Raw genomic sequence first — 115,343 nt, 5'->3', positions numbered from 1 at the left:
GCTTTGTGCGATGAGCTGGAAATACCCACTTCTGCCTGGAAAGCTTACGAAAATGTTGCCGAGTTAAGCGCCATTTTAAACGCCTGCGACCACGCGGTTGTCATAAAATCAGCAAAAGGCGGCTATGACGGTAAAGGTCAGTGGCGCTGGCGTCCGGGTGACGACATTGCTGCCGTTGCAGAAGATGCCGGACAACGCCCAGGTATTGTCGAAGATATGATCGACTTTACCGATGAAGTGTCGGTTGTTGGCGCGCGTTCGCATAAAGGCGAGCAGCGTTGCTTCCCGCTGACGTTGAATGTGCATACCCAGGGTATTTTGTCTTACAGCCTGGCGGGCGCTGAGCACTTTTCGAAAGAACTGGAAGCGCTAGCAAAAGAGCATCATAAAAAACTGACCAATGCACTGGATTATGTGGGTGTACTGGCCATTGAATTCTTCGTTGTCGGTGAAGGTGACAACCAACACTTGCTGGTGAACGAAGTGGCCCCGCGAGTTCATAATTCCGGTCACTGGACCATGAGTGGCGCTAATTGTGATCAGTTTAACCTGCACATTCGCGCTATTACCGGTTTACCCTTGCCTGACTTACTGATAGCCCCAACGCTAATGGTTAATGTCATTGGTGTTGCCGGTATTCCTGAAGCCTTGTGGGAAGCTGCCGCCGCGGACTGTCACTGGTACGGTAAAGAGGCACGCCCCGGACGTAAAGTGGGTCACGTTAATATCATGATTGACTCGTTTGAACGCGGCGAGAACCTGGCCAGCAGCTGGGCTGAAAAGCTGCAACTACTGGTTGGCTAAACTTTTTAGAGCTGTAACGTTTCTGTGAATGAGCGGCTAAAACCGCTCATTCAGCCATTTCTGCATATCCTGAACCTGCTCCATACACAGTGAATGTGGCATGGGGTAAGTCTGATACGTTACTGAAAAACCTTTTTCTTTTAATACCGCACAGGCTTTTTGACCCAGAACTTCCGGCACTACCGGATCCTGCGTACCGTGCTGAACCAAAATAGGAAGTTGCGCATTGGCTTCATTTACCTCAATGTCACCGGCGGTAGCAAAGTAAGTTGAATGTGCCATTAAACCGGCCAGTGGTTTAGGGTAGGTTAACGCCGCTTCATAGCCGACCGCGCCGCCCTGTGAAAATCCGGCAATAATAATGCGCTTGCTGTCTATGCCTTGAGCAACTTGTTCGTCGATCATGGCGTGCACTTTGGCTGCAGACTCACGCAGCTGCTGGCTGTCAATTTGGCGGTCAATGCTCATGTCGGTAATGTCGTACCAGGCTGGCATGACCATGCCCTGGTTTATGGTGACCGGCATTTGCGGGGCATGCGGAAATAAAAAGCGAACCTGAGCATTATTAATTTTTATGTGCTCTGTCATGGGTAAAAAGTCGTTACCCGACGCACCTAAACCGTGAAGCCAAATAATGACTGCATCGGCGTTACCTGCCGGCTCATGTTTAATAACTTCCAGAGACATTACTGATTCCCTATAGCTGCGGCCGGGTACGAACCCAGCCAGTGAATGTTGTTCATTTTAGCCAACTCCTGCAAAGCGGCTGCTACACCTGGCTCGCTGAGGTGCCCGTCAAAATCAATAAAGAAATGATAGTCACCAAACTGACTGCCCGCCGGTCTTGAAACAATGGAGGTTAAGTTAATTTGCTGTTTTGCAAAAACCTGTAAGCTGTCGACCAATAAGCCCGGGTGATCGTTGTCATCAATGAGCAGCAAACTGCTTTTCCAATGCGTATTTTTATTAAATTCCGGCGTTTCAGATGTTGCGGATAATACCACGAAGCGCGTTTCGTTACGTGGGTTGTCAGCAATGTTGCTGTTCAGAATCTGTAATGAAGCAGGGCAGTTTACGTGCTTGGGAACCACCGCCGCAGATGGCTTTTCAGTGGCGAGCAACGCATCGAGCGACAATGCATTACTCGCGGTATGGATAACCGGAAGCCCCAGTCCATTCAGGTATTGATTGCATTGACCGGCGGCGACGAACTGTGCCCATATTTGCTGCGGCTCAGCACTGTTGGCCAGGCACTGAAAACCAACCGGAATGCGAATTTCTGCCTGAATATGCAACGGACGCTGAACCAGGTAGTCCACCACCGGAGAGACAAAGCCCTCGGTTAAGTTTTCAATAGGCACAACCGCAGCGTCGCAGTCATTACCAATAGAGTCCAGACAACTTACCAGGCTGTCCAGTAACTGAATTTGGTGCTGTTTTTCGGGTTGGTAAAGCCCTGCCGCAACCTCTGAAAAGGTGCCGGCAGGGCCCAGTGTCGCTATTCTCATTTTTTATACTGCTCAAACCACGCCAGCGCGTGTTCAATTTTGGCTATCATATTAGAAGGGCGAGCCGTAACACCGTGAAAAGCACCCGGAACACGTACCATAGCGGTATCGACTTTTTGTAGCTTCAACGCCTGGTAGAACTGCTCGGTTTCAGATATCGGCGTACGACGATCCTTCTCTCCTGTGAACAGCAGTACCGGCGTTTCTACGTCACCCACCATAGACAGTGGCGAGCGTTGCCAGTAATGCTCCAGTTCTTCCCATGGCATACCCGGGAACTGGTTAGTAATTTGACCAATTGAGCTGTCAGCCGTCAGTACTTTACTCACCCAGTTAATCACGGGATTAGTGGCTGCTGCAGCATTAAAGCGGTTGGTTAGCCCTACCGCATAGGCTGTTGCAATGCCACCGGCTGAACCTCCAGCAATAAAGAGGTTGTTGGAGTCAGCAATACCCTTATCAATGAGCAAGTCGATGCCACTCATGTGGTCGGCAAAGTCATAAGGTGATGAGTAGTTACCGTCCAGTAGCATGGCAAAATCTTTACCGTAAGAGGTACTGCCGCGGTGGTTCACGTACAGAACCACATAGCCTTCGGCAGCGTAACGCTGGTGTTCTGCGGCAAAGTGCGGACCGTAAGACAGATGAGGGCCACCATGCACTTCTAATAGCAGAGGATACTCTTTGCTTTCATCGTAATTTGGCGGAGTAATATACCAGCCATGAATTTCCTGACCGTCGTAGCGTGATTCATAGCGAATTTCGTGAACTTTCCCCAGCTTACGGTGACCCAGCAGGTCTTCATTTAGCTGAGTAAACTGAACCGCCTCACCCCCTTGCGGCTGATAACCGACATCCGCCGGACGGTATTCAGAGCCTTTGGTGTAGGCAATAGCGCCGGTTTGTGAGGCAGTGAATGAGCCCATGGTATAAGGGCGGCTGACGTAAACACCGGAAACATCATCCACCCGATTCGTCAGCTCATTGCTCAAGGTGACATCAGCAACTACGGTTTTCCCCTGATCGGCGTATGAAACCGCAAGCGACTCATCGCCTGTCCACTGTGGCGAGCTGAAAGAACGGTCGAAGTCCGCCTGAAGTTCGGTCTCTGAACGCTCACTCCAGTCCATGATCCACAATTGCGATTTATGGTAAGGCACCGGCTCGTTCGAGCTGTGCAAGTAAGCTAAATGTTCGCCGTCTGGTGAGAATTGTGGTGATGACTCGCGACCTGGTTTGTCGGTCACTTGGGTCACTTCTTTTGAATCTAAGCTAACGCTGTACAAGTCGCTTTCGTTGACCTGATAGGCCCAGTCTTCAGAGCGGTTGCCAGAAAAAATCAAATGCTTATCGTCGGCTGTCCAGGTAAGTGGACCGCCATGTCGGTAAGGACCGTCGGTTAGCTGGCGCGCTGTGCCGCCTTCTGCCGGTACGACAAAAACTTGGGTATGCGCGGGCTCTAGCACGCCACGACCATCACGCTGATAATAGGCTTCCTGAACAATAATGGGAGAGTCAGACCACTTAGCTCCTTCAGGTTTTGTTGGCTTTTTCACACTTTTAGCAAAAGGCGTAGCTTCGGCTTTAACCGACATAGTAAAAGCCAGTTGGGTGTCGTCGTTAGACCAACTAATGCTGCCCGGGCTTTCGCTTACGTGAGTGACTTTGGCGGTGCGTTGCTCTTTAATCCAGTGTACATGAATTTGGTTTTTTTCAGACCGGTTAGAGGCAAAGGCAAGGCGAGTACCGTCATTCGACCAGGCGAGGCTGCCGTAGTTAAACTGATCGTCAAAAAGCGGTAAATGTTGACCGGTTTCGGTATCAATTAGCCATAATGAGCGCCGGGTATTGTCTTTCATGTCATCAAAGCTGTTGCGGATGTACGCAATATACTTGCCGTCGGGTGAAATACTTACCTGATTAGCGTATTCAAGCTGGAAAATATCGTCCGCCTGAAATGTTTCTTGTGATAAGGCTGGAACGGAAGTAAAAAGTAGCGCTAAGCTACCGGCAATGACAGATTGCTTTAACCACATTGTTATTCTCCTTTTGGGTTATGGCTTTACGTTACTCAAGCTTGCGGAGCGATGCAAAGAGTTCCGTTCAAGTTGTTGGAAAATACGGTAAACTGAAGGCCTTTTCGAAAAGCCGGACGAAAATTAAAAAGGAAACCCCATGCACTACCGTCAAACTCGCGCTGAGATTTCTTCCGCCGCTATACAGCACAACGCTAAGTGGGTACGTCGTAAAATGGCGGGCGGTAAACTTTTGGGCGTGGTTAAAGCTGACGGTTATGGACACGGCGTAGCTCCCGCGGTTAAAGCCTTGTCTGAGCTGGTTGATGGCATGGCTGCGGGTTTTATGGAAGAAGCGTTGGCGGTCCGTGAAACCGGTTACAAAGGGCCCTTGGTAATATTGGAAGGGTGCTTCTCAGCGACTGAACTGAACCTGTGTTGTGAACATCAGTTGAGCCCGGTGGTGCATTGTGAACAACAACTTGAGTACATTGAGCAAGCACAGTTGACCAGCCCTTTGTGGGTCTGGTTAAAAGTGGATACCGGTATGCACCGGCTAGGCTGGTCTGAAGAGCAGGCACCGCAAGCATTAAAGCGCCTGCGTGCCAGCAAGAATGTCGCCGGTGTAACCTTAATGTCGCACTTAGCCAACGCCGATGCAGAGCATCGTTTAAACGCCCATCAAAAACAGCAATTCTGCCAGTTGTCGGAAACCCTTAACGATTATCAGGCACGGAGTTTCCATAACTCAGCCGGACTTTTAAACCCGGATACTCAGTGGTCACTTCAGGACAATGACTGGGCCAGAGCCGGTTTACTGCTTTATGGTGTGAATCCGTCTACGGTGACTGAAGTGCAAGCCGAACTGAAGCCGGCAATGCGTTTGGTCGCCCCGGTTATTGCACTGCACCAGTTGGAAAAAGGTGAGTCGGTAGGTTACGGCAGTGCCTGGAGTGCCGATAAACCCAGTGTTATAGCGACAGTCGCTATGGGCTACGCCGACGGTTATCCAAGGCAGGCGAAAAATGACACACCGGCAATGGTTCGTGGAAAACGTGTGGGTTTGGCCGGACGTGTGTCTATGGACATGCTGACGATTGATGTTACCGGTATTGAAAATCTGCAATTAGGTGATGATGTCGAGCTTTGGGGCCCTAATATTGACGTGCGAGAAGTCGCCGCCCGTGCTGATACTATTTCCTGGCACTTGCTGACCGGCGTTAGCGGCCGGGTTCCCAGAGTACTTGTATAGGGTTTTCGTTCATTAGCCATACAAAAAGTATGGCATTTATTAGTATTTATCCTACAAGTTTTACATCGGCACCCCTGATCTTTGTCAACAAAAGCGTATACTTGAGACAAACCTTAATCAAGGGTGCTTGCTATGTTCGAAAGTTTTGACGCACTGTTTTTAGCGCGCTTCCAGTTCGCGTTTACCATCGCGTTTCACATTATTTTTCCTGCCTTTACCATCGGGGTTGCCAGTTACCTGGCGGTTCTCGAAGGCCTGTACCTCAAAACCCGCAACCCGGTGTACCAGCAGCTGTTCCGTTACTGGGTGAAGATCTTCGCTGTGGCCTTTGGTATGGGCGTGGTCTCCGGTATTGTTATGAGTTACCAGTTCGGCACCAACTGGTCGGTATTTTCCGATAAAGCCGGTCCGGTTATCGGCCCGCTAATGGGTTACGAAGTACTCACGGCTTTCTTCCTTGAGGCCGGCTTCCTTGGCGTCATGCTGTTCGGCATGAATAAGGTAGGCGAGAAGTTGCACTTCTTCGCTACCCTGATGGTGGCGGTGGGCACCGCAATTTCTGCCTTCTGGATTTTATCGGTAAACAGCTGGATGCAGACGCCTGCCGGTTACGCCATGAATGACGTAGGGCAATTCGTGGTCACCGACTGGTTTGAGGTGGTGTTTAACCCGTCCTTCCCTTATCGGCTGGCGCACATGCTGCTGGCAGCCTACCTGACAGTAGCCTTTGTGGTCGGTGCGGTGGGTGCCTGGCATTTGCTGAAAGACAAAACCAACGCGGCAGCCCGTAAAATGTTCTCCATGGCCATGTGGATGGCGCTCATTGTGGCTCCGCTGCAGGTTCTTGTCGGAGACTTCCACGGACTGAATACGCAGGAGCATCAACCGGCGAAAGTGGCGGCGATGGAAGGGCACTTCCATACCGAAGCCCGGGCCCCGCTGTATTTATTCGGGATGCCGAATCAGGAAACCGCGGAAGTAGACTACGCCCTGAAAGTGCCCGGTCTTGCCAGTATTATTCTTAAGCACGACATAGATGCAGAAGTAACCGGTCTTGACCAGTTCCCGCGGGAAGACTGGCCGCCGGTGGCAACCGTATTCTGGGCTTTCCGGATAATGGTCGGCGTGGGCATGCTGATGGTACTTGCGGGACTCTGGTCGGGCTTCCAGCGCCTGCGCGGCAAGCTGTACGACAATAAACTTCTGCTGCGTTTCAGTTTATTGATGGGACCCATGGGCTTCGTGGCCGTTATTGCCGGCTGGATAGTCACCGAAGTTGGGCGTCAGCCCTGGGTGATCTATGGCCTGTTGCGCACCGCCGATGCGGCATCGCCGATTGATAAAGCTGGTGTGGCAGGCAGCCTGATAGCCTTTATTGTGGTGTATTTCCTCGTTTTTGGTGCGGGCACCTTCTACATTCTGCGCAAAATGGCGGGGAACCCGGAGCAGGTTACTATTCCCGACTACGCGAAGCATAAAGCCACCATGGCCGCTGAGCGCATCTACGATGAGGAGGTGTAAGCTATGGATTACGCACTGATTTGGGCAATATTAATTTCGGTCGCCGTATTTGCTTACGTCGCACTCGATGGCTTTGACTTGGGGATAGCTCTGCTGTTTCCCTGGTTCAAAAAAGAAGAAGACCGTGACGTGATGATGAACACCGTGGCGCCGGTCTGGGATGGCAACGAAACCTGGCTGGTGCTGGGCGGTGGTGGTCTGCTGGCGGTTTTCCCGCTGGCTTACTCGGTGCTGATGCCGGCACTTTATATGCCGGTTATTGCCATGTTGCTGGGGCTTATTTTCCGCGGCGTGGCTTTTGAGTATCGTTTTAAAACCAAACGCGCCAAAGGCATCTGGGACTTATCCTTTATTACCGGCTCGCTGATAGCGGCCATGAGTCAGGGCATTATGCTGGGTGCTATGCTGCAGGGCATTCAGGTAACCGGACGGGAATACTCCGGCGGCTGGTTCGACTGGCTGACACCATTTACTATTTTCTGCGGTGTGGCGGTGGTTATCGGCTACATGATGCTGGGTGCGACCTGGCTGGTGATGAAAACCAGCGGCGATCTGCAGCGTCAAAGCTACCGAGCCGGCTGGTACACCACGATATTGCTGGTGGCCTGCATTGCCTTTGTGAGCCTTTACTTACCTTATGTCGACCCATTTATTGCAGAGCGCTGGTTCACTTACCCGGCCTCCGTTGGCCTGTGGGCTTTGCCAATACTGCTGGCGGTGATGACCATTGGTTTACTGCGCTCGCTGCATAGAAAACAGGAAGGACGCCCCTACCTATGGGGGCTGGGTATGTTCCTGCTGGCTTACACCGGCTTCGCGGTCAGCATATTCCCGTACCTGGTACCCCGCAGTATTACCTTGTGGGAAGCCGCAGCGCCGGACAACAGCCTGAAGTTCTTACTTGTGGGTGCTGTGTTCCTGTTGCCGATGATCTTCGCTTACACCGGTTATACCTACTGGGTATTCCGCGGAAAGGTTGACCCTGACAGCGGATACCACGACTGATGAAGCCTGTATTTAAAAAGTGGCTGTGGTTTGTGGGGTTATGGTGCCTGGGTGTACTGGCGGTCACCTTAGTGGGTGGCCTTATCCGCTGGGCTTTACTCTAAGCTTGCGCTAGGCTAAAGGCAGACTTGACGCCGGAGGCAACCAAAATGAAATTGACTCACCTTCTGGCCGCATCCGTTGCGGCCTTATTTTTATCCGCTTGCAACAACGCAGAGCCCCAGAGTAATGGCACTCGCAGCGCAGATTACGTGATTAAAAACGTCACCCTTGTTGACTGGCTTAAGGGCGAGCCCAATGTCATTGACCAACAAACACTGGTGGTTAATGACGGATACATCAGCGGTGTGTTTTCGAACGCTGAAGCCCCGGCTTTTGACGACAACACGCAGGTCATTGATGCCGAAGGGCAATACGTTTTACCAGGCATGGCAGAAATGCACGGTCATGTGCCGCCGGCAACAGACTTTGGTGACTTCCCCAAACGCTACGCCGACGACATGTTGTTTTTGTACGTTGCCAATGGTGTAACAACGGTGCGTGGCATGCTGGGTTATCCGCACCAGTTGCAGCTTAAGTCCGATATTGAATCTGGTAAGCGACAGGGTCCAACGTTATATTTGGCCGGCCCCAGCTTCAGTGGCAATACCATAGAGTCGGTTGAACAGGTAACTGAGCGGGTTATATCACAACGCGATGAAGGGTGGGACTTACTGAAAGTGCACCCCGGGTTAACCCTTGAAGAGTATGAGGCCATGGCAAGTACGGCTCGGCAGGCGGGTATGGATTTTGCCGGGCATGTGCCGGCAGATGTCGGATTAAAACGCGCCATGGAAGCGGGGCAGAGAACCATTGACCACCTGGACGGTTATCTCGCTTACGCTAATGCTATGAACAGAGAAATAACGCAGGACGAGCTCGATTTGCTGGTTTCTATGACGCTGGAACACGACGTTGCGGTTGTGCCCACCCAGGCCTTATGGAAAACCCTGATAGGTGCGGCTGATCCCGACAAATTGAAAGAGTACCCGGAAATTCAGTTGGTACCCAAGGCCGTCCGGGAAGGCTGGCTAAACTATTACGATAACCCCAGCAGTTACTTTAATCAGGAACAGGCGCAAGTGCAGCAGGAAAATCGGCAAAAGCTATTGCATGCCCTGCACGAAGGCGGCGCGGAAATCATTTTTGGAACCGATGCGCCGCAGTTGTTTAGTGTTCCTGGTTACTCCATACACCACGAAATACGCCTGATGTCAGAAGCGGGTATACCTATGGTTGATATTTTGCGTTCGGCCACGGTAGCGGCCGGCGACTACTTTGCCGAACAGGATACCTTTGGACGCATTGCTGCCGGACACCGGGCTGACTTTATTTTGTTAAAGGATAACCCTCTGGAGAATCCAGATACCCTGCGCGAGAACCAAGGGGTTATGGTGCGCGGGAAGTGGCTGAGTCGAGAAGCTATTGATAAGAAGGTTGAGGAAATTCGTGCGACTTACGCTGATTAACGGCTACTGATAATAATAAGGAACCAATAAATGAAACCGTTATTTAAAGTATTAAGTTCAGTTTCGCTTGGCATTACTTTGCTGGCCAGTGCACCTGTTTGGGCACAAAGCGCAGACAGCATTCGCAATACCGCCGAGGAAACTCTGGAGGCGTTTAACATTCCGGGTCTGGCCGTTGTTGCGGTTAAAGACGGCGAAGTGATTTTAGCTGAAGGCTTTGGCGTGCGTGATATAGACAGCGGCGCGCTGGTGAACGCCAATACACTGTTTGGTATTGCCTCAAACACCAAAGCCTTTACCGCAGCCGCTATGGCAACGCTGGTAGAGCAGGGGAAACTAAACTGGGACGACAAAGTTATAGACTACATTCCTGAGTTTCGTCTGGCCGACCCCGCTATAACTCAATCTTTAACAATACGCGATATTTTGAGTCATCGTTCGGGTCTTGGTCTGGGTGCGGGTGACTTAATGATTTGGCCTAATACGGACAAGTCCACCAGCGACATTATTGCCGGGCTAGCGCATGTGCCCATTGAACATGGTTTGCGCGAAGGTTTTGCCTACAACAACCTAATGTTTTTGACCGCCGGCGAGGTTATTCACCGTGTTACTGGCATGCCGTACCGAGATTACATTGAGAAAACCTTTTTTGAACCGCTGAATATGAATGAAAGTGTGGTCGGGTTTTCGCATATACCAAAAAGCAATAACAACGTCGCGGTAGGTACCATTGAAATGAACGGCGAGCTGCATCGCTTTCCGCTCGACTTTCTTGAAGATTTTGGTGCAGCAGGCGCGACCGCAGCAAGTGTTGATGATTTGAGTAACTGGCTGATCACTCAGTTGCAGGGCGGCGTGAGTCCATCGGGTGAGCGCCTCTTTTCAGAAGCCTCGCAACAGGCTATGTGGCAGTTAACGACACCGTTGAGTACATCACCTGAAGCTGCTGAACAAGGCACGTATTTTGGTGGCTACGGCATGGGCTGGTTCGTAAAGGACTACCAGGGCGTAAAGCGGGTGTATCACAGCGGCGGTATTCTGGGCATGTTGTCGCTGACCACTCTCATACCTGAAAAGAACTTTGGCATGGTGGTGCTGAGTAACCAGCAGGCCTTTGGTGGTTTAAGCGCAATTACCGAAGAAGCTTTAGAAGACTTGCTGAATTTACCCGACCGCGACTGGGTGGAGGAAGAGCAGCAAAAATATCAGGCCTTTATGAAAAGAAAAGCCGAGTTTGTTGTAGAGGAGCCCGAAGAAATAAGAGCCGCGCTGCCGCTACAAAGCTACGCCGGTACTTACAATGACGCCTGGTATGGCGAGGTAGAAATTAGCTACGAGCAGGACAAACTGCGCATTAACTTTATTCACACCCCGATGCTGCAGGGCACCCTAGAGCATTATAATGATGACACTTTTATCGTGCGCTGGAACGAGCCGTTACTGGAGGCTGATGCGTTTATCGACTTTAGCGTGAACCGCAATAATGAAGTGCACAGTGCAACGCTGGAGGCCGTAGCGGCTTATACTGATTTCAGTTTTGATTTTCATAACCTGAATTTGAAAAAACAGAAGCCGGAAACCGCCGATTAAAATAATAGGCAGCCAGAAAGCCCTGGCTGCCTATTTTCAGAATCTTCAGCCTTTTCTTAACTCGTCATAGAGTTTAGTTGTCGGTTGTAGAGTCAGACGACTTGCGCTGGAGATGTTCTGTCACTGCATTAAACTGCATCTTAATATCATGGATAAAACTTTGTGGTTGTTGTTTCAGGGTCTTCATTGCGAGATCGCTCCACTTATGGCCTTGTTTCTCATCAGCACTTTGCCAAAAAGCTGATGCCAACCACATTTCCATGTAGGCACGCTCTACTGTTGATAGCGTTTTTTCAGCGCTCAATGCTTTTGCCAGTGCCGACCAATGCGATTTTTCAGGGGCGTAGGGAGTGGTTAGGAATAACTGCGCAAAGGTACCATTTAATACGCTAAAAGGATCGCCGAAACTCAGTCGTTGGATGCTACCAAATAATAATTCTTGTAACCGCAATGCGTCGCCATTTATCGGATGGAAATCCCGGTTTGATAACTTAACGGCTTGTACTGTAGCTTCGTTAATCGCAATCTGCCACGCTTTCAATACTTGCCTCGTCTGTTGCTCGGGCAAGGCTTGTCGCGCTTTCACTAAGGCCGCCACGATACGCGCTTCGCCCTGACCAGGTAGATCGCCGGCATCGGACGTTGGTAACCATTCAACGTCGGCATTGTTAGCCCCCTGTTGTAGTGCCACTTGTAACCGGAATTGTGCGAGTAAAGCCCGCGCCAAATCGTCACGTTGCTGTTGCGCTATTATTTCATACAGTCGTTTCAATGTCGTTGCCGCGGCCTCTCGATCCTCCCACTGAGCTAACGCTGCGGCGATAGTGATAGCACTAGCTTGTCCGTATTTAGGCTGACGGTAGCGCTGTTGAGTTGTATCGGGATAAATTAACTGCAGTAAAGCTGCCTCCAAAAAAGCCGATGAGTCGTCATAAGCTCCCCCCAGAGCTAATACCTGCGCATAAAGTATACGTTGTTCAGCACCTTGATAAGGGAAACGCTTAAGCGCACGGTACCAGTGGTTTAACGTCTGCGTATCAAGCGCTAGTTGTTGTCTGACTACTAAGGTACCCAATAACTGTAATTGATGGGCGCTAATATCATCCGTTTGCAGTTGCTGCTGTAAATGTTCTTGTGTCGCTTCGGCTCGCTGCTGTTGTTGCAAGCCAATTACTATCCGTTCATAAAGGCTTTGCGCGGTCGAACGGAATATCACATCGGTGAGTTTCAAATTGTTTAGTAACTCTTCGCTACCCGACTGCGTAGAGGCCATCATGGTCATCAAATCATCCTGCGGGAATTGGTCAACCGGTGTAAATAAATCGACGAGCTGACTAGCCTCTGCGAGCGGATAGAGTTGTTGTGCCGAGCCTGACACGTTGTAATAACTATTGAGTAAAATTTGTCGTGCTAGCGGCATGCTGTCACTTTCCCGCCAGATTTGTCGCCATAGGCCCAAACCCAGCTGCTCATTTTGTTTTAGCCGCTTAGCTAATTTTTGCATTTTTACATTTTCTGCATAAGGTGCTGTGCTCGGTTGAGAATTAGTCAAGCTTTGCACATAAGCTACAGCAGCATGCTGGGGGTTCTCGAGAGAAAATCGAGAAAATACTTTAACGAACAAAGAGATAAAACCACTCTGCTGACTATTTGATGCAGACACTTTATTGAACTGCTGTTTTAGCCAGCTATTATCGACAAAATCTATACTACTGCGCTCTGCTAGCTCTAGCGATTCTGGTTCCTGCTGCGCGACCTGGTAGGCATAAAATAACACCGCTTTGGCATCGCTATCTTCACCGTGCTGATCAACATAGTCCTCCATTAAAGCGATAAAAGGAGCATAAGTTTGCTGTTGCCAATAAAGATCCAGCAGCTTTATTAAATAGTGTGTCTGTTCGGGCTGTAGTCTATACAAGTGCTGATAGTAGTTTAGTCTTTCTCCCGGCGCTTTCGTTTCAGTTAAAATCAGCTGTTCAAACAGCTGTAACTGTTCCTCATTAACTGAGCTCTGCGCAAGAAACTGCTCGATATATTGCTCGCGTTGGGCAGCTAAATGCTGTTGCGCAATTTGTCTCCACAGGTTGTTGGTACTGTTTTGTCCTTGTAGCACCAACAATTGCTGAAAGGCTTCCGAATATCGCTGTTGATAGAACGCCTGAATAAAATCAGGCAACGCCCGCAGCGCTGGCTGTTGAGCAGCCAATAAATTGGTTAAATCGCTTATTAATGGTTGGTTTTGAGATGGTATCTGTGGCTGTACCATTACATTGATCAAGTGATAAAGTTGATTACTATTCATTGCCGGGGTTGCTAGTCTGTTACTGAGTGCTGCCAACAACTGCTGCTGTGAAGGTTCAGTCAAAGGGATTGTTAATAAGCGCGGCAACAAGCTATCGGATAAGTAGGCCTGCAAGGTTCTGTCTTGTGGCAACGTCGATAACGTCACATAAAACGTCACCAGCTGTGCCGCATCAATATGCTCGAGCAGATAATCGGCAATATCATCAGTATTTGCGTCAGAGGTAACAAGTGCCTGGTCAACGTCATGTTGAGCTAACTGTGCCAGTAAATTTTGCTGGTTTAGCAGCTCCAGAGACAAGAAGTTTTCAACGTCGCTGTAGATTTGTGGATGCTGTAATAACAATGCGAACCACAACTTTTCTGCTTCCGGTAACGCTTGTAGGGGTTGATAAACCCATGTTTTAAAACGTTGCTGCGGCAATTGTTGCACGCAATTAGCAATGACATCTAACAGTTTTGTTACGGCTTTTCGAGAATTACCGGAGCGCTGCTGAAATTGGACAATAACGTCGTCCAACAGCGCTTGTAATTGATTATCGTCGTCCAGCAGCATTGCCAACGCAAAACGCAAATCCAGCTGTTGTTGGTCTTCTGCTTGTTGCAACAACTGTTTTAATGGCCAACGTTTGTTATCAGAGACACTCGCTAATCCGTATCGACGACGATACTCTTGCCATGATTTAGCGAGTAGCTGACTCGACGGGAAGGCGTCTTGTAGTTCTGTCATAAGCGGCTCGATATGCCCTGCATCTGCAGCTTGCGGCACTATCTGCTGATAGATATGTAGCGCCTGTGGTAATCGTGACAGTGATGCATAGTCACTATCAGGAGCTGTCGCCAGGCTGTCATCAACGGCATGTAAAACGAGATCCCGCCAGCGCTGTAATAAAGCTTGTGCCTGCTGGTTGTCGGTTGGCCAATTAAGTAATAACCCTTCGAGTAACGTATCTTTATAATGGAACATGCTCAGGGTTTGCCCTCCGGCCAAAGTCGACGCTTTTATCGGTTGTTGTTGCACCAACAGCTCCAATCCTTGTTGATACCAATGGCGGGCTAGCTCACGATGACCTAGGCGTTCATGCAAAATGGCAGTTTGCGAGAGTAACTTTAAATCATCTTTCTGGCGCAATAGAGAGCGACTATAGCTGGCTAGAGCTTTATTCACGTAATCGCCTTTGGCGTACGCGTCACCTTTAATGCGATCGACATCAACCAAGCCTTGAATGCTATTCATTAACGCAAAGGCGCGTTCGGCTCCCGGGGCATCCCCCACAGCTAGTAATGCGCGTCCAATATCAGCATAGACTTCGGCGGGAAAGGCTTGTTTTAAGGCTATTAAACGGCGTCCGTAACGAACTTTTTCTCCTAAATCCCCAAGACGAGCTGTTTGTGATCCATCATTCTGTTTCTGCTCAGATGCCAGCTTAATCAACTGTCTTAGTTGCATGCCTCGCTGCTCACCCGCATCAACAACCAGTGTCCTCTGGACTCGGAAAACCAAATCGTAGTCGCCTAATTGCTGGGCAATATCACTCAATAGTGACAAGCCATAAGCATCATTATCTTGCTGAAGCATGTGCACAAGTAACTGTCGCTTACTCCAACGTAACAGTTGTGTGCGACGCAGTTGGTATTGGTCAGAAGCGGTTGCCGATGAACTGGAGGTGAGGCTCAATATGCCATCCATTGCAGCATAAAAATTCTGCCGACGGTTACTATTGACGCCGATGTACTGCAGTATAGCCGCCGCGCGCTCAAATTCTCCGCGTTGCTTCAAAAGCTCTAGCCATTGCTGTAATTGTTCCAGGTTATCAGCAGAGCTAGCGGTCATTTTTTCATAATAATGCTCGGCCTTTTCGTTCAAACCTGCCATTAAATATAAGTTAGCAATGAATTCCTCATCAATGCTCCTTTCATCCGGTTCTGGATACTTGTCTATCAGTTCTGCCAACCCTTTGGCCTGCTCAGTACTGTTTTCTGACGACGAATGATGGATACGACTTAGTGCTAGTTGTCGCCAGTAATCAGTGGCAGTTTCCGGTTCGAGCTCCATCAGACGCTGCAATGTTTGTTCATAGCGCGGGTATGCCTGCATCCGTAAATAGAGCTTGGCCAGGCGTGCTAATCGTTGTGTCTCGGAATCCTTCTGTAATCGACTAAAATCGCGTAACTTTCGTTCTGCAGCAGCCTTGTTTCCTGCCGCTAAGTACATTTCAACGAGTAAGTCGATCTGTTGTTCGTTATTCGGTTTTTGCGCAACACGGTGTTGCTGCTGTTGGATTAGTTGGTCAAGCTGTTGTCGTTGCTTGGCCTGCTGAATCATCTGTTGGGTTAAATAGTTTTTCCGCGCTGGTAAACTCTCCTTGGCCCACAGCTCGCGCCAGTTATCCATTGCTAACTGATAGTGCCCAGCTTGCGCGGCAATATTGGCAAGGTACAGCTGTTGGTCATAACTAAAACGGCGTTGAGTTTTCAAGTTCTGCAGAATGGTTAAAGCGAGATCTAACTCATTTAAGCGTTGATAACCATCAGCTATATCAAAACGTCTGTCATTGTCGACCGCCAAGAGTTTATCCAGCAGCCTCAACTGTGACAGCGCTTGTTGTCGCTGTTCCGATCTTAAAAAGCGCTCTAACAGAGCAAAATGAACATCAATGATAGCCTGTTGATTCTTAGTTTTTTCAACCAACGTTAACGCCTCATTATCTAAAGATACGGCTACTAGTTGGCGTGCTGCAGCCGTGATTATATCACTGTTTTCCGGATTGCCCTCAATAAGTCGTTGATAAACCGCCAAAGCGGCTTCCTGTTGACCGCGATTCAGGTAGAGATCAGCCACACCAATCGACCATTGAGGCTGTTCAGGATAAGCTTTAATCAAGCGCTGATATTCGGCTATCATTGCTTCTTTATCGCCGGCTATTTCAAGAATACCCAACAGTTGCTGACGTAACTTAGGGTCACCGGACTGTTGTACCAATTGGGTTGCTTCCGGGTAGCGCTGTAATTCAAGTAAGATATCGATTTTTAACTGCTCAATGTCAACCTGTGTTGATTGTCTATGCAGAAACTCGTATGCCGCAGCCAACTCGTCCTGTATGCGATAAGCTTCGCTAAAAAGTGCTAATGCGTAGCGCTTGTCGTCGCTACTGCTGGCCTGCTGGTATGCGCGCCAGGCATACTCTTTAGCCTGCTCACTGGCATCAGCAGCTAATGCCCAATCGGCTCGTTGCATCAGATCGTTTACGCCTAATTGTTGTTCGATCCCGCTTAAGTTTAACGCTCGCTCTGTCTCTCCTTGTAGAGCCAATACCTCGGCAATGCGCTGTCGTTGCGATTGGGAAGATACTCCTGTAGCTGTAGTTCGCTTAGCCAAGTCCAGCAATGTCTGATCACCGCCCTCAAGTAAAGCTAAACGTTGTTGAATCTGTTGCTGCTGAGTGTCTTCAGTACCTAGTTTTAACGCCTGTCGATAAGCTGTTATCGCTTGTTTACTTAAGCCTTTGGCCTCGGCTAACTGCGCTGATAAATGGTAACCTACAGCGCTGGAGTGTTGCTCAAGAGCTTTCGCCACGCTTTGTTGTGCTGCTGTTAGCTCACCCTGCTGCCAGTGAATGACTGCGCTTGCTAACCAAATTATCGCTTGTTCAGGTTTATTTTTTGCATGCTGCCGATGATCTTGTAAGCGCTGTTGTATCCTCTTTGCTGATGTCCCCTGACTGACTTGTTGTCGATACCAGTTATCAAGTGTCGCTAATGTTAATGACGTTTGCTGAGCTTGTTGTAATAGCTCTTCAACAGCTACTTCGCCAGCCGTCGATGTAGCTGCGTTCAACGAGCTGCTCCATAAAAAGAGAGTGGTTAAGGTGATTAGTAACTTGCTCTGATTCAGTCTCATTTTCTAACTCTCCAACGCCCATTACGCGTCCAGGATGCTGGCCAGCGACGGTATAAAATATCTAGCAAATACAAGATCAGAGCTAACGACGCTAACCAAGGCCAAAGGACTACCGCGCGTTGTCCCTGCTGACGTTGTAAGGATTGCCCTAATAACGTGTCACTTACTGTCGACCAATATTGCCCCTGGCCCGCCTCGGCTAAGGCTGGCAAGGACAGTTTTTGCCAATTGGCGACCTGTAATTCAGCGTGTAAGTCAGCATCGGCTCGCTGTGCTGCGAACTGCTGCCAGCCACCTTGCTGCAGAATTAAGCGCGCGGCCTCACTGCTTGGTTGTTCAAGTATTGCCACCCAATGATGTGGGGCTCGTCGCGTTAGAGGCTCGGTAATCAGGCTGCCATCAGCGCTAACGCGGCTGAGCTGTGGTGGCAAAGCATTCGCTTGGTTAGCTGTAATATCAACTCGTAACTGAGAAAATTGTCGTTGCAGCGTCATTTGATAAGGCTGTTGTTGTTGCGCCGTATGTTGTAACGCTCGTGCCAACCAATTGCCATAGTCCGGCCAGTCCGACCAAGTCTCGCTGCCAGTCCCCAGTATTTCCGTTAATAGAGTAGTGACCCGGCCCGAACCGTACTGCCAGCTACTTAATAACGGTTGTTGAGCAACACTGGCCAGGGTAGTCGCTGCAAGACGCTTGTCGGCTTTTATAAAGCCCCGCAACGGCGGCGGTGTTAGCGCTTTCGGCCACCAGTCGTTCCTATGTAAAGAGACATTGAATTGATCTTGTTGATAGATCTCATCGGGTGTTAACTGCGGCGCATTAAAGTCTAGCTGCACCATGTCAAAGTCATTGTTTATGCTGTAATAACGACCATGTCCCCAGCGTGCTAAATCGACCATACGCTGCTCGCCTTCCTGATTGGAGCCCACTAATGCAGTGGACACCGTAATGTTTTCACTAACGATGTGCTTAAGTAATTGACGATAATTATTTTCTTCAACGCCTGCATCGCTGATCACTAATAAGTGCTTATATCTGGCGGTAACATTCTTCAGTCCAAAGTAGGCTTCTTCAATTGCCGGAAATAAGGTACTACCGCCTTGTGCTTGCATTTTGCCGATACTGCGTTCGATAAGTTCTGCATGCTCAGCTAACTGCATGGGTACTGCCCACTGCCGGGCACCGTAAAACTCTACTACCCCAACCTGATCGGATGGTTTTAACTTCTGTACTGCCAAACGCGCCATTTGTTTCGCCAGACGTAGAGGGTCTCCCATCATTGAACCAGAGCTGTCGATGACGATGGCTAGCGCAATGCTGTCCTGATTCAGTGTTTGCTGGGGTGGAACGCGAACTGGTAGTGCGGGCGCTAACGTACTGCTGGCAAAGTTGTCGTCGACAAAAGCACGCTGACCGCCACTAACAAATAATCCAGTACCTTGCTCTATCGACTGTAACAGCCGTTGTTGCGAGTTCTTGCTAAAACGTGATGCGGTAACATTATTCAACAGTACCAGAGCATTATCGGCGACCCCCTGGAATTGCTCTGGCTGTTGAGTTGTCACCTGAAACCCGGGGCCAAGTAGCCGTTCTAGTGACTCATGCGCTGAACTATCGCCGATATGTAGTAGAGGTAAGGGCGGTTGAATAGCAATTACATCGTGCCATTGTTGCTGTGGGTCAGACGTCAGTGGTGAGCCGTCCTGTGCATTTTCGAGCCGCGCCAATACCGGTATAAAATCGGCTTGTGGCGCCACGAATGACAGTGTCAAGGATGCCGGTAAAGAATCGCTATCATTGATGTCATAGGCTGGACTGCGTGCCAGCAGCTTTAATGGATGGCGCGTTGTAGCCTTGCTTTCAGCAAGCTGATATAACGACAGTTGTACTGTATCCACATTTAATAAGCTGACATCACCTGCAAGGTTCGCCGCAACCTTTACGCGTTGAGTGACTCGAGCGTCACTAACCTTTAAGGCGGCGATGAAAGGTGTTTGAGAACGACTTTGCAAAGCCACTGTGTGCAAACGGATATTGCGCTCCTGAAGTTGTGTGATCGCTGATTGCCAGTGACTATCGGTAGCATGTCCATCGCTGTACAGGGTGATTGCCCCCATCTCACCCACAGGTATTTGTTGTAATGCCAGTTCGAGAGCCATAGATAAGGATGACGAAGAGTCTGTGATTGAGGATTGGCTGGCTATTGTCAGGGTGCTGACTGGGAAATCCTGCTGCGACGGATGCAATTGAATCACTACAGCGTTATCGCTATCTGTCAACTGTGCTAATTTCTGCTCGATCGACGCTCGCGCTTCCTGTTGTTGTGCTGTTGTTACGCTGGGACTGTTATCCCAAATAAAGACTTGTGTTGATCGGAGTTGCGCAAATAATCCAACCGGCTCCATTAAGGCTACGATGATGCAGCTTAGCAAAACGCTACGTAATAGCTTTTTCCGCCAGTCGGTGGTAGCCGCGGCGAACCACCACAGCAGAGGTATTAATAGCAATAATAAGCCATACAATGGATGCGAAAAAGTGATATTCACAACGGTTACTCCTAAGGTATCCAGCCGCGTTGTACGGCTAACCACTCGACAGCCAAAAGCAGCAATACCAACAACAATAAGTAATTTGCCAGTGGTCGATGCGGCTTAACGCTGTCGACATCGCTAGCAACAGCTGCCAGCGCCTCGGCCGTAGCCGTCGTTTTTAGTGCGGTTAACGGCATCTCAAGTAATGCCGGATTGAGCGTCTGCTGTTGCCACTTTTGCCCGGTAGTTCTGGTAAAAAAAGGTTTTAACTGAAGTTCGCCTTGAGCGTTGACCGGTAACGTCGGTTGCTCAGCGATTTTTGCGTAACTCAACGACTGTCTATTGGCCAGCCAATTCAGACCCCTGGAAATCAGTAATGGAAAGGTGGCGGAATCGACAATATCGCTTTTTTGCTGTAACCAGTCGGGACTCATTAACAACTGTCTCTGACCATATAACGATTTATTCTGCGGCTGCCAGGATAAGCTCGGCGGTTGGCCAAGTCGTTGTGTTAAAGTCGCGACATCAAAGCCGAACACTTGTTGTAACATGGTTTCTGGCGAGGAAACTGATGTTCGTGCTGAGTTACTCGCAAAACTTAGGCTAGGAGTTGTTGTTGGTGCCCCTATCACCCAAGTTGGTAAGTCGCTTTTGGCCTCCCCGCTCCTACGCACCGCAACATCAGCTTGTTCTGCATCAGAGACCTGTTGTAAGCCTGGATCGGCAGCAAGGACACGCATAAATAATTTGGGTGCTTGTTCACTCAAAACTATGCGCAACGGTGTGCTATCGGTCATTGTCAAGCTGGCATGGTCGTCGCCCCTAAAGTTATCGTTGGTTATCAAACGCACCCGTAAATGCGAACCTAAGCTGCGCGGTATAACCAATTCATAGCGCAACAGTCCAGGCTCGGTTGTGGCTAACTGTTGTATTCTCTGTGGTTGATATGGGCGTTCATCAAGAAACCACTGCAGCCTTGGTGCTGTCACCGTTGGATCGCTCTGCGCGACTTCTAAGTAAACGCGAATGTGCTTGCCATCTGCGGTTATTTGTTTACCGAAGCTGGTGATCCCCTGATTGTTTGTTAATGGCGCGCTAGCGTGCGCAACTACCACTTGTAATAATGTTGTCGTCGGAACTGACAACGGTGCCTGAGTAGGATAACCGTAATAGAAAACACGCAGGGGGCGTTGCGGATTTTGTTGTTGAATTTGCCTTAACCAAGCACTAAAGCGTGACGGCTGCAGCTGTGCCCGTACAGTCTCTAAACGTGCCGGTAACAATGCGCTTTGTTCATCCTCGCGGAGCAACAGACGAGTTTCTAAATCACCTAGCAACACACGTCTGTTGGCTGCTGGTTGCTGCTCGATATCTGCTAATAACTGGTGCTTTGCTTCGGCAAAACGATTGCCAGCGGTCATATAAGCAGATGCGTCCAAATAATAAAGCTTTAGCGCTTGCTGATCATTCACCGACCATTGCGGAGCCGCTGCCAATAACCACAGCAGTAGCGCAATAACCAATATAAATAAATAAGTTAACCAGTGTCTAAAGCGGTGCCATAAACTCCTCACTTGACTTGATTGTAGTGCCTGTTGCCATAACACCATGTTGGCCACTGGCAACGCTTTATATCGCTCTCGCAAACGCTGCAGCAAGAGCAAACCGCCCGCTAATAGGAATGCTCCCAACAACCAAGCCAATGGAGACATGAGTGTTAAACTCATAATAGCGGCCCCCCCGAGCCCAATAAATCCGATAATTGGTCGAGTTCATCAGTATCGCAGTCCAACTTTAAGAAGCCGGCGCCGTAATCGCTGGCAAATTTGGTTAGAATGTCCTGGTGTTGTTGATAAGCTTGCTGGTAGCGGTTCATTAAATTGGCATTGATGGTGATATTGAGCGGCGCTTGTTCGCCGTCGTCGAGACTGACTTCGCCGCTCAGCCCAGCTAATCGACGCGGATCGGCGTCGTAATCTTTACTGAGCTGTAATAGTAATAATTTATGTGGTATTTGCTGCAATTGCTGCGCTACCGCAGTACTGCCTGCGCTGTCGAAAAAGTCTGAGACTACCACTAGCAGCCCACGACGTAATGGATACTGACTGACTTGCTTCAACACTTCGCCTAACTGTCCCTGGCCTTGTGCCTGATATTCACTTAAGGTTGTTGCCACGCGCATGGTATTATTTTTGCCCGATAACGACTTTAGCGAGACCTCTAATGAGTCTGAAGCGGTTAGTAAGGTAATATTATCCTGCTGGGCTAAGGCTATTGCCGCCAGCGCCATTATGGCTCTTAACGCGCTGTTGATACGTGGTGGCGACTCGACAAACATGCTAGCGGATAAGTCTAGTAAAAAATAAACGGGCAAGTCCTGTTGTTCTTCAAAAGTACGCACAAACAAGCGGCCTAAACGTTTATAAATATGCCAGTCAACGGCACGTAAGTCGTCGCCAGCGATATAGGGTTTATAATCGGCAAACTCTAGTCCCTGACCGCGAGCCGTAGTGCGTTGTTCGGCTAAACGCCCGCCTCGTTGAGCACGACTAAGACGGAGAGATAAGTGTTGCAAACGACTCAAGAAGTCGGCGTTAAACAACTCATCGAATGGCAACGGTGCGTTCATGCCGACAAGCCTTCTAAGACGTTGGTCAACAGTTGGTCGACGTCTACTCGTTTAGCTTGAGCAGAAAAATTGAGCACCAAACGGTGGCGCAATACAGGTAATAGAATTATGTCTATATCGGTATCAATAATCGTGTTCCGCCCAGCCAGTAGTGCTTGTACTTTAGCCGCCAGCATTAACCCCTGAACACCTCGCGGAGAGGCGCCTAAAGCGACATATTGATTGACTTCATCTGTCGCGTAGGGGCTGCCGGGTTGAGTCGCCATGACTAAACGAATAGCGTGCTGTTTAGCGCTATCACTGACTGCGACGTTACGGACTACGGATCGCATTTTGTTGAGCATGTCTCTATTGGCAACAGCATTGACGGTGGTTGTGCTGGTACTTGTAGTGCGGTCAATAATCCGGTGATAGTCCTGTTCGCTGGGATAACCCACTACCAACTTAAACAAGAACCGATCTAATTGTGCTTCTGGCAACGGGTAAGTACCTTCTTGATCAACTGGATTTTGTGTAGCCATCACGCAGAAAGGTTCGTCTAGCTTGATAGTGCGTTGCCCGACGGTTACTTGTTTCTCCTGCATCACTTCCAGCAACGCTGACTGCGTCTTGGGTGTAGCGCGGTTGATTTCGTCAGCCAAGACTAAGTTCGAAACAATCGGTCCCGGTTGAAAGGTGAGTTCGTGACCTCCGTCAGCGGTTTCGGTCAGCATCGATGAACCTTGAATATCGGCCGGCATCATATCGGGCGTGAACTGGATTCGTGAGAATGGTAGATCGACAGCGCGACTGATGGTACTGATCAACATGGTTTTACCCAGCCCGGGAACACCTTCCAGTAGCACGTGACCACCTGCAAATAAGGCTGTCAGTACGCTATCAATAACCGCTTGTTGACCAACCATAACTTGTCCAACTTCGTCGCGAATACGGTCAAATAGCTGTTGAAATTCGGTAATGCTGTCTGATGTTGTTATAGCTACTGTCATGTTTAACCCTCTGTAAAATGCGGTTCTAGTTATTCTGCTGATTTGTGTCTGCCCCAGCTTGGGGGGTGCGGTCAAAAAACTGTTGCAGCAACTGTTGTTCTTGAGCCGAATTTGCCGTCTGCGGCACCAAACCGACATCTCCACGGTAGGCAGGTCGTGTTTGTGTCGCGCTATCTGATTGCTGTGGCGCAGATAATGACGCCGGTAGCTGTTGTTGTGTTTGTGGGCCTGAGCTTTGCTGACCTAACAACTGATCCAGCATAGGCACCGTCAATAATAAACTGTGTACACCGTGACTTTTTTTCATGCCATCATTATTATCGGTGCGTTGACCTTTCTCGCCTGAATTACCCGGGTCGCGACCTTGCTGCTGTCCTTGTTGCTCTGACTGACGGTTCTGCGGACGTTGTTGCTGTGATCGCTGAGGTGATTTATTGGCTCCGCTGGTTGGTTTTGTCGTTGGCTGTTGCTGGCGATTACCTGTCTGTTGTAGTGCGCCGTTTTGAGCACTATTGGATGATTTTAAAGCTGCTGATGTTTGTTGTTCCACAACATTTTCGTTGTCGTTGTTGCTAGTGGATGACTGCGACACTGACGCAAGCTCCTTGTTAGTATCTATTTGTTGCACCTGAGTATCGCCGACAGGTTGAGTCAACATTGTACTTTCGGATTGTCCTGCAAAATTGTTTGTGGAGGCTGTTGGCTGTGATAGTTGCTGCGCAGTATCGCCGGGTTGTAGTCGTATCCGACTGCTGTCAGCCTTATAAGCTCCACTATCTTGGTTGTTTGGTGCACTATTGTTGATTCGCTCAGTCTTACTAGAGGTCGCATTCGCAGCCGTATCCCTCGGCTGTGAATGCTGCTTGCTAGCAGTCATAGCCGCATCGGTTAGAGCGGGTTGAGCAAGCCGTATTGGCATCAACCATGCTAGCGCGGTGATTAGTAAGGCAATCGGCAACATGGGCCAATAACGCCAGCACAACAGTTTGCTACTGACTCGGGTGCCAACAATCGAGCTGCTTAATGCTTTTTCGATAACCGGTAGCGTTTGCTTTATCGCCGCCTGCTGGAAAGCTGACAACGGCTCTCGCTGCTGCAAAAATTCATCTGCTGTCGTTAAACCATCAGCCGCTTGCAAATGCCGTTGATATTGCATCAGCACTGAGCGTCGGTCGATAGCTTGTCGGTCGTAATTTAGCCACCCAACTAACAGACCTATAATGACAGGCAAAGCGAAGGCAACAACAAACCAATGGCTGGTAGGTAGTGGCTGCCAAAATCTATAGAGTAACGCTACCAACGGCACCGTCGGGGTACTCAGCAGCAGCGCCGGCCATGCCTGTTGTATTGCTCTACGCAATGCGACATGGCGTAACTGACGTCGGCCTTGTTGAATTAGCCGCTCTAGTTGCTGTCGCACTTGTGAGCTATCGTTAAGCGCCATCTGTATACCCTGCGTGTATTTCATTACTGTTGGTGTCGAGCCATTAAAGCGCAGCAGTCTTGCAGCAACCTTACGCCGTTAAAAAGTCGTTATAACTTGATTGAAAAATGAGTTACACAGCGTAAGGTCGCTGCAAGGTTGCTATGTCTAAATGCGTATTCACTATCGTAACTCTCTACGTAATTTGAGGATTAATCGTGTGAATACATTAAAAACAACACTGCTTTCGGTATTGCTAACCAGCGCCCTATTGACGCTGTCGTTAGCAGTAACCGCCGCTGAGACCAGTTCTGGTAACTCGACCATTAATCACGAAGTCGATATCGACTACGAGATGTTTACCCTGCCTAATGGTCTAACAACCTTGGTTTATAACAATTCAACCGTTCCTAATGTTTTTGTTGGTGTCTGGTATCGTGTCGGTTCTAAAGATGAACCAAAGGGAAAAACCGGTTTTGCACATTTGTTTGAACACCTTATGTTTCAACAGACGCCAAACCGTCAGCAAGAGTATTTTTTACCGTTCGATAAAGCGGGTGCAACTGGTATGAATGGTACCACTAATAAAGATCGCACCAATTATTACGCGACTGTTCCCAGCAATGCTCTGGATATGGCTTTGTGGATGGAGTCTGACCGTATGGCTCACATGGCCGACGGTATTACTCAGGAAATGCTAAATGAGCAGCGCGAGGTGGTGAAAAATGAAAAACGAGAAGGAGAGTTAAAACCAGGTGCAAAAGTGCACGAACGCTTTGATCGTATGTTCTATCCAGAAGGGCATCCCTATGCACATAGCATTATTGGTTCAATGGATGATTTGAATAATGCTTCTTTAGACGACGTCAAGCAATGGTTTGAGGATTACTATGGCGCATCTAACGCTGTGCTTGTTTTAGCCGGTGATGTTGATGTCGATACTGCTAAAGCTAAAGTTAGCTATTATTTTGGTGACGCTCCCGCCGGGAAGCCGATTGATCGGGTGGAGCAGTGGGTGCCGAGTCTTGATAGCGTTAAGCGCGATATTGCTTATGATAAGGTGGGCACTGCGACCATTTCACGTGCCTGGCCGTTACCCAACGGTGATAGCAAAGCAACGTCGTTGCTGCATTTGGCTGGTTTGACCTTAACGGGCTCCAATACTACACCATTGCAACGTATCCTGGTTGATGAAAAACAAGTTGCATTAAATGTTAGTGCCGGTGTGAGTCCTAGCGCCATCAGTAGTATTTTTCGTTTAACCATGACTCTGCGCCCTGGCGTAACAACCGAACAAGCGGATGCTGCTTTGAATGATGCTTTACAGCAGTATTTTACTGAAGGCCCTGATGAGGATCGTTTGGAGGCCATTGCAACCGGCGCGAATGTTTCGTTAATTCGCTCGTTAGAGAGCAATTCGGCTATTGGTAATCATCTGGTTAACGGTTACATTCTTCAGAATGATCCGCTGTTTTTCTTGAAACAACGCGACTGGATTAGAAATGCATCTGCCGACGAGATTCGTCAATTGACGAAGACTTGGTTATCTAAACCTTATTTTGAATCGGTGTTATTACCTTTACCAAAATTTCAAGATGGACAGGTCGAGGTGGATCGCAGCGAAATCCCAAAACCAGACGCTTTTGACGGTAAAGTGACATTCCCCGAGATCACGGAAACAACCTTAACCAACGGTATGAAACTGGTGGTCGCTGAACGCCATAACTTGCCTGTGGTGGATGCGATTTTGCAGTTCAACACTGGGTCATTGGCTGAAAAAGCTTATGCCACAGATGTTGCAACGCACACCTTCGGTTTACTGCGCTTGGGCACCAAGCGCTCAGATAAACAAGCATTAACGCGCAGTATCGATGCCATTGGTATGAATTTCAGCAGTGCCGCTGGCGAACGTTTTAGTAGTGTTAGTTGGGGTAGCCTAACCGAGTACGTCGATGATTCATTTGGATTGGTTGCAGAAATGCTCCGGGAACCCAGTTTCCCGCAAGTAGAAATTGATAGGATCATCAGTAATGTTGATGCCTTTTATGACAATTATGAAAGCAACCCCATGCAAGCTTCCAACGCTATTTATCAGCGCGCACTTTGGGGCAAGTCTCACCCGTATGGTAAGATTGATACACGCTCCGAAAGTAAGCAGATCTCTAGGGATGCCGTGGTCGATTTTCACGATAATGAAATCGGCCCTAACAACGCCACTCTTTATCTTATCGGTGATATTACATTGGAACACGCAACTCAGCTGGCCAATAACTACTTTGGTGATTGGCGACAAGTACAGCCTTCAGCGTTGGGTAACGTACCTGTAGCGGAGCCAGAGCAAGCCAAAATTATTTTATTGGATGTGCCTGGTGCGCAGCAAAGCAGCATTACCGCAGGTCAGTTATTAGCTCCCTTCAAAGCTGATATTGTTGCCACTGAGACGCTGGTAAATGATGCTTTGGGAGGTAGTTTTCACGGTCGTCTGAATATGAACCTGCGTGAAGATAAAGGTTGGGCGTACGGTTTCTATAGTAGTATATCTAACGCCCCGAAAGGGCAGCGCGTATTCTCAGCCAATGGCAGTGTGCAAACCGATAAAACCGCCGCTAGCATGCGCGAGATTAAACGGGAAATTAGCCTTTATATTGGTGACCAACCGCTAACAGCTGAAGAGCTAGAGCGGGATCGTATTTCTTCAATTCGCGCTATCCCGTCACATTTTAGCAGTGGCGCATCGTTTTTATCGTCGATTGTCAGCTCGGCGACATTCGGACTTCCTTATGATCGTGCTGAGGGTACAATAGGCCGCTATCAGCAAGTACAGCTGAAACAAGCACGGGAACTGGCTAAACAAACTTTTAAGCCGGAGCAATTAACTTGGGTTATCGCGGGGGACTTGAGCAAAATTGAAGACGATATACGTGCGCTGAACTTTGGCGAAATTGAAGTGTGGGATATCTACGGTAATAAACTGCGTTAAACCGAGTTGTGAGTGATGACCCGACTGGCCCCCAAATAATTATTGGGGGCTTTTTTCGTTATTTGGTAACGGAGCCTGACTTGGGTTTAAATGAATGGTGAAAATTGCGCCATTTGGCGTAGCGTTACACGCTTCAATTTTTGCACCATGCAAAGTGACAGCGGCTTCCACTATCGCTAGTCCTAATCCGTGACCGTTACGGTTCGGCGGAAACTTAGCGAAAGGCTCGAACAAAGCGGTTAAATGCTGCGCCGGAATGCCCGGCCCATGGTCACGTACTGACAACTTACCATCAGCGCTGAGGGTGATTAATACCTCACTACCCGCGGGTGAGAAAGACAGCGCATTATCGATTAAGTTAGCAATCGCCACCTCCATCAGACCTCGATCTGCAAGCATCGCAAAATACGGCACTTCAGTTTGCAAACGTAGCGCCACATTTTTATCATCGGCAATTAACTGACGCTCGCTGCAAACCCGTTGAATGCACTTCACAATATCAATTTCGGTATCGATGGCTTTGGGGCCGCCTCGCATTAACGTCAACAACTGATTGACCAGGTTTACTAGGCGCCGCACGTCACCGATTAACTTCTCTTTTAGTTCACTTTCCTCCATCATTTCTAAACGATTGCGTAAAACCGTCAATGGTGTGCGCATTTCGTGCGCTGCGGTGGATAGAAAGAATTTATGCCGTCGATGAGTTTCATCAACTTTACCAATCATTTGATTGACGGCTTGTACCAGTGGTACAACTTCGTTGGGTAGCCCCTCTTCCGGTAATTGTTGATCCAATGATTCTGGATCAAACGATCGTGCTAAACGAGCCACACGGCGGATCATGACGAGGTTGCCGACCATCATTAGCACAAAAACCAAAAATACAGCACCGGCAGAAAAGATTAAATATTGGCTTGATGCCCATATCCGAGACAGATAAAACATAACCATGCTAGTCGTTGACGTCTCTATAGCCGTGTTCAAGCCACTGAACTCATAATAGTCAAAAGAACCATTACAAGAGTAATATTTGTAATAGGCATTACTACCATTATGTTGGAAAGTATCAATGGCGCTGCTACACAGTGTTGAAGTACTGAACTGCTTATTTAACAGGTTGAATTGACGAAAACCAAAACGTTCATAAAATAAGCTTCCTGCACCGCTGTCAAAAACATCGTTTTCGAAACGTAAATAGTAGCGAAAATCCGGATTAGCCTGCCTGACTTTATGTAGATAGTCACTTTCTCTAAAAGGCAAGTCTGAGCCTTCACGACGCTGAAAAATATACTGATTAAATTCAACAATAGTGCGGTTTAACGTCGCCTGTATCGGAGAGCTTTCTACAAACTGAGTATTCTCCAACGTCGGTTGGATCACCAGGTAATATGTGCCCACGCAGGTAACAAATGCGGTCAGTATGGCCATCTGACCAAACATCGATTTAAACCATTTAAACGGAGAGCTTTTTCGCATGCTGTGATCAGTTATTGGTATAGTTCTGCCAACACCATAGCGATGAACTGTTCATCTGCCAACGTTTATCCGTTGAGTAATTATAGTTGTTGAAAAATTAATCGGCGCAAGGTTGGTGCAAGGTTGTCATGTTACAAGGTTGTTAATGTAGCGAAATAAACGCTGTGCTGCATCTAATAATAGCAAATAAAAATAACAACCATAAGAAACAGGGCAGAGGGCAACATATCATGCGTACCCAGACATTTAAGCTGTCTCTTATCGCGTTAGCGATATATGGCGCACATTCAGCCAGTGCAGCAACCTGGTCCAGTCAGGATCTGATCGAAAGCGAAACCAAAAGCAATACGGCTCCCCATTCAACAGAGCAGCAAGACTCCGGCTTTGAACCTAGCAGCCGTGAGCAAATTGAACGAATTCAGGTTACCGGCAGTCGCTTGCAATTCGGCGATGTCACCGCACGTAGTATCACAATTAATGCCGAGGAAATTCGTGCGCGCGGTGTCACGAGCGTAGCTGAATTAATGCGTACTTTGCCACAGAATATTTCCAACATTGGTGCGATTACCAACGAGCGGCAAAAAGGCTCGTTAAATGATCGTGGACCGGCATCGGTTACGGGCATCGGTTCGTTAGGTGTATCAGCTGCTAATCTCGGAGGTATGGGGGCTGGTAACACACTAATACTGATCAATGGTCGACGTATGGCGGGAGCTGCCGGTATCGAAGATGGCTTTGTTAATCTTAATGGTATCCCTCTTAGTGCCATAGAGAGAGTTGAAATTCATACCGACGGAGCCTCAGCAGTTTATGGTTCTGATGCGCTTGGCGGGGTCATCAACTTTATCTTAAAGAAAGATTATGTTGGCAGCACTTTTAGCGCGCAAAAAGAATACTCGAATAATGGTGCTGACAATTCCCGTTTGAGCTTATACTCAGGCTATGCATGGACCTCAGGGAGTATTTCAGGCACCGCGGATTATAGCGAACGGAAACCGGTTAACAACTATAAGACCGGATATTATACCGAAGACTATTCAGGCTATTTTAACGATAACCCAGACTACGATAAACGCTCGTTCAGTCGGGGTTTACAGCCGGGGGTTATTAATCAGACCGAATCTTTTTACAATCCCGATACAGGCCAATCTACGACGGTTGAGCGAGGTTTAAGCGTTCCAGAGGGGTTTGTCGGTCGACCTAGTGTAAGTGATTTTATTGAACTAGGCAGCGAAGATAAGCCCGATTTTGTACCTGAGTTAGCCGGACCTGAAACAGAAACCACCAGTTTGACTTTAAACCTTGAACAACAACTTACTGAAAATCTAATATTTTCAGGAAACGGATTATTTAGTCGCAGTAAAAATCGCCAAGAACAAACTTTTGCAACAGGACTAACAATACAGTTAGCTCCAGGACAATATTATAATCCGTTTCCAGCGTATAGCTTTAGCAGTTGGGAGCCCGCGACAACTGTAAATTATTCTCCTGATGCTGAAATTCAGTCGGGCACTTTACCCGCTGATGCTATTATGAATGAGAGCCAAGTTTGGAATCTAAATCTAGGTTTAACCTATGAATTTAGTAAAGATAGCAAACTCGACTTTGTTTACACTACATCGGCATCTAAAACCGAAGGTGAGCAGTTTTTCTTGGGTTCCACGGCTACGTTTATCAGAGATGAAAGTTCACCTGATGGTTATCGCTGTTATAATTTCCAACTTGAAAATAACCGCTTTGAAGGTGAAGAATTAACCTATTATCAAGACCTTTTTGAGCGCCAATGTGCGGCACTAATGAGCCAAGATCCTGATGTTGCGTTTAATCCCTGGAAATCAGGAGGCGCCGGTGATGCCGTTAATACCTTTTATTATCGTGATATCCAGGAAAATGAAACTCGTGGTTCTCAAACTAAAAATTTTGAATTGCGCTTCATTAGCACGTTGGCAGAGCTACCTGCGGGCAAAGTTTATTATGCTATTGGAGGTGAGCTTCATGACGACGGGATTTCCAGCCGAGAGGTACGGAATTACACTGGCGAAAAAGTAAGTCGAGATCGTTACGCTTACTTTGCTGAATTTAATATTCCAGTTTTCGGTGCCGAGTTTAACACCTTTCTCATTGATGGATTAACTTTCAACATAGCTGCTCGTCGCGATACATACGAAACCGAAGGGGCTGTCGGTACCATTGATGATGTTCCAATTGAGCAAGGAGGGGAGATAATTTACGGTACCAACAAATACAGTAAAACCACACCAAGCTTCGGTTTCTTGTGGGAGGTTAATGATGATCTTGCAATTCGAGGAAAATGGAATAGGGGTTTTAAAGCGCCCCCGTTTACACAAATGTTCAGCACCACTGGCGAGCGGGTTTACAACGTCACCATTTATGATGATCCATTATATGATTGTACCAATGACTGTGATGTCGTCTATGATGATGGCACCAAGGGTTATAATGTCCCACAATTTACGGCTCCTAACCCAGATTTGAAGCCAGAAACCTCCATTCAAAGATCTTTAGGTTTATCGTGGCGTCCTAGTAATATGATATCTGGGTTTTCGGCAGATATTAACTATAGTGAAACAACCATTAGCGATGAATTTGCAAGTAATGGAACATTAAACCGTTTTCTCACCACTGATGAAATATATCAGTTGGGGGAGTTTTTTCCACGTGATGAAAACGGCAAAATCACGCGACAACAGAACATGATATTTAATGTCGTCGGCTCAAAATATGCGTCTATTACATACGAAGCGCGCTATGCGCTGAATACATCGTTTGGTAATTTTGATTTTGAAGCATTGTATCTTGATAACCTTAAGGCAGAAATGACTGCGTTTGAGAATAAGGCGCCTATATCTGATATTGGCAAACTGCTAGGGGTAGATGACTATAAAATCAACGGTACGATTCGATATCACTATGATGATTTGACCGTGAACTTACTTGCTTATTTCACTCCAGAGTACATCAACGACTATGAATTAAATATGTACGGTGGTGTCATCGATGTCCCGGAAAACGCAAAGAAAGTGAGCTCGTACACGACCATCGATTTAACTATGATGTATCAACTAACGGATGATTTGCGGGTTAATTTTGCCGGACGTAACATTTTCGACAAAGAACCTCCTTTTGTCGTCGTGCAGCGTCGTCCATACGACACCGCTCGCTACAATGTTGCTGGCCGTACATTAGCGCTAGAATTGCAGTATGAGTTTTAGCTTGTCTCCCTGGCAAGTCTGACACACAACCGCGTCTTTGTGGTTGTGTGTCCCGACCTGTATTATTCGTTGAGGTGTCTTGTATGAGAATCTTATTAGTCGAAGATGATGTTAATATCGCAGAAACACTAATCGCTTACATAGAAAAGCAGGGATTTGTTGTCGATTTGGCTGACAGCTTGAGTATGGCAAAAACTGCATTACTTGATAATGAATTTGATTTACTTCTACTAGATCGGTTGCTTCCCGATGGAGATGGTATTTCGTTACTCAACTTTTTAGATAGTCAACAAAAACCCCAACGCGTGATTTTATTAACAGCGCTTGCCGATATTGATAATAAAGTTACTGGTTTAGAATCTGGCGCACACGACTATATTGCCAAGCCGTTCGAACCACGGGAGTTGCTAGCACGAATCCGTAACGTATTACGTCATCCGCTCCCCATTAATCACGAAATTAAGACCTTTGGACCGTTAAGCTTTGATGTCGAGAGCCGCTGCTTTCAAGTGAATGGTGCCACCCTAGGTCTGCGCCGCACTGAAGCCTTAGTGTTAGAAGCGCTTATGTCGAGGCCAGGCACCTTGATTACACGGGAAGCGCTGGAGTCGCGTGTTTATGGCTACGACAAGTTGGTCAGTTCAAATACGCTGGAGTCACAAATTTCGCGCTTGCGTAAGCACTTGGGCGAATACACCGATAAAATAAAAATTCAGACTGTGCGTGGGATTGGTTATAGCTTGATAGAAACCAAAACAACCTGACTGAATGTCAGTTTACGACAAGCTTGTTATGAGAAACTGACAGGATATTGATAATCATAGTCACACGCGGAGTCACCGTTCATGAATAATAGCGCAAAGCAGGATGCGGACTTATTTAAACAATTATACCAGCGTATAAGCGAGCAAGTTGGGCGTGTGATGGTCGGTCAGCGCGATGTGATTGATGGTGTCCTGACTGCTTTATTTGCCGGTGGCCATGTGCTGTTGGAAGGCGTACCCGGTTTAGGTAAGACACAATTAATCAATGCCTTAAGTCATGCGGTCAATTTGAACTTCTCGCGCATCCAATTTACCCCCGACATGATGCCAGCTGATATTATCGGCTCGGCTATGCTGACTTCTGATGCGAAGGGCGATCATCAGTTACAGTTTCAACAGGGACCGGTGGTCGCAAATTTGGTTCTCGCCGACGAAATTAATCGCGCCACGCCAAAAACTCAAGCGGCTCTGCTTGAAGTAATGCAAGAGAAACAAATTTCTACTGGGCGGAATACCATTAAGATGCCGGAACCTTTTTGCGTTATGGCAACACAAAATCCGGTTGATCAAGAAGGTACGTATCCTTTGCCAGAGGCGCAACTAGACCGCTTCTTATTTAAACTAGTGGTCGGATACCCGAATGAGCAGGACTACCATACCATCATAGACCGCACCACCAGTAACCAGCGTATTGAAATCGATACCGTCGCGGATGCACCGACCTTATGCCTGATGCAGCAAATCGTGCGACAAGTACCGGTTCCCGAAATCGCTAAAAGCTATGCCATTCGTTTAGTCATGGGAACTCAGCCTCACAGCGACTATGCCAATGATGAGATCAATCGTTATGTTGCATTAGGCGCTTCACCTCGCGGCATTCAAGGCTTGTTGCTGGCGGCAAAAGTACGGGCTTTAGTGGCTAATCGCTATGCCGTGAGTGTCGAGGATATTCAAGCTATTGCAATGCCTGTATTACGCCATCGTCTGGTCATCAATTTTCAAGGGCAAGCTGCGGGCATTACCAGTGACAAACTTTTACAGAAGTTATTAAAAGATTTGAAAACACCGTATGCTATTGATTGACCGTGCGTGTCGTTAAATATGCTTACTTGCGACAGGGAAAGGGTTTATATATTTCCATCACCGTCGTTTGAGCGGGAAACCGCCGATTAAAAGAGTCAGCAGCCAGGGCCTTCTGGCTGCTTATTTTCAGACGTTTTAGCTCTTGCTTAATTCGTCATCCAGTTTCGTTGCCCGCTGGAAAGCGGGGCGTTCTTCAATGCGCTTAACGTAGCTTTTGAATGAATCCCGTTCCTCGAGCGTTTTGAACTGCATGCCCCAGCTAATATGGCTGCCAACGTATACATCGGCCGCGGTAAACTGCTCGCCACAAATATAAGGCCCTTTAGAAACGGCTAATTCAAGAGCTTTCAGAACATCATCGTGACTACCAGAGCCAACCATTTGCAGGTTATCTTCAAGGTTCCAGCCACAGGCTTTGGCGCTGTTGGCCATTTCCACCGGACCGGCCGCAAAGAATAACCAACGGTAGTAAGTTCCGCGTTCCGGGCTGTCCAGCGGTGGCGCTAAGTTCTTTTCCGGAAATTGATCGGCCAGGTAGGCACAAATAGCCGCTGTTTCCGTAACAACCAAATCGCCGTGTTGTATTGCTGGCACCTTTCCTAACGGATTAACTTTCAGATACTCGGGTGTTTTCATCTCGCCATTGTAGTTAAGTACTTTGACCGTATACGGCTGGCCAACCTCTTCCAGCATACGACGAACAATGCGTGCTCGAGACTCAGGATTAGTATAGAAAACGATTTCTTTGGTGTTTTTAGACATATTTTCTTTCATAGCTCAGCTCCTTTTTATTATGGGTTTTACTTCTGATAAGAACTATATTGGTTATATAGGTCATAATTAGTCCTATATAAAAATATTTATCTCAATTTATTTTCACCGCCTTTTTTCAGGAAAATTATGACCGGTCCGACAACACGAGTACTTGCCTTACTGGAGTTATTGCAGTCCCACAAGCGCTTGAACGGCACTGAAATTGCAGAAATGCTAGGCGTGGATAAACGCACAGTCAGGCGCTATATCAGTGCGCTTGAGGAGTTGGGTATTCCGGTTACCACAGAGCATGGTCCTCATGGGGGCTACATGCTAGTTACCGGTTTTAAGCTGCCGCCGATGATGTTTACTCATGAAGAAACGCTGGCGCTCTCGTTAGGCTTGTTGGCAGCGAAGACTCTTCAGCTGACCGATGCCTCGCCTGCGTTGACCAGCGTTCAGGCGAAACTTGAGCGCGTTATGCCAGAGCATATTCAGGCAAGAGCTCGTTCCATTACTCAGCATACAAACCTGTTATTGCCCGACTCTGGGCTGCCGCAGGAGCAGTCGTTATTAATGCCATTAATGGAAGCCATAGAGAGCCAGCGGCGGGTACAAGTTATGTATGTGGGCAAAGCTGAGCCCGGGCAGCAGCGCGAACTAGACCCATACGGAATGTTCTATAGGCTAGGGCACTGGTATATAGGCGGATTCTGCCATTTGCGACAGGCACTGCGCACGTTTCGATTAGACCGTTTAACCGAGGTGACATTACTTAAAGCGACCTTTGAGAGGCCTTTAAACTACAACGCCGCCGAGCAGTTCAAACAAAGCCTGTGTGCCATGCCAGGGAACCTGAAGGTGCGAGTGTTATTACATACCGACCTGGATACGGCGACCCGCGAGCTAGGCACAAGCGCCAGTATTTTAACCCAGGAAGACAACGCGATATTTATTGAAACCGTAGTAGACAGCACAGAATGGTTTGCCTGGTGGCTGGTTCGCTTGCCTTTCGACTTCACCATTATAAGCCCCGACAGTTTGAAACAAGCCTTGCGGCGGCGCGCCGAGCAGCTTATGAGTTATTGTTAGAGTGTTGTCGGCGTAGCCTATTCAAGCTTTTGTAACACGCGAAAGGCGTGCTGCACTGGACATTGCGGCAGATATTCCCTAAAATCCACGCCTGCTCTGAATACTCCTAACTACGCGCCCGTAGCTCAGCTGGATAGAGCGCCGCCCTCCGGAGGCGGAGGTCACAGGTTCGACTCCTGTCGGGCGCGCCATCTTGGCATGGCTTTCCACGGCTAAATATGTTTAAAAATAGTAAGTTATTTTTCATTTTTATGTTCATTGGCGCATTTCTTTGGTGTGTCTATTTAGCATCAATAGTCATTACTGGATTAAAAACAAATGACTGGCCTAATGTTACCGGCTTCATAATTTCTTCTAGTGAAAAAAGAATAAATCACGATAAAGAAAGGTATATCCTCGAAGTTAGCTATAAGTATACAGTTGAGGGGGAGACTTATGAGAGTGATAAAGTTGCTAACTTCAACGCTATGCTAACTCGATCTGAAAAGGACAAGCTGCTCGAGCGCTATAAAGCAGGTGAAAAAGTACGGGTATATTTCGATCCGAAAAAACACTCAACTGCATATTTGTTAAAAGGCTTAGATGAAGTGGTTTTCATACTCTTTGCTGCATCTTTAGGTTTAATGTTGTTTTCTGGTTTGAATTTGGTGCGTTTAATTAGGAGTAAGCTATTTGGTTCGTAATTGCTAGTGACTGAAGGAGGAAAAGGTGTCTCTTTTGACGTTAAACTACGCAAACTGGACTAACTTTACTTGGGTTTAATATTTTTGGGTAGCTGCCGGCGGTTCGGTGGAAGCTGAAAAAATGAGTGAAGAAAAACACCGAGTAGCGTATAACAGACTAGAAGAAGCACTCAATTCATAACGTGCGCCGTGTTCTTCCCAAACCACTTTACCCCGTATCCCTTGCCTTAAGCCCTACGGCCTTAAACTAGCACATTTACTCAGTTTTATTTCAAATTTGGCGCGGTTTTTATATTCTTTTTCGTGTGCTTTTTGTTCGGAGTTACCTCCGAAAACTTTCGTTGACCTTAGATCCGATTTTGGACAGCTAAGTACGGGGAAGTTTTCATGTGTAAGATGAATAGAACGCCTCTTTTACACGCGAGTGCGTATAGGTTCAGTATTATACGCATTCGCGCATATATCTTGACTTATACGGAGTTGCGTATAATACTAGTTTCATACGAATTTGCGTATAAGAGAGGATGTAATGAAAATTACTGATCCCAAAGCATTATCGATCTACCTACGGGATGAACGAAGACGTCGCGGCCTGAGTCAAGCTAAGGTTGGTGATTTAGTCGGACTTAGGCAGGGGACGGTCTCTAAGTTTGAATCAATGCCAGAGAAAATGCAGCTCGATACGTTGTTTCGCTTGCTGTCCGCTTTAGAGCTCGAGCTGGCAGTGAAACCTAAAGGCACCGTTCTGAAGAAGAACGTTGATTCGTCAACGCCTGGTGATGAATGGACTGAGGAGTGGTAATGAATACGCTCGACGTCTATATGAACGGCTACTGCGTAGGTTACCTGAGTCGAAATGATTCCGGCGCTCACACATTTCGTTATGATGAGATGTGGATTGATAAAGAGGGTGCACGGCCAATCTCTTTATCTATGCCCTTACGTCATGACGCTTATTCAGGGCACGAGGTTATTAACTTTTTTGATAACCTGCTGCCTGACAATGAGGAAGTTAGAGACCGGATTGTTGCCCGTTATCAAGCCGACTCCGATCAAGCATTTGATCTACTGGAGGCTACTGGAAAAGATAGTGTCGGTGCGTTGCAGTTCGTCCCGGCAGGAGAAAAACCAGGGAATATTCGTGAACTGCGTTATGAAAAACTCACCGAAGAGAAGTTAGAACGTGTTTTAAAAGGCTATCAGTCCAAGGCGCCCTTGGGCATGCTTCGGGAGTTGGACGATTTTAGAATATCAATTGCTGGGGCTCAGGAGAAAACAGCCCTGTTAAAAATAGATGGTGCATGGTGTATTCCAAATGGAAACACGCCGACTACTCATATCATTAAACTTCCGATTGGGAAGATTCACAGCCACGATCACACAATTGATTTAAGTGACAGCGTCGAAAATGAAATGCTCTGCTTAAAAATTGCACGAGCATTCGGTTTTGAAGCACCGGATTGTGAGGTAATTATCACACCAAATGTTAAAGCCCTCGCCATTGAGCGCTTTGATCGCACATATTCAAGTGATCACTCCTGGTTAATGCGACTCCCTCAAGAAGACTATTGCCAGGTGCTTGGCCTGCCATCCGCACGAAAATACGAATCGGATGACGGTCCATCGATTGCCAGTATTATGAAGCATCTTCAGGGGTCTGCTGATTCCACGGGTGATCGTGAGACTTTTATGGGGGCACAGGTTCTTTTCTTTCTATTAGGCGCGACTGATGGGCACGCAAAGAATTTCTCTGTGCATATTGAGCCTTATGGGGCTTTCCGTTTAACGCCTTTGTACGACATTATTTCTGCTTATACTGCTGTGGGTGGAACAGGCATCAATATTCGCGACTTGAAACTTGCGATGAGCTTGCGAGGGACGGGGGGGAAAAAGTGGAACATCTATCAAATTTTTAAGCGTCATTTTTTAAACGCAGCGAAAGAGGCTGAATTCAGTCCGACCAGAATGAGTGAAATTATCATCGGCCTGTGTGATCAGGTTGATGACGTTATTGAACGAGTAAAAGGCGATTTACCGGATGATTTCCCGACAAGGGTTTCGACACCAATCTTTGATGGCATGCAAGAGCGTAAACGCCGCCTACTCATCGAATTGTAGTGGCCAAGTAAAACTAGCCACGAGTTTAGCGGGTATTTTCTGCGTGCTGTTTTTGACTTTTAGCCTAAATTTTTTGATATAAGCTATTGATGGTACCCAAGGTCTCTACGATTTTCCTAAGTAAGGCGTAAGGAACTGAGCCACCATTTCAGCACACAGGCCGACCTCAACTTTTATGCCTCCCGCTCTCAGTATTTCTGCTCCTTTACCATTGTTTCTTACGTCCGGGTCAAGCATGGCGATAACTACATGTTTTATACCCGAAGCGAGAAGTGTGCTCGCGCAAGCTGCAGTTCGTCCGACAAAAGAGCAAGGCTCGAGCGTAACGTAGGCAGTCACCTCGTTGAGCTCCCCTGAATGAGCATTTAAAGCCTCTACTTCGGCATGACTTCCGCCAATGGCTTGCGTAAATCCTTTCGATACTATCTGGCCGTTTTTAACCAGTACACATCCGACAGGAGGATTTGGTTCACAGTGGGGAAGCGCCTGTTTGGAAACTTCTAAAGCGTCCAGCATGAATTTTTCAGACATTTGAAACCTTCAAACCCTGTTTAACTGGTTTATTTAAGTATGCCCTCATCAACAGCGCTCTCAAGTTTACTGCGCATAACAGACCAAAGTGCTTCGCTGCCGTTCTCAATTCGTTGGTTTACGGAAAACACCTTATCTTTCGTAATTCCATGCGCTTTCCAGCTGTGTCCGTCGCCATGAATATTATGAAGCAGGGGTGGTACTCTATCTATCGCCTTCGCAAACCGGGCTTCTGCAGTTGCACCCGCTTCGAACTCATACCATAGCTCCATGAAGTCATCTTCCATTCCATCGGGCAAAATGCTCAGAATCCGTTTAATACCGGCTGCTTCTTTGCCTTTTAGCTCATTCGTTTCGCTGGCATAGATAATGGTATCACCAGCGTCTATTTCACCAAGGTCGTGAATAAGGAGCATCTTGATAACACGGTCGATATTTACCGGCTCATTGGCAAAGTCTTTTAGCATCAAAGCGGAGAGACAAACGTGCCAACTGTGCTCCGCTGAGTTTTCGTATCGTTCGAATCCCACAGGTTTCGTTTTGCGCTGTACGCCTTTTAACTTTTCTATCTCAACTATGAAATTTAGGATTTCTTCTATTTTTTTCATCAAGACTCCTTTCCTTGTTTAACGCCAGCCTTCGCTGCCCGATGTTTAGTAATAGGCATTTCACTCTGTTATACCATTGCCTCCAATGCTTTCGGTACCGTTATCTGGTACTTCGGCACATAGACTCCATGGGCTACTATCGCGCGCTTGCCGGAGCCCAAGTCTATATTGTCTAAGTTAAGGTAACGCATCCAGTCATGGCCGGCTTTGTTGGCCAGATAAAGAAATAGCCGCTTAACCTTTATTGATTTGCAGGCCTCCAGAAGTTTTTGCACGGACGCTGGGCGTAGATTATTCAGCCCCTCCATTAGTTCATAAACTTCTACTAATGGTTGTGATTTTGGTGACAGGTATAAGCATTCCATTATCGCGCGTGCCGGATCGGATACTTTCACCTTAAACTGCTTATGCGATATTTCGGTTAAGCCCCCCTCTGGGGGTAAGAAGTTGGTGAGGGTGGACTTTACGTTAAGACCCCAATCTCGCTTTTTAAACCAAAGCGGCAAATGCTCGCCTTGGTTGCCAAACAGCTGAGCATGTTTTGGGGAGAGCTCAAGGTAGTGTGATTTGCCCTGCAACGCCAAAGCCGTCTTGCCGGATGGATGAACCGATAGTCCCAGCTGGGTTTGCATTGCATATACGGCACCTAGGTAATCAACTTGATCCCCGTGGCGTATTAATGCGCCAGTGCCGATAGACTCAAACCACCGACTTTTTTTATACCGCTGCTGCAAGTCAACGCTGTAACCATTATCGGCAAGCCAGGACGAGCAAAGTACCACACCGGTAGGTTGAGTACTCAGTAGTCTGTTTAATTTTGACGTTATTTCGGTACTCATGGTGCTTCTCTAGATTAATTTATAAACCACGTTGGTTTTTAGTTTATATTGTTTTATATTTTCGTGCTATAAGTACTTAACTATGTAAAATTTCAAACCAGCGTGCTTACCATAAGCGCATATTTACGCTTTTTCAATCTAGATGGTTATTGCGCCTATGAAATACTACAGCCGAAAAGTACCTATTTCAGAAGCTAAATAAATTACTGATTAGCTCTACTCACCGTATTGCCAATACGGTGGTGAGCCAAAAACTTCCACGAAGTAGTCAATCACAGCTCTCACATTAAGAGGTGGGTGCCGGGAGTCAGGATAAATAGCGGCAATATATTGTGGTGTCGTTCTTATGGCTGTAGGGCGGTTTTTAAGTAGTTTCACTAGGCTGCCATTTTTCAGGTAGTCGCCAATTAGCCAGTCGGGAAAAAGCACGATACCTGTACTATTTAATGCAGAGGTGAGCAGAGTATCTGCGTTATTAGAAGCTAAAATAGGGGTGATTGCCTGTTGGCGCCAGTTGCCATCCGGTTCTTTGAAAAGCCAGCGGTTTGGTCCTGATGTTCCGCTATAGACCAAACAATTATGCTGAGTTAGATCTTCTGGAGTGTGAGGTTCGCCGTGTGTTTTCACATATTCGGGACTGGCTGCCAAATGATAAGTCTGGTTCCCTAAAACTCGCGCATGTAGTGACGAATCATTCAGAGTATCAATTCGAAAAATAACATCCGCAGGTTCCAGGTGCGGGTCAACGTAGTCGTCGGTTAGAGTGAGTTCAACACGAAGTTTAGGATGACGCAGAAATAGCTTTGGTAACCAGGGCGCAATATGCCGTTGCCCAAAATAAACCGGCGCATTTATTCTGACTATACCTTCCGGCTCATCCTTTCTATCTTGCAGTCTATTGCTCACATCAAGAAATTGCTCCCTGGTTTCGCGAGCAAACTCAATAAATAGGCGAGCTGACTCGGTTGGCATAATCGCCCGGGTATTTCGATAAAACAGCTGCTGGCCTAACGCATCCTCTAACTGCTGAATTACACGCGAAACCATAGAGGGTGACACACCTTCCCGCCGAGCCACGACTGAAAAGCTTTTGCTGTCATATACGTCGATAAAAAACTGCAGTGCTCTGAGATTTATTGCGTTAATTGAGTTCATTTGTGCAAAATTCGCAAAAGAGTTTAGTGAACCTTCCCATTTTTCGGTTGCTGAGTCTAGGGTAGGCTGCTGTTCTTGAAAAGTAAGAGGTAGCTTATGCAAATTATTATGGTTTTATTAACGGTACTTGCCGGCATGGGCCTTTCAGTTGAGGCTGGGCTGCTTGGACCGCTTGGCTCACAGGTTGGAAAGCTCTGGGCAACGTTAAGCATTTTTGGAGTCGGCGCGGCGCTGACCTTCCTTCTCATGCTGTTTTTCAGTCCTCGCAATAGTCCTTCGTTCTCATCACAGCCCGCGTGGACCCTTACAGGGGGGCTGCTAGGTCCGGTGTATGTCGTTGCACTGACTCTAACTGTTCCGGTCATTGGCATTGCTATGACTATGATTGGAATCCTGGTGGGGCAAATTACCAAGAGCTTTATTATCGATCATTATGGTTTGTTTGGCACGCCACCTCGTAGAGTTGACGGCAGGCGCTTCATTGCACTTTTTTTTATTATTGTCGCACTCGTTCTCATGGCGCTGGATTAAGGAAGTATTATGACATTATTCATGATTATTATCGCCATTGTGGGCGGCGCTGCACTGAGTATTCAGGCTGCCGTAAACGGTGAGCTTGGCAGTAAAGTTGGTGTTTTTAAAAGTGCTTTTTTGACTTTTCTACTCGGCGCCATTATTACCGGGTTGCTCATTTTCTATTTCGAACCCAGCTACGCGATGACGCTAGCAGATGTGCCGAAATGGCAATTACTCGGTGCTTTATGTGGCGTTCCTTATATTGTCATTATGGTACTTGCAGTACAGAAGATAGGAACCGCGGTCGCGACTGTGGCGGTTATTTTTGGTCAGCTCGCGATGAGTGTTTTAATTGACACCCTTGGTTGGTTTGATAACTCCGAAGTTACTCTCTCGGTCTCTCGAATTGGCGCCGTGCTTTGCCTGGGCGTAGCTCTGTTTTTCATACATTCGAGTATTAAGCACGAGAAAAAGCAACTGGCTTAGGGGGCGGCGCGTTTCGACCAGGCAGGCCGTTACAGCACATTAAAACAACTGCGTAATACCAAGCAAAATAGCGTAGCGGCCAGCTTTACTAATAAAAACCAGTATCAAAAATTGCCAGAAGGTTAACCGCAACATACCGGCTATAAAGGTGAGAGGGTCACCAATGAAAGGGGCCCAGGCCATCAGCAGCGACCACTTACCAAAGCGTTCAAACCAGCGATGACCACGGGCAAGAGATTTTGGTTTGAACGGGAACCAGCGGCGATCCTGATACCGTACCAAAAAACGGCCCAGAACATAGTTAACCACTGACCCCAGCGTATTTCCGATTGAGGCCAGCCACCAGATTATCCAGACATCGTAATCCATGCGCTGGGCTGCCACTACCACAAACTCAGACTGAGCAGGCAGTATTGTGGCGGCCAGAAAGGCTGTCAGGAATATACTTAAATACATAAAACCCTATTACGTGGCACAGCTTAGAACGGATGTCATCAGCGTACTGGAAATGACAAACACAAAAGTTTTTGACTACACTAAATAATGAACACTCATAAATAAAACAGAGAGGTACCTCAATGGCATTTGAAAAATGTCCAAAGTGTGAAGATCAGGTACTGGATAATAACTATAGCTGCCCGGCCTGTGGTTTTGTGAAGAGTGAAAAATCGGAACAAGAGAATCAACCGGGCGAAAACAGCACGATTACCTCCGAGAACACCTCGAAAAGTTTGCAAATACAAGGTGTGTTATCGCTCGTTATTCTCATCGTGGGTGTGCTTTGGTTTTTTCTAACCTCCGAGGAATCTCAGCAAAGTAACGAAATCAATGTGATACCTCTGATTATGTTTATCGGCGGCCTTATCTGGTACATAGTGACGCGCTTTAGAATTTGGCGCTCGCATTCTTCTTAAATAGACTTAAATAAAAGAACAAAAGCCCAACAACACCGTTGCTGGGCTTACGAGTCGTTCGTTCATCAGTCTTTTATACGCATCAACCGACGAATACCTCTTTACGTACGTAGTGCTTCAAAAATCGTAGGTTGCAGACAAGCGAATGTCGCGGCCAGCCTCATAAGGCCCCATCACGGTAGGGAACACATCGCTGTAGTCACCGACACTTGAATGGTTGATATATTGCTCGTCCAGAAGGTTAGTTACCGCTAAATTCACCGAAAAGTTGTTAGTAATATCCCACGCGCCATAGAGATCAACGACGGTATAACTTGGCTTGTTTAAGGTATACAGCGAGTCGGTCCAGCCATTCTCCAGCGCCTGATGCAGGGTCTTAATATTAATGTCATCTACTTGAGTCACATTAAAACCAAAGCTCAGGTTGTTTGTAACAAAGTAGTCTGCACCCAGTACAATGGTGTTACCACGGCTGTTACCTAAACCATTAAACTCATAGGCGTTCAAATCAATTGAATCATAGCTTTCAGTGTACAAGTCGTCGCGCGGTGAAAGTTCGGAATCTGCGCTGGAGAAGCCGAAGTACATATCCAGCGAATTCCAACGATACGCAAGGTTAAATTCCACACCTGTCGACTCAACGTCACCAATGTTGTTGTAAACAGAGTTCCCTGCGAAACCACTGAAAATGACGTCATATATGGTTGATTGATAAACACTGAATTTTGCATTCAGATTATTAGCACTGTACTCAATCGAGGTTTCGATGTTCTCAACCGTTTCCGGTACGACATCACCGGCGACAACCGGAATGTCGTTTCCATCGTAAAGGTATTCGTCCAGAGTAAAGCCGTCGCCTATTTCTTTACCTCTGGCAGCTTCGGCGTAACTCAGGCCCAATTTCCATGCCTGCGACAACTGATACGATAAACCGGCGTTAAAGCTAAACTCACTGTCATCGAGGCTCGCCGCCGTATCCGTTACAGGCTCGCCAGAATACTCATCGAGCAGAATGTGTTGTTGGAAATCATAATCGTCATAGCGTACGCCGTAGCTAAACAAAAGATCGGTTGTAATATGACTATGTGCTTGCGCGTAAACGCCTAATACACTGCTTTCTTCTGAGTTTTCTTTCGGGCCGGCAGCAGAACCACTTTCTACCTCATCATTGCGATAATCGACGCCGTAAGTAAAACTGTGGTTCAGAGTTTCGCTGGTGTTACGAATATCAAAACCCTGAGTGTCAATTTCAGCTAACCAATCAAAACGGCCACCGCGAAACGATGAGCTTGTTTGATAAGCGGTCGCTTTAAGGTACACCGCATCACTGTGGTCAAACCGGTAATTGGCGACATAGGTGTCACGTTTAGCGGCGCTTGGATAAAGTGGTGAACCTTCGGGTACAACCCAGTTCGGACGGGCAGAGAATTCGCCTTCTTCGTCGCGTTGCTCAAAGCTTAATGACACATAATGATTATTGGCAATGTCACCACTTGCTTTTAAAAAGGTCAGATTCTGGTCTGCTGCTGTACCGTATATTTTATTGCCGTCACCGTCTTCCATAGTGTTGCGATCAACAGTACTGAAATAACCTAAAAGACCAAATGAGTCATTAAGCCTACCGTATAACGTGCCGCTGTAACGCGTACCATCATTAGAGAAGTAGTTCGCTTTTAAACGACCACCAAACTGCTCGTTACTATGTAATAAATCCTGAGCGTCTTTTGTCTTGAAGCGTATGGAACCTCCAATAGCGCCCGGACCACTGGTCGCCTCACCGGCGCCGGCCTGTACGTCTATTTGTTTCAGTAAATCTGGGTCCAGGGTTACACGACCAATATGGTGAAACAGGGTGGAAGTTTGCTGCGCGCCATCGACGGTCACATTAAGGTACGCATCTTCAAGGCCGCGAATATAAATTTTTTGAGCTACTCCAACAGAGCCACCTACGCTTACCGAGGGCGACTCCCGAAAAATGTCAGCAAGGTCATTTGCCTGAAACTGCTCAATATCGTCTGCAGTTACGCTAAAGTTTGTCGCAGCGCCTACGACAGAAATTCGCTCTATTTGTTTCTCACCTTTATCGCCATTTTCAACATCCGCTGTCTGCGCAAACAGGGCTGGGCTAAATAGCGAAAACACCGCTCCAGTAAAGATAAACTTATTCAAAATCATTCCCCTTTATTTTTATTAATCTAAATGAGAATGATTATATTATTCATTTAAAATAAAGCAAGGTGTCCTATTTGCTCAAAGAAGAAGTTATTCGGAGGACTGCTTACGTGGAGCTTCTATCCGTCAAGTATTGTTAGATGCATCTAAAGAAATACTGAGTTATTTACGGTAACGGACATACATATTTCTAAGAGCCGTCTATACTTTAAAATAGCGTCATAATTGAGTGATGCTAATAGACTCTTTAAGGAGTTGACAATGAATACGCAAGAAAATAAAGGTTCACAAACGCCGAATAAATCAGGCGAACAAAAGCAGGCGAACCCTGGTCAGCAAAAAGACCAAAAGCAGCCTCAGCAAGCACCTGCTAAAAAAGCGTAGTTAATTACGCAACCCCGAGCCCAGCGAGATTTATGCTGGGCTTTTTTGTTGAATAGGCTTGCATTCGCGCTGGGGAGAGACAGTGGATCTGAAAAGTGGGTACCCGTTTTGGCCGATAAAGAATGGTCTTATGTCGAACTTTCCGGCGGTGCGGTCTGATATCAAATGTGATGTTGTCGTCATTGGCGGCGGTATTACTGGCGCTTTAATTGCTGATGAGCTGGTTGCCAACGGTTTTGACACCACGGTGGTAGAGCAGCGAGATATCGCCTGGGGAAGCACATCAGCCAGCACCGCGTTACTGCAATATGAAATTGACACGCACCTGTTGGATCTCTTTAAGTGGTGCGGAGAGGATAACGGTGTTAAGGCTTATCAGGGCTGCTCTGATGCCATTAATAGTCTCTCTGAACTTGCATCTGAAGTCGGCGATGTCGACTTTGCTCGTCAGAAAAGCCTTTATTTTGCCAGCCAGGCGGAAGATAAAGAGACTCTGCACAATGAGTTTACGTTGCGCCAAAAACATGGCTTTGAAGTCGACTGGCTCAAGGCTGACGAAGTACAGGAGCGCTACGGTCTTTTCTCGTCAGGTGCTATTCTGACTCATCACGCTGCGCGCATCGACCCCTACCGAATGACTTACCGGCTGCTGGATCGGGTTGTGCTACGCGGTGGTCAGGTGTTTGACCGAACCACCATTGAGTCAATAACCCCATCAGAGAATGGCGTTACTTTGCGCACTACCGAAGGCGCAAAACTAAGTTGTCAGCATGTGGTAATGGCGGCGGGTTATGCCTCGCAAAGGTGGCTGAAACAAAAGGTTTCTGAAAACCGCAGCACTTATGTGTTTATCACTGACCCTATGGATGCAGACACTCTGGGAGAGTTAACCAACACCATGATGTGGGAGTCGGCGCGCCCGTACTTGTATTTTCGTACCACGGGAGAAGGGCGCATATTGGTTGGTGGTGAAGATGACGATGTTGATATTCCCTCAAGGCGTGACGGCCGGGTAAAAGATAAGTGCGATAAAATGATTAAGCGTATTTCGGAGCTGTTTCCGGGCTTTGAATTGCGTCCTACTTTTTCCTGGGCGGGCACTTTTGCAGAAACGTCCGATGGTTTACCCTTTTTTGGCACGAACCGACAGTATGGCCCGCGAGTTTTGTTTGCTATGGCATACGGCGGTAACGGTATTACCTACAGCATGATAGGCGCAAAACTGCTCCGTGATCAAATTGAAGGGAAAGAGCACCGGTTGGCAAAATTATTCTCGTTTGACCGTCTCAACGGTTAACTAGCAAGCCCAATAATATGGTGGCAGGTCGGTAAGCAAGTGTTACTACTCTAAGGGCTCTTCGCTCATGAGCTCCCATGCCTGAATCATCTCTTTCTTCGTCGAACCCCAGCGATACCCGCCCAAAGCACCACTTTTCTGAATAACGCGGTGACACGGAATGAGCATGGCAACAGGGTTCGAACCAACAGCATTACCAACCGCCCGAGATGCTTTCGGGTAACCTAATGCATTGGCAATTTGGGAGTAACTCGCCAGCTTTCCCGGTGGTATCCTCAATAAAGCTCGCCACACCGCTACTTGAAAATTAGTGCCCATAACGTGCAATGACAAGGGGGTAGATTGCCCGTCTTTTAAACGGCTAAACAGTACGTTAGCAACATAGTTGGTCGCGTTGTCATTGCTTACGAGTGAGCTTTTAGGCCAGTCTTTGCGCAAATCCGTAAGTACTTCGTCAGCGGATCTGGAGCCTAAGAACTCAACGCGGCATACGCCCCGTGGCGTAATTGCGACAAATATCTTACCAAAAGGAGTTTCATTTACGCCGTATTGAATAGTAACTCCCTGGCCTCCATTCCTGTATTCACCCGGCGTTACGGCTTCTAGTTTTACAAAGTGGTCGTACAGTCGGGAGCCACCACTTAACCCCATGCTGAGGGAAACATCCATGAGAGACCCTTCTTCTTTCAGCATTCGTTTGCTTCGTTCCAGCGTAAGGGCCTGCAGGAAGCGTTTCGGTGTGGTGCCTGCCCATTTACAAAATACCCGATGAAAATGGAACGGACTGAGATGAACATGAGCAGCTACTTCTTTCAGGGTCGGCTGGCTCGATACATGCTCTGACATATAGGTCATGGCTTTTTCAATGCGGATATAGTCAGACATAATCAATACCTTTAGACACGATTAATTGATACACCACCATCCACCAACAAGGTGGAGCCGGTGGTAAAACTGGAAGCGTCAGAGGCTAAGTATAACGCTGATTGAGCTATTTCTTCCGGTTTTGCAATTCGCTTCATTGCATGAAAACTCTCTACAAACTCTTAGACCCCAATCATAAAAAGCAGTTTACCCTACGACGACCCGAAGCTTGCTCTTTTCTAATTAAAATTACTTTGCTAGATACGGATGTCTCCATTAAGCCCTCGCAATATCGTGATTCAGATTATTATTTGCACTTTTACTGTATGTCACCTAGTATGTTAATTACTGTGTTTCACACAGTGTGTGCAATACAGTATAAATAAGGACTTACTATGACTACTACACCAATCGATAAACTTAAGCTAGAACTGCGCCGTGGGGTATTGGTTTTAGCTGTACTTGCTTCTTTACGCGAGCCTCATTATGGCTATTCACTGCGCAAACAACTAAAGGATGCAGGCGTAGATATTGATGAAGGCACTTTGTATCCGCTCATTAGACGCCTGGCGGATCAAGGTCTGCTTGATAGCGAGTGGAAGCAGGGCGAAGGGCGTGAAAGGCGTTACTACCAGTTATCAACGCTTGGCACAGAACGACTAGAGCAACTAACCCAAGAGTGGACCTCGCTCAACAGCGCGATTGGTCCCCTACTGTTGCGCAACCTCAATGAGGAGCAACACTAATGGATATGTTAGAACGTTATATTGCCGCCGTGCAGCGAGAACTGCCAGACAATAAGCGCGATGATATCGGTCGCGAGTTAAAAGCTAATATTCTTGATCAAATAGAAGCATTGGAAGCGCAGCACGGAAGCGTATCTGACGCTGAGGTGGCTACATTATTAAAAACAATGGGGCATCCGCGCCGGGTAGCACTTCAGTTCTGCCCACCGACTCCGTTGGTAACTGCGCAACTTATGCCTTTGTATTTGCATACGTTGTATATGGTGCTCGGCGTGTTATTTGTGATTTCGACCATTGAAATTACCAGTCGCTGGCTTGGTGGTGCTGAAATGAGCTTGCTGTTGTTCATGAAATGCATAGCAAGCGATTTTCTGGAGAGCGTTTATTTTGCGTTCACCGCAATTACCATTGGTTTTGCAGTTATGAGCCGCTCTCGGAAGAAGAAAACTGCAGAGGTTGCAGGCACCTGCAAATGGAGCCCTGAGAAGCTCCCTCCTGCCAGCAAGAGCTGGCAGTATATTAGCTTACAGGATATTTTCACCGAGCTCGCTACGCTGTTAGCTTTAGTGATGTTGATTTGGTACCCATTGTGGCAGCCCGATAGCGGTGCGCAGAGTATTTTTACTGACGACACACTAACCGTTTTACTTTGGTTTACGCCCGTTATCGTAATCGCCATCGTACATAACTTATGGCAATTGCGCACAAGGTTTTGGAGTCGCTCGATGCTCATGCTCAATATTGGCGTCAATACCGCGTTCTTAATTGCGTCAATTATCTTGCTGACAGAACCTGTTTTGCAGATCAACGACGGTGCATGGCGAGACGGACTGGGTGTTACAATCGCTGAGCGCAGTATTCAGGTGCTTTTGGTAACTGTTGCGCTCATTGTGGCCTATGAAATTGTCCGTGACACACGGCGGTTGTTTCGCAATTAATGAGATGAGGAAAACAAACAGCCGCGCTTTATTGCGCGGCTTAACTCATTGAGTTGGTTCTAGGGAAGGCTCCACAAATGGAGGACTAACCTCTTCTGACAGCAACTACTGCTGGGTCTGATTTAGTGCTTGAATAGCAAAACTGCCTAACCAGTGACCCCCTTCGTAGCTATCGCCGATTAGATTAGGGTAGGAGTGCGCCATATGCTTATCGGCTATTTTGCGTAAATGTCTGTACTGCGGGTATTGGTTTGCCAGTGCATAAAGGTTCCAGGCGCGGCTAAAGTTTAATCCGTCCAGATGAACCAATTTGCCATCGGTTCTGTCGCCAACTTCACCTACTGCCAAGCTGAATTCGGGATCGGAGAGTTGTGGCATAAAATCATCTAGCCAGGTTAAAAACTGCTGCTCCGGCAGAACACGCTGCATTAGACCAATTTCTTCCAGACACGGTGAAAGAAAATCGTAGCCGCTTGGTTCCCAGCCTATGGGGCAGTTTTTATCTTCCAGAAAATAGTCTTTCGCGCGTTTGGTAATTAACTGCTGTAGTTCGGTGTGCTGCTGATTAACGGCATAGTCGTAGGCAAAACTTAAGCCAAAGGCCGTGTTGGTATGCTCGCCCACACGCACCGGATAGACCAGCCGGGGTAAGAAGTTGATATAGCGATCAACAATTAAATCGGCTAATGGCTGTAAGTTAGCCGCTAGCTCTTCAGCCATAGGATCCTGCCATGAATGGAGCTCGTCAGACAGCTTTAACAGCCAGGCCCAACCATAAGTGCGCTCAAACGAATCATTAATATCTTTACTGAAAAATTCGACTTCACGAGCCACTTTCTCGGCGGTTAAATTACGTTTAAGGATGGCTTTGACTTCGTCAGCCTGTTCTAAGTCTGGAAACTGGCGCAGCAAAGTCACCATTGACCAATAACCATGAGCGGCGCTGTGCCAGTCAAAGCAGCCGTAAAAAACCGGGTGCAGAACCGACGGTTCCTTTAAATCATCGGCACTGCCTAATATTATTCCTGTTTTGTATGGATAAGGAGTTTCAACACAATGCAGTGGCAGGGTGATTAGCTTATTCGCTTCGGACAAGGTTAGGCTGTGCGAAGATGTGTGCCCGGTGTCGGCAGCCTGAGTGAACAGACTAACCGACATAAGTAGGGCACTGCTTATAATGCCGCGAATATTCATAATGTTGCCTTATATGCTAGAGATAACACTGAGCTATCTGTTCTTCTGTAGGCCTGGGAGAAACTGTATTCCAGAGCCGTATTCTTTAAACGCTTAAAGATCCTGGTTTTCATGCGATCCAACTGAGGATGGTATTAAAATCTTACCTCGATCTAATCTAATTATACGATTTGCACGTTCAATTGTAGAAGGACGGTGGCTAATTATTATTGTTGTACAGCCCTCCATAAGATGGTCTAGTGCGGTTTGTATAATATTTTCATTATTCTCATCAAGGGCACTTGTTGCCTCATCCAGAATTAGAATTTTAGCTTTTTTCAATAAAGCTCTGGCAATGGCTATGCGTTGTTTTTGCCCGCCAGATAACTGCATGCCTCGATCACCAAGATCAGTTTCATAGCCTTTAGGTAAAGCGCAAATAAAGTCATGTGCGTTTGCCTGTTTAGCTGCTTCTATGACCTCTTCATTACTTACTAAGCGGTCGGGTATTGCATAACGAATATTATCGGCTATCGATCCTGAAAATAAGCTTGGCTCTTGTTCAACGACGGCGATATTCTTTCGAATGTTATCAAGATCTATCTTTTGGGCAGCAACCCCGTCAAATAATAATTCGCCTGAATTTGGGTGATAAAATCCTAGCAGCAAGTTAGAAATTGTGGATTTTCCTGCTCCGGACTCGCCAACCAAAGCTACGCGCTCACCTTCTTTAATGTGTAAGCTAAATGAATCTAACGCTTTTATATCGGGTCGTTCTGGATACATAAATGACACATCTTTGAATTCTATTTCACCCCGAAAAGCTATTGAATCCTCAAATCCGCGGCTCCTGTCTTGCTTCACGTTGACTCTCAACAGTTGAAATACTCGTTCTGTTGCTCCGACAGCTTTCATCCACTCACCCCAAAACCAACTAACCCCGGTCGCAGACATGGCTACCATTGCCCCGTACAAAACGAAGCTTGTTAATCCGCCAATCGTCATATCTCCAGATAAAACCAGACGCCCTCCAAACCAAAGTGTAATTAATAACACCATATATTGAATAAATGTCGTGATACCTTGGTAGCCAGACAGCAGCTTAGAACTAGACAAAGAAACTTTTTTCGCTCTCTCTGTGGCTTCTTCGTACTGTTTAATCGAGTTTACTTGCTGATTAAATGTGTGAACTAGACGAATATTAGAGAAGTTCTCTTGTGCCAATTGATTGCAATTGGCTAGTTCTTCCTGTACTACTCTTGATTTTTCTTTAAGGTGTTTACCAGTAAAGCGAGCAGCAAAAAAAGACAAAGGAATTATAATAATCATTAATAAGCTTAGTATAGGTGAAAGAATAAAGAGAAAGGCAACTCCGCCAATACAGGTTATAAGCGAACGCAAACCGATTGCTAACCCCATAGTCATGGTGTCTTTTAGTATATCAACGTCAACAGACAAGCGGTTACTTAAGTCGCCGATACGATTACGGTCAAAAAAAGCTATATTTTGAGAAATGATAGTTTGATACAGGCGTTGGCGAATTGAAGTTACAATAACAGTACCTGCAGATTCAAATAAATATATACGAAGTGCTGTTGCAACTGCATGGAGAACTAAAACAAATATCATGATAATAGCTACAATTGTGAGCCAGTTATTATCATTCGCTTTGACAGAGTTATCAATGAAGTAAGCTATAGCGGTGGGAATGCTTAACTGTATGGCAATCGTTACTATCATCATTATAAAACCAAGAGTCAATCGTCCGAAAGACGGTTTTAAAAATGATAAAGGCTTTATTGCGTAACGTCGGAATATTTCATTCATGATGTTCAGCGCTGTTCTGTTTTAATATATTTTCCATCTGGTCAATAAAGCTGTTCCAATTGGCATCACCAATCATTCCACTAGCCTGAAGTTCCTTTTCATGATCGATAAGTAAATAGAATGGCGCCGCTGTCCTTGGATTTAGTGTCCTAATTAGATCTTTATCTATTGAAATAGTTTTTTTGATGAGAGGACTTTCAGAAAGGAAGCTATCTTTCGCAGAAACATTGTCAATTAAATTGATCCAAAGAGAAACATCGACTTTTTCGACTGCAGGTAACAAAAACTCTAACTGCGGAACTTTGCTACGACATAACCTGCATTTCTCAGATAAAAATATAACAACACTAGAGTTATCTCCTAGAGTTATTAACTTATTATCATTTATTAGCCGGGCTTTAAAGTTTTCAATAATATACCCTGGAGGTAGTGTTAATGGAGGAGCATCTTGTTTATTTTTGTTTAGTAATCTAACATATTTAAATAGGTATAAGGTAAGTGATAAATTTAGAATTACAGATATAATTAAACTGAATAAAATTAGGTTTAATAAAAAATAATCCATTAGCTAACCCTGTTAGAATTTATACGAAGGATAGAAGCTATTAAAGGGAGGTTGATTAAAAGTTGAGCCCAAATAAGCGAGCAGCCAATCACGAGTAGTTTAAGGTTGTAAGGCATGCTTAGGCTTGGATTATAGTAGAATGTGACAACTAAACATAAGCCCAAAATTATAGTGTTTCTAACCAAGTCCCACCAATTAACTGGATCTTCACTTCTACCGAAACAGTTACATTGTATAACTCTATTTTTTAGTAGGTTAAACAAGAGAAAAAAAGAGAATGCGAGAAAGAGAAAAAAATTGGCAATGGATATAATAAAAAAATTTTCTGGCAAAGTTAGAAAAAATATAGCTAAAGCAAATTCTATTGCTATAACGCTAAATGCAAGGATTAAAGTTAACGAGTGTGGCATGTCAATTGAAGAGATTAAGGTTTCACGGAACTGTTTTACGTCGCTAAGTTTTCCGATAGCGCCTACTAAGAGTATTATTGTTACAATATACTTGGATAACAGTGCTATATAACTCATTGTTGGTGTGACTCTTTCCAATCGGCAGATATGTTGTTCTGGTTACGCCAACGACTCATCTGGCAATCTGAAATAGCTATAATGGCATCGCACCAACTAGCCGTATCGCCGTTTCCTGGGCCTAAAATACTACGAATTCCCTCAACTATACGCCAAGCTAGCTCTTCAACAGTGTAGTCTCGCGATACATTTAGACCAAGCTGCAATAATTCTTCCCCGCATATGGCATAACTATGCGAGTGATAACCATAAATTAAATTATTAACGATTGACGCACGAAAATCAGTGGTTTTCTTGGGTAATGAGAGAGTTAGAAGTTGCATTCCGATCTCCTCAAGCTCCTTTGTCGCACGGTAAAATGATGTCAAAGTTGTAGGGAAAATTCCTTGGCCTATCTGTTGTACGGCCTGAACGCTGGCCTCTGCGTCATTTAATTCGAACCAGTCGCTCATAACTTGGCGAAATAAACGAACATCCTGAGAAGAAATACTTACAGGTGTGCTGTGCTCATCTGAACCCTGGCTTTGGAGTTGGGGATCTATAGGTGAAAAAATGGCGGTTGAACTAGCAATAATTTCGTCTCCCGCTAAGCATAGTAACGTCGCTGATGATTCACAGTAATGAGGCACTATAAAAGTTAAATGTTCACAGTACTCTCTTAATATCATTGCTAAACGGCGTACGCCATTAACAATACCTCCGCGGCTATAAATTAAAACGTCAAGTCTTCTTACTTTGTCGAGTGAGCGTAATACGCGATAAAGTTCTGGCAACAGTTCAATCTCTAAATTACTGGCAGCAAGTACCAGAACTCGGCTATTGCGGGTTTTCTCTAACTCAAATATCGATTCGTTGCTTAACATTCCAACCCTTTTATTAAGCTGCCTGCCAATGTTTCCATCATGTTTAATTCCGGCACTAATTGTTCAACAAACCAAAATTGGCCGCCCGGATTATTCTCCAGAAAGATGTACTCATTATCGTGAGTGACTATAAAATCAAGTGCGCCGAAAACGAGTCCGTAACTTTTTAAAAATTGTAAACAGCGGTGTTTGACTTCGCTTGGTAAGTCCATTGCTTGATACGGGACACTGACGCTAAAGTCGCGGTAATCCACTCGTGTTCTTGCATCCGTTTGAGAGTCAATTCGTGCGGCGAAAACCTTGTCTTCAATTACTGTTACGCGAACTTCAAAAGCTTTGTCGATGTACGACTGAAAATAACAAGGTAGTTGGGCTACAGCATCAAGTTCGCTTAAGTCCCCGTCTATAATTGTAGTTCTCAGGCCATCAACTTCGCGGTTTTCTGAGGTGATTTTTTCCGCACCTAGAAGAGGGGAGGATAATGTTTTAAAAACTATCTCACTTGTTGAACTGTTTTTAAAATCTTTTGCTCTATTAGGACTATTAGTAATAATTGATGGTGGAATCAGAAAGCCCATATTAACTGCACGCTTCATTTGTTCGCCTTTATATGAGGCATGGCGATTAGCTAGTGGATGATTTATCCAGTAACAATCTAGGCCGTAGAATAGGCCAAACAGTGTATGATTAGTTTCTTCCTGAGAAAAAGCTCTTTCTTGTTCACTTAGTTGCTCGTCGAGATAAGAAAACTCGGCACTTTTTCTTAACCAGACGGCGCCTATTTCCGAGATAGCAACAGAATCTCCGGTTATCAGATTTTTAATTTCACCAGTCCAGTCACCATCATTGAACTGATGAAAAATTTCGTAATCCCGAGGAAAGGCGTCTAGTTTCAAGAAAAAAGGGATATGCCCTTTTCGTTCTAATATTGGGGTTAGAACGTCAACGTGGAGGTCATCAGAATGACTGATAATAAGTATTCGTTTTTGACTCATCAAAAGCTCTTATTATTATTTTTATAAATTGTATAAAAAGCCCCAGAAATTACTGGGGCTTTTAAAGGCGTTTTTAGCAATACATGCCATTATCGCTGTATCGGACAAGGAATCGTCCTGAAGGATCGGTGCAGCCTGCAATAGCGACACCTTCACGAGCCTTAAATTGTTCTGGCTTAGATTTGACCTGATTAGCTTGCTTTTTCGCCAGTTTAAATGCGAACAGTTTCTTGTTGTTTTCCATTGGATCTATTTCCTATTGATTATGTATGGATTAAAAACTACAAGAAGCCTTTGTACTATCGAACTCCGCAAAGCCTTCAGTTTACGAATAGCAAACAAAAAACAAAAACGCAACAATTTATCTAGTGTTATGGCAATACTATAAAAGGCAAAAAAGCCCAACAACATTGTTGCCGGGCTTCCAGAGTGGTTTGCTAATTGTAAAAATTAATTAGCTTTTGAGTTCACCCGATGCTGATTCGATATGAGCGCGGACAAACCACTGATATTGCTCAAGCTCGGCGAGTTGACCGGTGAGCATGTCTTCCGAAACAGGGTCTAATTCAGAGAGCTTATTGAGCGCGTCTCTGTGGTCTTTATTAACACCGTTATACACTTTATCGAGCGCAACTAAGTGTTCAGTTACCAGGCCTCTGCCTATCGAATAGTCCTGCCATGAACGGCGATCAACAATTGACTGCGGGGTACCGGCTGGCACGCCACCCAAAGTCGCAATACGTTCTGCGATGGTGTCGGTCATTTCACGAACGCTATCAACCTGTGGATCCAGCATTTCATGTACGCTAATAAAGTTAGGGCCAACAACGTTCCAGTGAACATGCTTAAGAGTCAGTTGAAGGTCAAGTAGTGCGACCAGGCGGTCATCGAGCAGCGCTATGGCGTCTTGGGCAGATTCGTTTTTAATCCCAGGGGCGGTGAATTCAGCTGTTTTATCACTTGTATTCATTATTCCTCCTGTTATTTATTCATCACTCTTTTATACGCGTAAACCGACTTAATGGATCTCGGCGCTTAATAAGCAAAAGCGGCCACCGTAAAGGGGCCGCCTTTGCTAAAGTGCGAAAAACTTATTGCCTAGTAGCGTTCAAGCCAGTGCGCGTAAGGTGCTGGTAAGACCCAAGAGGGCTTCTCGACACGCAGTGCTTTGGCTGCGTCGTAAGGCCAGTGAGGATTCGATAAATGAGCACGACCCACCATGACTAAATCCAGTTGCCCTTGTGCAACCGTGTGTTCTGCCAGCTGAGGTAAATCAATGCCCCAGGCGGAAGCCACTGGAATATCTGCTTCTTTACGAATGCGCTCCGCAATAGGTGCCATAAAGCCTGGGCCCCAGGGTATGTTGGCGTTTGGTGTTGAGAAACTGATACTGACATTTAAAAAGTCCAGCCCCTCAGCTTTTAGCAACTGAGTCAGCTTAACGGACTCCTGCATTTGCTGCTCGTCATTGCCATCAAATTCAATCACACCAAAACGCGCGGTCAGCGGGAAGTTATCTGACCACACTTTTTTTACTGCACGAACCGTCTCCACCAGAAAACGGGCACGGTTCTCGAATGAACCACCGTATTCGTCGGTACGCTGGTTCGCATGAGGGGAGAAAAAGCTCTGCCCTAAGTAGCCGTGAGCAAAGTGCAGTTCCAGCCATTCAAATCCTAAATCACGAGCTCGTTCCGCAGCGGAAACAAAGTCGTTTTGCACGCGTTTTATGTCATCCAGCGACATTTCTTTAGGTTCGCGAGGCAGGTTTGCGCCAAAAGCGATAGGAGAAGGCGATATTGGTTGCCAACCTTTAGCATCATCTTCAGCTATGTGGTCGTCACCGTCCCACGGACGGTTTGCGCTGGCTTTGCGGCCGGCGTGGCCAATTTGAATACCGGCAACGGCGCCTGCTTTTTTTATATTCTCCACAACAGGCGCAAAAGCTTGTGCCTGTTCGTCGTTCCAGAGGCCTGTGCAGTTAGGGGTAATGCGCCCTTCAGGGGAAACCGCGGTAGCTTCGACAATGACTAAGCCGGCACCGCCACGCGCCAGGCTGGTGTAATGACTTAAATGCCAGTCGTTAACGACACCTTCTTCAGCCATATATTGGCACATTGGGGGAACGGCAATGCGGTTACGCAAACGTACGTCTTTTAACTCGAACGGTTGAAATAGTGCGGACACCTTAAGTACTCCTGTTAATTACTGCGCTTGCTGTAAAAGCAATTTTGAAGCACCTATACTAGCTCGGGCACTCGTTTGAGATAATTAGAAATAATCTATCTCAACCATCGAAAAAATGAATCAAACGAAATGTTACCCCGCCAACTGAGCGTAACTGCTTTCAGACGTCACTCGGAATTCATTAATGTCGGCTTTAGGTGACTGTCCAAATAAACGGCTGTATTCACGGCTAAACTGAGATGGGCTTTCATAACCTACCTGATAGCAGGCGGTGCTGACATCGCTTCCTTCAAACAACATAATTCGCCGTGCCTCATCTAGTCGAAGCTTTTTCTGGAATTGAATGGGCGACATTGCAGTCACACTTTTAAATGCTTGATAAAAGGCGGATTCACTTAAATGTACAGCACCAGCTAGATCTTTAACGCGCAGCGGCTCGTGTAACCGGCGTTTGATAATATCGATGGCTTGAGCAATACGACTTGCCTGGGTGTCTATGAGGTTAAAATCTCGCAATAGACCCCCCAGCTCTCCGAGTAACAAACGATACATCAATTCGCGCCTAATTAAGGGAAACAGCACTTCCGCGTCATCGGGCTTTTCCAGTAATTCAGTTGCGCGCTCCAGTAACTGCAGCATTTCGCTGTCGACCTTGCCAACACATAGGCTACTTTGTGATTTTACCGTCGCTGGAATGCGGTCGCCCAGTAACAGAATTAATTCACGCAATTCGGCCGTGTCAAAATTAAAGCTTAAACCGATGTAGGGTTTATCCGGAGATGCCTGTGACACTCGACCAGAAACCGGCAACATGACCGGAATCAAAAGATAATTCATTTGCTCGTAAGTGACTTTGGTATTGCCGACCAGCAGCTCTTTTGCTCCTTGCAGCATAAAGCAAACAGCGGGGCGATAAATAATTGGGCGAGCCTGCGACGGATTACTGAGATGCATTAGTGAAATGTCAGCAATGGCGGTTTGCGTCAGGTCTTCTTTTGTAAGTAACGGAAGCAGTCGTTGTGTCAGGTCTGCCATTCGCCGGGCAAGGTACTGATCAGACATAATTGTAATCCTCGAGCTGTGGCTAAGTTCACCCTTTAAATGAGATTAATCAGTATAGGTGCGGGTGTTATGTTTCGACCAGTGAACGGCTCAAGGATTATAGTATTAGGCAAGTATTGCGGAGGATCTTACATGTCTTAGCTTGTTTTATCCTGCAAGATTACGCCTTCGGAAAGTTCTGCAGCACCATGTCGGCAACCGCATATAAGTCCTCAGTAGAGGCGCCGTTATTAGCCTGTACGCACATACCCTGTAGCACGGTACCAATATAAGAAGCCAGGTTAGCTGCATCGACATGCTGTGGCAAGTCGCCATCCTGTTGTGCCTGTTCAAAACGTTTCTCGAGTGCTTGCTGTCCTTCAAGTCTGCGCTTAACTAGTGCATCTTTAACGGTTGCTGAAGCTTCGCTACAAGATAACGCACCCTGGACAATGACACAGCCTTGAGGGTGATCAGCGTTCGCCATTCTGTCGGCAGCGCCGCGTAGCATGGCTTGCACCGCTAAGTAAGCCGTTTTCTGCTCCATTGCCGGATAAAAGAAGGCGTCAGGGCGCTTTTCGTAAAGGTCGATAGCCTGCAAAAACAGCTGTTCTTTATTGCCAAAAGCCGAGTAGAGGCTGGGTTTATTAATACCCATCACTTTTGTCAGGTCGCTCAATGAGGTGCCTTCGTAGCCATTACGCCAAAACAGTTCTAGCGCTTTGCCCAGTGCTTCTTCTTTATTAAAAGCACATGGTCGTCCGCGACAAACAGTTTGAGTTTTCGTTGTCATAGCTATACTCCTCATCGACACTTTAGCGCCCTTGCTGACACGCTCACATAGTAAACAGGCGGGCGAATACTGTCCAGCGATACTCTGTCTTATTCAGCTGCGGCAAAGACGCCGCAGGCATCAATGTAAAACAGGGTATTCGTATCGACTCTATAGAAATAGGCAAGTAGTCAGCAGTTTTCGGCACGCTAATTTCTACCTGCGCTAACTATACTTTACCTCGTATTAAAGGCGGCCTGTTTTTGGTTGCTTCAGTTGTTCTTACGTTGTTTTTCAGTATTTAGTTCAAAATAATCATCAATTTTACCGATCAGTACAAAATTCATTTGACAGCAACTCCGATTTCTATATTCTTACCGAACGGTACATAAATAGCTAGTTTTATTTGATGCTCGTTTCGCAGCATCTGGCAATAGTTTGGAGAGCAAGGCCATGAGTACGACAAACACTGTAAAAGTTCTTTTAGGAGGTATTGCTGCGCTGGTATTAGCCGCGTGCAGCAATCCGGAAGCTGCGGAAGAGACTGCGGCGCCGGCTGCACCGCAAGTTAGCGTAGCGCAGGTGGTTCATGAACGGATCACCGAATGGGATGAATTCACCGGCCGTTTGCAAGCGCCACAGACGGTTCAGTTGATACCGCGAGTTTCTGGTTATATTGAACAGGTGCACTTCAATGAAGGTGCTTTGGTCAATAAAGGGGATTTGCTGGTGCAAATTGACCCTCGTCCCTTCGCCACGGAAGTTGCTCGCTTAAAAGCTGAGTTGCAAAGTGCGCAAAGCGCTGCGGTTCAGGCGGAAAAGGAATATCGCCGGGCTGAAAAACTCAGTAGCCAGCGGGCAATTTCTGCTGAATTACTGGACAGTCGCTTGGCCCGTAAACAACAAACTGCGGCAACCGTGGCTTCGGTTGAAGCGGCACTTGAACGCGCTGAACTCGACTTAAGCTACACCCGCATTACTGCGCCCATTAGCGGCCGGGTATCTTATGCTCAGGTTACCGCTGGTAACTTTGTGAGCGCGGGACAAAGTCAAATTACCAGCCTGGTTTCAACCGAGAAGATGTATGCATACTTCGATGTAGACGAGCAGAGCTACCTCAAGTACGCCCGTCTGGCTGAAACAGGGAAACGGGCTGATACTCGCGACTCGACCTCGAACCCCGTTTATATGGCACTGGCTAACGACAGCAATTATCAGCACGTAGGCCGGGTCGATTTTGTCGATAACCGCATTGATGCGCAAACTGGCACCATCCGTATACGAGCCAGTTTCCCTAACGAGGATAACGACTTGTTACCCGGTCTATTTGCCCGAATTCGTTTGGTGGGCAGCGACTCTTATGAAGGCATTTTGATTGACGAAAAGGCCGTTGGAACCGACTTGAATAACAAGTTTGTGCTGGTGGTTAATAGTAATAACGAGCTGGAGTATCGGGCGATTGAGCTGGGTGAAAAAGTTAACGGGCTACGCATAGTGAGTAAAGGCTTAACGCCAACGGACAAAATTGTAGTGAACGGTTTGCAGCGAGTTAGAGCCAATATGCAAGTTGATCCTCAACTTGTACCAATGGCAAGCAGTGAGCAATTGGTCAGGTTACGTAAAGCACAACAGCTGCTGGACGAAGCCAATAACGAGCTGACTGCGCAGACATCGACAGAAGATAATCACGGTTAAGGGGCACTCAATGTTTTCTCAATTTTTCATCCGACGGCCCATTTTCGCCGCGGTTATCTCGCTGTTGTTCTTTATTACTGGTGCGATAGCGGTATGGCAGTTGCCAATTACCGAATACCCCGAAGTGGTGCCGCCAACGGTTGTAGTAACGGCTAACTATCCGGGCGCTAACCCCAAAGTCATAGCTGAGACTGTGGCCTCGCCACTGGAGCAGGAAATTAATGGTGTCGAGGACATGTTGTATATGTCCTCTCAGGCCACCTCGGATGGTCGTATGACATTAACCGTCACCTTTGCTATAGGTACGGACGTCAACTTAGCGCAAACTCAGGTGCAAAGCCGGGTAGAGCGGGCTAAACCGCGCCTGCCACAAGTGGTGCAACGTTTAGGTGTGGTGACCGAGAAGTCGTCGCCGAATTTAACCATGGTGGTGCATCTAACTTCACCGGATGATCGCTACGACATGCTGTACCTGTCGAATTATGCGAACTTAAATATCAAAGATGAACTGGCGCGCATAGAAGGCGTTGGGGCCGTCAGGTTATTTGGTGCTGGTGAATACAGCATGCGAATTTGGCTGGATCCAAATAAAGTCTCGGCGCTGGGTTTGTCTCCGGCGCAAATTACCGAGGCAATTCGTGAGCAAAACCAGCAGGCGGCAGCTGGCAGTTTGGGTTCTCAGCCAAGCGGTGACGCCGATTTTCAATTGCTGATCAACGTGAAAGGCCGTTTGACAGACGTCGAAGAGTTTGAAGATATTATTATCAAGGTGGGCGAGAACGGCGAAATCAGTCGCTTAAAAGATGTCGCCCGTGTTGAGCTTGGCGCTTCAACTTATGCATTGCGCTCATTGCTGAACAATAAAGACGCGGTAGCGCTTCCGATTTTCCAGGCGTCCGGCTCCAATGCCATTCAAATTTCTGACGATGTTCGCGCCAAAATGGCGGAATTGTCGAAAGGTTTTCCTGACGGTTTAACTTACGACATTGTGTATGACCCAACCGTTTTTGTACGCGGCTCTATTGATGCGGTAGTGAAAACTCTGCTTGAAGCCGTATTGCTTGTGGTACTGGTTGTGGTGCTGTTTCTGCAAACCTGGCGCGCCTCAATTATTCCTTTGGTCGCCGTGCCGGTGTCGCTGGTGGGTACTTTCGCCTTTATGCATATGCTTGGCTTTTCGTTAAATGCCTTGTCGCTGTTTGGGTTGGTGCTGGCCATTGGTATTGTGGTGGATGACGCCATTGTGGTGGTGGAAAACGTAGAGCGAAATATTAGCGAAGGTTTATCCCCCATTGCTGCCACACAAAAAGCCATGAAAGAAGTCACCGGTCCTATTGTTGCGACGACACTGGTGCTGGCAGCAGTGTTTATTCCAACCGCCTTCATGTCGGGCTTAACCGGGCAATTTTATAAACAGTTTGCTTTAACCATTACCATCTCTACCTTTATTTCAGCTATTAACTCATTAACACTAAGCCCGGCATTGGCGGCGCTTCTGTTAAAAGGCCATGGCGAGAAAAAAGACATACTGACCCGCGGCATGGACAAGCTGTTAGGCCGTTGGTTATTTGACCCCTTTAACCGCTTTTTTGCCCGTTTGTCTAAAGGTTACGGCTGGCTGGTTAAAAAAGTGATCCGCTATGGTGTCATTGTAGGCGTTCTTTATGTGGCTTTATTAGGGTTAACCGGTCTGCAGTTTGCGACGACTCCCACGGGTTATGTGCCGAGTCAGGATAAGCAATACCTGGTGGCCTTTGCCCAATTGCCGGATGCTGCTTCGCTGGATCGCACCGCTGCGGTGATTAAAGAAATGTCGAGTATTGCCTTGGATCATCCGGGTGTGGCGAACTCAATTGCTTTTCCGGGTCTGAGTATTAACGGTTTCACTAACAGCCCGAACTCCGGAATAGTGTTTGTATCGCTAACTGACTTTGATGAGCGAACGGATTCTTCAATGTCGGCTAATGCAATAGCGGGTGCATTGAACCAGAAGTTCGCCGCTATTGATGAAGCTTACATTGCGATATTCCCGCCGCCTCCGGTGCAGGGGTTAGGTACGATTGGTGGTTTTAGGCTGCAAATACAAGACCGTGCCAACCATGGTTACGAGGAGCTGTATAAGGTCAACATGGAGGTTATGCAAAAAGCCTGGGCGACGCCTGAGCTGACGGGTGTGTTTTCCAGCTATCAGGTAAATGTGCCGCAGTTGAATATCGATGTCGACCGTACTAAAGCTAAACAACAAGATGTGAGCCTGGATGAGGTATTTCAGACTTTGCAGGCTTACATGGGCTCAGTGTATGTGAATGACTTTAACCGCTTCGGCCGCACCTATCAGGTGAATATGCAGGCGGATGAGCAGTTTCGGCAGACGCCTGAGCAGATCAGTCAGCTGAAAGTGCGTAACGGCAGTGGTGAAATGGTTCCGTTGGGCTCGTTTATGAACATCACCAACACCGCAGGGCCGGATAGGGTAATGCACTATAACGGATTTACCACAGCGGAAATCAACGGAGGTCCGGCACCTGGCTATAGTACGGGTGAGGCGCAGGCAGCCATTGAAAAGATTCTGGCTGAAACGCTGCCGAACGGCATGACCTACGAGTGGACAGAACTGACTTACCAGCAAATTCTGGCCGGTAATGCGGGCATGTTCATTTATCCGCTGGTTATCTTGCTGGTCTTTATGGTGCTGGCTGCGCAGTACGAGAGCTTAACTTTGCCGTTGGCCATCATCCTGATTATTCCGATGACCCTGTTATCGGCGTTAAGCGGTGTGCTTATCTATGGCGGAGATAACAACATTCTTACCCAGATAGGCTTGATTGTGCTGGTGGGGCTGGCGACGAAGAATGCCATATTAATAGTCGAGTTCGCCAAAGAGTTGCAAGACCACGGTATGAGTACGATGGACGCGATTCTGGAAGCGGGTCGTTTGCGGTTGCGCCCGATACTGATGACGTCTATTGCCTTTATTATGGGCGTGGTGCCTATGGTCTTCTCCACCGGTGCCGGTGCTGAAATGCGTCAGGCTATGGGCGTTGCCGTATTCTCCGGCATGATAGGCGTCACCATTTTTGGTCTGATTCTAACGCCGCTGTTTTACTACATGTTGGCTAAACGCGGCGAGAAAAAATCGCTATCAGAGCCAACAGAAAGCTCTTCGGAGGAAAGTAACCATGCGTAATGCAGCAAAAATATCAACACTGGCTCTGCTCGTGGCGTCGCTAAGTGCCTGCTCTGCCGGACCGGATTATCAAAAGCCGGAGAAGGTAGAAAGCATTAACCTAAGTCAGCCCTATCAGCAGGCCGAGCAGGCTTTGAGCTGGTGGCAGGCGTTTGATGACGCCGAGCTTAATCAGTTGGTTGAACGTGCTCTGGCGGAGAACCGTACCCTGGCGCAAGCCAGGGCGAATGTCGACCGGGCCTATGCGGTATTTCGTGATGCCGACAACGATTCATGGCCGAAAGGGACGTTGGAAGCAGGTTATCAGGCAAGTGAAAACAATACTCTGTCGGCAGACGATGATGACGTTATTACCCGCGGGTACAGCAGCGGTGCCAACTTAAGCTGGGATCTGGATTTGTTTGGCAAGTTACGTCGTGCCAGTGAGGCGGCAGAGGCTCAGGCGCAGCAAGCAGATATTTTATGGCGCGACGCGCAAGTGCGACTGATTAGTCAGGTGGCAACCAGTTACGGCGAATACCGTGGAGCGCAGCTGCGTCTGAAAGTTGCCGAGGAAAACCTGGAAAACCTGCAGCAAAGTCGTGCCATAGTGCAGGCCAGATTAGAGGTCGGCATGGCCTCTGAGCTGGAGCTAGCGCAAATTGACGTGCAATTGCACCGGGTGAAAGCGTCAGTGCCCGCATACCGGGAAGCGCTATCGGCGGCGGATGCAACCTTGTCAGCATTGTTGGCATTAGAACCCGGCCAGTTAGAGTTGAGTGCTGAGCCGCAGTTGCCTGCGCTGAAGCGACCGGTAGCAGTAGTGAACGGTGAAAATTATTTGCGCCACCGGGCGGACGTGGCAAGTAGTGAGCGGTTACTCGCTGCTCGTACGGCAAATATTGGCGTGGCTACGGCAGACTTATATCCGAACCTGTCGGTGCGCGGTTTTCTGGGATTTTTATCCGGGCCCGGGCTAACACTGGGTAGCGAAACACAAAGCTGGTCTGTGGCACCAAGTTTAAGTTGGCAGGCTGCCGATTTAGGTTCGGTAAAAGCACGCATTCAGCAAGCCGAAGCCAGTGCACAAATGGCGTTGGCTCAGTTCGAGCAGCAGGTATTTGATGCCATTAACGAAATGCAGCTATCGCTTAACAGTTACAACCTGAGCCGCGAGCAGCAACTTAATACAGAGCAACAGTGGCAGGCCAGTAAAAAGGCCGTGGAAATTGCCCGCCAGCGATATGAAGCGGGTAGCAACGAGTTTCTGGATTTGCTTGATGCCGAACGCGAGTTGCTGAGCAGTCGCGACCAACTGGCGCAATTACAGCAACAGAGTTTTATTCGCTTAGTCGACATTTACCGGAACTTTGGCGGCGGTATTCAGTTAAGTGGAAATAAAATCTAGGTTGGTAAGTTCTATGTAAGTTAAGCGGATAGATGATGAAGACTCTTTAGCGTCTTTTGAAGGGAGTTTATTTATGCAATCTTTATTTTCTAAGGCCTGCAGTCTGCCGTTTCGGAGCCATCTATCTGCGCCAACAGTAGCTGCTTCATTACTGGTTTTTTGGGTGGCTTTCCCTGTTTCAGCTGAGCGGGTTACAGGGAAAGAAACGGCTGAATCATCTTGGGGACTGGGTGCAGGAGTATACAGTGAGCAGAAAGCTTATATAGATGTCGACCGTAAGAACCGGGTTGTTCCTATTCTGACCTTTGAAAACCAATACATTCGGTTAACAGGCCCAGAACTGGCGTTTAAGCTCCCGAGTTATGAGCTCAGTAATTTAGGCCGGTTCGATTTCAGCCTCGTCGGCAAGCTTGATATTAATGACTACGATGAGAGTGATACCCAAATTCTGGAGGGTATGGAAGATAGAGATGGCGGCTTTTGGGCTGGTGCGAGAGTAGAGTGGAAGAGCAGTTTAGTTGATGTTAGCGCTGAATTTGTGAGTGAAGTTGCCGGAGACAGCGAAGGCAGTCGCTTTAATCTGGGTATTGAAAAAACCTGGCACTTTGCTGAGAACTATACTTTCAGTCCGCGTGTTGAAGTCAAATGGCACGACGATAAATATGTTGATTACTACTATGGCGTTCAGGCAAACGAAGTGAATGCTGATCGATCTCTCTATAAGGGGGAAGCTGCTATCAATATAGAAGTCGGCGCGAGGGTCGGTTATATGATCAACCAAAAGCATTTTATGTTTCTGGATGCCAGTGTCACAAGTCTGGCAGAGGAAATAAAAGACAGTCCATTGGTTGACCGCTCAACCGAAAATAACGTGCTTCTTGGCTACATTTACAGATTCTGATGAACCGGGTTCTTTTGCTTGAAGATCATGAACGCTTAGCAAGGCTAATTGGTGAGGGTTTGTCCAATGCTGGCGTGGTTGTAGATGTATTCTGTCGCATTGACCACGCCATGGTTGCTATTAGTCAAATGCCTTACCAGGCGATGATTATTGATCGGGGCGTGCCTGATGGTGACGGGCTGTCATTGCTGCAAACTTTACGTGCGAATGGCAATGCTATGCCATGTTTGGTGCTGACCGCGCGGAATGCCCTGAATGACCGTGTCGAGGGATTGGATGCGGGCGCTGATGATTATCTTGCTAAACCTTTTGCGATGGAAGAGCTGGTGGCGCGTGTTAAAGCACTCTTGCGTCGCCCCTCTGAGTCTCGTTCTTTGGAACCCCGCTGTGGCGATTTAGTGCTGCGTCCGTCCAGTAGTTTGCTCTGTTGTAACGATAGATGTGAGATTCTGGCTCAAGCGGAAATGCAAATTATGTTGTCACTCATGCGCAAGCATGGAGAGCCTGTGCGGCACCGAGTTCTTGAAGCGGCAGGTTGGGGGTTCAGTGAAGCTGTGACTCCTAATGCACTGGATGTCGCTTTACATCGTATCCGCCGAAAGCTGCAGGTTATCGGTTCACAGCAGCGAATTGTCAATTTAAGAGGAGTGGGTTATGCGCTTCAGGACGATGGGACAGCTGAATAGTATTAGTGCAAAAGTCTTATTGGCTTTTGTTGTTGGCCTGATACTGAGCGTCAGCCTGATTATTATCGTATTTGTGACCGCATCGGTACTCAGAAACAATATATTTTCTGAAGTTGAGGTTCATGATTTTGCTCAGGAGTTAGTTGAAAGGCTGGTGTTCAATGCCGACGGTGTTCCAGTAAAAATTACTCTTGAGAACAAATATAACTGGGTATTTGAGAGCTTTAGGAGTGAGATTGCTTATCGGGTGTTGGATCAATCCGGAAACGTTTTGTTTTATTCTCCAGCAGGGGAAGAGTTCTGGTCTTCTGTTGATACTCGAAACTCATTGATGAACGGTTTTTTTCAGTTTGAGCGAGATGGCATCGTTGTTGATGCGGCGATTCATAGTATCGAGAATAACGGTAATAGATGGTTTGTTGAGGCAGCTGTCAGCAGACGGTTTGTGTATTTTGCCCATCACGCATTTGGCTTAAATTTCATAGAGAAAGGGCTAGTCTTGTTGTCATTGGTGCTATTTTTTGTATTTAGTGCCTGTGTTCATTTTATACTGAGCCATACCTTAAAACCGCTAAGGGAATTATCTGAATCGGCGGCTTTAATATCCCCACGCTCTTTGCAGAGCCGACTTGAAAATAAAAAGGTTCCGTCAGAGATAGCTCCTTTAGTAAATAGCTTTAATCACGCACTTGAACGATTAGAGCATGGTTATCGCGTGCAACAAGAATTTCTTGCCACTGCCGCACATGAATTGAAAACACCGCTAGCGTTAATTCATGCCCAACTCGAACTGACGCCCGAGACAGAAGAGCGGAACTGGTTACTTCGCGATGTGAACTATATGTCGCGTCAAGTTCAGCAACTGCTGCTTTTGGCCGAGGCCAGCGAGCAACAGAATTACCGAATCTGTATCGTCGATATGTATGAGGTAGCCATCGATGCATTATCTTATCTACAGCGTATAGCAGATGCTGAAAAGGTTAAACTGAATTTAATTAATCATGCCTCTGGAGTAAGTTTGCAAGCGGATAAAGGCGCTTTATTTACCTTATTGAAGAATCTGATTGAAAACGCAATTCAACATGCCGGTTCCGGCAAAGAAGTACGCATAGTGATTTATCCGGATAGAATTACCGTGCGTGACTGGGGGGATGGAGTCGACGAAACGCAGTTGTCCCAATTATTTAATCGTTTTTGGCGGGGGGAACATCGGCGAGAACTCGGTGCGGGGCTTGGTTTAGCAATATGTCGGGAAATAGCATTGAACCATGATTGGCTATTAACGGCTCAAAGAATGGAGCCCGGACTGTTATTTCAACTGCAATTTCGTCACGTCAAAAGTCAATTTCCTGGTGAAGAGTAATGCATAATTATTTATTGATTAATAGCAAAACGCTTTTAGCGAAACAATTCATGAAAATGATCCCATCGCTGGAAAGTGCAGTTTGGGAGCTCAATTTTACGGATGAATATCTTACTGAGGGAAAGAGTCACAAGAACCCGTATTTTAGTGTCTGCGATCCCAAAGATGACTGGAGTCTGAACTATGAATTTGAGAGGGCTTTTTTAGAATTTGGCTCTTTCGATGAAGTGATGCTATTCCCGGGAGACCTGAAGTTTGGCGCCATTGAAGCTATTCCTTCACGAATTATTGACGAACAGGTTTCCCGGCAAATCGTTTCTGTCATGCAAATATACCGAATACTGGCAGACAGACTAAGGTCACAAAAATCATGCCGCGTGACTCAATTTCTCTATGAAGAGTCTTACGAATTTAGTGCATTGTCGTCTTTGCCCATGGCAGTAAACGGGGCGCTTCGTGGACTCGTGAATGGTTTACGAAAAGAGTTTTCGGAGATTAACGTTGATATTGGCTTTAAAACGTTGAAACCCACTTATAAAGATTTTATCAACGGCGAGTACTCTTTTCTTAATGACCTGAAGCTCACTCATTACCAGCCATTAGTTAATCGACATTTAGAAGGCGTCGATAAGCTATTTGTAAATAGATAGTGCCGGGCGAACTTCGCCCGGCACAAGCCGCACCGATTATTTTCAATATGAACTAACCTTTCTGCTCCCGGGACTCAACATCCAGGTTGAAGTCGACGACTTTCGTTGCACCGCGATACCAGAGCTCAATACTTTCAGGCTGTCCGTAATAATAGAACACGTGCACCGGCTCGCCGTCTTCGCGCTCAAGTAGAATAACGTTTTCAAAGGGCTGCAGGTATTTTTGCTCTGCGTTCTTCGCGAAAATTCGGTTGCGAAGTTTTGTGTTCAACCGAGTGCCGTCCAGGGTTTCTTCGGGAGTAAACACGCTGTAGTCAACAACAAGTCGGTTGCCGTCTAAGCGCATACCGTCGGGTAAATTGTCGGCACTGTAGCTTTTTTTGACAATATCCGGTGCCGTTAATACCGGAATGCGGGCTTCGATACGGGCGGGCGGCTCCGGCATATACTCAGGGGTATACGCGAAGCCATATGTGGTGAAACTGAATACATCATCTTTGTCGCGTGTTAACTCAATGGTTTCGTCTGCATCATCGAAAAATTTCACCATTTCGGTCAGTATCACTCGCTTAAATTCTGGCTCTAAGTTGAAGTGGTAGCGGTCTGAACTGCTGATAAAAAGCTGGCTTTGTACCGGCGGGTATTTCAGATAGATCCGTTCTGTGTGTTGATATTCCGGAAGGTGCCGACTTTTTTCATAGCGAATATCAATAAGCTGTTTCATTTGTTCTTCGGTTAAATCGACTCGTCGTTTTGGCCTTTCATCATAAACTGGGCCTTCCAGGTCGATATCAGGCAAAGTGCTTAAATCAATCTCATCACTATTGCCTTGCTGACCAAGGAAATGAATTGGAATTTCAATTTTGTGGGTTACTTTATCGCGGGTTTTCTTGCGCGGCAGCAAAGTCACTCGTGCGGTAGCCACCGGCCCCATGAAAGAAAAGGCTTTATGCAGAACGCGGCCTTCGCCTACGGAAAGTTTGTCATGTAAGTTATTGCCCTCGGTGCGCACGGTTTCTGCATCAACTTCGCCTCGCAGGGCCCGCTCTATAATTTCGTCAAGCCATTCACCCATTCGTTCGTGATAATCAGACTGCAGTGTCGTATCCATTCGCAGTTGAAGTTCGCGCTCTGTCGGAGAGAGGGCTTCGCCGATAATGTCTTCGTCTCGCAGCGGCATTGCCTGGTCATCCGGTACTTCAATTTTTATGTCGTAGTTAAAATCACCGACCTTAACCAGAGTGACAGAGTATCCGCGCTGCTCAAGAGTTTTGCCTACCTCGCTTGCTTTAAACTCGAACTGAAGCACATCTTTTGGTAACTCAGTTTCAACGTCGCCGAGCAGTTTAACGGGTTGTGGGTCGTCTTCGGTACGCGGCTCTTTAAAATAAAAGCGTTCCGGGTCGTAACGAATTTCATCGGTTTGGGCAACCCAGTCTAATAGGTCGGGTAGGGCTTTAACGTCTCCGTTATCCATAACTACCTGGGTAAACTGCAGCTGACTTCTAAAGGGAAAAGCAAAAGGTTCACGGACATGAAACCACTGACCCTCGCGTGAAGCGGTGGAAGCCACAAAATTGTTACGGTAAATATCCAGAAGCTTTTGTGGGCTCTCGTAGTCTTTTAGTCGTTTAAAGCGGTCGGCGGTGTAGGGGCGACCTAAAGGGCCAATATAAGAAGCCTTGAAAGGCTCAACATAAAAGTACTGCGCAGGTTTTTCATCGAATTTTATCGTTCTGTAAATGTTCCGGTGGGCTATAAACTCCTCGCCTTCCAGAGCTTCAAACAGAGCTTTATCTTCAATGGTTTGGATTTTTTCCTTACGCTCTTTTCTCTTTTGCTGTAACTCAGCCAAAGCCGCTTCTTTTTGCTCCACACTCAGTACCTCTCTTGCTGAATAACTGCCGTTACTGTTGCAGCTCAGCGTAATAACGCCCGCTGAAAGCGCACCAATAAGCAACAAAATTCCTTTTTTATTCATAACAGTACCTAATCTGTTTTACTGATGGCTGTACCAGCTGGCGCTAAAAATTCTGCTCGTTTAAAGCATGGTCTCTAAGGGTACCTGTTAAAGCGCACAATTTTAAGTTAAGGATTTGTAAAAACATAGGCTAGCGGTGGGTTTTACCCGTTAACCGGCTGATGAGCGCTATAGAGTTGTCGTATACTGGCAAATATGAGACTACTGCTACAAAAATAGACCGGAGATAACTATGCTGAAGTTGAAAACGATACTCATCAGTTTTGTATTGTGTTTATTGAGTACCTCCGCGCAGGCTGAAATTCTCTACAAGGTGACAAAAGAAGACCAGACCATTTGGGTATACGGCACGCTGCATGCGGCCAAAAAAGACGCCATAATCCTGTCTGAAACGGCAAAGAGTGCGCTTAAAAACAGCGAAACGGTATGGTTTGAAGTGCATCCTGAAAAGTTAGGAAGTGCTCAGTCCTTGTTTATGCAGCATGCCCGCCGCTCCGAGGGTAAGTTATCTGACACGGTTGACAGTGATACCTGGCAGCAGCTCACTACGTTGGCAGAAAAGTATGGTATGAACGCCAGTGCGCTAGAACCGCTCAATGCCTGGTTTGCACAAATTGTCATTGTTTCGCAAGCCATTGCGCAATCGGGTTACACCGCCGAAGGTGGCTCTGAAGGAAAGCTGTTTGAGTTGGCAAAAAGCTCGGACATACCAGTTAAAGGACTCGAAACCGTTGAGCGACAAATTGATGCATTACGGGCGGCTCAAAGTGAATCTGGTGAGGGTGAATTGCTGGAGCAGACGCTTGCGGAAGTGGAAAAAATTGAAGAGGTTTTTGCCGATATCCAGAAGACCTGGCTCGAGGGCGATTTGGATAAACTCACCCGCTACTTAAACCAGAACCTACCTCCGAAGGCGTTAGACGAGCTGATCACGAAACGTAACAATGAATGGATAACAAAGCTCGCTAAGGTAAATGAGTCTGATACCGTATTCGTGGCCGTTGGGGCGGGGCACCTTGGTGGCCAGCAAGGCGTGCTTGAGCAACTTGAAAAGCAGGGCGCTGATATTCAAAAAATGTAGGAAATAGCCGTCATTAAAGCTGGTTAACGACGTAATCAAACTGTCATTTAAAGTCAGTACTATTGCCTGTTCGAAAATATAACGCTGAGCTTGTTAAGCCAGAGGTTTCAGAACGGGGAAGACGGCATGACCACGAAAGAGAAAAAGCTGAAGATTGACATTTCAGGTGTTGATCCAATTTGTAATAAGTCAAAAGGTGATGACTTTTACGATGTGGTGAACCGTCAGTTAAGCCGGCGCTCTTTCCTTAAAGGTGGTCTTGGCGTTGCCGTCAGCTCCTTTATGTTGTCGCCTTTAATGGCGGGTTGTACGTCCTCTAAAGGCTCTGCCAGTTCATCCGCGGGGCTTGGTTTTCAGGCCGTTGCCGGCAATCGAACCGATGTTGTTGATGTACCCGTTGGGTATCGTGCTCAGCCTTTTCTGCCCTGGGGTACGCCACTTGTACCAGGTGCCGGCGAGTTTAAAACTGACGCTAGCAATTCGGCGTTAGATCAGGCACGGCAAGTTGGCTCGCATCACGACGGTATGCATTTTTTTCCCATAGACGTGAAAGAAGGTGGCGCTTCCTCGAAAGAAGGGCTGCTGGTGATGAACCATGAATACGTTGATCCACAAATTCTGCACGCTAGTTTTTCCCCTAACGCACCACGTCCGCAGCAGGAAGTGCTGAAAGAGATGATGGCACATGGTGTGTCAGTGGCTCATATTATTCGTAAACCGGATGGAGAATGGCAGCTGATTGAAGGCAGCCCCTACAACCGCCGAATTACCGCTAGTACCCCAATGCAAATGAGCGGTCCCGTTGCCGGTCATGACAAGCTGATAACCCGCTTTAGCCCTGAAGGCACCAAGACTCGCGGAACCATTAATAACTGTTCGCATGGCCATACGCCCTGGGGCACTTATTTAACCTGCGAAGAAAATTGGGCGGGCTGTTTCATGAACGATGACGAGACTCATCCTCGTGAGCATGAAAGGTACGGTGTGAACCGCGAGAACAGCCGTTACTACTGGGAAACGGCAACGCCGGGTCTTGATGAAACTGAGCGCTTTAATGCCTCTTCTACCGGAGCTTCGGCCGCGGAAGACTACCGGAATGAACCGAACCACTTTGGCTGGATTGTTGAAATAGACCCTTTCAACGCTAAAAGCACACCGGTTAAACGAAGCATGCTCGGTCGCTTTGCTCATGAAGGTATTGTGTTTGCTCCGGCAGTGGAAGGAGAGCCGCTTGTGGCTTATTCCGGCGACGATTCGCGCTTTGAATATATTTATAAGTTTGTTTCGGCGAAACCTTATTACAAAGCAACTGCTTCAGGCGATTTGCTGAATGAAGGTACGCTGTATGTTGCGCACTTTAATGATGACGGAACTGGTCGCTGGCTGCCGTTAGATATTGAAAACTCAGAGTTTCAGGCAAAGGTTCGCGAAGCGGGCGTTGAGTTCCATTCTCAGGCCGATGTGCTGTTAAATACTCGGCTTGCGGCCGACGTTATGGGTGCTACGAAAATGGATCGCCCGGAATGGGGAGCGGTTCACCCAACGACCAAAGAAGTCTACTTCAGCTTAACCAATAACACCCGCCGCACCGAAGTGCAGACAAATGCCATGAACCCGCGTGCAGAAAACGCTTACGGTCATATTGTGCGCTGGAGCGAAGACAAGCAGCAAAGTGCTGAGTCCTTTCACTGGGACATTTTCTTAATGGGCGGTGAAGCGGGTACTCACACCCCGAATGCCGAAGGAAATGATGTGACTTTAACGTCCGACAACCAGTTCGCCTGCCCGGACGGCCTGTGGTTTGATTATAGAGGCACGCTCTGGATCCAAACGGACATGAGTGGCGAGCTATTAAGTCAGGGTAGTTTTGGTAATAACGGCATGTACGCTGCGAACCCGGAATCTGGCGAGTTGAAGCGCTTTTTGGTGGGGCCTGTGGATTGCGAAATTACCGGGGTGGTTACCACGCCCGATGGCAAAACCATGTTCGTGAATGTTCAGCACCCTGGTGACCGACTGGCGCCGGGTAAGTTCAGCAGTAGCTGGCCTGCCGGTAACGGTGCGCGTCCGCGCTCAGCCACGGTTATTATTACTCGTGAAGACGGCGGGGTAGTAGGAGCCTGAAATAGCCAGCCGATCAGTTAAGCTGATCGGCTGACACTATTAACACCGCTGGTTTTAATAACGGTTACACCGTCACGTTCAGGCGTACGTCGATGTTATTACGCGTCGCGTTTGAGTAAGGGCACACCTGGTGTGCTTTTTCAGCAAGAGATTCCGCTTCGTCCTGGATCATGCCCGGCAAATGAATGTTCAGAGTGGTATCAATGCCAAACCCGCCTTCAATCTGACCAATACCTACTTCGGCTTTAACTTCAGTGTCTTTGGGCAGTTTGACTTTTTCCTGACCCGCAGCGAACTTCAGTGCGCCGATAAAACAGGCTGAATAACCTGCCGCAAACAATTGCTCCGGGTTGGTACCGTCGCCGCCTGCGCCACCCAGTTCTTTAGGCGTTGTCAGTTTTACTTTCAGTTGGCCGTCGTCAGACTCTGACTGACCATCGCGTCCGCCGGTTGATGTTGCTACAGCTTTGTACAGAATATCCATAACGATTACCTTACTAGTTGGTGTGTTGGGAACTAACACACATAATGTTAGTGCAATAATAGTTATCGCGATAACAGTATTTTCCGAACAGTATTATCGATATTTTCGATACATTTGATTTGGTTAGCGGTTGGGCTTGTCTTGTAACTGCGCCCGCAGTGATTCAAGGGTTTGTTTTAAGGCAAGGGCTTCATTAGGCTCAAGCTGAGTGGCACAGAAAACCTGCTCCGGAACATCGCAGGCAGACTGTTCCAGTTGACGGCCTTGTTCGGTGAGGTATAAATGCAGTTGACGCTCATCGTCGGTATTGCGCTTTCGGGTTATTAGCCCGCGTTGCTCCAGCCGCTTAATAACCGGGCTTAACGCCCCTTTTTCCTGAAACAACTTGTGGCTTATTTCAGTAATGGTTACGCCATCGCGCTCCCATAAAAGCAGTAAAATAAGGTATTGCGGATAGGTCAAATCAAGCTTTGAGAGCAGAGGCTTGTAGAGCTTATTCATTGCTAGAGAGGTTGAGTACAACGCAAAGCAAAGCTGGTTATCCAGCCTGAGCGCTTTATTACTGTTATTGTCTGTCATGCGTTGCTCCTGTGTCGTTTGTCTCAATGATACGCAAAGTCAGCTTACAAACAAAGTTTAGGGTTTGTAGTTAAATCAGTTAATGTATTATAGTAATACAAATTAACTTTGTGCGAATTAAGTTCGGGGTAGTCTCTAAAGCTATTTCCCGAATACCTAAAACCAGGAACCATGCTATATGCCGAATAAATTAATGACTATGCTCGGGGGCTTTGTGCTGGCTGCTTCAGCTATTGGCTCTGCTGTGGCCGGAAACCCTATTATTAAAGAACATTTTACCGCCGACCCGGCAACCCTAGTTCATGACGGTGTGGTCTATCTGTATGTAGGCCATGACGAAGCTAAAGAAGACGGCGATTTTTTTGTCCTTCGCGAGTGGTCTATCTATTCGTCAGATAACTTAAAGGACTGGACGTTGGAAGGCGCCTTTCCCCGCACTGAATTTGACTGGGCAAAAGGCGATACCGCCTGGGCGGCCCAGGCGACTGAACGAGACGGTAAGTTTTACTGGTATGTGACTGTACTAAACGATGACCCCGATCCGAAAAAGCAAGGTTTTGCGATAGGAGTGGCGGTGTCGGATGACCCGGTTAATGGCTGGAAAGACGCAATAGGCGGGCCACTGATAACGCCGGATATGACCGAGTCTCCTGAATTTATGGCACCGGAGCCGTGGGACAATATCGACCCGACAGTATTTATTGATGACGACGGACAAGCGTATTTGTATTGGGGAAATACCCACCTCTACTATGCACGTCTGAAAGACAATATGATCGAACTGGACAGTGAAATTCATAAAGTTGATATCAATAACATGCCGGGTACCTTCACTGAGGCGCCGTGGCTGCATAAATACCAGGATAAATATTACCTGACATTTGCAATGAACTACCCTGAAGAGCTGGCGTATGCGGTCAGTGATTCGCCTGAAGGACCGTGGGAATATCAGGGGCTGATAATGGATGTGCTGCCCGATAGCGGAACTAGCCATCAGGCAGTGCTTGAGTTTGAAGAACAGTGGTATTTGGTTTATCACACCGCCGCGCTGCCAACGGGTGGGAACTACCGCCGTTCGGTTTCGATAGAGCATCTTGAGTATGATGAAGACGGCAGCATCCTGAAAATCACGCCAACGGCGTCGGGTATTCACTACGACGCGAAACAGTTGCAGGCCTTTTCAAATAAAGAGTTTTTGACTTATCAGGGTGAAGGTGACGTTGTTGTTGCTGGTGAGAAAGAAAACTATAGCCAGCTGTGGCATCTGCAGTCGTTACGCGGTGAAAAGAATACCGTTTCGTTCCAGCCTGAAGCGTCACCTGGCTTCTACCTTGTCTCGGAAAATGGCGAATTAACCGTGAGCAAGCACGATGGCACAGACCGTTTTATCGCCAACGCGACCTTTAAGCAGGTTGAAGGCCTGGCCAATAGTGAGTGGTCTTCTTATCATTTGGTTGATAAGCCAGAGGTCTATCTGGTGTTGCATGAAGGTAGCCTGAAGCTTAGTAAAGCTTCGTCTGATATTGAAAAAGAGGCGGCGACCTTCCGAGCCTCGGCACCTTGAATATGAGAAAAAGAGTCCCATGTTTTCCTTAATAAGCCGTGCGTTTATAGTTTTTCTATGTCGCACGGGTATTCAGAAAAAAGGAGCAGCTTATGCACATTGATCTGAACGGAAAACACGCCATTATTACTGGCTCTACAGCAGGTATTGGCTTTGCAATTGCCGAGGGGCTCGCCAAGGCTGGTGCTAATGTTGTGATCACCGGGCGTACTCAACAACGGGTTGATGAAGCCATCGCCAAGATTAAAAAAGTGGCTCCTGATGCTGGTATTGAAGGTGTCGCAGCCGATCTTGGAACCGCTGAAGGTTGCAAAACTCTGACTGAGCAGCAACCAGACACCGATATTTTGGTTAATAATGTCGGTATTTTCGGGCCCGAGGACTTCTTTGAGGTGGACGATGATACCTGGCAGCAGTTTTTCGATGTGAACGTGATGAGTGCGGTGAGACTCTCGCGCCATTATGCGAAAGGCATGAAGGAGCGAGACTGGGGTCGTATTCAGTTTATATCGAGTGAATCGGGCATTAATATTCCGAGTGAAATGGTGCATTACGGCATGACAAAATCAGCGCTGTTGTCTATTTCTCGAGGGTTGGCGAAAGTACTTAGTGGCACTCAAGTGACAGTTAACGCCATACTGCCCGGTCCTACACGCTCAGAAGGCGTGCTTAAAATGCTTAAGGATATGGCCGAGGAAGAGGGCGTCTCTCAGGACAAAATAGAATCCCGCTTTGTTCAGGAGAACCGCCCCTCGTCCATTATCCAGCGCTTAGCAACACCTGAAGAGGTCGCTAATATGAGTGTTTACGTGGCATCGCCGCAGGCCAGCGCCACTACCGGCGCAGCGTTGCGAGTCGAAGGCGGTATTGTCGATACCTTAACCTAGCGTTCAGGCCGCGTTGTTATAGGCGCGGCGACGCCGACGGAAGCGACTTAAGCGAGCTGGCTGAGCATCCGATAATGTGTACTTCATCAGCGACAGCTCGCCGTCGTGGTTTTCAAACAGAGCGGTGCAATTTTCCACCCAGTCACCCGTGTTGGCGTACAGTAAGCCGTCTGACTCGACTAGTTCCGGGTGATGAATGTGCCCACAAACAATACCGTCTAAACCGCGCTTTTTAGTTTCGCGGAATGAGGCTGCCCGATAGCGGCCAATGACTTCTTCGGCTTTACCAATTTGGCTTTTCACGTAGGCCGACAATGACCAGTAATTGTGGCCAAACAGGTTGCGAATGCGGTTTGTTGTTCGGTTAAGCCACAGTAAGAAGTCATAAAGATGGTCGCCGACAAAAGACAGCCAGCGACTGTGGCAGGTTTCTGCATCAAACGCGTCACCGTGCATCACCAACAACCGCTTGTTGTCCGCGGTAGTATGAATAGCCTGACGTTGAATACGAATACTGGCCACATCCGGATGGCGATATTTACGCATAACTTCATCATGGTTGCCTGGAATGTAGATAACTTCGACACCGTTACGTGCCATAGCCAGTATTTGCTGAAGTACCTGATGGTGCCGATCCGGCCAAAATATCTGCCGTTTCATTGCCCAAAAGTCGACAATGTCGCCAACCAGATACAACCGTTCAACATCAACGCGTTTGAGTAAGTGAAGCAGAAATTCGGCTTTGCAGTCTCTGGAGCCAAGGTGTACGTCGGAAATAAACAAAGTTCGGGCGTTCAAGCGAGCCTGAGGCATAACGATCTCCCACTGTGGGTTTCGTCCATACTCCTCTGCTTAAATGAACCGCCGTTGACAGTTCATTTAAGCTTTTGTGACATCGGTTAACTCGTTACACTTTGTATCGTTTCAGTTGGTCATCAACCTGCTGAATCAAGCCGCTGAGCGTATTACTGGAGCTGGCGGTCTCTTCTGCCTGTTCGGCGACGTTTGTACTTTGCTCTTTAAGTCGCTCTAAGCGTACACTGACATCAGAGGATACGGCGTTTTGTTCCTCGGCGGCACTTGCCACCTGAGCGTTTTGGCTCGTAATATTTTCAACCGCCTGACTCACTGTGTTGCTCATTCCCGACACTTCTTCTACAGCTGAAAGGCTTTGCTGTGACTGCTCGGCCTGAGCCACAATGACGCCGCCAACGGCTTCGACACCATCGTGCAGACTACGTAATAAATGAGCGATGTCTTCCGTGGATTTCTGCGTTCTCGACGCCAAAGCTCTGACTTCATCTGCAACGACGGCAAAGCCTCGTCCGGCTTCTCCGGCCCGCGCCGCTTCTATAGCCGCGTTCAGAGCCAGCAAATTAGTTTGCTCTGCCACCGCATTTATCACTTCCATAACACGCGCGATATCATCAGAAGCTTTGGTCAGTGAAGCGAGCTCCTGTTGTGCTCGTTCCGATTCCTTGGCTAAACCAACCTGTTGTTTGCGCAACTGGTTAATCATGTCCTGCATTGATTGAACCTGCTGGCTAATCTCTACTGCCGATGTTTCGGCTAAACTGGTGTTGTCGGCCACGTTACGTGCCGTTGTGGCAAGTTCATGTACCGCCGCTGAAATGGTTTCAACTTCCATAGCCTGCTCGCCGGCAAGCTCATCGGAGTGGCGTGCTATCTGAGCCAATTTAGCCGACTCGTCGTGTGACTGCTTACTCAAAGTAGCCACCGACGCTATGGTTAAGCGCATACGCTCAAGCAAAGCATCGAACTGGCGTGCCATATCCCCAAGCTCGTCGGGAGAGTCAGAGTTCATGCGCTGAAGCAAGTCACCTTCTTCTTCAACAATACGGCGTATCATCGAATTCATGCGGTTTATACGCTTAAGTACAACGCTGTGAACCAGCCATAAAATCAAGCCCAGCAGGAGCAGGCCGGATACGATAATAATGACACTCATCTTAACGGCTTGCTCGAGCACCAGAGCATGTATTTCATCCTCATCCACGCCAACTAAAACGTCATACCGCCAGTTGGGGAAAGGAGTCTCTGAAATTTGCCAGTCAGACGTATTTCCGTCGACAATACGGGTAATTTCATCGGGGGTCAGATGCGTTGAGTGCAAGCGAATAGTGCCGCGATCGTCCCTCAGGGCAACGAAACCATTCTCTAAAACGCGTTCCTCTGCAATGTAGTGTTTTAACTCTTCAAAACTGGCTAGGTAGCCAACATATAAAATACCAATTACTCGGTTTGCACTGTTTATAATGGGTTGATACGCCGTAATGTACGATTGACCGAGAATGTTGACCTGACCCCGGTAGGTTTCGCCGCGCATAACAGTTTGGTATGCCTGAGTTGAACTATCTAAGCGGGTGCCCGTAGCGCGATTACCTTGTGAGTTCTGCACATTGGTGGTAATACGAATAAACTCGTCGCCGTTACGCGAAAATATCGTTGCGGTTCCACCCTGAAGCCGACTCTGGAGATCAACCAGCTCGGTACTGTTGGCCAGTGGTTTACCGTCTAATAAAAGGTCTGGTACAGTTTGTTCGCCTACTCGCGTCGTATCGCCCACACTGAGTCCGCCGCGGGTATTTACTAAATGATTCAATACCGACAAGCTGGCATCTACCTCATCACGCATTAAGCGATCGGTGATAGTCAGCATATCTTGAACGGTGCTGGCAATTAGTGCCGTTTCATTATCAAGATCGGCTCTTATCTTATTACTCGTTTGAGTGGCCGCAACGATAACTGCAAGGACTGTAAGAGAAAGGATACTGAGGCTGAGCCATAAGCTCATACGTTTGAGAATAGTCATATTTTAAAGGGCCACTAATGTTAGTGGCGCAATCCTATGTTAGAGCCTGAGTGTTGGCAACGAAAAACTCTAAAACGTGTAAGTGACGTTCGCTGCCAGGGTATTACCGCCACCCCAGTCACTGCTTAAGGTGGTGTGATTATAGGAAACCATAAAGTTCCACTGCTGCCAGTTTCTGTCATAAGCTATCCAGGCATGGTTGTAGTGGTCTCGGGTATCCCACTGAAAATCTTCAGAGTCCAAAGAGCGCGACTGGTTAAATCCTACATTGACGCCATTTTTACCGTCGCTATACACCTGATAAGAAACTGCTGCAACCAGATGTTTGGCGTCGCTGCCGGCGTAATCCCAGGCGTACCAGAGTTGAAAGCGAAAATCACTGATATCGACAGCCGCGGTGGTTTCGCCGTAGTTTATGTCGCTGCCGTCACCATAATAGCTGTAATATAAAGCGCCCAGCTCGACGCCAATCTCATCATTAATCTGCCAGTAGCGGCCGCCAAACGCGTCCAGCTCCAGCCAGGTATCGTCGCCAAAATCGACATTGGAAGCAAAACCTCCGGCGTACCAGCCGCTATCAAAGTTTTTATTGGCAATAAACTGTAGCGCCGGGTCACCGTCAGTCTGAGTTACCCCGTTAAACAGGTAGTCACTGGTTGCCGTCGCGGTTAAGTCCCAGGACGCCTGCGCAGTGCCACTGATTAGGAAACCGGCAAACAGGGCTATATTAATCGCTTTTAAGTGCATTGAGTTGCTCCTCCATTTCGCCTGAGGCGTTATCCAGCGCGCTGCTAATCTGAGTAATCTGTCCCGACAATTTTTCTAAATCGTGCGTGGCATCACTGATAGCGCTGATGTTTCGACTGATTTCTTCACTTACCTGGTTCTGCTCTTCGGCGGCTGAGGCTACCTGGAACGCGTTGTCATTAATTGACTGTACTTGCTCAGTGGCTGAATTCAGCTGCTCGGAGGCTTGTTTTGCGCCTTCAAGTGTCTGCGTTACTTTTACTGCGCTGCTTTCCATTTGCTGAACACTTGCCTGAACCTGCTTTTGAAGGCCCTGAATCAGGCCGTTGATTTCTTCTGTCGACTGGCGGGTACGCTGTGCCAGAGTTCTCACCTCATCGGCGACCACGGCAAATCCACGGCCCTGGTCGCCCGCACGCGCGGCTTCAATGGCGGCATTTAGTGCCAGCAAATTCGTTTGTTCGGCAATGCCATCAATGGTCTGCGTAATGCCGGTCACTTCGTCACTGCGGGCAGCAACTTCGGTAAACTGATGGCGCGCCTGGTCGAACTCTTCAGCAACTTGCTGGAATGCCAACAGGGTTTGATTGACCAGACTGTTTGCTCTATTCAATGACTTACTGGATTCTTCTGCACCCTGTGCCGTGTCACTGGCCAATGATGCAACCTGATTCGCTGTTGCGGTCATTTCGTTCATAGCGGTAGCCACTTGTTGCACCTGGTCTGCTTGTATCTCGGTAGCACTGGATGCCTGTTTCGAGCTTTCCAGCATATGCCGACTTTCCAGTGCAACGTTTTCGGCCACTTTTTTCAAAGCCCGGACTAAATCGCGAAGTTTGGCAGTAAATAAGTTAAACCCGTCGGCCAGATCGTTTAATTCGCTGTGCGAGGTCCGCTCTAGTTGTCGGGTAAGGTCGCCTTCGGCACCGGCTAACTCTTTCATTAGCATACTCAGGTTATTCAGTGGACGAGTGGATGCACTGACCCAGAAAAAGACCAGAGTGACGAACACGGCTAATAGTAATGCCGCAATCATTAATAGCCCCCAGACTGTCGATGCAGTGTCTTCTTCAAGGCTCTCTGACAGCTCAGTAACAGTTGCAAAAGCTAATTCGCGGGGTACGGAGACAATGATCCACCAGGTGGTATCCGAGGCTTCGGTATAAACTGGCTGTTTAACCACTATATTGTCGGCGACATTAAATTCTGACTGGCCAGGACTGTCGAGAAGCTCAGCTAAATCCGGATTAATGGATTCCAGCGACTTACCAAGACGGTCAGGGTGTTGGTTACTGGCGACGACGAAGCCGTTACTGCTGACCAGAAACATATTCGCCTTGCCCTGATAAAATTCCTTAGATTGTTGCTGAATACGGTTTTGTAATACCGGTAAGTTAATATCTACACCCGCAACACCGCGAAACTCATTATCAACCACAACAGGATACACCAGTGAGGTTAACAGCATTTCTTCGCCGGGGCTGATCTCATATAAGTAAGGCTCTATGAGGCAGGGTTTTAAGCTATCACGGCTACAAAGGTACCATTCGGCTTCGCGGAAGCCTTGTTCGGTTAAGTTTGTAAGGTATTTCTCTGACGTGTCTTCGGTCTCGATAAATCGAGCCTGATCCGCGCCTTCCGACACCCAGTAAATTTCCAGCGTTCCCTGGTTTGAGGTATGTGGCTCACTGGAGCTGTACTCGTCATCAAGGGCGTCGTAACCGTTGGGTTCGTACTGGTTATATATGGAAGAAACAGAAGGGTGCGCGAGCAGCAGGTTTCTTGCCAGAAACTTTACTTCGTCACGGGTGTAGGGTTCTCCCTCACTGCCTACGGCGGTATGGCGCATGATAGAGGCAAGTCCTGCCGGAATATCGAAGCTACGGTTTAGCAAAGCCTCAGTATTGCCGGCAAAGCGTAACGCGGTGTCATTTAAAGATGCGGTTACTTGTTCTTCCAGAGGTTCACTAATTTGCTCAATAGCATTTTGCCCGGCCTGGTTCATTGAGTACCAGCTGTACAGTGTTAGTGAGCCCATGCTTAGTATAAGCAGGCAGGCGGCACCAAATATAAGTTTAAAACGCAGTGACGCTGTTTGCATAAAAGTATCCAGGCATCCGATATAAAGGTCGTCTACTTATATCGGGCGGAAAATACAAAGCATGAGCGAAAAATGAGCAGTAAGTTCTCTAAAAAATCGTTAGTCGGTAATTTACTGGCTTTATCGGGTTAACAACCAGAGCCAAAAGTTACGTTCAACCGGCTCTGGAGGTAAGAAAGGTGACAAGCGACTTCGCAATTTACTCACCTGATCCGCAGAAAGTTGAGCCGTCTCAGCGTCCCGGTTGCTCGCAAAGCCCTCTTCAGTCATAAAGCTTTGGTATCCCTTAATGCTCTCAATAAAGTCATTGAGGTTTTTACTGACCACAAACTGGTAATACTGCCTTTCGGTGCCACAGTGATAAAGTGCAAAAATCTCGCCCGACTCAGCGCACAAACATATGCGAAGAGGGTAGGTTTTTGGCAGGCTAAAGGTACCCAGAATGAACTTCAGATAATAGTCGTCGGGAAAGCCATGGTGCCAGTTCCGTACGCTAATCATTGCGCCTTTCTCAAACTCAAAGCCCGGGGCTTGTGTTGCTGTAAGTTGTTTAAATTGCGCTTTAAACGGTTCACTTCTAAGCCGTTCCGGAATGTAATAGTACTTTGCCTTTTGCTTGTTTAAAGCCAGATTAAGGTTATTCCAGCAGTCATAGGCTGTCAGTTTTTCTCCGTCATGTTCGTAGGCCATGGGCACATTTATTGTCGGAGAGGAATCGATATAAAAAATCTCGTTGGTGTTTAAATCAATTTCTACCAGCATCAGACCGAAGTAGGGGTCTGACAAGCTGCAATACAGGCGGGTGTTCTCCGGGTTTGGTAAAAAAGGGCCACAGAACAACCGGTCAAACTTCTCTCCGTTTAAAATAAGCCCCACCAGCATTTCGCTTTTGCTCTGGTGGTAGTGGTCGCCAATCTCGCCGTCCAGTTGAATATCGATACCCAGTTGCTGCAGCTTACGAATGGGCGCATCGGAATAATTCCAGGGGGTTTCAACCGAATGCAGGGAAAAGTAGCCTGGTTCAGGAGGGCGCAGTCCCAGGTTTTTTTCCACCAGCAGATGAGAGCCCCATCCATCGGCTTGAAATCTATCCGCCACGTGTTGCCACAGGGCAAGGTACTTGTCTCGGTATCGGAAGAGGTTGAGATACGCGGGCCCATGCAGGCTGGCCAAGGCGTGCAGGTGGAAGTCTTCGTCGTCGCGATGTTCCTCGTAATACAGCCATGCGCGCTCATCATTCATATATTTAAGAATGGCCGGGCCGAGTTGTTCCAGCAGCTTCTTATTGTTTACCTGATTCGCCCATGTGTAAAAAAGTTCGAACATTCCAAGCTGATACAAACGGCCACAAAGGTAGCTCGACTGATAGTTAAATTCCTGCGCTATCTTTTTACGTTCGGACAGAGTGCCGTGAACCATGGCGTTAATTAACATGATTTTGTTTTCATCGGAAAATACCGGCTGATAACCGTCGGATGTCAGCCCATCAAAACACCAGCGCTGCGCCAATGCTTTGACTTCGTCTTTATTTAACTGGGCGAAACGCTCTTCTGCCGCGCGAATAGTATCCTCTGAAAGTGAGAAGACAGCGTAGAGTGTTTCTTTTAGACGTGTCGAACTGCTTTTTTTAGCCATTTTCTAAAAATGATTCCGATAGTTGATTAGCTTGAACTCATCAAAAGATAGACAAAATAGGTTTCCGCCTGCGCTTTGTAGCGTTGCTGCTGCGCCTGCGGCAGCTTGCTTAACTGTTTTTCAAACAGCTTAATTAAGGCTTCGCTTTGTAGCATTCTCGTACTGGGTGGTAGTCTTTTTCCTTCTTCGGAAAAGAAAGTCTCCTGCCAGTTTGTCTCGCTGTGAAACATCCGAAATAAGTCATGAGCCACACTGACAATGGCTACCGGATTCAGGTAGGGATGTTGATAATAGACGTCAATTAAAGACTGAATACGCTGGCGCACGTCCTGCATCACCATAAACTTGAAGTCCAGTAACATCAGATTCTGCATGTACCAGTAGATTTTTTCATCCAGCTTTTTCCAGTAGGTCTGATCAGCATTTTCCTGGGCAGTTAACCGATGCAGCTCATCGGCACTGTAATACAGCCAGGTGTAAAGAATGTGGCGCTCCAGCATTTTGCTGAATACTGCGTCGTTTTTAGCTTCTTCAGCTACCTTTTCGTAGGCTTCTATAAGCTCAAGAGAAATATAAGGGGTGTGTAGTTGCAGCGCTTTGGCGCGCTGCTGTAGGCTTTGCAGCACCTGTGCGCTGAGGCACGCCTTGATAACGGGTTCAGCCAGTAATGCGTCTGAATTTTCGTAGCGATAGCCCAGTGCCTCTTCGCAACAGGAAGCGACAAGGTCAGCTTTATTTTGAATGGCATAAAGGCAGGCGGCATTGTGCACCAGCTCAGGCATTAACCACGCATAATCTTTAAAGCGCTCATAAAGCCTGATGCCCCGATCCGCCATGGTAATATTCGTGTCTTCGCTTATCTCACAGCACAGTTGCAGGCCGAAATTCAGTAACTGATACAAACGGGGCGCACTGCGATGTCGCTGCCATTTTAATGAAAAATCCCTGTCGAACCATTGCTGTATACATTCAAAGCGCTCCAGAGCGCTGCCATCGGGTATTTGCGGAAACCACGTGTCGGGCTTAGCCTGTTGCGCGGGTTTAGGTGCCGGCGGCGTTAAGTCGTCGGGGCTGGAGACTCCGGGAAAGTCCTCTGTTTTGCTGCCAATTCGGCGTCCGCCCAGCCTGTAGTAAGCGTTTGCATCTTCAGCGTAGAGCTCATCATGAACTTTAAATGAACGCGCATCAGCGTCGGGGACAAGCTCCAGTGCCAGTTCACCATCAACCTCATTAGGGCTAAAAACCTGCTCATCAATTAAAAAATAAAAATGGGCGTATTTACCAATACGACGGCAACGTTTTGGCTTCACTTTTATAAGCTGATGACCAATAACGGCGTAGTTTTCATCCCGAATGCCCCAACTGGTGGCCTGCACCGTTTCCGGGTTCAGTTCCGGAAAACGCTGAAAGTGCCAGGGGAACTGGTGACAATAGCTGTAAACCACCTTGCCGTTATAAAAGTACGAAAAATCCAGCTCTCTGGAACTCGGCTTAACGGTGGTGAGGCGCACGGGGTCAACGACTGTTGCTACGCTGAGATCCGGTGTGCTCTTTTTACTTTTTGCCATGACATCCCTGTCTACTGGGTAATACGAATATGAAACCCGAAAATTATAAACCGGACAAGGATCTTTACAGTAATCAAACGTTTCGCAGCTTGATAGCTAGGACTTCTTTGACCATGCTTATATTAGGTAAGTTACTGAGCAAAAGTTAAAACTTGGAGGTTTAAATGGCTGACAAAGATGCATTTGAGAAAAAACAGGAAGCAAAAATAGAAGAGATGAAAGCCGAGATTGACCGCTTTAAAGCTAAAGCAAAGCAGTCGGAGGCGGAATCTGAAATTAAGTATGAAGAAAAAATTAATGAGCTCGAAGCGTTAAAAGATGATGCGGAAACCAAGCTGGAAGAGGTTAAGAAATCCAGCAAGGACGCATGGTCTGACGTTAGTAAGGGACTTGAGTCGGCGACAGAGTCTTTATCAACGGCGCTGAAATCGGCCAGTCAGCAATTTAAAAAATAAAGGGCAAAGGGGTGGCAGCTAGCTGGCTGTTAGCCACCCCGCAAAAAATGCTGCGACAAGTGCCCCGGCAATAATGCCGATAAACCATGCAGCCCCAGCCCGGTTTCCTAAATTAGCCGTCAACACAAAATCGGTAGCCGATACCGGCCTCGGTTCTTAAGTATTTGGGTTCGGTTGGGTCGTCGCCTAACTTTTGCCGTAGGTGGCTAATAACAATGCGAAGGTAGTGAGTGTCTTCTTTGTGGCTTGGTCCCCATATTTCACTCAACAGCTGGCTTTGGGTAACCACACAATTGGGTTGTTTCACCAGGCGAGAGATCACCGCATATTCTTTTGGTGTGAGCTCAACGGGTTGTCCGGACTTTGTCACAATGCGGCGCGACAAATCAAAAGACAAGTCGTCTATTTCAAGAAGTGGTGAGGTGTCTGCTTGTAAGTGATCTCGCAAATTAGCTCTAACCCGGGCCAGTAGCTCTTCGACACTAAAAGGTTTCGTCACGTAGTCTTGAGCGCCATAGTCTAGGGCGATGATTTTTTCCTGATCCTGATTGCGTACTGATAAAACGATAACTGGCACTGGCGACCATTCCCGAATTTCTTTTAACACTTGTTTGCCGTCGATATCGGGCAGTCCTAAATCCAGAATGACAAGGTCGGGTTGCTGGCGGGCAACGCAACTTAGTCCGTCAGTACCGTTTTCCGCTTCGGTGACCTCATGGCCTGCGCTAGACAAAGCGATTTTAAGCATGCGACGAATTTGTTTTTCGTCATCAATCACAACAATCTTTGTTGCCACGTTACGACTCTTCCTGTTGGTTATTTCCGTAGTCTAACGGCAATGTAATTTCGAAACGAGTACCTACACCATCCCGGGCAGAGGTTGCGACAACGTTGCCGCCATGTGCGCCGATCATACCTTTACAGATGGCCAGTCCCATACCCGTATTTTGTTTTTTCTTGTCACCGTCAGCAACAATGTAAAACATATCAAAAATTTTATCGCGTTGGTCCGCTGGAATGCCGGGGCCCCTGTCCTCTATGGCAATCAAACATTGCGCGTGGCCTTTACGCAATTCGACAAAAATAGGGGATTCATCGGGACTGTATTTAGCCGCATTTTCGAGGATATTAAAAATTGCCTGTTCAACTAATGCTGCATGAACGTAAAGCAGAGGCGGTTCACTCATTCGTTCAATTTGTACGTTGGTTGATGGCCAATAACGCTTCAATCGCCTAATAGCACTGCCAATAATGTCGTCTACAGAAACCCAGTCGCGCTCAATTTTTAGTGTGCCGTGACCAAGGCGGGTCATATCCAGTAAGTTCTGAATGTAGCTATCAAGCCGCTGGCTTTCTGAAATGATGGTTTCAATGAGCTCAATTCTGTCCTTATCGGGAAGTTGGTCATGTAGCAGTTTTAAACTTTCTGCTGCCCCCATCATAGCCGATAGCGGCGATTTCAGGTCATGAGACACCGAAGACAACAGTGCTGAACGAAGTTGTTCAACCTCGGTTTTCACCCGCGCACTTTCTAAATCGGAAGACAGATGAATACGCCGCCAGGCGTTGGAAGCCTGATTAAGCATAGCGAGGACTAAACTTGTGCTGGCGCTGTTAATGTCACTGCTTTGCTCCGTTATAGGAACCGCAGCGACGGCAACTACGGTGTCATCAACAATCACCGGATAGGTGGTCACTTTAGCTGCCGACAGTGTTTCGGTTGTAACCCCCGCACTGGCTTTGTTTTTGAAGCTCCAGCGAATAGCTGCCTCGGTTAATTTATGAGGAGGGGCGGGAGGCGATTCTACAAACCTGAAGCCTGAATCTTCGTCAGGTACTGCAATAAGGCAATCAACTTCCGTTGATTTCTTTAATAATTTACTCAGACGTTTCCATAAGCCTGTCTCGTCGCTGACAGTTGCCAGTTCCTGAGCTAAATCGCGTAAGGTTTCGGCATAATGATTGGCTTGTTTTAGCAGTAAAAACTGACTGCGTATGCGTGATGCTGCAGGACCACAGATAAGCCCTATTACTGTCAGAAAGATGAGCGTGGTTACATCGTCATGATTATAAACCATCAAGGTATTTTTAGGCTCGGTAAGCAGGAAATTGAAGCTTAAAAACGAGAGTATCGCGGTAAACATTGCTGGCCGCGAGCCAGAGGTAAGGCCAACAAAGATAACCGCCAGCGTGTAAACTAAAACCAGGTTACCGACATTCAGAAAGTTTTCGAGAATAACGGCTAATAACGAAGCTATTCCAACTCCAATGACGCCATGGACATAACCGCTCAGCTTGCCAAAGAAGTTCTGAACTGCTGGTGGTGTTAGCTTTTTCTTCTTCTGAACCGGTGTTGATCTGGCCCGGAATACCGTGACCTCAATGGGGAGTCCTAAATTGATTAAATGGTGATACAGACGTTTTCGCCACCAGTTAAAACGGTTTCTGCGTCCGGCGCCTACCAGTACGGTACAAACCGCATTATCTTTTATAAATTCGCTGACAGCGCTAATAGTACTTGTTCCCTTTAGTACTTTTGTTTGTGCGCCCAGCTCTTTTGCCAGCGCAAGGTTGAGCTCAATAGTCTGGGATTTTTCCGGGCTTCGGGTTTTGCCGGTATCCACCCAGGCGACAGCCCAGGGAATTTGTCTGCGTTCGGCAATTTGTCGGCCAACCCGAATTAAGTAACGATGGTCGCTGTTTGCGCTAACCAGCACCAGCAACTTATCCATATAAATGCCAAGTCCTGACTCCTGATTAACGGCCAGCTCGCTTAACATACTGGCGTCGACCCGTTCCAACGCTTTTTTCATCGCCAGCTCTCGCAATGCGGTTAAGTTCGCCGATGAAAAAAACGATGATAAAGCTGAACGCGCGTATTCTGGTAAATACACTTTACCTTGTTGCAGGCGTTCAATCAGTGTCGCCGGTGGCAGATCAATAAATCGAATTTCATAGGCACTATCGACAAAATGGTCGGGCACCGTTTCATTCACTCTAACGCCGGTCATTTGCAAAACCAGGTCGTTCACGCTGGCCATATGCTGAATATTTACGGTGGTGTAAACGTCTATACCGGCATTCAATAATTCTTCAATGTCCTGATAACGACGCTTGTTGCGGCTGCCGGGAACATTGGTATGGGCCAGTTCGTCAACCAGTATCAGGTCGGGTTTGCGTTGCAAAGCGGCATCGACATTAAATTCTGACAACTGAGTTCCGTGATACTCAATTTTAGTCAGCGGCTGTTGCTCAAAACCATCAGCCATTTGCTGGGTGTCTGAGCGCCCATGAGCTTCAACCAGGCCAATAATGGTGTCCCGACCGCTTTGCTGTTTTTCTTTGGCTGCAGCTAGCATGGAATAGGTTTTGCCTACCCCGGGTGCCGCACCCAAAAATACTGTCAGGCGTCCGCTATTTTCTTGCTCTACACGCTGTAGAATAGCATCTGCCTTTTGTTCGCGATTCAGGTCGTCCATTATTGGCCTCTTCTTAAAAATTTAAAACGACGATGACAGGCTAACGACCATACGACCGTCACAAATCTCGACGCAGGACTGTTTATCAATATCGGTGTCAATATAACCTAAATCCAGGTTGATGCTATCGGTCAGGCTGTAATTTAACGTCACTGACCAGTCCCAGTATGCATCGTCTGTTGTCGGCGCAGCACCCAAGAACTGCGTCAGTTCATTTTCGGAATCAAACTGATTCAGACCGGCATGCAAATTCACGGACCATTTCTCCGTAAACTGATAACCGTAGTCACCAGCAACGTAGTAAAAGCTGTCGACTCCGGTTCCAAAGTAGTCGTCTGAATAGACTATGTTTAAGTTAAAGTCCCGGAACGTGATGTTGGTGTAAATTTCGTTGTAGTTAAACTCAGCTCCTGCGCCGTTACCGCTAGGATAAAGGTAGCGAATAACGCCAAAATCCAATGCCCAGTTATCATTAAGTGGCTGACTCCAGCCGGCATAGATATCGGCTTCGGTACTGCCTTCACCAAAGCCAACATTAGATGCCCAGACACCAGCGTACCAACCATTTTCGAGTGCCAGGTCAAAGCCACCTTGAATAGCTGGATCTTCATTGGTCTGTGACACGCCGCGGAACACATAATCGCTGGTTAATGTCAGGTTCGAAGAAACGCTGTAATCATTTGCTAACGCTGAGCTTGTGCCCAGCGCGCAGGTAACCAGTGAAAAAAGTGCGGTTTTAATCATTTTCACGTTGCTAATCCTCTGTGTTTTCGTTTTTCATGGATGCGTTATCAAGCGCTATATTAAGCTTGAGAACGTTCACCCGGGGTTGACCGAATAAGCCCAATTGCTTGCCTTCGGTGTGTTCATCAATTAACGCCTTTACTTGATTAAGTTGCAGACCGCGAGTATTTGCTATGCGCGGAGCCTGAAACTCTGCTGCTTGTGGGCTAATGTGTGGATCAAGCCCAGCGCCTGAGGCAGCCAGGAGCTCTGGAGGTATTTTGTTAGCGTCCACACCTTCTAAAGCTTGTATGGACTGGCTGCGAGCTCTTACCTGTTCACGCAACTCAGGATTAGAAGGTGCAAGGTTACTTCCGCCGGTTCCTGTTGGATCGTATCCCGCGGCGCTGGGACGGGCATAGAAATAATTCGGAGCCTGAAAGTCCTGTGCGATAAGTTCAGAGCCAATAGCCTTGCCGTCCTTTTCAATGATGCTGCCGCTGGCCTGATGCGAAAATAACTGCTCGCCGACCAGCGTTGTGGCACCGGTGTAGATAACACCACACACAATAATGAGTGTGGCGCTAAAGCGAATGCCTGTAATGATGCTGCCTGCAGAGCTTGAATTTAATGTAGTCATGACTCGCTCCTTAAATGAACAGACTGACGACTAGGTCAATAAGTTTGATAGCGATGAATGGCAGAACAATACCGCCAAGACCGAATATCAGCATGTTATTGCGTAAGATTTTCTCAGCGCTGTTACTTTTCAGCTTAACGCCGCGCAGAGCCAGTGGAACCAGAGCAGGAATAATCAAAGCGTTAAAAATTAATGCTGAGATAACGGCTGACTGCGGACTGCCTAAATTCATAATGTCCAGTGTCGACATTAACGGCAGGGCACTGGCGAAAACCGCAGGAATGATAGCGAAATACTTCGCAACATCGTTTGCCAGCGAGAACGTGGTCATTGCGCCGCGAGTAATCAGTAGTTGTTTACCCACTTCAACTACTTGCAGCAGTTTGGTTGGGTCGGAGTCTAAATCGACCATGTTACCGGCTTCTTTCGCCGCCTGGGTTCCCGAATTCATAGCAAGGCCAACGTCCGCTTGTGCCAGTGCCGGGGCATCATTGGTGCCGTCACCGACCATGGCAACCAAGTGCCCCTTTGCCTGTTCTTCGCGAATAAGGCTTAACTTATCTTCCGGCTTTGCTTCGGCGATAAAGTCATCAACACCGGCTTCCGCGGCAATTGCACCGGCAGTTACATGGTTGTCACCAGTTACCATGACGGTTTTTACACCAAGTTTGCGCAGTCTTGCAAAACGTTCTGCAACGCCGGGCTTTATGACATCGGACAATGCAATAACACCCAGAATTCTATCCTGATCGGCGACTATTAACGGAGTTGCCCCCTGTTTGGCGACTTTCCCGATTTCAGCATTAAGGTTGTTTGGCCAGGACACACCCTTTTCTTCCTCGAAGGTGTGGATAGCGTCACCGGAACCTTTGACAAAAAACTCATCGTTGCTAATTTTTAGACCCGAAAGCCGGGTGGTTGGCGAAAAAGGAATAAACTCAGCGCCTTCCGGATAGCTTTCATCTAACCCTTTGTTTTGTTTAGCAAGCTTAACAATGGATTTGCCTTCAGGAGTCGGGTCGTCAACCGACGCCAGATAAGCTGCCTGAATGAGTTCGTCTTTGCTCACACCTTGCGCCGGGATGAAATCAGTTGCCTGACGGTCACCGTAGGTAATGGTTCCGGTTTTATCCAGCAACAAGATGTCTATATCACCCGCTACCTCAACAGCCTTACCGGATTTAGCGATAATATTTGAGGTCAAAGCACGGTTCATTCCGGCAATACCAATAGCTGGAAGCAAACCACCGATGGTGGTTGGTATTAAGCAAACCAACAAGGCGATAAGCATGATGTAGTTGAGTTCGACATCGACAAAAGAGGCCAGCGCTGGCAGCGTCATGACGACAATAAGAAACACCGCAGTGAGTGCTGCAAGCAGAACCGTCAGCGCTATTTCGTTCGGCGTTTTCTTGCGTTCTGCGCCCTCGACTAAACCAATCATTTTGTCGAGGAAACTGTTGCCGGGATCGTCGGACACTTTAATGAGAACTTCGCCAGTCAAAAGCTTGGTACCACCAATAACGCCGGAATGGTCTGTGTTTGCTTCGCGCAATACCGCCGCCGATTCTCCGGTTACTGCCGATTCGTTGACCGTAGCAACACCTTCAATAATTTCGCCGTCGGCAGGAATGTATTCGTCCTGTTGAACCCGAACAACGTCATTTTTTCGGAGATCTGTGGCTTCGGTTTTAACGAACTCACTGCCTTCTTTTTTGAACGCAACCAAGGCTTGTTTCGTTGCGCGGAGACTTGCCGCCTGGCCTCGTCCGCGGGCTTCCGCAACCGACTCTGCGAAATTAGCAAACCACAGTGTTACGAACAAAATTAAAGAGGTGATGAGCTCAAACCCGAAGCTCAGACCACTGGCTATTTTTATGCCTGTGGTCGCGATACAAATGACGGTTCCGATAAGAACCACAAACATTACCGGATTTTTCGCCATATAGCGGGGCGCCATTTTTTTCAGTGCGTCGACCAAAGCGCCTTTTACTGCTGTGGACGACAATGTTTTAGCTTGAGTAGTCATGATTAGCCCTCCACCCCAAGTGATGCCAGCTGCAGTGCTTCACCAATAGGACCGATAACCGCCGCAGGAAGAAATGAAAGAAAGTTAAGAATGAGAATAACCGCGACTAAAGTGACACCAAAAGTCACACTTTCGACGCTTAAGCTTGCTTTGCTGGTTGGTATGGTGCGTTTTTTCGCCATCATTCCGGCTATTGCTAACGGAATAATTAAGGGCAAATAGCGACCTAGAATCAGCACAATGACGCAACTGATGTTCCACCATACGGTATCGTCGCCTAAGCCTTCGAAGCCGGAACCGTTATTAGCAAAAGCAGAAGTGTACTCATAAAACACCTGCGAAATGGCGTGGAAACCCGGGTTGCTGTTGCCCGTGAGTGCAGGCAGAGCAACCGTTATTGCAGTAAAGCCAAGAAGAACGATAGTTGGCAAAACAATAAGGCTGCCAAGCAGGGTTATCTCGCGGGTTTCCACCTTTTTACCAAACAGCTCTGGTGTGCGACCAATCATTAACCCGGATAAGAAGACGGCTATCCAGACGTAGATAACAAAGTTAACAAAGCCTGAGCCTATGCCGCCCCAAATGCCGTTAATAAGCATGCCCGAGCGAGTCATAAGCCCGCCAACGGGGTTAAATGAATCGTGCATGGCGTTAACCGAACCGTTAGAGGTTTGTGTGGTTAAGGTACCCCAGAGTGCCGACAGTTCAGGGCCAAACCGGGTTTCCTTGCCTTCCCAGTTGGAGCCTTCTGCTGCCAGTTCATTGAATGCGGCATTAGGTTGTAGTTCGCTGTATACCGTCAGGCCGATGAAGCTGACGCTGAATACGGCCATCACCACAAATGACATGACTCCGAATTTTTTACGCCGCACCATGCCGCCAGCTAAAAACACAACCCCCATAGGTATAAGTACAAGCGCGATGGTCTCGACTGCATTCGATACAGGTGTTGGATTTTCCAGTGGGTTGCTGCTGTTGGGGCCGTACCAGCCTCCACCGTTAGTGCCCAGTTGTTTAATTGCCACCATTGAAGCGACCGGGCCAACAGGAATTGTTTGTTCGGTTACTTCACTCTGAGAGTCCAGGGTTTCGACATTCTGAGCTCCTTTAAAGGTACTGGGCACACCTTGTGATGCCAGAATGAGCGCAACAACGGCTGCCAGAGGAATAAACACGCGAGTCAAGCCGCGAACGACGTCAACATAGTAGTTGCCTAAATCGCGCTCCTGACCGTCTTTGGCAAATTTTTCGTCGCGACCGCCGACCATACCACGGAGCATAGCCACGCAGACCGCCAGCCCCATAGCCGGAGTTACAAACTGCAAGGTAACAATTAAGGTGCCCTGTGACAGATAAGACAGTTGTGCTTGACCTGAGTAGTGCTGTTGGTTCGTGTTAGTCAGGAAAGAAACCGCTGTGTGAAGCGCCAAATCCCAGCTTAGCGGACCAATTCCGTCGGGGTTCATCGGTAACACGTGCTGGAACTTCAAAATTAAAAAAGCAATGATGCCCAGTACGAGATTACTTAACAGAAAAGCGACGCCGTAGCTTTTCCAGGTCATAGAGACGCCGGGGTTAATACCAATACAGCGATAAATAACTTTTTCGATAGGGTTAAAAAGTCGATCGGAGAAGTGCGCCTGGCCAGAGAATACACCGGTCATGTAGCGACCTAAAGGATAAGCCAGTGCGACCGCAATCGCCATAATAAGAATAATTTCAAACATAAAGCCCCCTTAAAACTTTTCAGGGGCAAACATCGCTACGGCAAGATATGCCAATAGCGATAAGCCAATGAGTAGTAATAGCCAAGTCATGTCAATTTCCTCTGTTGATGACTGAGACAATGGCAATGTATTGTGGAGGAGCGTAAATTCTCTAGAACGGAACATTGAAGAGGCGTAAAGATTTCGTAATTTTGGCGAATAACAGGCGAAATGGTGAAATAAAAAATCTAAAAACACGGAGTGAGTTGATATCTCTATCAACTCAAGGTAGCTTCAGTCCATTCTCACTAAACTGAAGCCACTATGTCGTCTTTATTAAACTGGATGAAAACTCTGGGCACGATACCTCTAGCCCTTTGCGTTCTTTTTGTTGTATTTCTGCCTTCAATTTTATTCGCGGCATTTATTGTCTGGATTTTCGACTTGCTGTTTCTTGACCTTGCATGGATGTCCTGGCCAACCTTTTGGTGGATACTGGGAACCTGGGTTGTAACTATGATTATTGCGTTAGCCGGCAATGCCGATAAAATTATGTTCGGCACTCCGAAGTAGATAGTTTTTAAAGTAGTTTAAGAGATATATTTAGTACATTTTTCTGGCTCTTTAACGAGCTATAAACGAGGTCGAATGAAACCGGGCAAGAAAGGCTTAGAACGAATTTGGTACGCAACCTTCAATTCGCTGCGAGGCCTGAAAAGTGCGTGGCAGTATGAGGCGGCCTTTCGGCAGGAAGCACTAATGTGTTTGATTTTGGTACCTGTTGCTTTTTACGTTGAGGCTTCGTTAGCGGAGCGCCTGTTATTGCTTGCAAGTCTTTTTATTCTGCTCATTACTGAGCTTCTTAATTCGGCGGTAGAAGCCGTTGTTGACCGAGTTGGGGCTGAGTTTCATGAGCTTAGTGGAAGGTCGAAAGATTTAGCCTCGGCAGCGGTCTTTTTTGCCCTACTATTTATGATTGTGGTTTGGGTTAGTATTTTGTTTTTTTAATTTATTACGCATTTTTAGGAACTTTCTACAAGTCAACGCGCCACTATTCCTGAAGAACCGTTAAGGTTTTCTTAAGTAACTCTTCATAAAGTAACAGCATGAATGATTCTGTCAGCGATGTCCGCTGGAAAAGGAGTAATCGTCATGCGTTATCAATGGGTTACACCAACACATGCCAATCGATCGTCGGTTGAGGCGTTTATTTGTGAACGCTACTGGCTCAACTTTAATGCTTGCCTGAACCAACTGCCAGAGGTGCTGCTGGCTCTGTATGAAAAAGACACTCTGGTTGCGGCATGTGGTATTCAGTTTGCCAAGCAAAAGCCTTTGTTTTCAGAGTTCTATCTCGACAAGCCATTGCAACAATACTGTGTTGGCAACAAACCGCTGCCTGCGCTTGACCATATAGCTGAAGTGGGCTCAATGGCCGCTCTGGCAACGGCTTACTTACCTTTGCTGTTTCAGGCGGTTATCGATTCTCTCTTGTCCAGAGGAATAACTGCGGTTGTCTTCACTGCAACCCGGGCTCTGCAAAAGTATTTCTCGAGACAAGGCATAGAATTAACCCTGTTAGCCGAAGCAAAGAAAAACGCTTTGCCCGAGTCTGTCCGTGATATATGGGGCAATTACTATGAGCACACACCGCTTGTTCTGGGCGGTTGGCTGAGTCAGGGGCATGCGTTATTCACTAAGCAACGCCCTGCGTCTGTTTTCAGGTCGACAGCAGGGGCTGCGTCATGCCTGTAACTGAGTTTTTTGACCAACTAAAAGCGCACGCAAAAAGTAATCCAAATCAGCTTGCTTTAAGTGATGAGCAAACGGCTATTACTTACCACACCTTACTTAGTCGGGTGGCCGCCCGACGCGACGATTACCTGCAACAGCCAGACCCTGTTGTTCTTATCGATAAACCCAACTCAATTGACTGGGTGATAGAAGATTTGGCGCTGCTGTGGGCGGGTAAAGTCAGTGTCCCGGTACCACCATTTTTTACTGAACAGCAGAAGCAGCATTTGGTTCAGCAAACCTTGTCTTCGCCTCAGTTGCCATCAATGACCGCTAAAATCACCTACACCTCGGGAACAACCGGCGAGCCTAAGGGAGTCTGTCTTGCCGCCGCGTCTCAGATGGAAACAGTGAAAGCACTGGCGGAGCGGCTGGGAAAGGTGAAGGTTAAGCGACACATGGTACTTATGCCGCTTGCGGTATTGCTGGAAAATATTGCCGGAGTGTATTTATCGCTTTGGTTAGGTAATGAAGTTGTTCTGGTTAGTTCAGAAACTCTGGGTCTTAAAGGGTCATCATCACTCTGTGCTGAGTCTTTTTTTGCTGCGCTGCAGCGCTATCAACCTGACAGCCTGATTTTAACGCCCGCACTGTTAGCCGTTATTGTATCGGGTGTTGAGCAAGGTTTGTTAAATAGCCGGCAATTCAAACTGCTGGCGATAGGCGGAGCAAAATTACCCCTGCCGCTGGAGTCAAAAGCATTGGCATTAGGGCTGCCGCTGGTTCATGGCTATGGATTGTCAGAGTTTTGTTCTGTTGTTGCACTCAATTTACCCGACCGTCCGGTTGCCGGTTCTGTTGGCAAACCGCTACCTCATGCACAGGTGACTATTGATGAGGGAGAAGTTGTGGTCTCCGGCAACTGCATGCTGGGTTATCTCGGTGAGCCTGATTCCTGGTATCCGAGAAGGATAAGAACTGGCGACCTTGGCACTTGGGATGCTGACGGTAATCTGCGCATTGGTGGGCGTCGTAAGAACATCATTATTACGGCGTTTGGACGCAACGTTGACCCTGAGTGGCCGGAAGCCTTGTTGAGCCTGCAACCCAACATCCGGCAAGCCGCTATTTTGGGATCGGAAGAGTTATCCATTACGGCATTGCTATTTTCCTCCGAAAGCGCCGACGCCGTTGCCGCACAAGTTGACGCGGTTAATAGACAGCTTCCTGACTATGCGCAAATCGAACGATTCTTTCTAATCTCAGAACCTTTTTCTCAGGCCAACCAACAGTTGACCGGAACCGGACGGCTTCGTCGTCAGCAAATTGCCAACGACTACTCCGGGCTATTAACGATATAGAGGTATTTTATGTCTTTTTTTAACACCTTATGTGAACAAACACAGACAGAGCAGCAGTATTTGCTGAGCGCTAAACCCATTCAACAGGCATTGCAGGGCGATATTTCAATGTCCCGCTATCAAGCTTTTTTAAGCCAGGCTTATCACCATGTAAAGCATACGGTTCCATTGCTGATGCGCTGTGGCAGCCGCCTGTCATTAAAGGATGAGTGGCTGCGCAAAGCGGTCATTGAATACATTGACGAAGAATATGGTCATGAGCGCTGGATACTCAACGACCTTAAAGGCGCCGGTGGTGATGTGGACGTGGTGCAGAACTCAGAGCCACATACATCGACACAGGCCATGGTGTCTTTGGTTTATAACGCCATAGACAATATGCACCCCACTGCGTTCTTTGGCATGGCGCACGTGCTGGAAGGAACCAGTGTGAAGCTGGCGACGACAGCGGCGCAAAAAATCCAGACCTCACTGGGCTTGCCTGAGTCGGCTTTTAGTTACTTGCTGTCCCACGGCGACCTGGATCAGGAACATGTTCAGTTTTTTGAGCAACTGATGAACCGAGTTGAAGACGCCGACGCGCAGCGCGCCATTATTCAAACCGCTAAACACGTTTATCGTCTTTATGGCGACATGTTCAGAGCGCTGCCGGAGCTGGCGGGAGAACAACCGGAACCAGGCGTATGAGCAAAATAAACTGGAAATCACAAAGCATAGTACTGACTGGCGCCTGCGGTGGGCTAGGAACACAACTTGCCGAGCAGATTAGCGCGAAAGGAGCCCGCCTTCTTTTATTAGGACGTTCTAAGCCGGAACTTGCGGCACTTGCCGAACGTTTGCATCAGGACTATTTGGTTCTGGATTTACGTGCGCCGAATGCAACAGTCCAGTTGCATGATTTTATTGAGCAGCAGAGCCTGAGTATTACTGGCCTTATCAACAATGCGGCAACCACACACGAAGGGCTGCTTGAAGAGGCAACTACGGAAGACATTCAGCGTGTTATTGATACCAATTTAACCGTGCCCGTGGCCCTTATTCAGAGATTACTGCCTCAACTAAGAGCAAACCATGGTTGGGTCATGAATATTGGCTCTGTATTCGGCGCTATTGGCTTTCCGGGCCAGGCACTTTATTGCGCCAGCAAGTTTGGTTTACGGGGAGTTAGTGAAGTGCTGCAGCGTGAGTTGCTGTCTGACGACGTACGAGTACTTTACTGCGCTCCCAGAGCAATACAGACGCAACTTAATAATGGCGTTATCAGTCGTTTAAATCAGCAGTTGAAAGCCTCGGCTGATGCCCCGGAATGGGTTGCGCAACAAATTGTTCATCAAATTGAGCAACAACAACCACTGAAAACCCTGGGTTGGTCGGAAAAATTATTCGTCCGACTCAACGGACTGCTCCCTGAACTGGTTAGCAGCAGTATGAAAAAGCCACGAACTTTATTACATCAATTGATCAAGGAGAAATCGCTATGAAACCGATAACTGTATTATTTACCTCAATGGCGTTAGCCGTAACGCTTTACCTGTCGCCAGCTGCTGCGGAAGAAGCCAGTCAGTTGCTGAGCGTTCAGCAACGCTGGGCTGAAGTGAATTACAAACTTAAGGAAGATGAACAACTAAAAGCGTTCGAAGACTTGTCGGCGCAAGCTGAAAAATGGGTTGAGCAAGAGCCCGACAACGCCGAGGCGCATATCTGGCTGGGTATTATTAAAAGTACTCAGGCGGGTGCTGAAGGTGGTTTGGGCGCGCTGGGTCTGGCAAAAGACGCAAGAAAATCCCTGCAAAAAGCATTACAGCTTGACCCGCAAGCTTTGCAGGGCTCCGCTTATGCAAGCCTCGGCACGTTATACTACAAAGTTCCAGGTTGGCCGTTTGGTTTTGGTGACGACGACAAAGCCAGTGAGTTATTACAACGCGCGTTGGAAATAAACCCCGACGGTATTGACCCTAACTACTTTTACGCGGACTATTTGTATGAGCAGGACAAGTATTCAGAAGCTAAAAAATACGCCGAGCATGCGCTGGCTGCTGACGTTCGTGAGCAGCGGCCATTAGCTGATGCCGAGCGACGCAAAGAGGTTCAGGCGTTACTGAAAAAGATTAACCATGAACTTAAGGAGTAATTGACGGCATGGAATTGTTACTGGTTGAAGACGATGCCATGTTAGGGCAGGCCGTGGAGATTGGCCTGTCCGAGCGTCAGTTTCTGGTTCAGCGGGTACGCACCGGGGCGGCGGCTATTAGTGAACTAAACAGAACTCACTACGACGCCATTGTGCTGGATTTGGGGTTGCCGGATTTAGATGGAACTCGGGTGTTGGCCAGCCTCCGCAAAAAGGGTATGACCTTGCCCGTATTGGTGCTGACCGCGCGAGACCAATCCACTGAAATTGTAAAGCAATTGGATAACGGTGCTGACGACTATATGATCAAACCATTCGATATGAACGAACTGGCTGCCCGTTTGCGGGCTCTGGTTCGTCGCCAGCGCGGCTATGCCTCGCCGGAGTTAAAAGTGGGTGATATTGTTCTGGATGATGCCAACCACACCGTTGTTGTTGAAGGGCAGGCCGTTAACCTTTCGCGCCGGGAATTTGAGTTATTGAAAGCATTAATGATCGCACCGGAGCGTGTACACAGCCGCGATAAGCTTGAACAAGTGGTTTTCCAAAACGAGACTCAGGTAGAAAGTAATGCCCTGGAGGTGCATGTGCATAATTTACGCAAGAAACTGGGTCATAAAGAGTGGATCCAGACCATTCGCGGCATTGGTTACCGACTGCAATGCAAGTAGTTCAGCGGGTAAGGCATAAATTAAATTCCATTCGCAGACGTATCCTCGTCACAGTATCTCTTTTGTATCTTTTGAGTTCAGCCCTGTCAGCAGTATGGATCTATTTTGAAGTGAGCCATGAGGTTGATGAACTTTTTGATGCGGAAATGCTGCAGCAGGCAAAAACGCTGTCCGCTCTGATGGCAGTCAACTCTGAGCTCATGCCTGAATCGACCACAACGATTGCCTCACTCGACGCGCATACTTATGAAGACAAGTTGTCCTATCGGCTCGAGAACTCCTCGGGCGACGTTATTTTACAAACTGAAGGTGCTCCGGATGCCGTTGATTTTGAATTTGTTCCGGGGTTTTCAGAAAAACAGGTGGGGGGCGAGTTGTGGTATGCCTTTGGTCTGGATAATACGGCTAAACAGCAGCGAGTATTGATGTTGCAGGAGGATGACTTTCGCTCGGAGCTGCGCATGGATTTAACCATAGATACGGTTATACCGATAATGCTCATTTTACCCTTTATGTTGTGGCTGGGCTGGTGGACCATCAACCAAAATTTTTCTAGTTTTAATCGCCTTGCTGCCGAGTTACGGCATAAATCTGCGGATGATTACACGGCTTTTGTTGAAGGTAACGACAGAGAAGAAGTGGCAGTGGTGAAACGCTCATTGAATCACTATCTTAATCGCATTGAGCAGACATTTTTGCGAGAGAAGCGATTCTCAGCCGATGCAGCGCATGAATTACGAACACCACTGGCAAGTTTGAAGGCTCAGCTTCAAAGTCGGCTTGGGAACTCTACCTCAGAGCAACAGGATGAGCTGCAGCCGCTGCTAGACAGTACCGAGCGGCTAGTCAAATTGGTTGAGAGCTTGTTGCAGTTGTCAAAAGCTGAGCTGCCACCTGAGCAGCTAAAGCAGATTAATGTTGCCAGTGTACTCAGGCAGGTACTTGCCGATCAGTACTCTACTGCAGAATCAAAAGGGCTTAGTTACGATGCGCGAGTTCCCACTGTGTTTCAGCAAACAAGTGATGAAAGTTATCTCTATCTTTTGTTTGCCAACGCACTGGATAACGCTATTAAATATGCGGTTCCGGGCTCTCATATAGGAATCGAAGTCAGCGAAAACCAGATTTTTGTTTGTAACCGTGTCGCCGCAGATCATGTTATTGATATTGACCGAATTACCGAGCGGTTTTATCGCGGGAAACAGCTGGATGTTGAGGGCTCAGGATTGGGTCTGAGTATTGTGAAGAATCTAGCCGAGCAGCTCCGCGTTCAGATTAACTTTCGACATATCGATGATGAGTTCTGTTTTATTGTAACTTTTGATACGGATCAATAAGCGGCTGTATTCCCGGCGTTGAGCGCATAAGCTTAATATTTCCTTAAGGTAGTGTGCCTATACTCAGGCCATTAAACACCTTTCGGAGTCGTTATGGATATTCGATATTCGGGTTTGTCGCGAATAAACCACTGGTTCAGCGTGATCTTTGTGGTGGTCATGCTGACTTTGGGGTATATGATGTTTTTCGCAAATGACAGAGCATCTGGCTCATATGCAGAAGCCGCCCATATTGGCGTTGGTTTTTTTGCCTTCTGGTTTTTGCTCTGGCGCACAATCTATCGTTTAAAAATGGGTTTTCCTGCACATAAAACACAAGATAGGCGCCACGAATTTGCCCGGGTGGTTCATTATTTGATTTTACTTGGACTGACACTATTGATTATTACTGGTCCCTTGTATTTGTTTACTGAAAATGAAGGGCTGGCGGTGTTTGACTGGTTTACCGTTAATCTTGATCTCACTGCTCTAAGTATTGTTCACGAACCGGCGGAAGAAGTGCATAAAATTACCGGCTTGTACGTACTGCCTGCTCTGCTGGTTGTGCATATTGCGGGTGCTGTCTTTACCTATCTGTCAAATGAGGAAATAACCCGATCATAAAGCTGAATTGGAAATAAATAGCGCAGATTGCTGCTGGCGCAGCTCTTCCGGGACAATGCCCAGCCAGCGTTTGCAGGCGCGTCGAAAGTTGTTGGGGTTACTGTAGCCCAGCTTCTGCGCAAGTTCGACGTTGCTGTAGGGGTACTTTTGCAGCAGGTTCAGCAGTCTGTGTAGCCGCACCAGGTCATATATTTGCTGAAAGCTGTAGCCATGACTTGCCAGTAAGCGTTTGCACGAGGAAAGGCTAATTCCAATTTCAGTTGCCAACTCGGTTAGCGAGGCGTCATGGCCCGTTTCGAGTTGATAATCCAGCCACTTAAAAACGCTTAGCATGGCAGAAGCTTGAGTCTGTGTCTGATGTTGCATCTGACAAAAGCTAAGAGCCTGATGATATTGGGCTAAGTTGCGCTCAGGCGAATGTTCCTGAAGTTGTTCCGCCGGAATAGAGAGTCCGCAAATAGGGCGTGAGCTCACCTCTTTTACCCATTTTTTCCAGGTGGGTAAGGGCGAAATATCCTCAGGCAGAGAAACATGCCACTGGTTAACGGCTAAGCCACGCGCTCTGCCCAGCATTAGAAGTATTGCTACGCCAATTTTGCAATTGGCAGAATAGCAGAGCTGATTCATTTTCCCTGACAGCCCTTCAACCGGAATAAAGTCCAGTTGTAAGTAATTTTCAAAGCGTTGGGTGGGGGCAAATAAAAAGGGTTGTATCAAGCTTTGAAAGCGCGACAGATGAATAAGCGCCTGCTTTAGAGTCTGCGCGTGAACGGTCAGGTCAATCAGTGGGTTCAGTCTGTCACTGAACAGTGTTTCTACAACCAGCTGCCACAAGTGTGGATCGTTAATTTTTTCTTCGGCGGACGCCAGTAACGACAGCATTTCATGATCGGTGAGCCGAAAGTTGTTTATTTGCAGTTTTTGTTCAGATAATAAGGTGCCCCTGAAAAGCTCCGAAGAGGAAATGCCCCGCCTCTCGGCAAGTGGCAGCAGCGCCCGAATAAAAGGTTTACCAAGCAAACGGCGTTGGTCGCTAGTTGGCCAGGGGCGCATAGTGAGTCATCTCCTCAACTTGCGTGTGTAATGCGGTAATTGCATCAACAGCTGAGAGTTCTTCAACGTGGTGAGTATGCACTTCCACACTCATGTAATTGGGTAACTCTAGTTCGGAGTTTAGATTCTGAGCTATAACCTTCATCAATCTGTCGGCTTGCGACAAGCGAGTTTGCGGAAGCAGTATTAAGAAATGGTCACTGTGTTCCCGGCACAGACAGTCCTGAGGCCTTAGCAGTAACACCATTAACTCGCTGGCCTGGTGCAAAAGTTCATCTCCGGCTTTTGTACCCATTTCATGATTATACTGCGCGAAGTTCTTGAAATTAACGCTAACCAGTACAGTCGACTCTGCATCAGTACTGTTTTGTAACGCTATTTCCCGTTCAACCAGCTTGATAAAGTAAGGAGTGGTGTACAGTGAGGTTAAAGGGTCGACCCACTGATGAGACCGCAGGTTTTTTTCGCGTACCATAAGTTGTCGTGACAGCATTTTGTTTTCACGCCGCCATTCAGCTGCGGCAAAACTAATTATAATCAGCCCCACAGGAAGCGGAAAGGACTCCAGCCAGCTTAGTAACCGTAGGGCATCCGGATAACGAAAAAATTCGTCTAATACGTCCAGCGTCATGGAAAAAATAAGCAGTAGACCACCGCTGTAAAACAGGTTGGTTACATTTCCCCGTGGCCGGTCAGTAACCGTAAATATGACAATTAAAATGGTCAGGAACAGGGTTGACCCCTCGCCAAGAATGTCCAGCGGATCAACGATTTCATAGGGTTTAACTACACCCAGTTGACTGCTAAGCAGCAAACAAACCAGAACCACTACGGCAATGAGCAGAACTCGCCAGTTGCTGATATAGCGTAAATTAATCATTCGCATTGAAGTCTCTGCATATCTCGGCTTTAGAACAAAGACACTCTAACCTCAGGTTGTGACAGTTTGGTGACGCTGGTTTCGCTTTCTGAGCTTAACTGACCCGCATCAAAAGAGCTCATAAATGGGTGATATGCATCCTCATATTGTCACTTTTTACTTTTAAGGTATGCCGCATCAATCAAAAAACGACAGGGTTTGAATGATTATGAAGAAGACATACTTAGCTTGGCTTATTGCTGTTTCATGTGGTGCCTCCTCTCCGCTTATGGCTCAGGAAGCGCAGGACGACAGCACGGATAAAACTGCCGAAGAAAAGCGCATTGAAGAAGTGCTGACTATTGGTTACAGCGACTCAATAAAACGTGCCGTGCAAGAACAGCGCGAGTCTGGCGGTATTATCAATGTTCTGAAAAAAGATGACATGGGTAAGCTGCAGGACGACAGCGTTAGTGATGCGTTGCAGCGAATTCCGGGTCTATCTGTAGAACGCGACCAGGGTGAAGGACGCTTTATTCGCATTCGTGGTTTAGCCCCCGATTTAAACTCGGTTTCATACAATGGCACCTCGCTGGCCGCTCCTGAAGCCGGACGCCGAGCCGTGGCGCTAGATGTTATTCCTGCGGATTTGCTGGAATCGGTTGTGGTTAATAAAACCCTGACGCCTGATATCTCAGCAGGCAGCCTTGGCGGTAATATTGAACTGCAAAGCATGACGGCCTTTGATCGTGAAGGCTCGTTCTACTCTTTTACTGCTGATGTTGGTTATAACGAGCAGGCCAGCGAAACGAACCCAAAAATTTCCGGTGTTGTTAGCAACACCTTTGATGTCGGTGATAAAGCGGACAGTTTTGGTATCGCTTTTGCTGGTAGTTATCAGGATCGCTCATTTACTACCGACAACGTTGAAACCGGCGGTAACTGGGATTTGGATGAACCGGGTCTGGAAGAATTTGAACAACGTGCCTATTCGGTTACCCGTGAACGAACCGGTTTAGCCTTAAACCTGGACTATCGTCCTTCGGATGATTCCGAATTCTACCTGCGCTCGCTGTACAGTGAGTTTGCGGATACCGAAATTCGTCAGGGTATTGTGACTGAATTTTCTGATCCAATTCGCGCAGAAGCTAGTGCTGGCGGCGAAATTGTTCGTGAGCTTAAAGATCGTAAAGAAACCCAGGAAATTACAGCGATTGTGCTGGGTACTAAACAGAAATTTGATGACTGGCATGTCACTTTGGAGGCCGGTACCAGTAAAGCCAGCGAAGATCAGCCTTTTGCTATTGGCGGAGCCAAATTCACACAGGAATTCGATGACGGACTGGGCTACTCAGGTCTGAAGCGCTTGCAACTGAACGCGCCAGATACTGCTTATCAGGCGTCAGAGTACGAACTCGATGAAGTCGAAGTGAGTGACGCCTACACCGAAGAGACTGAAAAGAACGTTAAGCTGGATGTGGCTTATGACTGGTTACAACCCAGCTATCAGGTCACCTTTAAAGGCGGTATTAAGTTAAGTCAGCGCGAAAAGTCCGCAGAAGAAAACATCTTTATTATGGAAGACTTTGCTGACCTGGGTGTTACTGGATTAACGCTTGCTGACTACGAAACCTCGTCAAATGTTGAGTATGGCCTGGACAGATTTGGCCCCGGCGCTTCCGCTGACAAACTTTGGGATATGGTTAATACCTTCGAGTTACAAAACTTCCGGGATGAGGTTGAATCGAGAATTGCATCTTACGAAATTGATGAAGACATCAGCGCCGGTTACCTGATGGCCGACATGGGCTTTGGCAAGTGGCAGGTTATTGCTGGCGCACGTTATGAACATGAGGAACGCACCGGGCGCGGCAACCGTTATGACGATGAACTGGAAACCTTTACACCGGTTTCGGATAAGTTCAGCGATGCAAACTGGCTACCCAGTGTGGTCACTCGCTACGACTTAAGTAATGACACTATTATTCGAGCGGCCTACAGCACCGGTCTTGTCAGACCCAATTTTGAACAAGTCAGATCCAGCTATTACCTGGAAAACGACGACGGCGACCTGAAAGCTGAATTCGGTAACCCGGATCTTGAGCCATTAACTACGCAAAACCTCGATTTTGGTATTGAGCATTACGACGATACTCTGGGCGTTATTTCCGCCATGGCCTTTTACAAAGACATTAAAAACTTTGTCTATGAAGCCGATGTTGCCGGTCGTACGGGTTACGAAAACTTCGATGAAGCCGTCACTTATATCAACGGTGATGACGCTTACGTGTACGGTTTAGAAATCAACTTTGTGCATCAGGTGTCTGGTTTTAATAACTGGCTGGATAACTTCTTAATCAATACCAACCTGACTTTCACTGACTCGGAAGCAACGGTTGACTGGATTGACGATGGTCAGCTTGTGTCACGCGACATCACGCTGCCGAGCCAGTCTGATACGACGGCAAATTTTGCGCTTGGCTACGAAGTTTATGATGTCAGCTTACGTTTGGCAGCGAACTATAAGTCAAAGTATCTGGCTGAGCTTGGTGACGTTGAAGACAGCCGTTACGACATTTACGAAGACGACAATTTGACTCTGGACTTTTCCGCGAAATGGCTAATTAACGACCATGTCAGCCTTAGCTTTGCGGCCAACAACATTACCGATGAACCCTACTATGTTTACACCGGCCAGAAGAGATACAACGCGCAGTACGAAAGCTATGGTCGCAGCTTCACTCTGGGTGTGCAGCTAATTAACTGGTAACGTGGAATAACGGTATTTAAAGGATAACCATGAGAAATAAAATGATTTTAAGCGCAGTAGCATCAAGTTTGATGTTACTTGCCGCTTGCGGTACGTCAGCGTCAGAGACCAATGTTCGTCATAAAGTCGCAGTAAATAATGACTATCTGAAAGTTACTGCTGACGGACTCAGTCTGGGTGATAAACGCGTTGCCGAAGGCGATTTTTTCCACCTGCGGACTCTGCCGTTAAGTAATGGTGAAATCCTGATTGGCGCAATGGAAGGCAACACTCAGGAGCTTGTTCTCTGGCGTGCCAGCGGCAAAGCTATACAGCCGGTGTGGAAGGGCGAAATTACCAGCCGCGTGGTAGAGGATATCTGCTTTTACGAGAGTAACGAAAACCAGCAACTGTCTGTATTTCTGCTTGGCGGTCGTGGCGGTGCAGAACAGCGGTTGTTAAAGCAGGACGAGCAGTGGTTAAAAGAGCCGCTGGTTGTTCGCAATATGAACGTACCTTTTGACAGCACGGCTTGTGCTGTATCGAACGCAGAACAAAAGCTGTACGTTGCCGAAGCGGATCAGGCGGTCTGGGCTTATAACGCAGAGCCGGAAGTTGATCAGGGGCGCGACTTAATTGCGGCAGCCAAACCTTTTGGTGTTATTGAAGGCGAAGTGAAAGCGCTGGAGCTGCTTGATGATGGCAGTTTGCTGGTGCTGGAAGAAGAGCCGCCGCGGTTGTTGGTGTATCGCCAGAATGAGCAGGGTTTTAAGTTTGATAAAGCTTTTGCGATTGATGGCGCTGAAGCATTAACGGATGTGTCTGATTTAGGAAATGGCGAGCTATTGCTGACAGAAGAAGACATGACGGTAATGAGCAAGCTGACCATTGATACTCTGGAGTCAAAGCAGCGTCCGGTTAAAAAGCCAGTTTCTCAGGTTGAGGCAACTCTGCAGACTGAACCCTCACCGTTACGCGGTGACGCAATTGATGATCCCGCTGTTTGGGTACACCCGGAAGCACCCGGGAAAAGCCGCATTTTGGCTACAGACAAGCGCACCGGTCTCTATGTTTATGACATGTCCGGTAACATTGTTCAGGAACTCCCTGTAGGCCGCCTCAATAATGTCGATGTCCGTGGCTCCTGGGCAGTCGCTTCTTTGCGTGACAACAACAGCCTGCAACTGTTCGATATTAGCGCCGACGGAGGGCTTTCGGTTAGCACTAATATCCTCACTGACATTGAAGAAATTTACGGTCTTTGCATGGGTTATAACGAAGCGACAGAACAGGCCTCTGTTTATGTAAACGGCAAATCGGGTGTTATTCAGCAGTTTGTTATAAGCAACGACGGCAAGATGGAGAAAGTAAGAGAATTGAGCGTTCCTTCTCAGCCAGAAGGTTGTGTTGTAGATGATAAAACACAACGTTTATTCGTTGGTGAAGAGGACGTCGCAGTATGGCTATTTGATGCCGCCGGTGATGGCTCAACCTCCGGTGAGGCCATTATTAATGTTGACCAACACGAAGAGCTGGTCGCGGATATTGAAGGTGTTACCTTCGCCAGTGTTGATGGCCGGGACTTGTTGTTTCTTTCCAGTCAGGGCAACGACAGTTACATTGTTTTTGAAGGGCAGGCGCCCTGGTCGTTGCTTTCGCACTTCCGTATTCGCACCAATACCGAGTTAGCTATTGATGGCGCATCAGAAACCGATGGCATTGACGTAACAACTCAGTCTCTGGGTAAAGGGTTTGAGCAAGGCGCGTTTATTGTTCAGGACGGACGTAACCGTATGCCGGAAGCGGGTCAGAACCTTAAACTGGTGCCGTTAGAGAATATTCTGAAAACCATTAAGTAAGTAGTTACTTCTCACACACTTACTGACAAAGCCGTCCGGTAGTTAAAGCTGCCGGGCGGCTTTTTTCTTACTGCCTGAAGTTGCTGCTTTCTGGCTACATAAAAGCGAGTGCATTGTCTAGACTTAGTGCAAAGACTCTAAATAGAGGAAAGCTATGACAGGTACTGAGCGGCAAGATCTTGGACTATTCACAGATTTGTATCAGCTCACAATGCTCGATGCGTATTTACAGGAAGGCATGCAAGAGGACGCGGTTTTTACGTTGTTTGTCCGGCGGCTTCCGAATGAGCGAAAGTTTCTTCTGGCTGCGGGCTTAGATCCCCTGCTTGAAACCATAGAAAACCTGTCGTTCAGCGATGACGATTTGCGCTACCTAAAAGAGCAAAACTTTTCTCAACAGCTTATCGATTATCTTCACGATTTTGAGTTTACCGGGCAGGTCAGAGCGCTTCCTGAGGGTACGGTATTCTTTGAAAACGAACCCATTGTTGAGGTTAAAGCACCGCTGCCACAGGCGCAGCTTATTGAAACACTGGTGATGAATCAGATACACCTGCAAACCCTATTGGCATCAAAGGGAGCACGAGTTGCCCACGCGGCAGAGCAGCGGCCGGTTCTGGACTTTGGTGCACGCAGGGTACATGGCATCGATGCCGGCAAAAAAGGCAGCCGGGCACTGTATTTAAGTGGTATTGCAGCCACCTCAAATATGCTGGCTGCGCGAACTTATGGTTTACCCGTAGCCGGTACCATGGCGCACAGCTATATTCAGGCTCATAACTCCGAATATCAGGCATTAAAAAACTTCACCAAAGTATTTCCAGAAACGGTCTTACTGGTAGATACCATCGATACCTTAAAAGGCGTAGAAAAAGTCATTCAGTTGGCCAATGAGCTGGGCGATGACTTTAAAGTAAAAGGCATTCGGTTGGACTCCGGTGACTTAGGTGAGCTTGCTGTTAAAGCCAGAAAGCTGCTGAACGAACATAACCTTAACCATTTAGAGATTATAGCCAGCGGTGGTCTGGACGAACATGAAATTGCTCAGCTAATAGCTGACAAAGCACCTATCGATGGTTTTGGTGTCGGCACCGGCATGGGTGTCTCCGACGACGCAGCGGCACTTGATATGGCCTACAAACTGGTTGAATACGCGGGTAAGGGGCGTTTGAAACTTTCCAGTGGCAAGCCTGTTTTGCCGGGCGAAAAGCAAGTTTTTCGCGAGTATGGGGACAGCTTCCGTCGCGACACTATTGCTCGTGCAGAAGAGCAGTTACCCGGCGAACCATTGCTGAAAAAAGTGATGCAAAGCGGCAAAAGGTTGCCTTCTCACCAGCGCGACATTGAAGAAATTCGACAGTACGCGCAGCAACAGTTAAATAAATTACCTGAGTATGTCTCCTCAATAAGCAGCAAGGAGAAATATTATCCGGTTGAGATAAGCGATAAGTTAGCAAGTTACCAGAAAGAAATAACCGAACACCTTAAACAAGAGGGCTAGCCCAGGTTTTAAGCGGAGGATATTCATGAAAGCGACTTTTGTCTGAGAGCGCGCGGCAAGAATTAAAAGACGCCGGTGTTGTTATTAAATAATGGAACAAATCTTGCTTAGTTTTTATCGGCTCATATAGCAATATTCATTGGAGGAATGAAAATGCTAGTAAATAATAACACCCAAGCAAGCCTTATTTATCAAACACAAAACAAAGGCTCTGTTACTGTAACTAATTCAGATACTTCGATAAAAAGTGAAAATGGAGTAGATAAAATTACCATCAGTGACGAAGGATTTAATGCAGAGAGTAAATGGCAAGAAATAGCAGATCAATATGATCCTGAAAATATGTCTTATCATGAGTTGTGTAAAATGTCTTCCAATTTAGAATCGAATGGATTAATCACATCACAAGAAGGGCTGGCTCTAAGGGCTCCTCCTAGCCATGGATTCGCCCCTGACAAGAAATATGACACAGTCGCGTTAGCAAGAAAATCTGTAGAATCCGATCAATCGTTTGGGGTAGCACAAGGTAAAGATGCACAGTTAAGGGTAAGAGCTCTCGATATTCTGGAAAGACTGAAAGATCTTGCGAATACTGCATAAATAGAAAATAGGGAAGGGTAAGCTACCCTTCCCATATTTTTTTAGTTTATATAAATCGAGTCGCTCCAATACCCAAAAGGAGACGCAGTTGAGTTCGTGCCTACACTGAACTGCCCGATGCAATTAGTACTAATTCACAAATGAAATTCAAATTAGAGCTTTAAACAAAATGACTCTGTTGCTAACTATTTCAAGTTCTAACCGGAAATGCCGGGCTATCCACTGCATGGTTTTTGGTGTGTAAAAGCTGATATGGGTGGGGTCACCTTTGTAGCTCCACAGATTAAAGTCGTCAGCCGTTTCTTTTGTGAACATGCAGGTCATAACTCCCAGCCAGCCGCCGGGTTTGACCAGGTCAATTAATTGCGGCCAGCTCTTATTGGGCTCCCTAAAGTGTTCCGCTACTTCGGTGCAGGTGACAAAGTCATACAGACAACTCAATTGACCGATATCCGGCGCGTAATAGATGTCATAAACAGACATCTTCATCCCCTGTTCTTCAAGCATCAGGTTCAATGTTGGGCCTGGGCCGGAACCAAAATCAAGACCTTCCATACCCGGAGACAGTTTATCCAGTAAGGGGCTTGCCAGATGGTTTAAGAACTCACGGTAGCCAACATCGTTTGGACCATTTTCATGATAGTCGTAAATGAGCTTCTCTTCGGCTTGAGACAGCAGGGTGTCAGGGTCGGCGAAAATAAGGTCGCACTCCGTGCAGCGAAAATACTGACGCTTTTTATCTGCACAAAAAGGCTTGGATATTGAGGAACATAGAGTACATTGCATGGGGGTATGCTACCTCAGAGATTTCGAGTAAGCTAGTTTTGATGACGGTAACCGACTAGAGAAATATGACAGCGTGTTCTATAAATTCCAGTCAGCGCATTGAATTACTCGACATTCTCAGAGGCTTCTCATTGCTGGGCATCTTGTTGATGAACATGGCGTTTTTTCAAAGCCCTCTAACAACGACCTCATTAGGCGTTGAAGGTAACGAAAGTGGCATTGATTACGCGATAGCCTGGAGCCTTTTTGTTTTTGCCGAAGGAAAATTCTACACCATGTTTTCCTTATTATTCGGTATTGGTTTTGTCATTTTTTATGACAGAGCGACGCAGAATAGCAATTTACCGAAATGGTTGTTCTTCAGGCGTATCATAGTGCTTGGTCTTATTGGTGTAGCCCATGCTGTTTTCGTCTGGGCGGGGGATATTTTATTCATCTATTCTATAGCCGGACTGTTTCTATTATTTTTTGTGGGAACTTCCGCGAGCAGGCTGTGGAAATGGGGATTATTTTTTATCGCTTTGCCCGTTGCGCTTTTATGGTTATCTGCAGTTTCAGTTCACTCTTCGAACCAAACCTCAGAAGAAATACAACAATACCGGATAGAAGCTAACGAAATACAAAGCTCTTTATCTGAGGTCGCAGGTTTTGCCAACGAGGCATACGCCACTGGCGTTTATGAAAAAGTAACTGAAGCGCGAATTGAGGAATTTTCTTTAATTTTTAGCAGTGAGATTGTCTTCACACTTTCGACCTTTCTGGGACTGTTCCTTCTGGGTGCAGCTTTTAGTCGAAGCGGGGTTTTTGCAAGTACAGAACCGCAGACTAAAGTTTATAAGAAGCTCCTCATTTGGGGAGGGATACCGGGAATTTCTGCTGCACTTTACGCAAGTGCTTTACCGGCTACTGAAATGCTTTTGCCGACAGTTAATGCGGCTTTGCTTTATTCGCTAATGCAAATTTCGTCCTTAGGGTTGTGTGTAGCTTATATGGCTTTTATTGCTTTAATGCTTTGTCGTAGTAAAAATCAGAATAGTATTTTGAAGAATATGGCT

At 47.3% G+C, this 115,343-nt stretch carries 96 protein-coding genes, 1 tRNA gene and 1 pseudogene (2 of these 98 only partly in view); 49 read left to right on the top strand and 49 right to left on the bottom strand.

The window, feature by feature from the left end; all coding sequences use genetic code 11:
- A protein-coding gene (locus NJR55_RS01910; protein WP_253617364.1) for an ATP-grasp domain-containing protein crosses the window boundary here: on the top strand, window positions 1-804 show its 3' portion. The gene continues 285 nt to the left of window position 1, outside the view; 804 of the gene's 1,089 nt are visible here — the last part of the coding sequence; the start codon falls outside the window, past its left edge; its stop codon occupies window positions 802-804.
- Between the two features lie 36 nt (window positions 805-840).
- On the opposite strand, the gene NJR55_RS01905 is transcribed toward NJR55_RS01910, so the two are convergent.
- From NJR55_RS01905 to NJR55_RS01895, 3 genes are read right to left on the bottom strand one after another with little or no spacing between them, the layout of a single operon-like run.
- The gene (locus tag NJR55_RS01905) at window positions 841-1,491 is read right to left on the bottom strand and encodes an alpha/beta hydrolase (RefSeq protein ID WP_253617362.1); all 651 of its coding nucleotides are present in this window, start codon (window positions 1,489-1,491) and stop codon (window positions 841-843) included.
- Complete coding sequence (locus tag NJR55_RS01900) at window positions 1,491-2,312, bottom strand: prephenate dehydratase (RefSeq protein ID WP_253617360.1); 822 nt, start codon at window positions 2,310-2,312, stop codon at window positions 1,491-1,493. The genes NJR55_RS01905 and NJR55_RS01900 overlap by 1 nt, the downstream gene beginning before the upstream one ends.
- A complete protein-coding gene (locus NJR55_RS01895) occupies window positions 2,309-4,348 on the bottom strand; it encodes a S9 family peptidase (RefSeq protein ID WP_253617358.1) in 2,040 nt (679 codons plus the stop codon). The genes NJR55_RS01900 and NJR55_RS01895 overlap by 4 nt, the downstream gene beginning before the upstream one ends.
- Window positions 4,349-4,487: 139 nt before the next feature.
- Here NJR55_RS01895 and alr point away from each other — a divergent pair, with 139 nt between their 5' ends.
- From alr to NJR55_RS01870, 5 genes are all read left to right on the top strand, one after another.
- A complete protein-coding gene (alr, locus tag NJR55_RS01890; RefSeq protein ID WP_253617356.1) occupies window positions 4,488-5,579 on the top strand; it encodes an alanine racemase in 1,092 nt (363 codons plus the stop codon).
- A 132-nt stretch (window positions 5,580-5,711) separates the two neighbouring features.
- Window positions 5,712-7,100, top strand: coding sequence for a cytochrome ubiquinol oxidase subunit I (locus NJR55_RS01885; RefSeq protein ID WP_253617353.1), 1,389 nt, complete (start codon window positions 5,712-5,714; stop codon window positions 7,098-7,100).
- A gap of 3 nt (window positions 7,101-7,103) precedes the next feature.
- On the top strand, window positions 7,104-8,105 hold the full coding sequence (gene cydB, locus NJR55_RS01880; protein ID WP_253617351.1) for a cytochrome d ubiquinol oxidase subunit II: 1,002 nt from the start codon (window positions 7,104-7,106) through the stop codon (window positions 8,103-8,105).
- Window positions 8,106-8,254: 149 nt separating this feature from the next.
- A complete protein-coding gene (locus tag NJR55_RS01875) occupies window positions 8,255-9,613 on the top strand; it encodes an amidohydrolase family protein (protein ID WP_253617348.1) in 1,359 nt (452 codons plus the stop codon).
- Window positions 9,614-9,643: 30 nt separating this feature from the next.
- Window positions 9,644-11,203: a serine hydrolase gene (locus NJR55_RS01870; RefSeq protein WP_253617346.1), complete on the top strand. Its 1,560-nt coding sequence runs from the start codon at window positions 9,644-9,646 to the stop codon at window positions 11,201-11,203.
- 73 nt (window positions 11,204-11,276) lie between these two features.
- Here the strand turns inward: NJR55_RS01870 and NJR55_RS01865 are convergent, their stop codons facing one another.
- From NJR55_RS01865 to NJR55_RS01840, 6 genes are read right to left on the bottom strand one after another with little or no spacing between them, the layout of a single operon-like run.
- Window positions 11,277-17,405, bottom strand: a complete 6,129-nt coding sequence (locus NJR55_RS01865; protein WP_253617344.1) for a tetratricopeptide repeat protein — start codon at window positions 17,403-17,405, stop codon at window positions 11,277-11,279.
- Window positions 17,402-19,951 carry a VWA domain-containing protein gene (locus NJR55_RS01860; RefSeq protein ID WP_253617342.1) on the bottom strand — a complete coding sequence of 850 codons (2,550 nt, stop codon included), beginning with the start codon at window positions 19,949-19,951 and terminating at the stop codon, window positions 17,402-17,404. Before NJR55_RS01860 ends, NJR55_RS01865 begins: the two co-directional genes overlap by 4 nt.
- Window positions 19,952-19,962: 11 nt before the next feature.
- Entirely contained in the window at window positions 19,963-21,663 is a 1,701-nt protein-coding gene (locus NJR55_RS01855) for a hypothetical protein (RefSeq protein ID WP_253617340.1), read from the bottom strand.
- Window positions 21,660-22,565 (bottom strand): DUF58 domain-containing protein, encoded by a 906-nt coding sequence (locus NJR55_RS01850; protein ID WP_253617339.1) that lies wholly within the window; start codon window positions 22,563-22,565, stop codon window positions 21,660-21,662. The genes NJR55_RS01855 and NJR55_RS01850 overlap by 4 nt, the downstream gene beginning before the upstream one ends.
- The gene (locus NJR55_RS01845; protein ID WP_253617337.1) at window positions 22,562-23,554 is read right to left on the bottom strand and encodes an AAA family ATPase; all 993 of its coding nucleotides are present in this window, start codon (window positions 23,552-23,554) and stop codon (window positions 22,562-22,564) included. Before NJR55_RS01845 ends, NJR55_RS01850 begins: the two co-directional genes overlap by 4 nt.
- Window positions 23,555-23,579: 25 nt before the next feature.
- On the bottom strand, window positions 23,580-25,022 hold the full coding sequence (locus tag NJR55_RS01840) for a hypothetical protein (protein WP_253617335.1): 1,443 nt from the start codon (window positions 25,020-25,022) through the stop codon (window positions 23,580-23,582).
- A gap of 175 nt (window positions 25,023-25,197) precedes the next feature.
- Here NJR55_RS01840 and NJR55_RS01835 point away from each other — a divergent pair, with 175 nt between their 5' ends.
- Complete coding sequence (locus NJR55_RS01835) at window positions 25,198-27,957, top strand: M16 family metallopeptidase (RefSeq protein ID WP_253617333.1); 2,760 nt, start codon at window positions 25,198-25,200, stop codon at window positions 27,955-27,957.
- Between the two features lie 39 nt (window positions 27,958-27,996).
- Here the strand turns inward: NJR55_RS01835 and NJR55_RS01830 are convergent, their stop codons facing one another.
- Window positions 27,997-29,397 (bottom strand): sensor histidine kinase, encoded by a 1,401-nt coding sequence (locus NJR55_RS01830; RefSeq protein ID WP_253617331.1) that lies wholly within the window; start codon window positions 29,395-29,397, stop codon window positions 27,997-27,999.
- Between the two features lie 266 nt (window positions 29,398-29,663).
- Between NJR55_RS01830 and NJR55_RS01825 the strand changes: the two genes are divergently transcribed.
- The 3 genes from NJR55_RS01825 to NJR55_RS01815 all read left to right on the top strand — a co-directional run bounded on the left by NJR55_RS01825 (window position 29,664) and on the right by NJR55_RS01815 (window position 34,513).
- Window positions 29,664-32,666 carry a TonB-dependent receptor domain-containing protein gene (locus NJR55_RS01825; protein ID WP_253617329.1) on the top strand — a complete coding sequence of 1,001 codons (3,003 nt, stop codon included), beginning with the start codon at window positions 29,664-29,666 and terminating at the stop codon, window positions 32,664-32,666.
- A gap of 83 nt (window positions 32,667-32,749) precedes the next feature.
- Window positions 32,750-33,430: a response regulator transcription factor gene (locus NJR55_RS01820; RefSeq protein ID WP_253617327.1), complete on the top strand. Its 681-nt coding sequence runs from the start codon at window positions 32,750-32,752 to the stop codon at window positions 33,428-33,430.
- Between the two features lie 81 nt (window positions 33,431-33,511).
- Complete coding sequence (locus NJR55_RS01815) at window positions 33,512-34,513, top strand: AAA family ATPase (protein WP_253617325.1); 1,002 nt, start codon at window positions 33,512-33,514, stop codon at window positions 34,511-34,513.
- A gap of 135 nt (window positions 34,514-34,648) precedes the next feature.
- Here the strand turns inward: NJR55_RS01815 and NJR55_RS01810 are convergent, their stop codons facing one another.
- On the bottom strand, window positions 34,649-35,287 hold the full coding sequence (locus NJR55_RS01810; RefSeq protein ID WP_253617324.1) for a glutathione S-transferase family protein: 639 nt from the start codon (window positions 35,285-35,287) through the stop codon (window positions 34,649-34,651).
- A 126-nt stretch (window positions 35,288-35,413) separates the two neighbouring features.
- On the opposite strand from NJR55_RS01810, the gene NJR55_RS01805 reads away from it, so the two are divergent.
- From NJR55_RS01805 to NJR55_RS01785, 5 genes are all read left to right on the top strand, one after another.
- The gene (locus NJR55_RS01805) at window positions 35,414-36,358 is read left to right on the top strand and encodes a helix-turn-helix transcriptional regulator (RefSeq protein WP_253617318.1); all 945 of its coding nucleotides are present in this window, start codon (window positions 35,414-35,416) and stop codon (window positions 36,356-36,358) included.
- Between the two features lie 114 nt (window positions 36,359-36,472).
- Window positions 36,473-36,549 (top strand) — tRNA-Arg (locus NJR55_RS01800).
- Window positions 36,550-36,609: 60 nt separating this feature from the next.
- Entirely contained in the window at window positions 36,610-37,041 is a 432-nt protein-coding gene (locus NJR55_RS01795) for a DUF3592 domain-containing protein (RefSeq protein WP_253617316.1), read from the top strand.
- A gap of 529 nt (window positions 37,042-37,570) precedes the next feature.
- Complete coding sequence (locus tag NJR55_RS01790) at window positions 37,571-37,843, top strand: helix-turn-helix domain-containing protein (RefSeq protein WP_253617314.1); 273 nt, start codon at window positions 37,571-37,573, stop codon at window positions 37,841-37,843.
- The gene (locus NJR55_RS01785) at window positions 37,843-39,159 is read left to right on the top strand and encodes a type II toxin-antitoxin system HipA family toxin (RefSeq protein WP_253617313.1); all 1,317 of its coding nucleotides are present in this window, start codon (window positions 37,843-37,845) and stop codon (window positions 39,157-39,159) included. Before NJR55_RS01790 ends, NJR55_RS01785 begins: the two co-directional genes overlap by 1 nt.
- Window positions 39,160-39,264: 105 nt before the next feature.
- Here NJR55_RS01785 and NJR55_RS01780 read toward each other — a convergent pair whose 3' ends face one another.
- From NJR55_RS01780 to NJR55_RS01765, 4 genes are all read right to left on the bottom strand, one after another.
- Window positions 39,265-39,690 (bottom strand): bifunctional diaminohydroxyphosphoribosylaminopyrimidine deaminase/5-amino-6-(5-phosphoribosylamino)uracil reductase RibD, encoded by a 426-nt coding sequence (locus NJR55_RS01780; RefSeq protein ID WP_253617311.1) that lies wholly within the window; start codon window positions 39,688-39,690, stop codon window positions 39,265-39,267.
- Between the two features lie 29 nt (window positions 39,691-39,719).
- A complete protein-coding gene (locus tag NJR55_RS01775; RefSeq protein WP_253617309.1) occupies window positions 39,720-40,298 on the bottom strand; it encodes an HD domain-containing protein in 579 nt (192 codons plus the stop codon).
- A gap of 68 nt (window positions 40,299-40,366) precedes the next feature.
- Window positions 40,367-41,137 carry a type IV toxin-antitoxin system AbiEi family antitoxin gene (locus NJR55_RS01770; protein ID WP_253617307.1) on the bottom strand — a complete coding sequence of 257 codons (771 nt, stop codon included), beginning with the start codon at window positions 41,135-41,137 and terminating at the stop codon, window positions 40,367-40,369.
- A 216-nt stretch (window positions 41,138-41,353) separates the two neighbouring features.
- Window positions 41,354-42,292, bottom strand: coding sequence for a LysR family transcriptional regulator (locus NJR55_RS01765; RefSeq protein WP_253617306.1), 939 nt, complete (start codon window positions 42,290-42,292; stop codon window positions 41,354-41,356).
- A gap of 96 nt (window positions 42,293-42,388) precedes the next feature.
- Between NJR55_RS01765 and NJR55_RS01760 the strand changes: the two genes are divergently transcribed.
- Together NJR55_RS01760 and NJR55_RS01755 are read left to right on the top strand one after the other, a co-directional pair.
- Window positions 42,389-42,823 (top strand): DMT family transporter, encoded by a 435-nt coding sequence (locus NJR55_RS01760; protein WP_253617305.1) that lies wholly within the window; start codon window positions 42,389-42,391, stop codon window positions 42,821-42,823.
- A 9-nt stretch (window positions 42,824-42,832) separates the two neighbouring features.
- Complete coding sequence (locus NJR55_RS01755; protein WP_253617304.1) at window positions 42,833-43,294, top strand: DMT family transporter; 462 nt, start codon at window positions 42,833-42,835, stop codon at window positions 43,292-43,294.
- Between the two features lie 39 nt (window positions 43,295-43,333).
- Here NJR55_RS01755 and NJR55_RS01750 read toward each other — a convergent pair whose 3' ends face one another.
- Complete coding sequence (locus NJR55_RS01750; RefSeq protein ID WP_011233330.1) at window positions 43,334-43,750, bottom strand: YqaA family protein; 417 nt, start codon at window positions 43,748-43,750, stop codon at window positions 43,334-43,336.
- A 122-nt stretch (window positions 43,751-43,872) separates the two neighbouring features.
- On the opposite strand from NJR55_RS01750, the gene NJR55_RS01745 reads away from it, so the two are divergent.
- Complete coding sequence (locus NJR55_RS01745) at window positions 43,873-44,208, top strand: zinc ribbon domain-containing protein (protein WP_253617303.1); 336 nt, start codon at window positions 43,873-43,875, stop codon at window positions 44,206-44,208.
- A 117-nt stretch (window positions 44,209-44,325) separates the two neighbouring features.
- Here NJR55_RS01745 and NJR55_RS01740 read toward each other — a convergent pair whose 3' ends face one another.
- On the bottom strand, window positions 44,326-46,383 hold the full coding sequence (locus tag NJR55_RS01740) for a TonB-dependent receptor (RefSeq protein WP_253617302.1): 2,058 nt from the start codon (window positions 46,381-46,383) through the stop codon (window positions 44,326-44,328).
- Between the two features lie 258 nt (window positions 46,384-46,641).
- Here NJR55_RS01740 and NJR55_RS13690 point away from each other — a divergent pair, with 258 nt between their 5' ends.
- Both NJR55_RS13690 and NJR55_RS01735 read left to right on the top strand, forming a co-directional pair.
- Window positions 46,642-46,764 carry a hypothetical protein gene (locus NJR55_RS13690; RefSeq protein ID WP_275978004.1) on the top strand — a complete coding sequence of 41 codons (123 nt, stop codon included), beginning with the start codon at window positions 46,642-46,644 and terminating at the stop codon, window positions 46,762-46,764.
- A gap of 130 nt (window positions 46,765-46,894) precedes the next feature.
- Window positions 46,895-48,061 carry an NAD(P)/FAD-dependent oxidoreductase gene (locus NJR55_RS01735; RefSeq protein WP_253617301.1) on the top strand — a complete coding sequence of 389 codons (1,167 nt, stop codon included), beginning with the start codon at window positions 46,895-46,897 and terminating at the stop codon, window positions 48,059-48,061.
- Window positions 48,062-48,106: 45 nt separating this feature from the next.
- Here NJR55_RS01735 and NJR55_RS01730 read toward each other — a convergent pair whose 3' ends face one another.
- On the bottom strand, window positions 48,107-48,946 hold the full coding sequence (locus NJR55_RS01730; RefSeq protein WP_253617300.1) for a bifunctional transcriptional activator/DNA repair enzyme AdaA: 840 nt from the start codon (window positions 48,944-48,946) through the stop codon (window positions 48,107-48,109).
- A gap of 11 nt (window positions 48,947-48,957) precedes the next feature.
- A pseudogene (locus NJR55_RS01725) lies at window positions 48,958-49,104 on the bottom strand (SDR family oxidoreductase); the annotation flags it as partial.
- A 216-nt stretch (window positions 49,105-49,320) separates the two neighbouring features.
- Between NJR55_RS01725 and NJR55_RS01720 the strand changes: the two are divergent.
- Together NJR55_RS01720 and NJR55_RS01715 are read left to right on the top strand one after the other, a co-directional pair.
- Window positions 49,321-49,671 carry a PadR family transcriptional regulator gene (locus NJR55_RS01720; protein ID WP_253617298.1) on the top strand — a complete coding sequence of 117 codons (351 nt, stop codon included), beginning with the start codon at window positions 49,321-49,323 and terminating at the stop codon, window positions 49,669-49,671.
- The gene (locus tag NJR55_RS01715) at window positions 49,671-50,609 is read left to right on the top strand and encodes a hypothetical protein (RefSeq protein ID WP_253617296.1); all 939 of its coding nucleotides are present in this window, start codon (window positions 49,671-49,673) and stop codon (window positions 50,607-50,609) included. The genes NJR55_RS01720 and NJR55_RS01715 overlap by 1 nt, the downstream gene beginning before the upstream one ends.
- Window positions 50,610-50,714: 105 nt before the next feature.
- On the opposite strand, the gene NJR55_RS01710 is transcribed toward NJR55_RS01715, so the two are convergent.
- From NJR55_RS01710 to NJR55_RS01665, 11 genes are all read right to left on the bottom strand, one after another.
- Window positions 50,715-51,803 carry a DUF2891 domain-containing protein gene (locus NJR55_RS01710; RefSeq protein WP_253617294.1) on the bottom strand — a complete coding sequence of 363 codons (1,089 nt, stop codon included), beginning with the start codon at window positions 51,801-51,803 and terminating at the stop codon, window positions 50,715-50,717.
- Window positions 51,804-51,896: 93 nt separating this feature from the next.
- Window positions 51,897-53,609: an ABC transporter ATP-binding protein gene (locus NJR55_RS01705; protein ID WP_253617293.1), complete on the bottom strand. Its 1,713-nt coding sequence runs from the start codon at window positions 53,607-53,609 to the stop codon at window positions 51,897-51,899.
- On the bottom strand, window positions 53,602-54,174 hold the full coding sequence (locus tag NJR55_RS01700; RefSeq protein WP_253617291.1) for a hypothetical protein: 573 nt from the start codon (window positions 54,172-54,174) through the stop codon (window positions 53,602-53,604). Before NJR55_RS01700 ends, NJR55_RS01705 begins: the two co-directional genes overlap by 8 nt.
- Complete coding sequence (locus tag NJR55_RS13780; protein ID WP_420844446.1) at window positions 54,174-54,701, bottom strand: MauE/DoxX family redox-associated membrane protein; 528 nt, start codon at window positions 54,699-54,701, stop codon at window positions 54,174-54,176. Before NJR55_RS13780 ends, NJR55_RS01700 begins: the two co-directional genes overlap by 1 nt.
- Complete coding sequence (locus NJR55_RS01695) at window positions 54,698-55,564, bottom strand: SDH family Clp fold serine proteinase (RefSeq protein WP_253617289.1); 867 nt, start codon at window positions 55,562-55,564, stop codon at window positions 54,698-54,700. Before NJR55_RS01695 ends, NJR55_RS13780 begins: the two co-directional genes overlap by 4 nt.
- A complete protein-coding gene (locus tag NJR55_RS01690; RefSeq protein WP_253617287.1) occupies window positions 55,558-56,559 on the bottom strand; it encodes an MvdC/MvdD family ATP grasp protein in 1,002 nt (333 codons plus the stop codon). Before NJR55_RS01690 ends, NJR55_RS01695 begins: the two co-directional genes overlap by 7 nt.
- Before the next feature lie 73 nt (window positions 56,560-56,632).
- Window positions 56,633-56,803, bottom strand: coding sequence for a hypothetical protein (locus tag NJR55_RS01685; protein ID WP_253617286.1), 171 nt, complete (start codon window positions 56,801-56,803; stop codon window positions 56,633-56,635).
- Between the two features lie 210 nt (window positions 56,804-57,013).
- Window positions 57,014-57,529: a DNA starvation/stationary phase protection protein Dps gene (dps, locus tag NJR55_RS01680; protein WP_253617284.1), complete on the bottom strand. Its 516-nt coding sequence runs from the start codon at window positions 57,527-57,529 to the stop codon at window positions 57,014-57,016.
- Between the two features lie 128 nt (window positions 57,530-57,657).
- Window positions 57,658-58,746 (bottom strand): NADH:flavin oxidoreductase/NADH oxidase, encoded by a 1,089-nt coding sequence (locus NJR55_RS01675; RefSeq protein ID WP_253617282.1) that lies wholly within the window; start codon window positions 58,744-58,746, stop codon window positions 57,658-57,660.
- Between the two features lie 132 nt (window positions 58,747-58,878).
- Entirely contained in the window at window positions 58,879-59,808 is a 930-nt protein-coding gene (locus NJR55_RS01670; protein WP_253617280.1) for an AraC family transcriptional regulator, read from the bottom strand.
- Window positions 59,809-59,968: 160 nt separating this feature from the next.
- Window positions 59,969-60,580 (bottom strand): TetR/AcrR family transcriptional regulator, encoded by a 612-nt coding sequence (locus tag NJR55_RS01665; protein ID WP_253617278.1) that lies wholly within the window; start codon window positions 60,578-60,580, stop codon window positions 59,969-59,971.
- A gap of 432 nt (window positions 60,581-61,012) precedes the next feature.
- Between NJR55_RS01665 and NJR55_RS01660 the strand changes: the two genes are divergently transcribed.
- From NJR55_RS01660 to NJR55_RS01630, 7 genes are all read left to right on the top strand, one after another.
- Window positions 61,013-62,254 carry an efflux RND transporter periplasmic adaptor subunit gene (locus tag NJR55_RS01660; protein ID WP_253617276.1) on the top strand — a complete coding sequence of 414 codons (1,242 nt, stop codon included), beginning with the start codon at window positions 61,013-61,015 and terminating at the stop codon, window positions 62,252-62,254.
- Between the two features lie 10 nt (window positions 62,255-62,264).
- Window positions 62,265-65,441, top strand: a complete 3,177-nt coding sequence (locus NJR55_RS01655; RefSeq protein ID WP_253617274.1) for an efflux RND transporter permease subunit — start codon at window positions 62,265-62,267, stop codon at window positions 65,439-65,441.
- A complete protein-coding gene (locus tag NJR55_RS01650; protein WP_253617272.1) occupies window positions 65,434-66,828 on the top strand; it encodes an efflux transporter outer membrane subunit in 1,395 nt (464 codons plus the stop codon). Before NJR55_RS01655 ends, NJR55_RS01650 begins: the two co-directional genes overlap by 8 nt.
- A gap of 73 nt (window positions 66,829-66,901) precedes the next feature.
- Window positions 66,902-67,729 (top strand): MipA/OmpV family protein, encoded by an 828-nt coding sequence (locus NJR55_RS01645; RefSeq protein ID WP_253617270.1) that lies wholly within the window; start codon window positions 66,902-66,904, stop codon window positions 67,727-67,729.
- Window positions 67,729-68,415 (top strand): response regulator transcription factor, encoded by a 687-nt coding sequence (locus NJR55_RS01640; RefSeq protein ID WP_253617268.1) that lies wholly within the window; start codon window positions 67,729-67,731, stop codon window positions 68,413-68,415. The genes NJR55_RS01645 and NJR55_RS01640 overlap by 1 nt, the downstream gene beginning before the upstream one ends.
- Window positions 68,384-69,778 carry an ATP-binding protein gene (locus NJR55_RS01635; RefSeq protein WP_253617267.1) on the top strand — a complete coding sequence of 465 codons (1,395 nt, stop codon included), beginning with the start codon at window positions 68,384-68,386 and terminating at the stop codon, window positions 69,776-69,778. The genes NJR55_RS01640 and NJR55_RS01635 overlap by 32 nt, the downstream gene beginning before the upstream one ends.
- 50 nt (window positions 69,779-69,828) lie before the next feature.
- Window positions 69,829-70,428, top strand: a complete 600-nt coding sequence (locus tag NJR55_RS01630) for a Rossmann-fold NAD(P)-binding domain-containing protein (RefSeq protein WP_253617265.1) — start codon at window positions 69,829-69,831, stop codon at window positions 70,426-70,428.
- A 52-nt stretch (window positions 70,429-70,480) separates the two neighbouring features.
- Here NJR55_RS01630 and NJR55_RS01625 read toward each other — a convergent pair whose 3' ends face one another.
- Window positions 70,481-72,409, bottom strand: coding sequence for a hypothetical protein (locus NJR55_RS01625; RefSeq protein WP_253617263.1), 1,929 nt, complete (start codon window positions 72,407-72,409; stop codon window positions 70,481-70,483).
- Between the two features lie 232 nt (window positions 72,410-72,641).
- Between NJR55_RS01625 and NJR55_RS01620 the strand changes: the two genes are divergently transcribed.
- Window positions 72,642-73,490 carry a TraB/GumN family protein gene (locus tag NJR55_RS01620; protein ID WP_253617261.1) on the top strand — a complete coding sequence of 283 codons (849 nt, stop codon included), beginning with the start codon at window positions 72,642-72,644 and terminating at the stop codon, window positions 73,488-73,490.
- Between the two features lie 126 nt (window positions 73,491-73,616).
- Window positions 73,617-75,614 (top strand): PhoX family protein, encoded by a 1,998-nt coding sequence (locus tag NJR55_RS01615; protein ID WP_253617259.1) that lies wholly within the window; start codon window positions 73,617-73,619, stop codon window positions 75,612-75,614.
- A gap of 64 nt (window positions 75,615-75,678) precedes the next feature.
- Here NJR55_RS01615 and NJR55_RS01610 read toward each other — a convergent pair whose 3' ends face one another.
- Both NJR55_RS01610 and NJR55_RS01605 read right to left on the bottom strand, forming a co-directional pair.
- The gene (locus tag NJR55_RS01610; RefSeq protein ID WP_253617257.1) at window positions 75,679-76,098 is read right to left on the bottom strand and encodes an organic hydroperoxide resistance protein; all 420 of its coding nucleotides are present in this window, start codon (window positions 76,096-76,098) and stop codon (window positions 75,679-75,681) included.
- Between the two features lie 123 nt (window positions 76,099-76,221).
- Window positions 76,222-76,677 (bottom strand): MarR family winged helix-turn-helix transcriptional regulator, encoded by a 456-nt coding sequence (locus NJR55_RS01605; RefSeq protein ID WP_253617256.1) that lies wholly within the window; start codon window positions 76,675-76,677, stop codon window positions 76,222-76,224.
- 178 nt (window positions 76,678-76,855) lie between these two features.
- Between NJR55_RS01605 and NJR55_RS01600 the strand changes: the two genes are divergently transcribed.
- A complete protein-coding gene (locus NJR55_RS01600; RefSeq protein ID WP_253617255.1) occupies window positions 76,856-78,241 on the top strand; it encodes a family 43 glycosylhydrolase in 1,386 nt (461 codons plus the stop codon).
- Window positions 78,242-78,333: 92 nt separating this feature from the next.
- The gene (locus NJR55_RS01595; RefSeq protein WP_253617254.1) at window positions 78,334-79,128 is read left to right on the top strand and encodes an SDR family NAD(P)-dependent oxidoreductase; all 795 of its coding nucleotides are present in this window, start codon (window positions 78,334-78,336) and stop codon (window positions 79,126-79,128) included.
- Between the two features lie 3 nt (window positions 79,129-79,131).
- On the opposite strand, the gene NJR55_RS01590 is transcribed toward NJR55_RS01595, so the two are convergent.
- The 6 genes from NJR55_RS01590 to NJR55_RS01565 form a co-directional block, all read right to left on the bottom strand.
- A complete protein-coding gene (locus NJR55_RS01590; protein ID WP_253617253.1) occupies window positions 79,132-79,941 on the bottom strand; it encodes a UDP-2,3-diacylglucosamine diphosphatase in 810 nt (269 codons plus the stop codon).
- A gap of 94 nt (window positions 79,942-80,035) precedes the next feature.
- Window positions 80,036-81,943, bottom strand: a complete 1,908-nt coding sequence (locus NJR55_RS01585; RefSeq protein WP_253617252.1) for a methyl-accepting chemotaxis protein — start codon at window positions 81,941-81,943, stop codon at window positions 80,036-80,038.
- An 87-nt stretch (window positions 81,944-82,030) separates the two neighbouring features.
- Window positions 82,031-82,708 (bottom strand): TorF family putative porin, encoded by a 678-nt coding sequence (locus NJR55_RS01580; protein WP_253617251.1) that lies wholly within the window; start codon window positions 82,706-82,708, stop codon window positions 82,031-82,033.
- Window positions 82,689-84,809 (bottom strand): methyl-accepting chemotaxis protein, encoded by a 2,121-nt coding sequence (locus NJR55_RS01575; protein ID WP_253617250.1) that lies wholly within the window; start codon window positions 84,807-84,809, stop codon window positions 82,689-82,691. Before NJR55_RS01575 ends, NJR55_RS01580 begins: the two co-directional genes overlap by 20 nt.
- Before the next feature lie 120 nt (window positions 84,810-84,929).
- Window positions 84,930-86,444: a hypothetical protein gene (locus NJR55_RS01570; protein ID WP_253617246.1), complete on the bottom strand. Its 1,515-nt coding sequence runs from the start codon at window positions 86,442-86,444 to the stop codon at window positions 84,930-84,932.
- Window positions 86,445-86,470: 26 nt separating this feature from the next.
- The gene (locus NJR55_RS01565; protein ID WP_253617244.1) at window positions 86,471-88,012 is read right to left on the bottom strand and encodes a hypothetical protein; all 1,542 of its coding nucleotides are present in this window, start codon (window positions 88,010-88,012) and stop codon (window positions 86,471-86,473) included.
- 164 nt (window positions 88,013-88,176) lie between these two features.
- Between NJR55_RS01565 and NJR55_RS01560 the strand changes: the two genes are divergently transcribed.
- A complete protein-coding gene (locus NJR55_RS01560) occupies window positions 88,177-88,467 on the top strand; it encodes a sll1863 family stress response protein (RefSeq protein WP_253617242.1) in 291 nt (96 codons plus the stop codon).
- Between the two features lie 112 nt (window positions 88,468-88,579).
- Here the strand turns inward: NJR55_RS01560 and NJR55_RS13750 are convergent, their stop codons facing one another.
- From NJR55_RS13750 to NJR55_RS13775, 7 genes are read right to left on the bottom strand one after another with little or no spacing between them, the layout of a single operon-like run.
- Window positions 88,580-89,263: a response regulator gene (locus NJR55_RS13750; RefSeq protein WP_253617240.1), complete on the bottom strand. Its 684-nt coding sequence runs from the start codon at window positions 89,261-89,263 to the stop codon at window positions 88,580-88,582.
- A gap of 1 nt (window position 89,264) precedes the next feature.
- Window positions 89,265-91,946: a sensor histidine kinase gene (locus NJR55_RS01550; RefSeq protein ID WP_253617238.1), complete on the bottom strand. Its 2,682-nt coding sequence runs from the start codon at window positions 91,944-91,946 to the stop codon at window positions 89,265-89,267.
- Window positions 91,947-91,967: 21 nt separating this feature from the next.
- On the bottom strand, window positions 91,968-92,690 hold the full coding sequence (locus NJR55_RS01545) for a TorF family putative porin (RefSeq protein WP_253617526.1): 723 nt from the start codon (window positions 92,688-92,690) through the stop codon (window positions 91,968-91,970).
- A gap of 10 nt (window positions 92,691-92,700) precedes the next feature.
- Window positions 92,701-93,309 carry a potassium-transporting ATPase subunit KdpC gene (gene kdpC, locus NJR55_RS01540; protein ID WP_253617235.1) on the bottom strand — a complete coding sequence of 203 codons (609 nt, stop codon included), beginning with the start codon at window positions 93,307-93,309 and terminating at the stop codon, window positions 92,701-92,703.
- Window positions 93,310-93,319: 10 nt separating this feature from the next.
- A complete protein-coding gene (gene kdpB / locus NJR55_RS01535; protein WP_253617233.1) occupies window positions 93,320-95,338 on the bottom strand; it encodes a potassium-transporting ATPase subunit KdpB in 2,019 nt (672 codons plus the stop codon).
- Between the two features lie 2 nt (window positions 95,339-95,340).
- The gene (kdpA, locus tag NJR55_RS01530; protein WP_110012938.1) at window positions 95,341-97,065 is read right to left on the bottom strand and encodes a potassium-transporting ATPase subunit KdpA; all 1,725 of its coding nucleotides are present in this window, start codon (window positions 97,063-97,065) and stop codon (window positions 95,341-95,343) included.
- Between the two features lie 9 nt (window positions 97,066-97,074).
- Window positions 97,075-97,155 carry a potassium-transporting ATPase subunit F gene (locus NJR55_RS13775; protein ID WP_420844451.1) on the bottom strand — a complete coding sequence of 27 codons (81 nt, stop codon included), beginning with the start codon at window positions 97,153-97,155 and terminating at the stop codon, window positions 97,075-97,077.
- Between the two features lie 213 nt (window positions 97,156-97,368).
- Here NJR55_RS13775 and NJR55_RS01525 point away from each other — a divergent pair, with 213 nt between their 5' ends.
- The 10 genes from NJR55_RS01525 to NJR55_RS01480 all read left to right on the top strand — a co-directional run bounded on the left by NJR55_RS01525 (window position 97,369) and on the right by NJR55_RS01480 (window position 104,881).
- Window positions 97,369-97,617, top strand: coding sequence for a hypothetical protein (locus NJR55_RS01525; protein WP_253617231.1), 249 nt, complete (start codon window positions 97,369-97,371; stop codon window positions 97,615-97,617).
- Window positions 97,618-97,692: 75 nt separating this feature from the next.
- The gene (locus NJR55_RS01520; RefSeq protein WP_253617229.1) at window positions 97,693-98,052 is read left to right on the top strand and encodes a diacylglycerol kinase; all 360 of its coding nucleotides are present in this window, start codon (window positions 97,693-97,695) and stop codon (window positions 98,050-98,052) included.
- A 144-nt stretch (window positions 98,053-98,196) separates the two neighbouring features.
- Window positions 98,197-98,799, top strand: a complete 603-nt coding sequence (locus NJR55_RS01515; RefSeq protein WP_253617228.1) for a thermostable hemolysin — start codon at window positions 98,197-98,199, stop codon at window positions 98,797-98,799.
- A complete protein-coding gene (locus NJR55_RS01510) occupies window positions 98,790-100,139 on the top strand; it encodes an AMP-binding protein (RefSeq protein ID WP_253617226.1) in 1,350 nt (449 codons plus the stop codon). Before NJR55_RS01515 ends, NJR55_RS01510 begins: the two co-directional genes overlap by 10 nt.
- Window positions 100,140-100,148: 9 nt before the next feature.
- Window positions 100,149-100,826: an iron-containing redox enzyme family protein gene (locus NJR55_RS01505; protein WP_253617225.1), complete on the top strand. Its 678-nt coding sequence runs from the start codon at window positions 100,149-100,151 to the stop codon at window positions 100,824-100,826.
- A complete protein-coding gene (locus NJR55_RS01500) occupies window positions 100,823-101,620 on the top strand; it encodes an SDR family oxidoreductase (RefSeq protein WP_253617223.1) in 798 nt (265 codons plus the stop codon). The genes NJR55_RS01505 and NJR55_RS01500 overlap by 4 nt, the downstream gene beginning before the upstream one ends.
- On the top strand, window positions 101,617-102,270 hold the full coding sequence (locus NJR55_RS01495) for a tetratricopeptide repeat protein (RefSeq protein ID WP_253617222.1): 654 nt from the start codon (window positions 101,617-101,619) through the stop codon (window positions 102,268-102,270). Before NJR55_RS01500 ends, NJR55_RS01495 begins: the two co-directional genes overlap by 4 nt.
- A gap of 8 nt (window positions 102,271-102,278) precedes the next feature.
- Window positions 102,279-102,941: a response regulator gene (locus NJR55_RS01490; protein WP_253617220.1), complete on the top strand. Its 663-nt coding sequence runs from the start codon at window positions 102,279-102,281 to the stop codon at window positions 102,939-102,941.
- A 110-nt stretch (window positions 102,942-103,051) separates the two neighbouring features.
- Window positions 103,052-104,278, top strand: a complete 1,227-nt coding sequence (locus tag NJR55_RS01485) for a histidine kinase dimerization/phospho-acceptor domain-containing protein (protein WP_253617219.1) — start codon at window positions 103,052-103,054, stop codon at window positions 104,276-104,278.
- A gap of 93 nt (window positions 104,279-104,371) precedes the next feature.
- Entirely contained in the window at window positions 104,372-104,881 is a 510-nt protein-coding gene (locus tag NJR55_RS01480; RefSeq protein ID WP_253617217.1) for a cytochrome b, read from the top strand.
- On the opposite strand, the gene NJR55_RS01475 is transcribed toward NJR55_RS01480, so the two are convergent.
- Complete coding sequence (locus tag NJR55_RS01475; RefSeq protein WP_253617215.1) at window positions 104,876-105,934, bottom strand: helix-turn-helix transcriptional regulator; 1,059 nt, start codon at window positions 105,932-105,934, stop codon at window positions 104,876-104,878. The genes NJR55_RS01480 and NJR55_RS01475 overlap by 6 nt on opposite strands.
- Window positions 105,915-106,820 (bottom strand): GGDEF domain-containing protein, encoded by a 906-nt coding sequence (locus NJR55_RS01470; protein WP_253617213.1) that lies wholly within the window; start codon window positions 106,818-106,820, stop codon window positions 105,915-105,917. The genes NJR55_RS01475 and NJR55_RS01470 overlap by 20 nt, the downstream gene beginning before the upstream one ends.
- Window positions 106,821-107,022: 202 nt before the next feature.
- Here NJR55_RS01470 and NJR55_RS01465 point away from each other — a divergent pair, with 202 nt between their 5' ends.
- The 4 genes from NJR55_RS01465 (at window position 107,023) to NJR55_RS01450 (ending at window position 113,502) form a co-directional block, all read left to right on the top strand.
- Window positions 107,023-109,563 (top strand): TonB-dependent receptor, encoded by a 2,541-nt coding sequence (locus NJR55_RS01465; protein ID WP_253617211.1) that lies wholly within the window; start codon window positions 107,023-107,025, stop codon window positions 109,561-109,563.
- A 29-nt stretch (window positions 109,564-109,592) separates the two neighbouring features.
- Window positions 109,593-111,401 (top strand): phytase, encoded by a 1,809-nt coding sequence (locus NJR55_RS01460; RefSeq protein ID WP_253617209.1) that lies wholly within the window; start codon window positions 109,593-109,595, stop codon window positions 111,399-111,401.
- Between the two features lie 154 nt (window positions 111,402-111,555).
- The gene (locus NJR55_RS01455) at window positions 111,556-112,902 is read left to right on the top strand and encodes a nicotinate phosphoribosyltransferase (protein ID WP_253617208.1); all 1,347 of its coding nucleotides are present in this window, start codon (window positions 111,556-111,558) and stop codon (window positions 112,900-112,902) included.
- A 147-nt stretch (window positions 112,903-113,049) separates the two neighbouring features.
- Entirely contained in the window at window positions 113,050-113,502 is a 453-nt protein-coding gene (locus NJR55_RS01450) for a hypothetical protein (RefSeq protein ID WP_253617206.1), read from the top strand.
- A gap of 147 nt (window positions 113,503-113,649) precedes the next feature.
- Here the strand turns inward: NJR55_RS01450 and NJR55_RS01445 are convergent, their stop codons facing one another.
- Complete coding sequence (locus NJR55_RS01445) at window positions 113,650-114,288, bottom strand: class I SAM-dependent methyltransferase (protein ID WP_253617204.1); 639 nt, start codon at window positions 114,286-114,288, stop codon at window positions 113,650-113,652.
- Between the two features lie 65 nt (window positions 114,289-114,353).
- On the opposite strand from NJR55_RS01445, the gene NJR55_RS01440 reads away from it, so the two are divergent.
- Window positions 114,354-115,343 carry the 5' portion of a DUF418 domain-containing protein gene (locus NJR55_RS01440; RefSeq protein ID WP_253617202.1) on the top strand. 255 nt of this gene lie beyond the right edge of the window, so only the first 990 of its 1,245 coding nucleotides appear in the window; the start codon lies at window positions 114,354-114,356; the stop codon falls past the right edge of the window.

Source organism: Idiomarina rhizosphaerae (genome assembly GCF_024159085.1).
Taxonomy (GTDB): Bacteria; Pseudomonadota; Gammaproteobacteria; order Enterobacterales; family Alteromonadaceae; genus Idiomarina; species Idiomarina rhizosphaerae.
The sequence above is the reverse complement of the archived record's forward strand: the minus strand, read 5'-3'. Positions and strand labels throughout refer to the sequence as shown.

Bases quoted from the DNA above. Each gene is read 5' to 3' on its own strand.
- NJR55_RS01475 (WP_253617215.1), bottom strand. From the start codon at position 105,934: ATGCGCCCCTGGCCAACTAGCGACCAACGCCGTTTGCTTGGTAAACCT.
- NJR55_RS01640 (WP_253617268.1), top strand. From the start codon at position 67,729: ATGAACCGGGTTCTTTTGCTTGAAGATCATGAACGCTTAGCAAGGCTA.
- NJR55_RS01685 (WP_253617286.1), bottom strand. From the start codon at position 56,803: ATGGAAAACAACAAGAAACTGTTCGCATTTAAACTGGCGAAAAAGCAA.
- NJR55_RS01845 (WP_253617337.1), bottom strand. From the start codon at position 23,554: ATGACAGTAGCTATAACAACATCAGACAGCATTACCGAATTTCAACAG.
- NJR55_RS01850 (WP_253617339.1), bottom strand. From the start codon at position 22,565: ATGAACGCACCGTTGCCATTCGATGAGTTGTTTAACGCCGACTTCTTG.
- NJR55_RS01825 (WP_253617329.1), top strand. From the start codon at position 29,664: ATGCGTACCCAGACATTTAAGCTGTCTCTTATCGCGTTAGCGATATAT.
- NJR55_RS01590 (WP_253617253.1), bottom strand. From the start codon at position 79,941: ATGCCTCAGGCTCGCTTGAACGCCCGAACTTTGTTTATTTCCGACGTA.
- NJR55_RS01720 (WP_253617298.1), top strand. From the start codon at position 49,321: ATGACTACTACACCAATCGATAAACTTAAGCTAGAACTGCGCCGTGGG.
- NJR55_RS01735 (WP_253617301.1), top strand. From the start codon at position 46,895: ATGTCGAACTTTCCGGCGGTGCGGTCTGATATCAAATGTGATGTTGTC.
- NJR55_RS01740 (WP_253617302.1), bottom strand. From the start codon at position 46,383: ATGATTTTGAATAAGTTTATCTTTACTGGAGCGGTGTTTTCGCTATTT.
- NJR55_RS13780 (WP_420844446.1), bottom strand. From the start codon at position 54,701: ATGAGTTATATAGCACTGTTATCCAAGTATATTGTAACAATAATACTC.
- NJR55_RS01450 (WP_253617206.1), top strand. From the start codon at position 113,050: ATGAAAATGCTAGTAAATAATAACACCCAAGCAAGCCTTATTTATCAA.
- kdpC (WP_253617235.1), bottom strand. From the start codon at position 93,309: ATGACTACATTAAATTCAAGCTCTGCAGGCAGCATCATTACAGGCATT.
- NJR55_RS01470 (WP_253617213.1), bottom strand. From the start codon at position 106,820: ATGCGAATGATTAATTTACGCTATATCAGCAACTGGCGAGTTCTGCTC.
- NJR55_RS01750 (WP_011233330.1), bottom strand. From the start codon at position 43,750: ATGTATTTAAGTATATTCCTGACAGCCTTTCTGGCCGCCACAATACTG.
- NJR55_RS01650 (WP_253617272.1), top strand. From the start codon at position 65,434: ATGCGTAATGCAGCAAAAATATCAACACTGGCTCTGCTCGTGGCGTCG.
- NJR55_RS01565 (WP_253617244.1), bottom strand. From the start codon at position 88,012: ATGGCAAAAAGTAAAAAGAGCACACCGGATCTCAGCGTAGCAACAGTC.
- NJR55_RS01855 (WP_253617340.1), bottom strand. From the start codon at position 21,663: ATGAGTTTAACACTCATGTCTCCATTGGCTTGGTTGTTGGGAGCATTC.
- NJR55_RS01815 (WP_253617325.1), top strand. From the start codon at position 33,512: ATGAATAATAGCGCAAAGCAGGATGCGGACTTATTTAAACAATTATAC.
- NJR55_RS01490 (WP_253617220.1), top strand. From the start codon at position 102,279: ATGGAATTGTTACTGGTTGAAGACGATGCCATGTTAGGGCAGGCCGTG.
- NJR55_RS01455 (WP_253617208.1), top strand. From the start codon at position 111,556: ATGACAGGTACTGAGCGGCAAGATCTTGGACTATTCACAGATTTGTAT.
- NJR55_RS01505 (WP_253617225.1), top strand. From the start codon at position 100,149: ATGTCTTTTTTTAACACCTTATGTGAACAAACACAGACAGAGCAGCAG.
- NJR55_RS01465 (WP_253617211.1), top strand. From the start codon at position 107,023: ATGAAGAAGACATACTTAGCTTGGCTTATTGCTGTTTCATGTGGTGCC.
- NJR55_RS01820 (WP_253617327.1), top strand. From the start codon at position 32,750: ATGAGAATCTTATTAGTCGAAGATGATGTTAATATCGCAGAAACACTA.
- NJR55_RS01760 (WP_253617305.1), top strand. From the start codon at position 42,389: ATGCAAATTATTATGGTTTTATTAACGGTACTTGCCGGCATGGGCCTT.
- alr (WP_253617356.1), top strand. From the start codon at position 4,488: ATGCACTACCGTCAAACTCGCGCTGAGATTTCTTCCGCCGCTATACAG.
- NJR55_RS01810 (WP_253617324.1), bottom strand. From the start codon at position 35,287: ATGAAAGAAAATATGTCTAAAAACACCAAAGAAATCGTTTTCTATACT.
- NJR55_RS01600 (WP_253617255.1), top strand. From the start codon at position 76,856: ATGCCGAATAAATTAATGACTATGCTCGGGGGCTTTGTGCTGGCTGCT.
- NJR55_RS01500 (WP_253617223.1), top strand. From the start codon at position 100,823: ATGAGCAAAATAAACTGGAAATCACAAAGCATAGTACTGACTGGCGCC.
- NJR55_RS01780 (WP_253617311.1), bottom strand. From the start codon at position 39,690: ATGTCTGAAAAATTCATGCTGGACGCTTTAGAAGTTTCCAAACAGGCG.
- NJR55_RS01575 (WP_253617250.1), bottom strand. From the start codon at position 84,809: ATGCAAACAGCGTCACTGCGTTTTAAACTTATATTTGGTGCCGCCTGC.
- NJR55_RS01460 (WP_253617209.1), top strand. From the start codon at position 109,593: ATGAGAAATAAAATGATTTTAAGCGCAGTAGCATCAAGTTTGATGTTA.
- NJR55_RS01745 (WP_253617303.1), top strand. From the start codon at position 43,873: ATGGCATTTGAAAAATGTCCAAAGTGTGAAGATCAGGTACTGGATAAT.
- NJR55_RS01840 (WP_253617335.1), bottom strand. From the start codon at position 25,022: ATGAAATACACGCAGGGTATACAGATGGCGCTTAACGATAGCTCACAA.
- NJR55_RS01805 (WP_253617318.1), top strand. From the start codon at position 35,414: ATGACCGGTCCGACAACACGAGTACTTGCCTTACTGGAGTTATTGCAG.
- NJR55_RS01515 (WP_253617228.1), top strand. From the start codon at position 98,197: ATGCGTTATCAATGGGTTACACCAACACATGCCAATCGATCGTCGGTT.
- NJR55_RS01670 (WP_253617280.1), bottom strand. From the start codon at position 59,808: ATGTCTGATCAGTACCTTGCCCGGCGAATGGCAGACCTGACACAACGA.
- NJR55_RS01620 (WP_253617261.1), top strand. From the start codon at position 72,642: ATGCTGAAGTTGAAAACGATACTCATCAGTTTTGTATTGTGTTTATTG.
- NJR55_RS01870 (WP_253617346.1), top strand. From the start codon at position 9,644: ATGAAACCGTTATTTAAAGTATTAAGTTCAGTTTCGCTTGGCATTACT.
- NJR55_RS01885 (WP_253617353.1), top strand. From the start codon at position 5,712: ATGTTCGAAAGTTTTGACGCACTGTTTTTAGCGCGCTTCCAGTTCGCG.
- dps (WP_253617284.1), bottom strand. From the start codon at position 57,529: ATGAATACAAGTGATAAAACAGCTGAATTCACCGCCCCTGGGATTAAA.
- NJR55_RS01895 (WP_253617358.1), bottom strand. From the start codon at position 4,348: ATGTGGTTAAAGCAATCTGTCATTGCCGGTAGCTTAGCGCTACTTTTT.
- NJR55_RS01580 (WP_253617251.1), bottom strand. From the start codon at position 82,708: ATGCACTTAAAAGCGATTAATATAGCCCTGTTTGCCGGTTTCCTAATC.
- NJR55_RS01595 (WP_253617254.1), top strand. From the start codon at position 78,334: ATGCACATTGATCTGAACGGAAAACACGCCATTATTACTGGCTCTACA.
- NJR55_RS13775 (WP_420844451.1), bottom strand. From the start codon at position 97,155: ATGACTTGGCTATTACTACTCATTGGCTTATCGCTATTGGCATATCTT.
- NJR55_RS01865 (WP_253617344.1), bottom strand. From the start codon at position 17,405: ATGAGACTGAATCAGAGCAAGTTACTAATCACCTTAACCACTCTCTTT.
- NJR55_RS01625 (WP_253617263.1), bottom strand. From the start codon at position 72,409: ATGAATAAAAAAGGAATTTTGTTGCTTATTGGTGCGCTTTCAGCGGGC.
- NJR55_RS01830 (WP_253617331.1), bottom strand. From the start codon at position 29,397: ATGTTTGGTCAGATGGCCATACTGACCGCATTTGTTACCTGCGTGGGC.
- NJR55_RS01445 (WP_253617204.1), bottom strand. From the start codon at position 114,288: ATGCAATGTACTCTATGTTCCTCAATATCCAAGCCTTTTTGTGCAGAT.
- NJR55_RS01550 (WP_253617238.1), bottom strand. From the start codon at position 91,946: ATGGACGACCTGAATCGCGAACAAAAGGCAGATGCTATTCTACAGCGT.
- NJR55_RS01705 (WP_253617293.1), bottom strand. From the start codon at position 53,609: ATGAATGAAATATTCCGACGTTACGCAATAAAGCCTTTATCATTTTTA.
- NJR55_RS01710 (WP_253617294.1), bottom strand. From the start codon at position 51,803: ATGAATATTCGCGGCATTATAAGCAGTGCCCTACTTATGTCGGTTAGT.
- NJR55_RS01630 (WP_253617265.1), top strand. From the start codon at position 69,829: ATGAAAATGATCCCATCGCTGGAAAGTGCAGTTTGGGAGCTCAATTTT.
- NJR55_RS01875 (WP_253617348.1), top strand. From the start codon at position 8,255: ATGAAATTGACTCACCTTCTGGCCGCATCCGTTGCGGCCTTATTTTTA.
- cydB (WP_253617351.1), top strand. From the start codon at position 7,104: ATGGATTACGCACTGATTTGGGCAATATTAATTTCGGTCGCCGTATTT.
- NJR55_RS01660 (WP_253617276.1), top strand. From the start codon at position 61,013: ATGAGTACGACAAACACTGTAAAAGTTCTTTTAGGAGGTATTGCTGCG.
- NJR55_RS01520 (WP_253617229.1), top strand. From the start codon at position 97,693: ATGAAACCGGGCAAGAAAGGCTTAGAACGAATTTGGTACGCAACCTTC.
- NJR55_RS01695 (WP_253617289.1), bottom strand. From the start codon at position 55,564: ATGTTAAGCAACGAATCGATATTTGAGTTAGAGAAAACCCGCAATAGC.
- NJR55_RS01790 (WP_253617314.1), top strand. From the start codon at position 37,571: ATGAAAATTACTGATCCCAAAGCATTATCGATCTACCTACGGGATGAA.
- NJR55_RS01905 (WP_253617362.1), bottom strand. From the start codon at position 1,491: ATGTCTCTGGAAGTTATTAAACATGAGCCGGCAGGTAACGCCGATGCA.
- NJR55_RS01665 (WP_253617278.1), bottom strand. From the start codon at position 60,580: ATGACAACGAAAACTCAAACTGTTTGTCGCGGACGACCATGTGCTTTT.
- NJR55_RS01635 (WP_253617267.1), top strand. From the start codon at position 68,384: ATGCGCTTCAGGACGATGGGACAGCTGAATAGTATTAGTGCAAAAGTC.
- NJR55_RS01715 (WP_253617296.1), top strand. From the start codon at position 49,671: ATGGATATGTTAGAACGTTATATTGCCGCCGTGCAGCGAGAACTGCCA.
- NJR55_RS01610 (WP_253617257.1), bottom strand. From the start codon at position 76,098: ATGGATATTCTGTACAAAGCTGTAGCAACATCAACCGGCGGACGCGAT.
- kdpB (WP_253617233.1), bottom strand. From the start codon at position 95,338: ATGACTACTCAAGCTAAAACATTGTCGTCCACAGCAGTAAAAGGCGCT.
- NJR55_RS01785 (WP_253617313.1), top strand. From the start codon at position 37,843: ATGAATACGCTCGACGTCTATATGAACGGCTACTGCGTAGGTTACCTG.
- NJR55_RS13690 (WP_275978004.1), top strand. From the start codon at position 46,642: ATGAATACGCAAGAAAATAAAGGTTCACAAACGCCGAATAAATCAGGC.
- NJR55_RS01690 (WP_253617287.1), bottom strand. From the start codon at position 56,559: ATGAGTCAAAAACGAATACTTATTATCAGTCATTCTGATGACCTCCAC.
- NJR55_RS01730 (WP_253617300.1), bottom strand. From the start codon at position 48,946: ATGTCTGACTATATCCGCATTGAAAAAGCCATGACCTATATGTCAGAG.
- NJR55_RS01570 (WP_253617246.1), bottom strand. From the start codon at position 86,444: ATGGCTAAAAAAAGCAGTTCGACACGTCTAAAAGAAACACTCTACGCT.
- kdpA (WP_110012938.1), bottom strand. From the start codon at position 97,065: ATGTTTGAAATTATTCTTATTATGGCGATTGCGGTCGCACTGGCTTAT.
- NJR55_RS01615 (WP_253617259.1), top strand. From the start codon at position 73,617: ATGACCACGAAAGAGAAAAAGCTGAAGATTGACATTTCAGGTGTTGAT.
- NJR55_RS01655 (WP_253617274.1), top strand. From the start codon at position 62,265: ATGTTTTCTCAATTTTTCATCCGACGGCCCATTTTCGCCGCGGTTATC.
- NJR55_RS01545 (WP_253617526.1), bottom strand. From the start codon at position 92,690: ATGATTAAAACCGCACTTTTTTCACTGGTTACCTGCGCGCTGGGCACA.
- NJR55_RS01605 (WP_253617256.1), bottom strand. From the start codon at position 76,677: ATGACAGACAATAACAGTAATAAAGCGCTCAGGCTGGATAACCAGCTT.
- NJR55_RS01585 (WP_253617252.1), bottom strand. From the start codon at position 81,943: ATGAGCTTATGGCTCAGCCTCAGTATCCTTTCTCTTACAGTCCTTGCA.
- NJR55_RS01495 (WP_253617222.1), top strand. From the start codon at position 101,617: ATGAAACCGATAACTGTATTATTTACCTCAATGGCGTTAGCCGTAACG.
- NJR55_RS01480 (WP_253617217.1), top strand. From the start codon at position 104,372: ATGGATATTCGATATTCGGGTTTGTCGCGAATAAACCACTGGTTCAGC.
- NJR55_RS01900 (WP_253617360.1), bottom strand. From the start codon at position 2,312: ATGAGAATAGCGACACTGGGCCCTGCCGGCACCTTTTCAGAGGTTGCG.
- NJR55_RS01755 (WP_253617304.1), top strand. From the start codon at position 42,833: ATGACATTATTCATGATTATTATCGCCATTGTGGGCGGCGCTGCACTG.
- NJR55_RS01770 (WP_253617307.1), bottom strand. From the start codon at position 41,137: ATGAGTACCGAAATAACGTCAAAATTAAACAGACTACTGAGTACTCAA.
- NJR55_RS01795 (WP_253617316.1), top strand. From the start codon at position 36,610: ATGTTCATTGGCGCATTTCTTTGGTGTGTCTATTTAGCATCAATAGTC.
- NJR55_RS01525 (WP_253617231.1), top strand. From the start codon at position 97,369: ATGTCGTCTTTATTAAACTGGATGAAAACTCTGGGCACGATACCTCTA.
- NJR55_RS01775 (WP_253617309.1), bottom strand. From the start codon at position 40,298: ATGAAAAAAATAGAAGAAATCCTAAATTTCATAGTTGAGATAGAAAAG.
- NJR55_RS01510 (WP_253617226.1), top strand. From the start codon at position 98,790: ATGCCTGTAACTGAGTTTTTTGACCAACTAAAAGCGCACGCAAAAAGT.
- NJR55_RS01645 (WP_253617270.1), top strand. From the start codon at position 66,902: ATGCAATCTTTATTTTCTAAGGCCTGCAGTCTGCCGTTTCGGAGCCAT.
- NJR55_RS01700 (WP_253617291.1), bottom strand. From the start codon at position 54,174: ATGGATTATTTTTTATTAAACCTAATTTTATTCAGTTTAATTATATCT.
- NJR55_RS01765 (WP_253617306.1), bottom strand. From the start codon at position 42,292: ATGAACTCAATTAACGCAATAAATCTCAGAGCACTGCAGTTTTTTATC.
- NJR55_RS01560 (WP_253617242.1), top strand. From the start codon at position 88,177: ATGGCTGACAAAGATGCATTTGAGAAAAAACAGGAAGCAAAAATAGAA.